The following is a 109,480-nucleotide window of genomic DNA, read 5'->3' as shown; positions in this document are numbered from 1 at the left end:
GCAAGGTATCAGCCGCGACATGAGCAAACGATTTTCCTTTGCCGTTCAGGCCAGCGACGGGCTGGCGCGGACCGGCACCATCTCGACACCCCGGGGCGAGATCCGCACCCCGGCCTTCATGCCCGTGGGCACCGCCGCGACGGTCAAGGCGATGCTGCCGGAATCGGTGCACGCGACCGGCGCCGATATCCTGCTGGGCAATACCTATCACCTGATGCTGCGCCCCGGCGCCGACCGGATCGAGCGTTTGGGCGGCCTGCACGAATTCATGAACTGGGACCGGCCGATCCTGACCGATTCGGGCGGGTTTCAGGTGATGTCACTGGCCGGGCTGCGCAAGCTGACCGAAGAAGGCGTGACCTTTTCCAGCCATGTCGATGGCAGCAAGCACATGCTGTCGCCCGAAACCAGCATGGAAATCCAGCGCAAGCTGGGATCCGACATCGTGATGTGTTTCGACGAATGCCCCGCGCTGCCCGCGGATGAGCAGGCGGTCGCGACGTCGATGCGGATGTCGATGCGGTGGGCGCAGCGGTCGCGCGACGCCTTTGGCGACCGGCCGGGCCATGCGCTGTTCGGGATCATGCAGGGCGGGGTGACGCGCGAATTGCGTCAGGAAAGCGCCGAGGCGCTGCGGGCCATCGGCTTTGACGGCTATGCGATCGGCGGCCTTGCCGTGGGCGAAGGCCAGCAGGCGATGTTCGGCGTGCTGGACTATGCCACCGGCTACCTGCCGCAGGACAAGCCGCGTTATCTGATGGGGGTCGGCAAGCCCGACGATATCGTCGGCGCCGTTGTGCGCGGTGTCGACATGATGGATTGCGTGCTGCCGTCGCGGTCCGGGCGCACCGGGCAGGCATGGACGCGGCGCGGGCAGGTCAACATCAAGAACGCCCGTCACGCCGACGATCCGCGCCCGCTGGATGCGGAATGCGGCTGCCCGGCCTGCACGGGCTATAGCCGCGCCTATCTGCACCACGTCTTTCGGTCGTCGGAAATGATTTCCGGCATGCTGCTGACCTGGCATAATTTGCATTATTTTCAGGAATTGATGGCAGGCTTGCGGGGGGCGATCGCGAATCAGCAGTTGGGGGAATTTGTCGAATCATTCCACGCGCAGCGTGCGGCGGGCGACATCGAACCGCTTTAGATCGCGGAAACCTGCCGACAGATTTGATTGCAGCGACGGGCGGATGCTATAACTGCACGGGTCATGAGGTGAGCAGTCGGGCCGGAATGGACCTGCTGCGGGTGTGAACATGGGTATGAATGGTCATCATCGCATGCGATGTGGCACATAAAACCAACACCGCATGGTGAAAATCGTAACGAAAATATTGCACCTTCTCTGTGGCGCGGGCCTATGTGGAAGAATGCGCCGGATCCAAGGCCCCGCCATTTGAAAGGTTCACTGCGGATGTCCGCAAAAGAAGTCCAGACGATCACCACCACCGACGAACTCGCCGCTTTCTGCGCGCTGGCCAAGGCTCAGCCCTATGTCACGCTGGATACCGAATTCCTGCGGGAGCGGACATATTATTCAAAACTTTGCCTGATTCAGGCTGCCTTGCCCCCGGCGGGCAATCCGCGTTCGGCGGGCGGGCCTGCGGTGCTGATCGACCCGTTGCAGGGCGATCTGTCGCTGGAACCGCTCTATGACCTGTTTCGCCACAAGGACACGGTCAAGGTGTTCCATGCCGCCCGTCAGGATCTGGAAATCTTTTTCCACGACGCCGGGGTTCTGCCCGATCCGCTGTTTGACACCCAGATCGCGGCGATGGTCTGCGGCTTTGGCGAACAGGTCGGCTATGAAACGCTGGTCAAGCGGATCGCCCGCCAGCCTTTGGACAAGTCGTCACGCTTTACCGACTGGTCGCGGCGCCCCTTGTCGGCGGATCAGGCCGATTACGCGCTGGCCGATGTGACGCATCTGCGGGTGATCTATGAATTCCTGTCGGCGCAACTGGAAAAGACCGGCCGCGCCCCCTGGGTCGAGGAAGAGGTGGCCGTGCTGCTTGCGCCGTCGACCTATGTGACCAGGCCGGAAGATGCCTGGGAAAAGGTGCGCACGCGGTCCGGCGCGCCGCGTTTTCTGGCGGTGGTGCGCGAACTGGCGCGCTTCCGCGAGGCTTATGCCCAGTTGCGCGACGTGCCGCGTTCGCGGGTGTTCAAGGATGATGCGCTGATCGAACTGGCCTCGACCCGGCCGCAATCCGAAGGCGATCTGGGCAAGTCGCGGCTGCTGCTGCGCGACGCGCGCAAGGGCGATATCGCGCAGGGCATCCTGGCCGCCGTCAAGGCCGGGATGGAGGCGCGCGACCTGCCCAAACCCGCCGCCGAGGAACCCGGCCGCGCCGGGAACGCCGCGCTGTCGGAACTGCTGCGCGTGCTGCTGAAAGCCAAGGCCGAAGCCGCGAATGTGGCGCCCAAGCTGATCGCCTCATCCGCCGATCTGGATGCCATCGCCTCGGGCGAACGCGATCTGCCCGCGTTGCATGGCTGGCGGGCCGAGGTGTTTGGCGAAGATGCGCTGCGTCTGGCCAATGGCCAGATCGCGCTGTCCGCGGTGCAGGGCAGCGTCAGGATCGTCCCGGTGTCCGAGCGATGCGTGTAACGCTAGGCAGGCCCGTCGCGGGGGATACCCCGGCGATTTCTCTGGCCATGATGGAGCCGGAGGTCGCGGGCTGGCTGCACAGCTTTCCCTTTCCCTACAGCCGGACCAGATGCGATGACCGTTTCAACGGCGCCGAAAGCTGGGATTATGCCGTGCGCGTCGATGGGCGTTTCGCCGGGCTGGTGATCGCCGCCCCGGAACTGGGCTGCTGGATCGACCGGCGGTATCAGGGCAGCGGCATCGCGACCCGCGCCGCGACCTGCGCGCTGTCGCGTCTGTTTCTGACCGGCGCCAATACCGCCCATGGCCGGTTTCTGTCCGACAACGACCGGATGCGCGGCGTGCTGCACAGGCTGGGCTTTGTGCGCGATGCCTCGATCCCCCAGGAACAACTGCGTCCCGGTCTGGGTCTGATGACCCTGTCGATCGAGGATTTCGTTCGCGCCCAACCCTTTGACATCGCATCCGAAAGGGTGCGGATCACCGGGGTTGCCGCCGATGATCTGCCGATGCTCTATGACATCGCTGCGTTGCGGGATGTCGCGCCGCACCTGACCTTTTTCACGCCGGGCATGTCGGTTGCGGAATTCGCGCGCATCCTGCGCGGTTTCTGTGGCGTGCCGCCGTTTTGGTGCAGCCTGCGTGTCGATGGGCAGATCATCGGTGCGATCGGGCTGGAAAGCCGGGAAGGTGCGGCGGTCGGCGGTGCAGCCAATCAACTGATCCTGCACGGATTTATTGCGCCCACGGCCTCGGGGATCGGGCTTGGCCGCGAAGCCTTGCTGGCCTTTGTCACGGAAATCCAGGACCGCTTCGGCGCGCAGATGATCCATGCCGAGGTGTTTGAAAACGACCAGCCCGCGCAAAAGCTGGTCACCGGCGCGGGTTTCGTGCCCGAAGGCGACCCCTTTACCCTGACCTCGGCCTCGCGCAGCGCGCCGGGGCGGCGCTATCTGCTGCGGCTTTAGCGCCGGGGATCGACGCGGGCGCGGTTTCGGGGCGCGGCCCGCCGGTTGCCGCTATTCGCGCGCGGCCTTTTCGGCCAGCCCCGACTGCCCTTCGCGACGGTCGAGTTCGGCCACGACATCGCGCAGCGACACATCCCGCGCGGCCAGCATCACCAGCAGGTGATACAGCACATCCGCCGCCTCGCTGGTCAGCCGGGCGCGGTCGCCCCTGACCGCTTCGATGATCGCCTCCACCGCTTCCTCGCCGAATTTCTCGGCGCATTTTTCGGGGCCTTTGGCCAGCAACTGGGCCGTCCAGCTTTCCGACGGGTCGGCGCCCTTGCGCGCCTCGATGGTGGCGGCGAGCCGTTCGATGCCGTTTGTCATGCCAGCCTCACCGGGTTTTCGCCCAGATCCGCATCCGCATCCGCGCGCAGGGGTGGGGGCGCCAGCCGCACGGGAATACCCGCTGCCGCCATATGGGCCTTGGCCTCGGCGATGGTGAAGGTTCCGAAATGGAAGATCGAGGCCGCCAGCACCGCGCTGGCATGGCCTTCGGTCACGCCCTCGACCAGATGGTCCAGCGTGCCGACCCCGCCCGAGGCGATGACCGGAATATCGACCGCATCGGCGATGGTGCGGGTCAGGGGGATGTTGAACCCGGATTTGGTGCCGTCGCGATCCATGCTGGTCAGCAGGATTTCCCCGGCACCTTTGGCCGCGACCGTGCGGGCGAATTCGACCGCGTCGATGCCCGTCGCCTTGCGCCCGCCGTGGGTAAAGATTTCCCACCGGCCCGGCGCGACCGTCTTGGCGTCGATGGCGCAGACGATGCACTGGCTGCCGAAACGATCGGCGGCTTCGGCGATGACATCGGGATTGGCAACGGCGGCCGAATCGAAACTGACCTTGTCCGCCCCTGCCAGCAGCAGGTCGCGCACATCGGCGTGGCTGCGCACGCCTCCGCCGACGGTCAGCGGAATGAAACATTGTTCCGCCGTGCGCGTCACCAGATCGAACATCGTGCCCCGGTTTTCATGGGTGGCGTGGATGTCCAGGAAACACAGCTCGTCCGCGCCGGCGGCATCGCAGGCGCGCGCCGCCTGAACCGGATCGCCCGCGTCGATCAGGTCGACGAAGTTGACGCCCTTGACCACGCGGCCATCGGCGACATCAAGGCAGGGAATGATGCGGGTTTTCAGCATGGGGGACTCCTGTCGCGGCTTTGGTCTTTAGCGCCATACCGGCCTGTGGGAAAGGCCCCGCATGGCTGCTCTAGCGGCGGCGATGCAGGATCTCGATGATCAGGGCCGTGATCAGCGACAGGGCGATCAGGACGGGCAGCGCCAGCACCCCCAGAATGACCGGTGGTTCCAGCAGCCCCGCCAGCCAGGGCGGAGTGACGCCGCATATCCCGCTGAAACCGATGATGCCGGAATGGCCGCAATCATGTTCCAGCCAGAACAGCAGTGCAAGCTCGATCGCCACAAGGATCGTGCATCCCGTCAGCAGCCGGCGCCCGGCCCTTGCCCGTGCAAGGCGCCCAAGGGCCAGCAGCCAGAAGGGCGCGGTGACAAGTGCCATCTCCAGCCAGTTCATGGCCGGGCTCAGGCGACCTCGCGCAGCGCCTCGCCCAGGTCGATCGCGCCGTCATAGAGCGCGCGGCCGGAAATTGCACCCGCGATCACGCCGGTTGCGCGCAGGGCGCGCAGGTCGTCCAGCGACGACACCCCGCCCGAGGCGATGACCGGGATATTGACCGCGCGGGCCAGCGCCTCGGTCGCGGAGATGTTCGGCCCCTGCATCGCGCCGTCGCGGTCGATGTCGGTATAGATGATCGCGGCGACGCCCGCGTCCTCGAAGCGGCGGGCAAGGTCGGTGGCCGTGACATCGGTTTCCTCGGCCCAGCCACGGGTCGCGACGCGGCCCGCGCGCGCGTCGATGCCGACGGCGATCTTGCCGGGGAATGCCAGCGCGGCCTCGGTCACCAGCGCGGGGTTTTCGACGGCGACGGTGCCCAGAATGACGCGGGCCAGACCCCGGTCGATCCATGCCTCGATGGTCGCCATGTCGCGGATGCCGCCGCCCAACTGGGCGGGGACGGTGATCGCGGCCAGAATCGCCTGCACGGCGTCGGCATTGACGGGATGGCCCGCAAAGGCGCCGTTCAGGTCGACAAGGTGGATCCATTCGGCCCCCGCGTCCTGAAAGGCGCGGGCCTGAGCCGCAGGGTCGTTGCCGAATACGGTGGCCGCGTCCATTTCGCCACGCAGCAACCGCACGCAGTTGCCGTCCTTGAGGTCGATGGCGGGGTACAGGATCATCACCGGGTCTCCTCTTTCTTTCGTGGCACCCTTCGCCACAGCGGGGCGGTTTCAGAAAGCCCCGACAGGCCGGTGCCGGGCTGTTTCCAGCCGACCTCACGTCAGACTTGATCGCGGGCGCAGGGGGCGGGCATCCTGCGACCAGAACAACCCCGAGGGAGGAAAGCGGGATGAAATGCACGGTTCTGGCGGCGGCGTTCAGCCTGTCCGCGATGCTGTCCGGCGGCGCGGTCATGGCGCAGGAGATCAGCGGGATCTTTCAGACGCAGGCCAATGACAACGGCCATGTCGGCATGGTCGAATTCTATGATTGCGGGGGCAAATCCTGCGGGCGGCTGGTGAAATCCTTTGACGGTCAGGGGCAGGAAATCTCGTCGCCCCATACCGGGCGCAATATCGTCGCCGATATGGTCAGCGAGGGCGGCGGCAAGTTTTCGGGCGGCACGATCTGGGATCCGGGCGCGGACAAGACCTATCGTTCCAAGATGGAACTGAGCGGCAACCGGCTGAACGTTTCGGGCTGCGTCGCGGTGTTTTGCAGGACGCAGACCTGGACCAAGGTTCGCTAGCCGCCCGGGATCACGGATTCCAGCGCAGGAAATTCGTGATCAGCCGCAGCCCGACATCCTGCGATTTCTCGGGATGGAACTGGGTGCCGACGATATTGTCGCGCCCGACGATCGCGGTGATTTCGCCGCCATAATCGACCGAGGCGATCAGATCGTCCCGGTCGGCCGTGGCAAAGCGCCAGCTATGGACGAAATAGGCGTGATCGCCGGTCCGGATGCCTTCCAGCACCGGATGGGGGCGGTGGATGGTCAGGTCGTTCCAGCCCATATGTGGCACCTTCAGCCCGACGGGTTCGATGGCGCGGATCTGGCCGGGGATCCAGCCCAGACCCGGCGTTTCGCGATATTCGAAACCGCTGTCCGCCAGCATCTGCATGCCGACGCAGATGCCCAGAAAGGGCAGGCCGCGATCCAGAACCGCTTCGCGCAGCGCATCGACCATGCCGGGCACGGCATCCAGCGCCGCACGGCAGGCGGGAAAGGCGCCGTCGCCGGGCAGGACGATGCGGTCGGCGGCGTGAACGACGGCGGGGTCCGAGGTCACGACCACCTCTGCCCCGACCTCGCGCCCGGCCAGAACCAGCGCCTTTTCCGCCGAATGCAGGTTGCCGCTTTCGTAATCGACCAGCGCGACCCGCATCACAGCGCCTCCTTGGTCGAGGGCAGGATGCCCGCCATGCGCGGGTCGGGCTCCACCGCCTCGCGCAGCGCGCGGGCGACGGCCTTATAGGTGGCTTCGGCGATGTGGTGGCTGTTCAGCCCGTGGATGCGGTCGACATGCAGGGTGATGCCGCCATGCGTGGACAGCGCCTGAAAGAATTCGCGCACCAGTTCGGTGTCGAATGTGCCGATCTTCTGGGTCGGAAAATCGACGTTCCAGACCAGACAGGGCCGCGCCGACAGGTCCAGCGCGGCGCGCACCAGCGTGTCGTCCATCGCCAGATGAAAGCTGCCATAGCGGCGGATGCCGCGCTTGTCGCCAAGCGCCTGAACCAGCGCCTGCCCGATGGCGATGCCGGTATCCTCGACCGTGTGGTGGTCGTCGATATGCAGGTCGCCCCTGGCGCGCACCGTCATGTCGATCAGCGAATGGCGCGACAGCTGGTCCAGCATATGATCGAAGAAGCCGACCCCGGTCTGGTTGTCGTAGCGGCCGGTCCCGTCAAGATCCAGCGTGACCTCGATTGCGGTTTCGGCCGTTTCGCGGGTGATCGTGGCGCGGCGCATGGGCGATCCTTCCAAATGTGACACCGCCTTATATGTCGCGCCATCCGCTGTGAAAAGGCGCACGTTCCCGCCGGTTGGCCGCAGCGTTTCCGCCGCCGATCCGCCTGCCAGCTTGTCATGCGGGGCAGGGAATGACAAAACGAGCAAGAATAGCTGAAAGGAAGCGGCCGATGATGGGGGATCTGACAGGCAGCGAAAAGCGGCTGATCGCTGCGCTGGATCGCATCGACTATTCGATCGAACGTGCGGCCGAACGGCTGCGACAGGCGGATGCCGCCGGGGCAGGGCAGGCGGAACCTGCCGCACCGGATGCTGCGGAGACCGTGGCGGAACCCGATCCCCGGCTGATCGGGGAATTGCAGGATCTGCGCGCCGAAAACGCCCGCCTGACCGAGGCGCTGGCCGCCGCCGATGCCGCCCGTCAGGCGGCGCAGGCGCGGATCGAGGCTTTGGGCGAACGCCTGAACCAGCAGGAGCAGGAATCCGCGCGTCTGGTCGCCACGAACGAAGCCCTGTCGAACGCCAACCGCAACCTGCTGTCGCGCGCCGACAGCGGCGGTGCCAGCGCGGATGAGGCGCGCGCCGCGCTCGAAGCGGAGCTGGAGGCGCTGCGCGGCGCCCGCGCCGCCGAAATCGCGCAGTTCAGCGAGGTTCTGGACACGCTGGAAACCATGCTGGCCGACAGCTGCCGCCCTGCCAATGGCCGCGCCCGCCGCGCCGCGGCTGTCACGAATGAGGAAAGGGGCTGAGATGGCCGAGGTCGATTTCACCATCGGACACAAGAATTACACGCTGGCCTGCCAAGAGGGCGAAGAGCGGCTGCTGAAACGCGCCGCCGCCATGCTGGATGCCGAGGCGCAGCAGATCCTGTCGCAGGCCGGGCGCCTGCCCGAGCCGCGCCTGCTGCTGCTGACCGGGCTGATGCTGGCCGACCGCTTTTCCGCGATCGAGGATCGCGCGGCGGCGGCGGAACGCGAATTGCAGCGGCTGAAATCCAATCCGCAGCGCGTCGAGGTGCCCGTGGTGCCGCCCAGCATCGCCGAAGGCATGGCCGAACTGGCCGCCCGCGCCGAGGCTCTGGCGCAAAAGGCCGAGGAAAGCCTGGATCTGGACTAGGCTGTCCCGCCCTTCGTCCAGCCGCCGGATATTCGATGAAACACGCCGCAGCCGCCGCTGCGGCGTGTTGCGATTCCGGTCGTGATTTCTGCTGCAAGCCGCCGCCATCACGACCCTGCGATTCGCCCCGGAAGGTGCAAATGGCCGCGACCGGGCGCGCGTCGGCCCATCCGGATCGGTGATTCGCCAGACGGTCGCTGAACGGTCGGCCTGCGGCGCTGGAACATTTTCTTTTGCGCCCCGGAATGGCTGGAACGATGTTCCTTTAGCGGTGTGAAAACAAAAACATCATAAACACGACTGCTTTTGGCGTAATTTTATTCTTGCGATATACGACAATCTCTGTCGATATTTAGTGCAAGCGGGGCAGGCAGCCTCATGGCCCTGTTCGGACCCCCGCCAAGGAAAAGGAAAACGACATGAACAGACCTCATCCCAAGCTTGGCCGTTTCACGGATTTCAGCGCGGACATGACCGCCGGATCCCGCGCGATGGGTCAGGATTGCCGTTCCGATGACCTCGGCCGGGCAGGGGCCGGGGCGCGCCCGCTGCGCCGCATTCTGGCCGCTGCCCTGACCGCCTTTGCGCTGGTCGCGACCCCGCAGATCGCGGCCGCGCAGGACAGGCTGCTGAACGTCAGCTATGACCCGACGCGCGAATTGTATCGCGCCATCAACGATGCCTTCGTCGAAAAATGGGTGGCCGACGGCAATGCCCGCCCGGCGATCGAAACCTCTCATGGCGGATCGGGCGCGCAAGCCCGTGCGGTCGTGGACGGGCTGAAGGCGCAGGTGGTGACGCTGGCGCTTGGTGCCGATATCGACCAGATCGCCGAACGCGGCCTGCTGCCCGAAGATTGGCAGACCCGCCTGCCGCATAACTCGTCGCCCTATACCTCGACCATCGTTTTCCTGGTGCGCGAGGGCAACCCCAAGGGCCTCAAGGACTGGGGCGATCTGGTGAATGACGGGGTCGAGGTGATCACGCCGAACCCGAAGACCTCGGGCGGGGCGCGCTGGAACTATCTGGCGGCCTGGGCCTGGGCCGAAAAGAACGGGCAGGACCCCAAGGAATTCCTGGCCAAGCTGTTCGGCAATGTCCCGGTTCTGGATACCGGCGCGCGCGGCTCGACCACGACATTTGCGCAGCGCGGCATCGGTGACGTGCTGCTGGCCTGGGAAAACGAGGCCTATCTGGCGCTGGAAGAACTGGGCGAGGATCAGTTCGAAATCGTCGTGCCCTCGGTCTCGATCCTGACCGAGCCGCCGGTGACCATCGTCGACAAGAACATCGAAAACGACAGCCAGCGCGCGCTGGCGCAGGCCTATCTGGATTACCTTTACAGCCCCGAGGCGCAGGCCCTGATCTTCAAGCACTTCTACCGGGGCTGGGATACCAGCAAGGCCGATCCCGGAGACGTCGCCCGTTTCCCCGAACTGGATCTGGTGACCATCGCCGATTTCGGCGGCTGGAAGAAGGCGCAGGCCGAGCATTTCGGTGACGGCGGCACCTTTGACCAGATCTATACGGCGAAATGATGAACGGGTTCGTCGCAAAATCTCCCATGCCGGGCTTCAGGCTCGGCATGGGCATCACGGTGACGATGCTGTCGATCGTGGTGTTGTTGCCGATTGGCGCGCTGTTGCTGCATGGCGTGAATTTCGGCCTGTCGAACACATGGCAGGTTGTGAACACCGAACGGGTCTGGAATGCGCTGTTCCTGTCGTTCCGGCTGGCGTTTTTCGCCGCGCTGTTCAACCTGATCACCGGGACGCTGCTGGCCTGGGTGCTGGCGCGCTATGAATTTCCGGGCCGCCGCATCGTCGATGCCATCGTCGATCTGCCCTTTGCCCTGCCGACCGCCGTCGCGGGGATTGCGCTGACCGCGCTTTATGCGCCGAACGGGTTGTTCGGGCAATTCGCCAAGAACTGGCTGGCGCCCATCGGCAATTTCCTGTTTTCACCCTTTGGCGTCGAGTTTTCGGGCCGCATCGCCTATACGCAATGGGGCATTCTGATCGCGCTGATCTTTGTCGGCCTGCCCTTTGTCGTCCGCACCGTCCAGCCCGTCATCGGCGAGATCGAGCGCGAGGTCGAGGAAGCCTCGGCCACCCTTGGCGCGACGCGGTTCTATACCATCCGCCGGGTCATCCTGCCGATGCTGATGCCCGCCGCCCTGACCGGCTTTGCCCTGTCGCTGGCGCGCGCGGTCGGCGAATACGGTTCGGTCATCTTCATCGCGGGCAATATCCCCAACAAGACCGAGATCGCCCCCCTGCTGATCGTCATACGGCTGGAGGAATTCAACTATGATGCGGCGGGTGCCATCGGCATCGCCATGCTGCTGATTTCATTTTCCATGCTGCTGGTCATCAACCTGATCCAGATCTGGAGCCGCCGGAGGATTGGCCATGTCTGATGTCCTGATTGCGTCCCGAGGCCAACCCGCCCCCAAACGCTGGCATCCCGTCACCGAGGAACGCCGCCCCACCCGCGTCCTGCTGATCGCGCTCAGCCTGTCGCTGCTGGCCCTGCTGGTCGTGGCCCCGCTTGGCGTGATCTTTGCCGAGGCGCTGGCGCGGGGCACGGTGCAGGCGATCGCCTCACTGTCCCGCCCCGAGGCGCGCTCGGCGATCTGGCTGACCCTGTTGGTCGCGGCGATCACCGTGCCCCTGAACGCGATATTCGGACTGGCCGCCGCCTGGACGATCACCAAGTTCGATTTTCGCGGCAAGGCATTCCTGATAACGCTGATCGACCTGCCGTTTTCGGTGTCGCCCGTCGTGGCCGGTCTGGCGCTGGTCCTGCTGTTCGGCATCAATACCGCCATCGGCGGCTGGCTGGTCGGCATGGGCTATCCGGTGATCTTTGCGCTGCCGGGGATCATCTCGGCATCCATGTTCGTGACATTCCCCTTTGTCGCGCGCGAACTGATCCCGGTGATGATCGAACAGGGCCGCGCCGAGGAAGAGGCCGCGCTGACCCTTGGCGCCTCTGGCTGGCGGGTGCTGCTGACCGTGACCCTGCCCAATGTGAAATGGGCGCTGCTATATGGCGTCTTGCTGTGCAACGCGCGGGCGATGGGGGAATTCGGTGCGGTTGCGGTCGTGTCGGGCAAGATCCGTGGCCAGACCGCGACCATGCCGATCATGATCGAAATGCTGTATAACGAATATATGTCGATTGCGGCCTTTTCCATGGCTGCGGTGCTGGCGCTGCTCGCGCTGGTGACGCTGGTGCTGAAAACCGCGCTGGAATGGCGTCATTCGGACGCGCTGGCCACCGGCCGCAAACATTGATCCGACCGAAGGGATATGAGGATGCTCATCGAAATCGACGAAATCGCCAAGACCTTCGGCGCCACCGCTGCCTTGCGCCCGGTCAGCCTGCAGATCCCCTCGGGGGCGCTGGTCGCGCTGCTCGGGCCGTCGGGCTCGGGCAAGACGACGCTCTTGCGCATTCTGGGGGGCTTGGAATACCCGACCTCGGGGCGGGTCAAGTTCGACGGGCTGGATGCGACCGGGCTGACGGTGCAGGAACGCCGGGCGGGATTCGTGTTCCAGTCCTATGCGCTGTTTCGGCACATGACGGTGTTTGAAAACATCGCCTACGGGTTGCGCGCGCGGCCGCGCCGTGAACGTCCCTCGAACGCGGAAATCACCCGGCGGGTGACCAAGCTGCTGGACCTGATCCAACTGCCCGATATCGGCGGGCGCTTTCCCAGCCAGCTTTCGGGCGGTCAGCGCCAGCGCGTCGCGCTGGCCCGCGCCATCGCGATCGAGCCGCGGATGCTGTTGCTGGACGAACCCTTTGGCGCGCTGGATGCCCGCGTCCGCAAGGAGCTGCGGCAGGGCCTGCGCGAAATCCACGACACCACCGGCCTGACCACGATTTTCGTGACCCATGATCAGGAGGAGGCGATGGAACTGGCCGATCTGGTCGTCGTCATGTCGATGGGCCAGATCGAACAGATCGGCCGGCCGCAGGATATCCGCTCGAAACCCGCGACCCGTTTCGTGCGCGAATTCATCGAGGTCTGATCCGGCGGCCCTGCGTGGTGCTGCGCCGGATGCGGCCTGAACCCGCAGCCCGGACAGCGCCCCCGCCGGATGGGCGGGGGCATCAGGTTGCGGCCGTGGTCTCGAATCCGGGCCGCATGCCGCAGGGGTCAGGCCGACGCGGCCCGTCGCGCCGCCGCGATGCGCTGGCCGATAAAGACCAGCGTGAATATTGCCGTCAGGATCAGCACGATGGTCGCGGCGGTCGAGGCATCCAGCCAGAAGCTGATCAGCACCCCTGCCTGCGTCGCAAACAGCGCAATGCCGACCGCGACGACCAGCATCCGGCTGAGCCTGCGGGTGATCAGAAAGGCGATGGCCCCCGGCGCGATCAGCAGCGACACCGACAGGATGATGCCCACCGCGCTGAGCATCGCGACAATCGTCAGCGACAGCGCGACCAGCAACCCGTAATGCAGCACGCGGACCCGCAGACCGGCGACCCGCGCCTGAACCGGATCGAAGGCGATCAGGGCAAGGTCTTTCCACGTCAGGACCAGCGCCAGCGTCACCACGGCGGCGATCTGGAACGACAGCGTCAGATCATCCGTGCCCACCCCCAGCATATTGCCGAACAGGATGTGATCCAGATGCAGCGAGGACCGGATCTGTGTGTAAAGCACGATCCCCAGACCGAACATGCCCGACATGACGACGCCCAGCACCGTGTCCTGCTTGACCCGGCTGTTCGATTCCAGCCAGCCCGTCGCCAGCGCACAGGTCAGCCCCGCGACAAAGGCGCCCAGCAACAGCGGCGCACCCAGCATATAGGCGATGACGACGCCCGGCAGCACGGCATGGCTGACACCGTCGCCCATCAGCGACCAGCCGCGCAGCACCAGAAAACACGACAGCAGCCCCGCCGGCACGGCGATGACCGCGCCGATCAGCGCGGCATTCTGCATGAAGGGAAAGCTGTAGGGCAGGGTCAGCCATTCCATCACGCGGACTCCTTCAGGGCTGCGGCGGCGCGGCGGCGGGCGGCAAGGATGCCGTGTTTCGGGGCAAGGACAAAGGCCGCAAGAAAGATCAGGGTTTGCATGACGACGATCAGCCCGCCCGTCGCGCCGTCCAGAAAGAACGACAGATAGGCGCCGACGGCCGAGGTGACGGTGCCGATACTCACCGACAGGATGATGATGCGCGGAAAGCGGTCGGTCAGCAGATAGGCGGTCGCGCCCGGCGTCACCACCAGCGCGATCACCAGAAAGGCCCCGACCGTCTGCATGGCGGCGACCGTGCAGGCGGCCAGCAGGGTAAAGAACAGCACGCGCATGGCCGTGACATTGATGCCGATGGTGCGGGCATGGGTTTCGTCAAAGAACACCACCAGCAGGTCGCGCCATTTCGCTGTCAGGATCGCCAGCGAAACCGTGCCGATGATCACCAGTTGCAGCGTGTCGCCGGGGTCGATGGCCAGAATATTGCCCATGGTGATCGTCTGGATGCTGACCGCCATCGGGTTCAGCGAGATCATGAACAGCCCCAGCCCGAAAAACCCGGTAAAGATCAGGCCGATGATCGCGTCCTCTTTCAGGCCGGAGCGGCTGTTCAGGAACTGCATGGTCAGCGCGGCCAGCCCCCCGACAGAAAGGCGCCGAAGCGAAAGGGCAGGCCCAGCATATAGGCCCCGGCAACCCCCGGCACGATGGAATGGCTGAGCGCATCGCCGATCAGCGACCAGCCTTTCAGCATCAGATAGGCCGACAGAAAGGCGCAGACCGCGCCGACCAGTGCGGAAACCCAGATCGCATTGGCCATATAGCTGTATTGGAACGGGATCAGCAGGGTTTCCATCAGGTCGCATCCTCTGGTGTCGAGGCGTCGCGCAGGCGTTTGTGCTGGTCGTCGTAAAAAACCAGCGGGCGTTCGTCATCGCTGAGCACCGTCAGCCCGCGCGGGTCGTCGTCGTCATGCAGATGCCGCGCGCCCAGAACCGAATGGCGCAACACGCCGCCAAAGGTCAGTTTCAGATTGTCGGGGGTAAAGACCTCTGCTGTCGGGCCGGATGCCAGCACCGTGCCCTTGACCAGCACCACACGGTCGCAGAATTCCGGCACAGACCCAAGGTCATGGGTCGAAACCAGCATGACCCGGCCCTCGTCCCGCATCTCGCGCAACAATGTGATGATCGCGGCTTCGGTCTGGACATCGACGCCGGTAAAGGGTTCGTCCAGCAAGATCACCTGACCGCCCTGCGCCAGCGCGCGGGCCAGAAAGACGCGTTTCCTTTGCCCGCCCGACAATTCGCCGATCTGGCGTTTGCGGAAATCGCTCATGCCGACGCGGGCCAGCGCATCATCGACCGCGGCGCGGTCGGCGGCGCGGGGGATGCGGAAGAAACCCATATGGCCGTAGCGGCCCATCATCACGACATCCTCGACCAGCACCGGAAAGCTCCAGTCGACTTCCTCGGATTGGGGGACATAGGCGATCAGATTGCGCCTTTGGGCCTGTGCGACGGTCATGCCCAGAACCGACACCTGACCGCGCGCCGCCGGAACAAAGCCCATCACGGCCTTGAAAAGCGTGGATTTTCCGGCGCCGTTGACGCCGACCAGCGCGGTGATCGAACCTTTCGGCACGTCGAAACCGGCATCGCGCAGGGCGGTGTGGCCGTTGCGATAGGTGACGGTCAGGTCGCGGACATGGATGCCCTGAGACATGTTATTCGGTGCCTTTCAATCCGCTGACGATGGTTTCCGAGGTGACGCGCAGCAGATCCAGATAGGTCGGGACCGGGCCATCGGGTTCGGACAGGCTGTCGACATACAGAACGCCGCCATAAGCCGCCCCGGTTTCCGCAGCGATCTGTTTCGCCGGGCGGTCCGAGACCGTGCTTTCGGAAAAGACCACCGGGATCCGATGTTCGCGGATCTGGTCCACGACCTTGCGGATCTGCTGCGGCGTGCCCTGCGCATCGGCGTTGATCGGCCACAGATACAGTTCCTGCAGGTCGAAATCGCGGGCCAGATAGCTGAAGGCGCCCTCGGACGTGACCAGCCAGCGCCGGTCGGGGGCAGCGCCAGCGCCTGTTCGCGCAGGGGCTGGATGGTGTCGCGGATGCGCTGCTTGTAGCTGTCGGCATTGGCCTGATAGGTCGCGGCATTGTCCGGGTCGTATTCCGACAGGGCGGCCGCGATATTGTCGATATAGATCAAGGCACTGTCCAGCGACATCCAGGCATGGGGGTTGGGCTTGCCCTGATAGGCGCCGCCGCCGATTTCGATCGGTTCGACCCCGTCGCTGACCACGGCGGCCGGGACATTGCCGATGCCGGACAGGAACTGTTCAAACCACGCCTCCAGCCCCATGCCGTTCCACAGGATCAGATCGGCGCCGCTGGTCGCGACAAGGTCGCTTGGCGTCGGCTCATAACCGTGGATTTCGGCGCCGGGCTTGGTGATCGACACGACGGTCGCGGCATCGCCCGCGACATTGCGGGCCATGTCGGCGATCACGGTGAATGTCGTCGCGACCTTGAAGTCGTCGGCCATGGCGGGGGTGGTCAGCAGGGCGGTGGTGCAGGCAAGCACGCAGAGGCGCAGATGTCGGAACATGGGTTTCGGGGGCCTTCAGTTGAGAACCTTTCGCAATATATTTGAGAATCGTTCGCAACTGTCAAGCCGGCTTGCAAAGAAAATCCGCTCGGGGCAGGAAAGGCCATGATCGAAGACCGCGTCCGAGCATTTGAATCGGCCCTGCGTCGCGCAGGCGTCCGCGTGACCCGTCAGCGGGCGGCGCTGTTGCGCGTGCTGGCGACGGCCGACGACCATCCCGATGCGACCGCGCTGCTGGAACGCGCCAAGGCGGCGGGGGCGGGCGTGTCGCTGGCGACCGTCTATCGCACCCTGTCCGAACTGGAATCGCAGGGGCTGATCCTGAAAGTCTCGTTCGAGGGCGAGCCCGCGCGCTATGAGCCCGCCGACCAGCGCCATCACGATCACATGATCGATGTCGATTCCGGCGAGGTGATGGAGTTCTTCGACGAAAGGATCGAGCGCCTGCAGGCTGAGATCGCCGCCGAAATGGGCTATGAGATCATCCGCCACCGGCTGGAGCTTTACGTCAGGAAGGTCCGTTGAGCGGGCTTGTCGTCCATGACAGGATCATTTCGGATCGCGGCTCGCGCTATGCCGTTTCCGGCGGTCCGGCGCGCACCCGCGCCGAGGTCGAGACCCTGCTGGCCGCGCTGAAGCAGAACAAGCGTTTCGCCAAGGCGACCCATAACAGTTGGGCGGCGATCCTGTCGGGCGAGCCGGTCAAGGATGACGACGGCGAAAGCGGCGCCGGGGCGCTGATGTTGCAGATGCTGGAACGCGAAGGGCTGACCGATCATGTCGTGATCGTGACGCGCTGGTATGGCGGCAAGCATCTGGGCGGCGACCGGTTCCGCCATGTCGCCGATGCGCTGCGCCATTATTTTGCCGCGCGGCAGGGCTGAAGCGGTGCCCCGATCCGTGGCGCGCGTTGTGTTTTGGGTATTTGGATGATGAAGAAAGCCCGCGCGCCTGGTCGTTTGGGGGCTGCTATTCGTCCTGGGGCTGGGCATGGGCGCGCAGCAATTCGATCGGGACGATGTCCAGGGCGCGCTGGTGGGTGGCCTGCAGAACCACGCGGGGGGCGGCGAATTCCTGGGCGGCCTGCAGGAAGCGGGCTGCGCAGAGGCACCAGCGGTCGCCGGGTTTCAGGCCGGGAAAGTGGAACTCGGGCCGGGGTGTCGAGAGGTCGTTGCCGAGATATTTCGAAAAGGCCAGAAATTCGGCGGTGACGCGGACGCAGACGGTGTGGCTGCCGCGATCCTCGGGGCCGGTGTTGCAGCAGCCGTCACGGAAAAAGCCGGTCATCGGGTGCGTCGAGCAGGGCTGCAGCGGGGTGCCGAGGACATTGACCGAAGGCTCCATTGCGTTTTCCTTTCTTCGGTATTCTGGCCGGACCGTCGTTCCGGGGGTCAGCGGAAGCGTGCGGCGAGGGCGCGCAGCTTGTCCGTGACGCTTTGCGGTTCGGTTGATCCGGATGGGGGCTGTTGCGGTTTCGGCGCGGTTTCGGATGGTTTTCCGGGGCGTTTCGTGCCGCTGTTGCGGGCCGGGTTCAGCCTTGCGGCGACGGCATTGGTGAAGCGCGCGTCATCGCCCGCCGCCAGTGCCGCCGCGCCGTCCGAGATACCGCGCAGCAGGTCGTCCAGCGCATCGCCTTCGGCCTTGGCGAAATCCGACAGCACATAGGCGGCGACGCGGTCCTTGTGGCCCGGATGGCCGATTCCCAGGCGCAAGCGGCGATAGTTTTCGCCGATATGCTGGTGGATCGAGCGCAGCCCGTTGTGGCCGGCATGGCCGCCCGCCATTTTCAGGCGGATCCTGCCCGGGGCAAGGTCAAGTTCGTCATGCAGGACGATGACATCCTCGGGCGTGAGTTTCAGATAGCGCATCGCTTCGCCGACGGACTGGCCCGAAAGGTTCATGAAGGTGCCGGGTTTCAGCAAGGTGACGCGGGTGTCGCCCAGCCTTCCTTCGGCGATTTCGCCCTGAAAGCGGCTGCGCCAGGGGGCGAATCCGTGATCGGCGGCGATCCGGTCCACCGCCATATGGCCGATATTGTGACGATTTTGCGCATATTTTGCGCCGGGATTGCCCAGTCCGACGATCAGTTTCATCTTTCACCTGCATGATCGCAGGCAAACTAGCGGCTTGGGCCGGAACGCGCAATTTTTATCCGTCTCTTGCCCTTCAGGGGCGGCGTTACTAAGACTCTGTCAAGCTCTGGCGCTTACAAGTCTGGTTCGGGTCGCTTGGCGGCGTGGCCGACCCCCGAGGCCGACCCCGAGCGTGACGCAAACGACAGAAGCCACAGGCAGGGAATATTATGCAAGATCCGGCAGAATTCTACATGAACAACCTTGTCCCCATGGTCGTCGAACAGACGAGCCGGGGGGAACGCGCCTATGACATCTTCTCGCGCCTGCTGAAGGAACGGATCATCTTTCTGTCCGGCCCGGTCCATGACGGCATGGCGACGCTGATCTGTGCGCAGCTGCTGTTTCTTGAGGCGGAAAACCCGACCAAGGACATCAGCATGTATATCAACAGCCCCGGCGGCGTCGTGACCGCGGGTCTGTCGATCTATGACACGATGCAATACATCAAGCCCCGCGTGTCGACGCTGGTCGTGGGGCAGGCGGCCTCGATGGGGTCCTTGCTGCTATGTGCGGGCGAAAAGGGTCAGCGTTTCTCGCTGCCGAACAGCCGGATCATGGTTCACCAGCCCTCGGGCGGGTATCAGGGGCAGGCGACCGATATCCTGATCCATGCGCGCGAAACCGAGCGGCTGAAGCGGCGGCTGAACGAAATCTACGTCCGCCACACCGGCCGCACGCTGGAAGAGGTCGAGGAGGCGCTGGAGCGTGATCGCTTCATGATGCCCGAAGAGGCCAGGGAATGGGGTCTGATCGACGAGATCCTGGAGCCTCGTGGCAAGGTTGCCGCAGAGGGCTGATCACATGCCTTCGGGGCGGTGATTCGTGACGTTTTGGGGATTGTGACGGGTGTTTGCGATCCCTAACATATAGATGACGGCGGCAGGGGGGGGGCGTCCTCGCAGTGCGAACCGGATACGCGGGTCTTCCGCGTCTTCGAACCAGGAGCAAGGAACCGAGACGATGGCCAACCAGACCGGCGGCGACAGCAAGAACACGCTCTATTGCAGCTTCTGCGGCAAAAGCCAGCATGAGGTCAGGAAGCTGATTGCCGGGCCGACCGTGTTCATCTGCGACGAATGCGTCGAATTGTGCATGGATATCATCCGCGAGGAGACGAAATCATCGGGGCTGAAATCCGGCGATGGCGTGCCGACCCCGCGCGAGATCTGTGCGGTTCTGGACGATTACGTCATCGGCCAGGAACATGCGAAACGCGTGCTTTCGGTCGCGGTGCACAACCATTACAAGCGTCTGAATCACAGTTCGAAATCCGATATCGAACTGGCGAAGTCGAACATCCTGCTGATCGGCCCGACCGGCTGCGGCAAGACGCTGCTGGCGCAGACGCTGGCGCGTATTCTGGACGTGCCCTTCACCATGGCCGACGCGACCACCCTGACCGAGGCCGGATATGTCGGCGAGGATGTCGAGAACATCATCCTGAAGCTGCTGCAGGCATCGGAATACAACGTCGAACGCGCGCAACGCGGCATCGTCTATATCGACGAGGTCGACAAGATCACGCGCAAATCCGACAACCCTTCGATCACCCGCGATGTTTCGGGCGAAGGGGTGCAGCAGGCGTTGCTGAAAATCATGGAAGGCACGGTTGCATCGGTTCCGCCGCAGGGGGGGCGCAAGCATCCGCAGCAGGAATTCCTGCAGGTCGATACCACGAATATCCTGTTCATCTGCGGCGGCGCCTTTGCCGGGCTGGAGCGTATCATCGCGCAGCGCAACAAGGGCACGGCGATGGGCTTTGGCGCCTCGGTCAAGGAAAACGACGACCGTGGCGTGGGTGAGCTGTTCAAGGAACTGGAACCCGAAGACCTGCTGAAATTCGGTCTAATCCCGGAATTCGTTGGCCGTCTGCCGGTCATCGCGACGCTGACCGATCTGGACGAAGCGGCGCTGATCATCATCCTGACCCAGCCCAAGAACGCGCTGGTCAAGCAATATCAGCGGCTTTTCGATCTGGAAAACGTCAAGCTGACCTTTACCGACGACGCCCTGACCGCGATTGCCCGCCGCGCCATCAAGCGCAAGACCGGCGCGCGGGGCTTGCGCTCGATCATGGAAGACATCCTGCTTGACACGATGTTCGACCTGCCGGGCCTTGGCAGCGTCAATGAGGTCGTGGTGAACGAAGAGGCGGTTGAAAATGCCTCGGCCAAGCCTTTGCTGATCCATGCGGATGCGAAAAAGGAACCGACCGCTTCGGCGGGGTGAACCTGTCGGCCCCGGCTGATCCGGGGCCGTTTCACGTCGGAGAGTGGCGGCGCTTTCGCCACTGGACCTGGCCCCCAGGATTTGCGATATCCGGGGCGCGAACCTTTTGATGAGGCCGAAGATGTCCCTGCTTGCCCGCGTTCTCACCTGGTGGAACGGCCAGACCCTGAACACCAGCGTCTGGACCCGGCTTTACGGCGAAAAGGTGGGCGAAGACGATCAGGGCAACATCTATTACCAGTCGAACGGCGGCAAGCGTCGTTGGGTGATCTATAACGGCGAATCCGAAGCAAGCCGGGTCGGCCCCGACTGGCACGGCTGGCTGCATTTCACCTATGACGAGCCGCCGACCTGGGCGCCGCTGGAACATCGCCAGTGGGAAAAGCCGCATCGCGAAAACGAAACCGGCACGGTCGAGGCCTATCGCCCCGCCAGCTCGCTTTACCGGGCCGAGCCTTTGCCGCGCCGCGATTACGACGCCTGGCAGCCGGAATAATCCGATGACGTCCTCCGCCGAACGTGCGGAATTGTGGGTTGGTGCCGCCGTCCTGCTGGTCGCGGCGGGATTTCTGTTCTGGTCGGGCGCGGGCAGTCGGATGATCGGCGCGGGTCTGGGCAAACATTACGAATTGCGCGCTGCCTTTCCGGATGTCAGCGGGATCGAGGTCGGGACGGATGTCCGCATCGCGGGCGTCAAGGTCGGTCGCGTCAGTGCCGTCGATCTGGACCCCGCGACCTTTCTGGCCGAGGCGCGGCTGCAGGTGCCCGCCGATGTTGCGCTTGCCACCGATTCCGCAGCGCTGATCCAGTCCGACGGGCTTCTGGGCGGCGCTTATATCGAATTGCAGCCCGGCGGTGCGCCCGACAATCTCGCCCCCGGCGATGAGATCGAGGACGTGCAGGGCGCCGTCAGCCTGATCAGCCTGATGATGAAATTCGTCGATTCCCGTTCGGATGATGAGGCAGGGCCATGAAGAACTGGTTCACCCCGCTGATCCTGTCGCTGCTTTTGGCCACGCCCGTTCTGGCGCAGGACGATGCCGAACTGATGCCCGAAGAGGAATTCGAGGATCCCGCCCTGTTGCCCGTGCCCGCCGAACCTTCGGCCGCCGAACGGCAAGAGGCTGCGGCGGCGCAGGCGCGGGGCGAAGGCACGCAGCGCGCGGCTGGGGCCAGGCTGCGCGGTCTGGACAAGGTGACGGGAAAGACCGTCGATATCGACTTGGCGAATGGTCAAAGCTACAGCTACGGGCGGCTGGATCTGCTGCTTGGCGAATGCCGCTATCCGCAGAACGACCCCAGTTCGGATTCCTATGCCGAACTGACGATCACCGACCGCAACCGCAATCGCATCGTGTTTGCGGGCTGGATGGTGGCGTCCTCACCCGCGATTTCGGCGCTGGACGATGCGCGCTACGATGTCTGGGTGATTTCCTGCGACAATGCCTGAGCGTCGGGCAAGGCCGCGGCGTGAATGTCGGGATTGACCGACAGCGCCTGCGCCAGACGACGACGGTAGATCTGGCGCGGAATCTCGATCCCGCCCATGCTGGCCAGATGCTGGGTCAGGTATTGGGTGTCGAACAACTGGAATCCGCTGCGCCGCAGATGCGAATCCATCCAGAGCAGCGCCATGCGCGACCCGCTGGTCTGGGTCGAAAACATGCTTTCGCCGAAATAGGCGCTGCCCAGAACCACCCCGAAAATGCCGCCGGCAAGCCGGCCGTGTTTGAACACCTCCAGCGCATGGGCGTGACCGCTTTGGTGCAATTCGCGATACAGCACGCGCAGCGGCTGGTTGATCCAGGTCGTGTCACGGTCGGCACAGCGGCGCACCACCGCATCGAAATCGGTGGCATGGCGGGCCGACCAGCCGCCAAGGCGCAGATCGCGGCGCAGCGAGCGCGAGGCATGCACTGGGCCAAGCGGCAGGATGCCGCGTGGATCCGGTTCGAACCAGTGAAGATCGTCGTCTTCGGCCGAGGCGGCCATCGGAAAGATACCGCGCGCATAGCCTGAAAGAAGCATCTGGGCTGTCAGCATCACCGCACCGTCGGGCAAACGGACAACCGGGGACGGGGCGCCGCCCCCGGTCCTTGATCAGGGACGAAGGATCAGTTGGCCGAACCGGCAGCCGCCTTTGCGGCCAGCCATTTTTCCAGCCAGTGGATCGAGTAATTGCCCGCCTGAATATCCGGATCCTCGACCAGTTCAGCGAACAGGGGAACCGTGGTATCGACGCCGTCGATGATCAATTCGCCCAGACAGCGCGACAGCCGCGCCAGCGCCTCATCGCGGTCGCGGCCAAAGACGATCAGCTTGCCGATCAGGCTGTCGTAATAGGGCGGGATGCGGTAGCCGTCGTAAAGCGCGGAATCGATGCGCACGCCAAGGCCGCCCGGCGCGTGGAACTGGGTGATCGTGCCGGGGCTGGGCGTGAAATTCGGCAGCTTTTCCGCGTTCAGCCGCACCTCGATCGCATGGCCGCGCAGGTGCAGGTCTTCTTGCTGGAATTCCATCTCGTAGCCCGCGGCCACAAGGATCTGCTGGCGGACCAGATCGACTTCGTAGATCAGTTCGGTCACGGGATGTTCGACCTGAAGGCGGGTGTTCATCTCGATGAAATAGAACTCGCCGTCCTCATAGAGGAATTCGATGGTCCCGGCGCCGGCATATTGGATGCTGGCGCAGGCATCGGCGCAGGTCTTGCCGATGCGGGCGCGTTCCTCGGCGGTGATGACCGGGCCGGGCGCTTCTTCCCAGACCTTTTGGTGGCGGCGCTGCAGGGAACAGTCGCGTTCGCCCAGATGGACCGCGCGCCCCTTGCCGTCGCCAAAGACCTGAATTTCGATATGGCGCGGTTTTTGCAGGTATTTTTCGATATAGACATCGGGATTGCCGAATGCCGCCTTGGCCTCGGTCCGGGCGGTGCGGAAGGCGATTTCCAGATCCGACGGGCCGGTCGCGACCTTCATCCCGCGACCGCCTCCCCCGGCGGTGGCCTTGATGATGACCGGATAGCCGATATCCTCGGCAACCTTCAGCGCGTCTTCGACCGTATCGACACCGCCGTCCGAACCCGGAACGCAGGGCACGCCAAGCGCCTTCATCGTGTCCTTGGCGGTGATCTTGTCGCCCATGATGCGGATATGTTCGGCGCGCGGCCCGATGAAGGTGATGCCGTGATCTTCCAGCATCTGCGCAAAACCGGCGTTTTCGGACAGGAAACCATAGCCCGGATGGACCGCCTGCGCCCCGGTGATTTCGCAGGCCGAAATGATCGCGGGCATGGACAGATAGCTGTCGGTGGAAGACGGCGGGCCGATGCAGACCGATTCATCGGCCATGCGCACATGCATCGCATCGCTGTCGGCGGTCGAATGGACGGCGACGGTGGCGATGCCCATCTCGCGGCAGGCGCGGACGATGCGCAGGGCGATTTCGCCGCGGTTGGCGATCAGGATCTTGTCGAACATGCCTGCCTCACTCGACCACGACAAGCGGCGTGCCGAATTCCACCGGGGCGCCGTCGTCGACCAGAATGCGCTTGACCGTGCCCGCGCGCGGGGCGGGGATGTGGTTCATGGTCTTCATCGCCTCGACGATCAGCAGGGTGTCGCCCTCGGCGACCTTCTGGCCGATGCTGACAAAGGCCGCAGCGCCGGGTTCGGGGGCCAGATAGACCGTCCCGACCATGGGCGAGGTCACGGCGCCGGGCAGCGAGGCCGGATCGGCCGCCGGGGCGGCGGCGGGCGCGGCAACCGCCGGGGCGGCGGCAGCGGCCGGAGCAGAGGCGGCGGCGGCCACGGGCGCGTGAACCAGCACCTGCTTGGTTTCCTTGGACAGGGTGACGGTCAGCCGGTCGTTTTCGCCATATTCGCGTTTGACCGACAGTTCGGTCAGTTCGCTTTTGTTCAGCAGTTCGGCCAGCGACTGGATAAAAGCGACATCCCCGTCATGGTGACGGCTGCTGCTGTCTTTCTTTTGCTCGTTGCTCATTCGATCCTCTGCCATCTTCGTTCGGGCCGCTTTCTAGCCTGAGCGGCGGTTTGGCGCAGTTATAGCCGCCCAAGCGGTGCAAGGAAAACCACAAATGCCTTATTTCCGCTGTTTCCAGCGGCGATGGATCCAGAACCACTGGCCCATATGGGCGCGCACCAGCCGTTCAAGGTCGTCATTCAGAATCTGCATCATTTCAGCGGGTTCGGAATGGGGGACGGGATCGCCCACCTCGACCCGGAAGCTCAGCCCATCGGGTTGGCGGATGCCGCTGACCGGGATCAACAGGGCGTCATAACGGATGGCCAGTTCCGCCGGGGTCAGCACGGTTTGCGACGGCAGGCCGAAAAAGCGCAGCTCCGCCCCGTGGCGGTCGTATTGGTCGAAGCCAAGCGCCAGCCAGCCGCCGCCCTTCAGAAAGCGCAGCATCGCGGCCAGTCCCGACCGCCCGCGCGGAAAGATCGGTTCGGCGATGGCGCGGATGGCGGGGATGTAATGCTGGTTGAAAGCCTCGTTGTTCATCGGGCGGTAAAGCGCGCCGACCGGCCAGCCCTGCGCGCTCAGGGCGGTGCGCATGGCGTCGTAATTGCCGAAATGGGCGCAGGCGATGATGACCGGGCGGCCTGTGGCGGCGGCCTCGTGCAGGGCGGGCAGGCCGGGACCATAGAGCGGGTCGGACGCGCGGATGCGGTCGGTGAATTCCGCCCCGGAATAGATTTCCGCCAGCGAACGCCCGGCGTTTTCGGGGACGGCGCGTTCCAGCCTGCGCAGTTCGGCGGCGGGCAGGTCGGGGCAGGCAAGCGCCAGATTGCTGCGGATGCGTTTGCGCCAGCCCGCCACGGGGCCCAGCACATGGGCAAAGAACCAGCCCATCGCCGCGATCCGGCGCGGATAGGGCAGGGCTTTCGCGACCCGCATCACGGCCAGAAAGGCCGCATTTCCAAGGCGGTCGCGCAGCGGCGCAGGTTCGGGCTTGTCGCTGTGGTCCTGAGTCATGCCCGAGTTTTGGAGGCCATTGCTTCGCGTGTCCAGACATAGATGCCTGCCGCGACGATCACGATGGCGCCGATCACGGTCGTCCGGTCGGGCAATTCGCCCCAGAACAGCCAGCCCCACAACCCGGCCCAGATCAGCCCGGTATAGCCAAAGGGCGCGATGGCGCCGGCCTCGGCCATGGTGAAGGCGCGAATCAGCAGGAATTGCGCGGCGAAACCGAACAGGCCGATGATCGCGAAGGCCCAAAGATCGCCGGGCGCGATGGGCGTCCAGTGAAAGGGCACCAGCAGCGTGGTCAGGGCCGTGCCGATCAGCACCGTCCACAGGACTGATGTCATGGTCGAATCCACCCGCGCCATCCGCGTCAGGATCGCGCCGCCCGCATAGGTAAAGGCGCCGATCAGGGGCAGCAGGGCGGCGGGCTGGAACACGCCCGCGCCGGGGCGGATGATGATCAGCGCGCCGATCAGCGCGACGGTGATCCCCAGAATGCGGCGCAGCCCGATGCGTTCGCCCAGAAACAGCGCCGCGCCAAGCGTGATCAGCACGGGGTTCGCGTCCATGATCGCGGTCGCCTCGGCCAGACCGACATGGCCAAGCGAGGTAAAGAACAGCCCGATCGAGGCAAGCTGGCACAGCGCCCTTGCGGCCTGCATCATCGGGCGCCGGCTTTTCAGCGTGCTGCGCAACCGGGGCGCGACCAGCACCAGAACGATGATGAAATTGGTGATGTAGCGCGCCCAGACAATCTGTGCCGGGTGATAGCGCGGCGCCAGATATTTCGCCGTCGCATCCATCAGCGTAAAGGACAGGATCGCCAGCAACAGCAGGACGATGCCAAGCTGCTGCGTTCGATGGTCGGGTCCGGCGTGATCGGTGGTCATGGCGACAGGTTGCCTTTGCGCATTGCCGCCGGAACGCATCTGCCTTCAGCGGAACGCCGGGCCAATCGCTGGCCCGGCGTCGTGATTTCGGAAATGACCCGTTGCCCGCTGGATCAGTCCAGCAGGTCCTTGGCCAACGCCACGGCCGCCTCGGCGGTGATGCCGAATTCCTTGTAGAGCGTCGGTGCGGGCGCCGAGGCGCCAAAGCCGGTCATGCCGATGAAACCGGCCTTTTTCTCCTTGCCGCGTTCGCCCATCAGCAGCCAGTCCCAGGGCTGGCGGACGCCGGCCTCGATGGCGATGCGGACCGGACCCTTGGGCAGGACCTGCTTGCGATAGCTTTCCGGCTGGTCGCGGAACAGCTCCATTGACGGAACCGAGACGACGCGGGTCGGGATGCCCTTGGCTTCCAGCGCGTCGCGGGCGGCGGTGGCGATTTCGACCTCGGAACCCGTGGCCATCAGGATCACCTTGGCATCACCCGATGCCTCGCGCAGCACATAGGCGCCGCGTGCGGTCAGGTTTTCCGCGCTGTCGTCGGTGCGCAGCGTCGGCAGGTTCTGACGCGACAGGGCCAGGATCGAGGGCGTCGATTCGGTCGACAGCGCCAGTTCCCACGCCTCGGCGGTTTCAATGATGTCGCAGGGACGGAAGGTCCAGGTGTTCGGCGTCGCCCGCAGCAGGGCCAGATGCTCGACCGGCTGGTGGGTCGGGCCGTCTTCGCCCAGGCCGATGCTGTCATGGGTCATGACATAGACGACCGGCAGGCCCATCAGCGCCGACAGACGCATCGCGCCGCGCGCATAATCGGTAAAGGTCATGAAGGTCCCGCCATAGGGGCGAAAGCCGCCATGCAGCCAGATCCCGTTCATCGCTGCCGCCATGCCATGTTCGCGGATGCCGTAATGGATGTAGCGGCCCTTGCGGTTGTCGGGGCTGAAGATGCCCAGATCCGGGGTGCGGGTGTTGTTGGAACCCGTCAGGTCGGCCGAACCGCCAAGCGTTTCGGGCAGTTCCGCGTTCACCACCTCCAGCACCATTTCGCTGGCCTTGCGGGTCGCGACCTTGGGGGCGGCGGCGCTGGAGCGGGTTTTCAGCGCGGCAATCGCGGGGGCAAGGCGCGGATTGGTGCCGCCGGAAATCCGGCTGGCGAATTCATCGCGCGCGGGGCCGTCCAGCGCATCGACGCGGGCCTGCCATTCGGTGCGGGCCGCTGCGCCGCGCGCACCGATGGCACGCCATTCGGCCAGCAGATCGTCGGGGATGACGAAGGCGTCATGTTCCCAGCCCAGAGCCGCGCGCGCGGCCTTGATCTCCTCGGCGCCAAGGGGCGAGCCGTGGACGCCCGAGCTGTCCTGTTTCTTTGGCGCGCCGAAACCGATGATCGTCTTGCAATCGACCAGCACAGGGCGGTCGTCCTTGCCCGATGCCGCATCGCTCAGCGCGCGGTCGATATCGGCGGCGTCATGGCCGTCGCAGGACAGCACCCGCCAGCCCGAGGCGGCAAAGCGTTCACGCTGGTTCGTCGAATCCGACAGCGACACCCGGCCGTCGATGGTGATGTCGTTGTTGTCCCACAGCACGATCAGGTTTTTCAGCTTTTGATGGCCGGCCAGTGCAATCGCTTCCTGGCTGATGCCTTCCATCAGGCAGCCGTCACCGGCGATGACCCAGGTCTTGTGGGCGCAAAGTCCGGCGCCGAAGCGCGCGCGCATCGCCTCTTCGGCGATAGCGAAACCGACGGCGGTGGCGATGCCCTGACCAAGCGGGCCGGTCGTGGTTTCCACGCCCTCGGCATGGCCATATTCGGGGTGACCCGCCGTAATCGCGCCCCATTGGCGGAAATTGCGGATCTGATCCAGCGTCATCTGTTCGTAGCCGGTCAGATACAGCAGCGAATAGATCAGCGCCGAACCATGGCCCGCCGACAGCACGAATCGGTCGCGGTCGAACCAATGCGGCGCCGAGGCGTCGAATTTCAGGTGATTGCGGAAAAGAACGGTGGCCACGTCGGCCATGCCCATCGGCATGCCGGGGTGGCCGGAATTCGCGGCCTCGACCGCGTCCATCGAAAGGGCGCGAATTGCGGCGGCGAGTTGCCAATGTTGCGGATCGGCCTTGCGGCGCGCGGCGATGTCCATGATCATGTCCCCGGCTGTTGAAGCGGCTGACACTGCATTATGCAGCGCGCTGCAAGGTTGCAACCCATCACGCCATGACGTTCAGGTTTCACAAGGTTTCTCGATCAATGGGTCAAGACTTTCCAATCGTCGGTTTTCGTCAGGACCGGCTTGGCGCCCGGCTGATCTGTCTGCTGGACATCATCCGCCTGTCGCGGCGCTTTGATGTGCCCGCGCGCTGCCTGTGGCTGTCGCAGCCCGATGGTCCCTACCCGGAACTGACCGATCCATCGGCCTTTTTCATGCCGGAACTGGTGCGCGATTATATTCAGGTCATCCGCGATCACCCCGATGTCGTCGGGCGCCGGGCGCTGTCTTCGGTGGCGCAGGTCAACACGACCGAACATTTCGCCAATGCCCTGAACCGGGGCGAGATCTTTCTCAGCGGCACGATGATCGAGGCGACGCGCTTTGCCGATGAAACCCCCGAAGAGGTCAGCGCCGCCCTGCATGACATCGTCGCCAACCTGCCACTGGCGCCACGGCTGCGCGCGGCCCTGGACCGTGCGAAGGATGCCATCGAAAAGCTCGGGCGCAGGGATGCGGCGGCGATCCATGTCCGGCGCGGCGATATTCTGGACGGCGTGCCGTGGTCCTATCGGTCGTGGCAGGCGAAATATGTGCCGGACGAATTCTTTCGCCATTTCGTGGCGCAGCATGACGGCCCGGTGCTGGCCTTTTCCGACACTCCCGCCGCCGTCACCCATCTGGCCCGGGGCGACCCGCGCATCCTGCCCGTCGATCGGCTGCTGGCCGATCAGGGGCTGACGCTGCCCGAACGCGACGCCTTGGAATTGCTGCTGATGTCGCGCTGCACCGTGATCGCTGCCCCGGTTTCCAGCGCGTTTTCGACGGCGGCGGCCATGATCGGGCGGGCGCGCGTCATGCCCCTGCCCGGGGGGCTTGGCGCCGATACGCGGGTGAGGGCCTATCAGGAACTGCTGGACCGGGTGATGTCCGCCCCGGACAGCTTTTACGCGCCCGGCGATCTGGCCCAATCCATGGTTTTCGCCACCCAGCATGCGATCAGCAGCGGTCGCGCCCCGGAACTGCTGGACCGCTTTCGTCCTGCGGCCGGTTTTCTCGACCGCTTTCCCTTTGTGCAATACTGGCTGGGGATGGCGGCCTTTTCGGCGGGCAAGCGCGCGCAGGCCTGCAAGCTGGCGCAAAAGGCCCTCGACAATCCAAAGCTGCGCAATACGGAGCGCCAATCCGCGCTGCAACTGATGGAAATGGCGCGGCTTTCCAGAGCCGGCAGCCGCGATGACGCGGCCCTGCCCAAAGATGACGCGACCTTTCTGACCGTTGCCTTTACCGCCAACGGCGGGCCCCTGATGCCGCTCTTGTCCTATAAGGTCCTGTCCAGAGACGGCCCGGCATCGCGGGCGCTGATGTTCCCAACGGCTTTGGTCGATCTGCTGGCGACGGCCCCCGATCCGGGGGTGTCCACCTCCATGGTGGATCAGCGCGACAAGGATGCCCGCGCGCTGCCGGTCTGGACCTTCCTGTCCGACTGGTCCGAGCTTCTGGACAGCAACAACCTGCGCGACAGCCTGCCGCGCACCCCTCCGGTCTGGCAAAAGACCGCGATCGGGGCCGATCTTCTGGCCGATTACGAACGCCGCCTAGCCGATGGCGAAAAGCCCGGGGCGCTGGATGATCGGAGCTTTCAAATCCTGGGCTTTTGTGCGTCGAAACTGGGACTGCATGGCAAGCTGCGCCGGGCCTTTCAACTGCTGCACTGGCTGGAAGGGCTGCGCCCCGACGATCCGCTGACCCGCAAGCGGCTGGCCGATTGCTGTTATCGCGCCAGCAATGCAAAGGCGGGGGCGCGCTGGCTGGATGCGGCGCTGGAACTGGCGCCCGACAATGCGCTGCTGCATCTGTCGGCGGTGCGCCGCGCGATTGCGGTTGGCGATTTCCGGCGGGCGCGGGCGCATTTCGGGACGGCCAAGTCCTGCTGGTCGGGGCTGGATCTGCTCAAAAACACCCACCGCGACCTGCGCCGTGCCATACGGGCGCGGGACAGTGCCTGATCCCGCGCGCGTCGATGCGATGCGGGTGGCGGCTGTAGCCATGTGCGGCAATTCGCACAGGGACTGTGTTCCGATGTCCTGATCGTCAATATTCTGGGGGCTGTTTCGCGCCTGATCCCGCGATGGTATGCGTGGCGCTGTCGCCTGCAGGGAACCGGGGTCGCGCCCTCAACCCTCGCTGTCCGTTTCGGGGGCTGCGGATTGGGCCAGCGGATGGTGGTTCAGCACCAGATCGCGCATCCGCGCATCCAGAACATGGGTATAGATTTCCGTCGTGCCCAGATCGGCATGGCCCAGCAGGGTCTGGATCGCGCGCAGATCGGCCCCGCCTTCCAGCAGATGGGTCGCAAGGCGTGGCGGATGACATGCGGGGACACGCGGGCAGGGTCGATCCCGGCCGCCGCCGCGATCTGGCCGGTCAGCCCGTGAAAGGCCCGGCGGGTCATATGCCCTTCGGCGCTGGCGGCGGGGAACAGCCATTTCGCACCCTTGCCCGCCACCAGCCGCGCCAGCGCGCTGTCCGCCGGGGCGTTGTCGCGCCATTTCAGCCAGGCGGTCAGCGCCAGCCGGGCAGGAGCGCTCAGCGGGACCATGCGTTCCTTGCCGCCCTTGCCCCGGATCAGCAGCAGTTCGGGGTCGCCGCGACAGGCCGTGACCGGCAGCGAGACCAGTTCGCTGACCCGCATCCCGGTCGCATACAGGATTTCGAACAGGGCCAGATTGCGGCTGCGTTCAACCTCGCCCTGGCCCAGATGCGGAATGGCGTCCAGCATGGCCTGAACCTCGGCACGATCCAGCGTGCGGGGCAGGCGTTGCGCGCGGCCCGGACCGCTGATTCGGACGGCGGGGTCATCCTCGCGCCACGCCTCTTGCTGGGCAAAGCGCACGATCTGGCGGATCGCCGACAGCCGGCGGGCGCGGGTGGCGCGCGACAGGCCCTGAGCGTCGCAGAACAGCAGATAATCCTCGACCCCCTCGCGCGTGATCGAGGTCAGGTCCTGATCCTTGCCCATCCATTCGACGAAATCACGCAGATCGCGGCCATAGGCCAGAAGCGTGTTGCGCGCCGCCCTCGATCTGGCCGCCTGCGCGTCCAGAAAGGCGGAAATGCGGCGCAGATCCGCCGCCATTCCGGCGCGCGCTGCCATCAGCGCAGGCCCGAAACGCGCGGCGCCAGCATCAGTTCGACCGCCGCCTGACGCGCGATCTCGCCCTGACCAAGCGCGCGCAGCGTGCGCAACCCGCCGGCGGCGCGGACCAGATTGCCCTCCAGCCCGGAATCGACATCGGCAATCGCGGCCAAAAGCGCCTCTCCGCGCCGGTTTTCGTCGATCATCCGGGCGGCGGATTCGGGCAGGTTGGCCCTGGCATCGCCGATGAAGGCCGGGGCCAGGAATGGCCGCCGGGCTGGCGGGATCGGCGGGGGGCAGCGGCGGTTTCGGGTCGCCCGAGGCGAAAGACACCAGCCAGCGGTCGAAGTCGTGGCGTCTTCGGGCAGGATCTCGATCGTCTGGACCTGATGGGCGGCCAGCGCCAGGCACATGGCGATCACGCCCGCCTCGCCCGGCAGTTCCAGCATGGCGGTTCCGGCACCGACCATATCGGCCAGCGCATTGCCCAGACCGGCCTCGTTCATCACGCGATAGGCGGGGGGCAGGGCTTCGGCAACGGCGGCACGATCACGCGTGCCAAGCGCCGCGATCAGCGTCTGAACCGCCGCCGCCCGGTCCCAGACCCCGCCCGAGGCGGCGGGTTTCTGGGCGACATAGATGTCGCGCAGTTGCGAGGCCGGTATGGCCGCCGCCCGCGCCAGCCGCTCGGCCGCGTCAAGCTGCGCCTTCCAGCCGCCGCGATTGTCCAGATCGGACAGCGCAAAGGCCAGCGGCAGATTGTTGGCGGGCAGGGGCTGGCCAATCGCTTCGTGCAGGCGAAAGGTCAGCGGGGTGACGGTGGTGGGGGGGGGCAGCATTTCCGAACTGTCGACATAGGCATCGTCCAGGAAATGCGTCATCAGCATCGCGGTTTCCGCGTCAAGCTGGCCAAGGGTTTCCGCGCCGGCATGGACCAGCGCGGCCGCCGCCCAATCGCCGCCAAGCGCCAGGCAAAAGATCCGGGCCGCGAAACTGGGCGCAATGCCGGGGGTCTTGTCCATGATCTCGCAGGCGCGGGCCTCGTCGCCGGACAGCAGGGCGATATCGAACAGCCGGCGGAACCGCTGCGGGTCACCGGGGCCCGCCGCCTGCAGCAGATCCTGCGCGGCGCGGGTCGCGCCCATGTCCAGCAGCTTGTCGACGCGGGCCAGAAACAGCGTGCCCTCGCTCCCTTTTTCGATGATGCGGGGGGCGTCAAGCCGGGCGGCCAGCACGCGGCGCAACAGGCGGCGCAAGGCGGGAAGCTGGGGGTTCTGGCGCTGGATCATCCGCGCCAGCAGGGTCGCATCGCTGTCGCCCCACAGATCGGCGGGCAGGCCCGCGGTGCGGGCGAAACCGTGCCCGTCGCGTCGGAATTGGCCTGACCCAGCCTGCGCACGCCGACGGGTTCGACCGATCCGGTCCGGGCCAGATCCGAAGGTTTGCGCGCCGCGTTGCGCGGTCCCGCATCGCCGGGGCGCCAGCCCGATTGGCTGGGCGGTTCCTGAACGCTGCCCGACAGCCAGTCGCTGGCCGACAGCGGCGGCCGCGCCTCTGCCCCGACGGCCAGCGCGATCAGGGCCAGCGTCGCCAGCACGGACGTCACGACAGGCCGAAAGACGACAGGCCGAAAGACGGCGGGTCGAAGTTCGGGGGCGGGGCGGGGGTCAGTCAAGACTGCCTTCTTCCGCAGGCGCCTGTTGCGCGGGTGCCGGATCGCTGGCCGGCTGCGGTTCGGCGGCTGTCGGCGCTGCCGCAGGCGCGGCACCCTGCGCGGCATTCAGATCCAGCTGGACCGGCACACGCATTTCCGCCGGAGCCGAGCGCATATCGCCCAGATAGGCATATCCGGCCAGTCCGGCCAGCGCCAGAACCACCAGAACAATGATCACCCGAAGAAGCTGCATGCCAGGTCCTTTGCCTCAGAAATCCGTATTGCCGAACGCGGTCTTACGCCGCTCAAGTGGAAATATATATGGCATTCCGCGAAAGATCACGCCATTCAGGCACAGCTTTTCGCGAAATGCCTGAAGGAAAGATGAATGCGTCGCAAGATTGTGCTGATCGGGATGATGGGCGCGGGCAAGACCGCCATCGGCACCGACCTGTCGCGCAAGCTGCTGGTGCCCTTTGTCGACACCGACGCGGAAATCGAACGCGCCGCCGCCATGACCATCACCGAAATCTTTGCCCGTGACGGCGAGGATTTCTTTCGCGCCCGCGAATCAGAGGTGCTGGCCCGCGTCCTGACCGGGGAACCCTGCGTTGTCTCGACCGGGGGCGGGGCATGGTTGCGGGCGGAAAATCGTGACCGCATCGCGGCGCATGGCGTGTCCGTCTGGCTGAACCCCGATCTGGAGACGCTGTGGCACCGGGTCAGGATGCGCCCGACGCGGCCCTTGCTGCAGACCCCCGACCCGCGCGGCACGCTGGAGCGGTTGCTGGCCGAGCGACTGCCCGTCTACCGGCTGGCCGATATCACCGTCGCCGTGCGCCGCGCCGATCTGGTCGAACAGACGACCGAGCGCGTGCTGCGCGCCATCCGCGAAACCCGCCCCGACATTCTGGAGCCGACATGACCGACACCGCCCTTTCGCCGACCGAGACCGTTCATGTCGATCTGGGCGACCGCGCCTATGACGTCCAGATCGGGCGCGGGCTGATCGATCAGGCGGGCGCGCGCATCACGGCGCTGTTCGGCCGGCGGCGCATGGCGATCGTCACCGACGACACCGTGGCCGGGCTGCATCTGGCCCGGCTGCAGGCGGCGCTGGCGCAGGCGGGCATTCAGGCCGAGGCGCTGGTCCTGCCCGCCGGAGAGGCGACGAAATCATGGGACAGGCTGGGCCAGACCGTCGAATGGCTGCTCGCGCAGCGGATCGAGCGCAAGGACCTGGTCATCGCCTTTGGCGGCGGCGTGATCGGCGATCTGGTCGGTTTCGCGGCGGCGATCCTGCGGCGCGGCGTGCGTTTCGTGCAGATCCCGACGACGCTTCTGGCGCAGGTCGACAGTTCGGTGGGCGGCAAGACCGGCATCAACAGCCCGCAGGGCAAGAACCTGATCGGCGCCTTTCACCAGCCCGCGCTGGTCCTGGCCGATATCGACGTGCTGGACACGCTGACCCCGCGCGATTTCCGCGCAGGCTATGGCGAGGTCGCGAAATACGGTCTGCTGGGCGATGACCGGTTCTTTGAATGGCTGGAGGGGAACGCCGCTGGACTGGCATCCGACCCGGCGCGGCGGGCGCAGGCGGTGCGCCATTCGGTCGCGATGAAGGCGGGGATCGTTCAGCGCGACGAAACCGAACAGGGCGAACGCGCGCTGCTCAATCTTGGCCATACATTCGGGCATGTGCTGGAATCGGCCACGGGCTATTCCGACCGGCTGCTGCATGGCGAAGGGGTGGCGATCGGCTGCACCCGGCCTTTGACCTCTTCTGCCCGCATGGGCCTGTGCAGCCGTGGAGACCCTCGCGGGTCGAGGCGCATCTCGCGCCATGGGCCTGCCGACGCGCATCGCCGACATTCCCGGCGACCTGCCCGACGATCAGGCGCTGATCGCCCTGATGGCGCAGGATAAAAAGGTGCTGGACGGCAAGCTGCGTTTCATTCTGGCGCGCGGGATCGGCTGGGCCTTTGTCACCGACGGGGTCGATATGGCGGATGTCGAACAGGTGCTGGCCCAGTCCCGCCGGGCCTGACTCGCGCCGGCCAATGGAAAAGCCGCGCAATCCGCGCGGCTTTTTCATGCCGCGGATCAGGGATCACGCCTCGCGCGGCCCTTGCCGGGTTCGTAATCGCCCTGCGTATCGGCGACCGGATCGGCCACCGGCTCGGGTTCGATGTCCTTGGTGTCGCCCTTTTCGGCATGGGGATCCAGCGCGTTCTTGTCGATGATCAGCTCGCGGTCGCGGTCGCGGCGCAGCGCGGCGCGGCCCAACAGCATCAGCGTCACCGGCGCCGTTGCCATCATGAAGACGGCCGATCACCAGCTCCATGCAGCACGGGGGCGGCTGTTGAGCAGCGAAAACATCAGCATCGAGGCCAGCATGATCGCACAGGTGCCCCAGCTTGTGCCAAGCGTGGGCGCATGCAGCCTTTCGTAAAAGCTGCGGAACCGGCACAGCCCGATATTGCCCAAGAGGGTCAGGGTCGATCCCAGGATCAGAAAAAAGGCGATGATGATGGCGGCCCAGGGGGGCAGGCTTTCCAGATGGTTCATTCGATCACCTCGCCGCGCATCAGGAATTTTGCCAGCGACAGGGTGGCGACAAAGCCGACCACGGCGATGACGGCGGCCGCCTCGAAGAAAAACAGGTTGCCGTTGCCGATGCCGATGACCAGAAACAAGAGCATCGCATCGACATAAAGCGTGTCCAGCGCCAGCACGCGATCCTGCGCGCGCGGCCCCTGCAACATCCGCCAGGATGCCAGCGCAAAGGCTACGATCATGCAAAGCTGCGCGTAGTTCAGGGCGAATTCCAACAGCCTCACGCTCATTCGAAGATCTCCATCAGCAGCTTTTCGTAGCGGTTCTGGATCAGCTTTTGCCAGTCGTCTTCTTCCTTGAGGTCGAGGATGTGCAAAAGCAGGCGGCCGTCTTCGGGGTCGTGTTCGATCCAGGCGGTGCCGGGGGTCGCGGTGATGATGACGGCCAGCGCGGCCGGGCCGTTGCGGTCGCGCAGCTTCAGTTGCAACTGGATGAAGCCGGGCGTGCGTTCCGGGCTGGCCGGGCCGCGCAGGATCACCATCGCGACGGCAAGGTTCGACATCATGATGTCATAGCCCACGATGAAGAACAGCTTGACCACGGCCAGCGGGCTGTACACGACGACGCGCTTGGGGCGCAGGCGGCTGACCACCCAGCTTGCCACCATCGAAATCGCGGCGCCCAAAATCAGGTTGCCAAGCGAAAACCGCGTCAGGATCAGCCACATGAAGATCAGGCCGACGAACAGGATCGGATGGGGGAAATAACGCCTCATCTTGCGACCCTTTCCACATTCTCGACGACCGGCGCGGCCAGCACCGCATCGCGATAGACCGAAGGCGTCAGCAGGGTCGATGCGGTTTCATGCGTATAGCGCAGCACTGGATCGGCCTTGACGGTCAGCAGCATGATCATCGTAAGGATCAGGACGACCGGACCGATTTCCAGCGCCAGCACCTTGGGGGCGGGGCCCTCCAGCGCCCAGAAACGGCGGATGCCGATGCGGACCATGGCGATCAGCACGGCAAAGCCCGAAAAGATCACGATGGCGACATAGGCCCACAGGATCCCCGGCATGACGCCGCTGACCGCGATGTTTTCACGGATCGCGCCCGACAGCATGGCGAATTTGCCGATGAAGCCCGGCATCGGCGGCAGGCCCGCCAGCATGACCGCGATCAGCGCAAAGCAGATCGCGGTGGTGGTCCAGGATGTCGTGCGTTCGCTGGCCGGGGCGATCTCATCCTCGACCGTGCCCATCATCGGCGCCCAACGGTCGCCCGCGACGGTATCGGCGCCCTTGGCCGTCGGCTCGTCGTCGACATGCTGGTCGGCATCATCGCGCGACACGATTTCGGCCAGCAGGAAGTAGGCGCCGATCGCGACGGTCGAGCCGATCAGGTAATACAGCGCCCCCGACAGCACCGGCGCACCGCCCCCGACCAGCGCAAAGCCGATGGCCGTCAGCACCGTCCCCGATGAGATCAGCGAGACATAGCCGCCCTTGGTCGGAATCCCGTCGCGCCCAGAATGCCGAACGTGCCATAGGCCATTGTCGCAAGCCCGCCAAGGATCAGCACCGGCGCGCCGAATCCCGCCGAAGCCCCGGCATCGACCCCGAAGGTCAGCACCATCAGCCGCAGGATCACATACAGCCCGACCTTGGTCATGATCGCGAATGTCGCCGCCGCCGGCGGAGAGGCCGCCGCATAGGTGCCCGGCAGCCAGAAGCACAAGGGCCAGGTCGCCGCCTTGATCAGGAAGGCCAGCCCCAGGAAACAGGCGGCGGCGTGGAACAGCGCGCGCTGCGGCCCCTCCAGCAGGGGCACGACGCGCGAGATATCGGCCATGTTCAGCGTGCCCGCCGTGCCGTAGACCAGCGCCGCGCCCAGCAGGAACAGCAGCGATGCGGCAAGGTTGATCGCGATGTAATGCATGCCGTGGCGGATCCGCTCGACCCCCGAACCGTGCAGCATCAGCCCGTAGGATGCGGCCAGCATCACCTCGAAGAACACGAACAGGTTGAACAGATCGCCCGTCAGGAAGGCGCCGTTGACGCCGGCCAGCAGGAACTGGAACAGGCTGTGGAAATGCTGGCCCTTGCCCTGCCAGCCCGCCGCCGCATAGATCAGCGCCGGAATCGCCAGCAGCGTGGTCAGCATGACCATCATCGCGGACAGCCGGTCCAGCACCAGAACGATGCCCACCGGCACCGGCCAGTTGCCCATCAGATAGGTGCCGACAAAGGTGCCGCCGTCGCCCTTGACCCGCGAGATCATTTCGATCGACACGACCAGCAGCGCCAGCAGCGCGGCCGTGCCAAGGCCCAGTTTCAATTGGCGGTAGCGGTCGTGGTAAAACAGCATCAGGGCACCCGCGACCAGCGGGATCAGCACCGGCGCGACAAGCAGATGGGTCGGGACGTAGATTTCTTCTGGCATCATTTGTCGCGTTCTTTCCCGTCCACATGATCCGTCCCGGTCACCCCGCGCGAGGCGATCATCACGACAAGGAACAGGGCGGTGGTGGCAAAGCTGATGACGATGGCGGTCAGCACCAGCGCCTGTGGCAGGGGGTCGGCATAGGCGTTCGGGTCGACGAAACCGCCCTTGGGCATGATCGGCGCGGCGCCGACATACAACCGGCCCATCGCAAAGATGAACAGGTTGACGCCATAAGCCAGCAGGCACAGCCCGATGATCAGCTGGAAGGTGCGCGGCCGCAGGATCAGCCAGACGCCCGAGCCGACCAGCACGCCGATCGCGATTGACAGGATCAGTTCCATCAGGCGGCTCCTCCGGTGGCGAGGGGGGCTGCCGGGCGCGGAATGTCCTGATGCGGGGCTTCCGGTTGCGGGGCTTCCTCGGTCGCTTCTTCCAGTTGGTCCAGCTCCTCGGTTTCGGCGGATCTGCGTTGACGCGGGCCAAGGCGCATCGACTGGTGGGCGATGGCGATCAACATCAGGACGATGGCGCCGACGACCAGCGAAAAGACGCCAAGGTCAAACAGCATCGCGGTGGAAAACGGCACCTGACCGATCAGCGGCAGATCCAGATAGCGGGCATGGGCCGACAGGAGGGGATAGCCAAAGATCCACGCCCCGGCACCCGTGGCCGAGGCCACCGCCAGACCCACCGCCATCCAGCGCACCGGCAGGACGGTCAGCCGCGCCTCGATCCAGCGGACATCGGCGGCCAGATATTGCAGCAGCAGGCCGATGGCCAGCGTCACGCCCGCGGCAAAGCCGCCGCCGGGCAGGTCGTGGCCGCGAAAGAACAGATAGGCCGCCAGCATGATGATCGGCGCGAACAGCCATTGCATGATGATCTGCGGCACATACAGGTAGTTATACAGCGTCGATCCTGTGGCATGGCGCTGCGGCGAGGGCTTTTCGGCGCTTTCCACCGCCGGGCGGAAACGGCGCAGCAGGGCAAAGACGGTCAGCGCGACGATGGCCAGAACCGTGATTTCGCCAAAGGTGTCAAAGGCGCGGAAATCGACCAGGATGACGTTGACGACATTGGTGCCGCCGCCTTCCGAATAGGAATGACGCAGGAACCAGTCCCCGACCGAGGCACCGGGCGGGGTCAGCATGATCGCCAGCGCAATCGCGGTGACGCCGCTGCCGCAGATCAGCGCGATCAGCAGGTCGCCCCGGCGCCGGAAACGCGCGCGCAGGCTTTGGTCGCGCGGAATGTCGGGGTCGCGCTTGGGCATCCAGCGCAGGCCCAGAAGCAACAGCACCGTGGTCACGATTTCGACCAGCAACTGCGTCACGGCAAGGTCGGGGGCCGACAGCCAGACAAAGGTCGCGCAGGTCACAAGCCCCGCGCCGCCCAGCAGGACAAGCGCGGCGAAACGGTGGTAATTGGCCTGCCATGCCGCGCCGATGGCGCAGATCGCGCCGACGATCCACAGCAGGGCAAAGACCGTTTCGGGCAGCGACAAGGTCGGCATCGGGATGTTCCATTCCAGCCGCGACAGCGCGAACCAGGTCGCGGCCAGCGTCAGCAGCACCATGGAACGCAGCTGCACCTGCAGGCCCGGCGCGGTGGTGACGCGCAGGATCTCGCGCGGGTAGCGCAGCATGACGGTGGACATGACCCAGTCATAGGCCGCGCGCCCGGACAGGTTGCGTAGCAGGGGCGGGCCTTCGGGCATCTTCTCGAACCGGCCATGACCGGCCAGATAGATCATGATGCCCGCGGCGAATGCGACGCCGCTCATGATCAGGGCGGCGTTGACGCCATGCCAGATTTTCAGGCTGTAATAGGGCAGATCCGGGCCAAGGATCGACATCATCGCGGTTTTCAGTTCCGGCCCGACCATCTGTTGCGGCAGGATGCCGACCGCCAGACAGATCACCACCAGAACGGCCACGGGTCCGCGCATCAGCGCGGGCGGCTCGTGCGGGGTATGGGGCAGGCCCTTGGGTTCCGGACCGAAAAAGACCGACACGATGAAGCGCAGCGAATAGGCGACGCTGAACACCCCGGCCAGCGTCGCGAGATAGGGCAGGGCATCGTCCAGCGGCGTGCCGTTGTTCCATTCATAGGCCGCCTGAAAGAACATCTCCTTGGACAGGAAACCGTTCAGCAGCGGCACCCCCGCCATCGCGGCCGAGGCGATGATCGCCAGCGTCGCCGTCACCGGCATATAGCGATACAGCCCCGACAGCTTGCGCATGTCGCGCGTGCCGGTTTCGTGGTCGATGATGCCCGCCGTCATGAACAGCGATGCCTTGAAGACCGCATGATTGACGATATGGAACACGGCGGCGACCATCGCCTCCTCGGAACCGATCCCGGCCAGTGCGGTGATCAGGCCCAGATGGCTGATCGTCGAATAGGCCAGCAACCCCTTCAGATCGTGCTGGAACAGGGCCGCGACCGCGCCGATCAGCATGGTCAGCATGCCGATCAGCGTGACGATCTGGAACCACGCCTGACTGTCGCCAAGCGCCGGTTCAAAGCGGACCAGCAGGAACACCCCGGCCTTTACCATCGTGGCGGAATGCAGATAGGCCGACACCGGCGTCGGCGCGGCCATGGCATTGGGCAACCAGTATTGGAACGGGAATTGCGCCGATTTGGTGAAGGCGCCCAGCAGGAACAGGATCAGGATCGGCATATACAGCGCGCTGCCCCGGATCTTGGCCCCGGCGGCCAGCACCGCATCCAGCTGATAGCTGCCGACGACCTGCCCCAGCAGGATCATCGCGACCAGCAGGCAGACCCCGCCCGCCGCCGTCGTGGCCAGCGCCATGCGCGCCCCGTCGCGGGCGTCCGAGCGGTTCTGCCAATAGCCGATCAGCAGAAAGGATGTCAGGCTGGTCAGTTCCCAGAACACGACAAGCTGGATGATGTTGCCCGACAGGATCACCCCGCTCATCGCGCCGGCAAAGGCCAGCAGGCAGCCATAGAAGCGCGCGAGCGGATCGTCGGGCGACATATAGTAACGCGCATATAGCACGACCAGAAAGCCGATGCCCGCGACCAGCACCATGAACAGCCAGGCAAAGCCGTCCAGCCGGAAGCTGAGGCCAAGGCCGATGGAATCCGCCCATCTGACCTGTGCGATGATCTTGCCGCCGTCCTGCACCTCGGGGTGCAGGGCCGCCAGAATGCCCAGCATGGCCACCATGGCCAGACCTGAGATCCATGCCTCGGAATTTCGGGAGTCACCCGGCAGGGTGGCCGCGATCCCCGCCGCAAGAAACGGCAGTATCACCAGCATGATCAACAGGTTCTGTGCGATCATCCGCGTCCTTCGTCGATTTTCGAGTTGTCCGATGGATAATAGACCGACGATCGCGGCGGGAACAACCGGCACACCCCCCCTTTTTCCGGTCAACAAAAGGAAATGTTATCGAAACAGTCCTTTTGTCGCAGGCCTGACCCATGACGGCAAAACCAGCCAGCCATTGTAGCGCGCCAATCGTGCCGGCGCGGAACAGATTGTGCCGCCCCGCCCGCCCGCGCCACTTCCATCGCGGGCGCGGCTGTGGAACAAGCGGGCCATGGTGACACAAAGCCGCATCATTCTGGTGACCGGAGGCGCGCGTTCCGGCAAATCCGCCCTGGCCGAGGGGATCGTCGCGCGCCTGCGTCCTGCGGGCGAAACCGCGATCTATATCGCCACCGCGCAGGCGCTGGACGGCGAAATGGCCCATCGCATCGACCTTCACCGCGCCCGGCGCGACACCGGTTGGCGCACCATCGAGGAACCGCGCGATCTGCCTGCCGCGCTGGACGCCAGCGACGGGCAGAGGGTGCGGCTGATCGACTGCCTGACGCTTTGGCTGGCCAATATGGGCGAGGGGGCCGATACGGCGGCGCTTTGCGCGGCCCTGCAACGGCAGCGCAGCCTGGTCGTGCTGGTGACGAATGAGCTGGGGCTGGGGATCGTGCCCGCCGACCGCGCGACGCGGCGGTTTCGCGACGAACATGGCTGGATGAATCAGGCCGTCGCCGCCATCGCGGACGAGGTCTGGATGGCGGTCAGCGGTCTGCCGCTGCGGCTGAAGCCGGAAAGGGCGACGGATGAAAACCTATGACAGCGCAGCGGCGCAGGCCGCCCGCGACCGGCAGGCGCAACTGACGAAACCGCCCGGATCGCTTGGCGTGCTGGAAACGCTGGCCGAATTCATGGCGGGCTGGCAGGGTCGCCCGGCCCCCCGCATCGACCGCGCGCAGGCGGTTGTCTTTGCCGGGAACCACGGTGTCTGTGGGCGCGGCATCAACCCCTTTCCGGTCGAGGTGACGGCGCTGATGGTGCGGAACTTCCGGCAGGGCGGGGCCGCGATCAGCCAGATCAGCCGCGTTGCCGGTGCCGGTCTGTCCGTCGTCGCGCTGGATCTGGACCGGCCGACCGGCGATTTCACCGCAGGCCCCGCGATGACCGGGCCAGAGGTTCAGGCCGCGATGCAGGCGGGCGCGGATGCCGTCGATCCGGCGGCCGATGTGCTGATCCTTGGCGAAATGGGCATCGGCAATTCGACCGCGTGGCCGCCGTGCAGGCGGCGGCGGCGGTCTTTGGCGGAACGGGCGCGGATTGGGTCGGCCCGGGCACCGGTGCATCTGGCCAGATGCTGGCGCTGAAGACCCGCGTCGTCGATGAGGGGCTGGCACGTCACGCCGCCGCGCGTTCGACGGCCGAAACGCTGGCCGCTTACGGCGGGCGCGAACAGGCGGCGATCTGCGGCGCGATCCCTGCGCGCGCGCGCATCGGGCATCCCGGTTCTGCTGGACGGCTTTATCTGCTGCGCCGCCGCCGCCGTCCTGACCCGCGACGACCCCGCCGCGCTGGACCATTGCCTTGCCGGTCACGTCAGCGCCGAGCCGGGCCACCGCAAGCTGCTGGAGGCGATGGGAAAACAGCCCATCCTTGCGCTGGACATGCGGCTTGGCGAAGGCAGCGGCGCGGCCGTCGCGCTGATGGTCCTGCGCGCCGCGCTGGAGTGTCACAACGGCATGGCGACCTTTGCCGAGGCGGGGATCGGTGGCTGATCCGCGCCGCCTGCTGGCTGCGCCGGTGCTGGCGCTGTGCTGGCTGACCCGCCTGCCGGTCGGGCGGTTCCTGCCCGATCCGGCGCCGCAACTGCAATCTGCGCTCTGGGCCTTTCCGCTGGCCGGGATGGTCGTCGGCGGGGCGGGGGCGCTGGTTCTGGGGCTGGCGCTGTGGCTGGGGCTGACCCTGCTGATCGCGGCCCTGCTGGCTGTGGCTGCGCAGATCTGGCTGACCGGGGGCTTGCACGAAGACGGGCTGGCCGATCTGGCCGATGGCATGGGCGGCGCGACCCGCGACAGGCGGCTGGAGATCATGCGGGATTCGCGGATCGGCAGCTATGGCGTGCTGGCGCTTGGCCTGACCAGCGCCCTGCGCGTCGCGGCGCTGGCCGCGCTGCCGCCTGTGTCCGCGATGATCGCGCTGGTCGCGCTTGGCGCCCTGTCGCGCGCCGGGATCGTCGCGGCGCTGCGCTGGCTGGAACCGGCGCGGGGTGACGGGCTTGGGCGCGGTGCGGGGCGGCCCCCGGCCGGGGTGGTCGCAGCGGCCATCTGCCTTGGCCTGATGCCGTTTTTCGCGGCGTCGGTTTGCCCCGTCGCATTCCCGCCCCTGGCCGGAATGATCGCCGTCCTTGGCTGTTTTTGCGGGCAGATCCTGATTGGAATCAAGGCAAAGCGGGCGCTTGGCGGGCAGACCGGCGATGTCCTGGGCGCGGTCCAGCAGATCGGAGAGGTGAGCGCGCTGGTCGCACTGGCCGCCATTCTTGTCGAAAAAGCCTAGATAGCCCCTGCAATCAGCCTTATGGACGATGAACACGCGCGCCAAGCGCCAGAAAATCACGCGCTGCGGCAGGGGATGATCGGCTTTGCGGCGGCGCCACGGCTGAAAGGAAGCAAGGGATGAACGGGCTGCTAACCCTGTCCAAGGGGATAGACCGCGTCAACAGCTTTATCGGAAGACATGCAAGCTGGCTGATCCTGCTGGCGGTTGTGCTCAGCGCGGGCAATGCGATCGTCCGCAAGGTCTTCAACACATCGTCGAATGCGATGCTGGAACTGCAATGGTATCTGTATGGCGCGGCCTTCATGGCGGCGGCCGCCTATACCCTGCTGCAAAACGAACATATCCGCATCGACATCCTGTATGGGCGCTGGTCGCGGCGCACGCAGAACTGGATCGACGTCTTTGGCGGCATCTTCATGCTGCTGCCCTTCACCGGGTTGATGATCTGGTTTCTGGTCCCCTGGGTCCAGCGTTCATGGCGCAGCGGAGAGGTGTCGATGAACTCGGGCGGGCTGATCCTCTGGCCGGCCAAGCTGATCCTGCTGGTCGGGTTCGTCCTGTTGTTCCTGCAGGGAATTTCCGAACTGATCAAGAAAATCGCCGTGCTGCGCGGCACGATCGAGGATGACGGGAAATTCCTGTCCCAACACGAGGCGGCAGAGCTGGAGGCGCAGGAAATGGCGCGCGGCATCGCCCGTTCCATTCTGGGCGAGGCGCCCGGCCGGAACGCCACGGACCCGAATGGGGCCGATCCTGATGGGGTGGGTCCTGATGGGGTGGACCCGAATGCGTTGGCGCAAAAGGATGCGGATCAGAAAGGCGGCCGTAAATGATGGTCTTCATCGCGCAGAACCTTGCGCCGATCATGTTCGTCTCGCTGATCCTGTTTTTGCTTTACGGCTATCCGGTCGCCTTCGCGCTGGCCGCCAACGGCATCCTGTTCTTTATCATCGGGGTCGAACTGGCGCCGCTGTCCGGGGGGGCGATCAATCTGGACTGGCCGCTGCTCAGATCGCTGCCGGACCGCATGTTCGGCGGGGTCATGGCCAATGACACGCTGCTGGCCGTCCCCTTCTTTACCTTCATGGGCATCGTGCTGGAAAAATCCGGCATGGCCGAGGATCTGCTGGACACCATCGGGCAATTGTTCGGCCCGGTGCGCGGCGGGCTGGCCTATGCGGTGATCATTGTCGGCGCCATGCTGGCGGCGACGACCGGCGTGGTCGCGGCATCGGTGATCGCGATGGGGATGATTTCGCTGCCGATCATGCTGCGCTACGGCTATGACCGCAGCCTGTCGTCGGGCGTCATCGCGGCATCGGGAACGCTGGCCCAGATCATTCCGCCGTCGCTGGTGCTGATCGTTCTGGCCGACCAGCTTGGCCGTTCGGTCGGCGACATGTACGAGGGCGCGCTGCTGCCCGGTCTGGTGCTGACCGGGCTCTATATCCTTTACATCGTCATCCTGTCGATCTTTCAGCCCCACAAGGTCCTGGCCCTGCCGAAAGAGGCGCGGACGCTTGGCGGTGGCCTGACCTCGCTCATTGCGGCGCTGGCGGCGATGGGGGTGCTGGGCTATCTGTCCCGGCACTGGCTGTATCCGACCTACGGCAAGGATGCCGATATCTTTGCCGGCGTCATAGCTGTGCTGCCGGTCTATGGCGTGGCGATCATCGACCGCAAGGTGGGGCTTGGCCTGATGTCGCGGCTGGCGCAACAGGTGGTGATCGTGCTGATCCTGCCGCTGGCGCTGATCTTTCTGGTTCTGGGCACGATCTTTCTGGGCATCGCCACCCTGACCGAAGGGGGCGCGATGGGGGCCGTCGGCGCGCTTTTGCTGGCGGCTGCCAAGGGGCGGCTGAAGGGCGGGGTGCTGCAGCAGGCCCTGCTGGCCACGACCCGGCTGTCGGCCTTTGTCATGTTCATCCTGATGGGCGCACGGGTGTTTTCGCTGGCCTTCTACGGCGTCAACGGCCACATCTGGGTCGAGCATCTGCTGACCTCGCTGCCGGGCGGCGAATACGGCTTTCTGATCGCCGTGTCGCTGCTGGTGTTTTTTCTGGCCTTCTTCCTCGATTATTTCGAGCTGGCATTCATCATCGTGCCGCTGCTGGTTCCGGCCGCCATCGCGCTGGACATCGACCTGATCTGGTTCGGCGTGCTGCTGGCGATCAACATGCAGACCAGTTTCATGCATCCGCCCTTTGGCTTTTCGCTGTTCTTTTTGCGATCCGTCGCGCCGCAGACCGCCTATCGCGACAAGGTGACGGGGCAGATGATCGCGCCGGTCAAGACCGCACAGATCTGACTGGGGGCGGTCCCGTTTCTGGTCATCCAGCTGGTGATGATCGGGGTCGTGATGCTGTTTCCGGGTCTGGTCATGCATTACAAGGGGGCGCCGATCAACACCTCGAACATCACCGTGCAGGTGCCGGGTTCGGGCACGGGCGGTTTTGGTTCGCTTGGCGGGCTGGGCAGCTTTGACGACCCCTTTGGCCAGGCGGGTGGTGGTGGCGATCCGCTGTCGGGGCCGCCTCCGGGATTGGGTGCCGCGCCTGCGATGGACCCCTTGTCTGGTCCGCCTCCCGGCCTGAGCGCGCCCGCAACGACCCCTGTGACCCCTGCGGCGGATGCCCCGGGCGATCCCTTGTCCGGTCCCCCGCCGGGCCTGACCACACCGGGCCTGACTGCACCGGCGGAACCGGCGGCGGATCCGCTGTCTGACCCCCTGTCCGGGCCGCCCCCCGGCCTGACCGCGCCGGGCGGTGCCAACTGAAAAGGCATGGGAAAGGGCGGCCATCCGGCCGCCCCTTTCATCCTTGCGAACGCCGGTCACCTGACCAACTGGCCGTATTCCAGCACCATGTAGCGGGCGGGACGGTTCTTTTTCTCGTTCCCCTCATCGCTCATCAGCAGCAGGCGGGGTTCGCCGTCGATGGTGATGGAATCGATCGATCTGACATTGTTCAGATTGATGATGTCGGGCAGGGCGATGGGTTCGGGGTCATGGGCGGGGTCGCCGCTCCATGACCACAGCTGCGAATAACGGTTGTCGTCATAGCCCTCGATCTCGTTCACGATCAGAAAGGCGCCCAGCACCGGATCATAGCTCAGCGCGCGGATGCCGCCGCCCTTCAGGTCCAGCGCAATCGGCGCGCCGAATTGCGGAACCGCCCCGTTGTCAAAGACCTGCGCCGGGTTCGTGATGGTCAGGATCAGGAATTTTTCCGACACCATCGGTTCGCGCAGCCCCAGCAACAGATGCTGCGTCTGCGGCCAATAGGCCAGTCCCTCGATGTTCAGTGCGTCGAAATCCGCCTTGGCGCCGGTCAGATCCTCGGTCGCGCGGATCAGCCGGGCGTCAGCCGCAATGGCGTCGCGCAGGCCCGTGTTGCTGTGGATATTGCCGACCGCATTGCCCTGAATCCGGAACCGCAAAAGCTGTTCGCGGTCGGGTTTGCGTTCGCCCTTGCTGTTCTGGGAATGCGAGGTGACCGCATAGATATTGCCCGCATCGTCCAGCGACAGCCCTTCCAGATCGCTGAGCTTGCGGCCGAATCCCCGCGTGATCCGGGTGTCGACGCTGGCATCTTCCTGCAAGGTGCCGTCGGGCTGGATCGTCATCATGCTGAATGCGCGCGACGATTCGTCCTCGACCACCAGAATCCGGCCATCGGGCAGTTGCTGGACGGCCGAGGGTTCGTAAATGTCCTGAAATTCGGCGATGCCCAGATTGCGCAGGCGCGGCACGCCGTCGCTGTTCAGGCCGGGGAAAATGCCCAGAACCGATTTCACGCCCACAAAGGTCAAAACCGAGGCCAGCAGGCCCCACCGAAAGATCGTATAGGAAAGGTTCAGCAGTCTGAATTTGCGATCGGCCATCAGGCCCAGCCAATAGATCTGATCGCTCATCCGCTGATAGATGCCGTCGCGGTCACGCAGCAGATCCTGCATGCGTTGCCAGTAATCGTCGCGCGACAGGCGCACGCGGTCGCTGTAGATCAGCAGGTTCAGGCGGTCCGGATCGACCTGATCGGCGCGGCGCAGATAGGCGGGCAGGTCGCGCAGCACCGCCTTGCGGTGCCACATATCGCGCAGCCAGTCGCGAAACGCGACCATGCCATCGGCCTTTTCCGGCGAGGCCGCCAGCAGCGCAAAGATGATGGATGCCGCCGCCGTCGCCAGAAACACCCCGGCCGGCAGCAGAAAAGCGGCGGTCGAGGCAAAGATGAAGGCCCCCGAAATCATCAGCGCCGAAATGATCAGCCCGTTCAGGGAAATCATGATATTGGCCTTGGTCGCGGCCAGCGCGATGATTTCCAGTTCCGTGCGGACGGCGTTGCGAAACATCGTCTCGACGCCCTTGGCGGTGCCCAGTGGCTTTTTTTCGGGGTCCGGGGCGGTGGTTTTTGGGGTGTCGGCATCAATCGGGTCGGTGGAAACGGCCGGTGCCTCGTCGGTTTCGGGGGCGGGATCGGCCTCCTTCTTCGGCTTTTTCATGTCACATATCCTTCGCAAAATCGTTGCAATATGGAAGGATACGACCGGGCGCCGGGCTTATTCCGCAGCGCGTGCCCGATGGGCGGGAAACCGCGTGGCGGGGCCGAAACGCAACGCGCGCGCCCTGAAACCGGGGCGCGCGCGCGCGTGATCTGATCCGGGGCAGCGCAGGCGCGGCTTACAGATTGCCGCCGCGCTGCTGGATCATCATATAGGTGTCAAAGGTGTATTCCGCCGTCTGGTTATACAGATACCAGTCGTTGCGGGCGACCTTGATCGAATCCCAGATCTTTTTGAAGGCCGGGTTGCTGCCGTCCAGTTCGGCATAGATTTCATTGGCAGCCTTGAAACAACCCTCCATGATTTCCTGGCTGAAGGGGCGCAGTTGCGCGCCCTGTGCGACCAGTTCCTTCAACGCGATCGGGTTCAGGTGGTCGTATTTCTGCAGCATTTCGGCGTCGACGGCGCGGCAGGTCGTGTTCAGCAGCGATTTGTAGCTGTCCGGCAGGCTTTCGTATTTCTCTTTGCCGAAGAAGAAATGAACCGTGGGGCCGCCTTCCCAGAAGCCGGGATAGTAGTAATAGGGCGCGATCTTGGCAAAGCCCAGTTTCTGGTCGTCATAGGGGCCGACATATTCGGTCGCATCCAGCGCGCCGCGTTCCAGCGCGGTATAGACATCGCCCCCGGCCAGTTGCTGCGGCACGACGCCGACCCGTTCCAGCATGCGGCCGGCAAAGCCGCCGACCCGGAACTTCAGCCCCTTCATGTCTTCCAGCGTGTTGATTTCCTTGCGGAACCAGCCGCCCATCTGGACGCCGGTATTGCCGCCCGGAATGCCGTGGATGTTATAATTCGCAAGGAATTCGTTATACAGCTCGTTCCCGCCGCCATAATGCAGCCAGGCGTTATGCGCGCGCACGGACAGCGCAAAGGGCACGGCGGCGCCAAGCGCAAAGGTCGGATCCTTGCCCCAGCTGTAATAGCCGACCGTGTGGCAGCATTCGACAGTGCCATCGGTCACCGCGTCCTGCGCCTGCAGGGCCGGGACGATTTCGCCGCCGGCAAAGATCTGGATCTGGAACTTGCCATCCGTCGCCTCTGCCAGACGGCGCGACAGCGACTCGGCGCCGGCATAGATCGTATCGACCGATTTCGGGAAAGCCGAGGTCATGCGCCAGCGGATCTCGGGCCGTTCCTGGGCGATCACGGGCGCCGCCAGCACGGTTCCGGCCGCCGCCGCCGCGCCGCCGATCCCGGCGCGCGTCAGGAATTTGCGCCGGTCCAGGTTGGTGTTCTTCTCCATCTATTCCTCCGGGTGATAGATTGCGGGCCGTTTCCCGGCCATTCGTCATGTCGGCGCAGTTTGCCCGTCCGCCGCGCCGGTGTCGAGAGCAAGGACAAGGGTTGCCGCACCGAAAGACCCGCCCGAACGGGGGCGCATATGGTGGCCTGAAACTGCCGCTACCCAAAGCCTGCCGTTCCCCCTATAGTGACAGCGGTTACAGCGACTTGGGGGACTGGATATGCGCTGCCCGTTCTGCGGAAATGTCGATACACAGGTCAAGGATCTGCGTCCGGCCGAGGATAACGTCGCCATTCGCAGACGCCGTTTCTGCCCGGCTTGCGGCGGCCGCTTTACCACCTATGAACGCGTGCAGCTGCGCGATCTGGTGGTCGTGAAATCCAGCGGCCGGCGCGAGGATTTCGACCGCTCGAAACTGGAACGCTCGATCCGCATCGCCATGCAGAAACGCCCGGTGGAACCCGAACGCATCGACCAGATGATTTCCGGCATCGTCCGCAGGCTGGAAAGCATGGGCGAATCCGACATCCCGTCCAAGGTGATCGGCGAAATCACGATGGAAACCCTGTCGCGGATCGACACCGTCGGCTACGTCCGTTTCGCCAGCGTTTACAAGAACTTTCAGGTGGCCGACGATTTCGACAAATTCGTCGCCGAACTGCGCCCCCCCGTGGCGGACGAGTGAACATCGCGGCAGATGACCTGCGCCACATGGGCCATGCGCTGGCCCTGTCGCGGCGGGGGTTGGGCAACACCTGGCCCAATCCGGCAGTGGGTTGCGTGGTCGTGCGCGACGGCATCGTGCTGGGGCGCGGCTGGACCCAGCCCGGCGGGCGCCCCCATGCCGAGGTCATGGCCCTGCGTCAGGCGGGCGCTGCCGCGCAGGGGGCTACGGCCTATGTCACGCTGGAACCCTGCGCCCATCACGGCAAGACCGGCCCCTGCGCCGAGGCTTTGGCCCATGCAGGCGTCGCCCGTGTCGTTTCGGCGCTGACCGATCCCGACCCCCGCGTCGCCGGTCGCGGCCATGCGATTCTGCGCGCGGCCGGGATCGCCGTGACCGAAGGCGTGCGTGAGGCCGAAGCGCGCGAATTGCAGCGCGGTTTCCTGACCCGCGTGACCCTTGGCCGTCCGATGCTGGTGCTGAAGCTGGCGACGAGTTTCGACGGGCAGATCGCGCTGGCCTCGGGGGAAAGCCGGTGGATCACCGGCCCGGCGGCGCGGCGCCATGTCCATCTGCTGCGGCTGACCCATGATGCGGTGATGGTCGGCGGCGGCACCGCCCGCGCCGACCGCCCGGCGCTGAATGTGCGCGGGTTCGGCCCGGTGCGTCAGCCGGTGCGCGTCGTTGTGTCGGCGCAGGACCTGCCGGATCTGCCGCCCGAGGATGCGACCCATGGTCCGCTGTGGCAGGTGCAGGGCGATCCCGCGCAGATCATGGCTGAACTTGGCGCGCGTGGGGTGACGCGGGTGTTCTGCGAAGGCGGCGGACAGCTTGCCGCGTCATTGCTGGCGGCGGGGCTGGTCGATGAGCTGATCGGCTATACGGCGGGCGTGGTGATCGGTGGCGACGGGCGTGCGGCGGTTGGTGCGATTGCGCTGCCTTCGCTGGCTGCGGCACCGCGCTTTGATCTGGTCGAAAGCCGCCGGATCGGGCCGGATCTCTTTCACCGCTGGCGCCGCCACAGCCAGGAATAGCTGGCCAGCGCGCCCTGGGTTTTGGCCAGCAACCGGATTGCCGGACCGGAACGCGGCGCGAAGTCCGGGTCCGCCAGGCGGTCCAGCGCGATTTCGGGCGGGCAGGGCAACCCGCTGACCGGATCGAAATAGCGCGGATAGGCGATCAGCGCGGCATGGGCAAAGGCGGCAAGTCCGGGCCGCGCCTGACGCCGCGCGGGCACCGGACCCAGATCGCGGGTCAGCCCCCAACCGGCATAGAATGGCGCGCCCAGGTCGTGACCGGGATGCCGCGCAGGATCGCCTCGAACCCGAGGGTCGAGGTGATGGTCCAGACCTCGTGAACCTGATCCAGCAGGGCGGCAGCCGGGGCGTTGCGCGTCACGATATCGGCGAATTGGGCCAAGTCGCCGGGGGCGATCGCGCCGGGACGCAGCCCCGCCTCGACATCGGGATGGGGTTTGTAGATCACCACGGCATCGGGGTTTTCGGCGCGGACCCGGCGCAGCAGGTCCAGATCTGTCCGCTCGGCCCCCGCGCCAAGACGGATCGAGGCATCGTCCTGCACCTGCCCCGGCACGAGGATGCGATGCCCCGCAGGCAGGTCGGGCAAACCGCCCGGCAGGTTGTATTTGGTGATCCCCGCCGCATGCAGCCGGGCGATCAGCCGCTGCGCCCGCGCCTCGGCACCGGGCGGGGGCGGGGCGGCGACCAGATGTTCCAGCCGGCTTTCGCGCGTGGGATCGTAGTAAATGCCCAGATCATCGGCGACCAGCGACAGCGGCGCGACCAGTTCGGCGCCAAGCCCGCGCGAGCGGATGAAACCATCCTCGACCCGCGCGGCCTGCGGCACCTGATCGGCGCGATTGGCCCAGGCCAGCGTCACCTTGTCCGATGCGGTGGCCGTGAACCGCACCCCCGCGCCATTGCCAAAGGCCCGCGCCAATGCGCCGCGTTTCCACAGCCGCATCCCATAGGCCAGATGGCCCGCGTGATCCTGGCGCCAGGCCTTGGCCTCGGCCTCGATCTGGTGCAGGGCGCCGTCGAAATCCGTCAGCCGGTCATGGCAGGGATCATACCAGGTCGGGGCCAGCAGATGGCTGGCCGCAAACAGCGTTTCGATCGTCGCGGGCTGGCGCCGGGGCAGGGGCGACTGGTCGTCGCTCAGCCCCCAACCCGCGTAAAAGGGCTGGCCAAAGACGCGGGGGCGGTGGCCCGCCAGAATCGCCTCATACCCCAGTTGCGAGGAATGGACATAGACCCGCGCCGCGCCGTGCAGCAGCCGCCAGGGCGAAATCGCCGCGTCGTGGAAATGGTCGCCGGGCCTCAGGTCTTCGGGGCGGAAATGGCCGGGACGCAAGCCCTGCGCGGTTTCGGGATGGCTGCGGATGACGATGCGCGCGCCGGGGTTTTCGTCGCGCGCCGCCTGCAGCATTGCCAGAAATTCCGCGCGCCCCGCCCCAAGCAACGAGGCATCGCCGCGCGTCTGGTCGATGACCAGAACATAGCCACCCGCCGGGGGCGCGATATCGGTCAGGTGGGCGTTGTATTTCGACAGGTCGGCCGCGATCAGTCGCCGGATCGCCTGCGCCGCCTGATCCGCATGGGACGCCGCGCGGCCGTTCGCGATCAGGGTTTCGATCAGCGAAGGTCCGGCGGGATCGAAATGCAGCCCATGGGGGTCGATGATCAGCCCGACAGGACCGCGGCGCGCCACGGGACCAGAGGCGCGGCCGGGCAGGATGCTGCGCAGAAAGGCGTCCTCGACCCGGATCAGGGCGGCGCCGCTGCGGGCCGCCGCGGCCTTGCCGCGCCGGGCATGGCGGCTGTCGCCCCAGATCGCGACGGCATCGCCCGCCCCGGGCCAGCCAAGGCGGGGCGCATGGCCCGCAAGCTGCATGATCCGGTGGATGCGCCCCCGGAAAAAGCCCGCGCTGAACGCAAAGGTCCGCCGGGAGGTTCCCCCGGCGGACGCGTTTTCCGGATGATCGGACAAGGTTATTCGAAGGCCCGGCCGGTCGTTCCGATTTCGGCGGTCGTGGTGGTGATCGAGCGGATGGATTTCTGCCACTGAACAAACGGCGCTTCGGTCACATAGACGGTGTCGCCGTCGCGGATCATGAAATCGCGCGCCAGAAACAGCCCGTCGGGCTGCGTCAGGTCCAGCACATAGGCCATGCGCTGGCTGCCGACGACATTGCGCCCCAGCACGGCGCGGGCGACCGATCCCGGTTCGTCGCGGAAGATGAACACGCCCTTGGGATCGGCCAGGGGCGAGGACAGGCCGCCGACCATGGCAATCGATTCGATGGCGCTGATCTGTTCATCGCCAAGCGGCACCTTGGTCTGGCCGCCAAGCGCGCCAAGCGCGGTGAAGCTGCGCTGATCCTCTTCGACAAGGATGACGTCGCCGGGACGCAGCGCGATATCGTTGCGCGAACTGCCATACAGATCGCGCATCCACACCTTGCCCGAGGCATTGCCGCGTTTCACGGTGACCACGGCGACCTCGGGGTCGATGGCGACGCCACCGGCGCGGGCCAGCATGGCCGACAGCGTGCGGGTGGGGCGTTCGATCGGATAGACGCCCTGGGCGTTGATCCGGCCCATGACCGAAACCGTGGCGCCGTCACCGGCAAGCCGGGTGACCATGACCTGCGGGTCGGGGGTCTGGGTTTCCAACTGGCTGGTGATCAGCTGGCGCAGTTCTTCGGGCGTGTTGCCCGCGGCGCGGACGCGGCCGGCATAGGGCACGAAGATATAGCCGTTGCTGTCCACCTGAAGCTGTTCCAGCGCGGTCGAACTGGACCCCATCGAGGCCAGCAGCCCGTCATCGACGTTTTCCCAGATCGACAGGCCCAGCACGTCGCCCGGCCGGATCGTATCGGCACCGACCTGACCCGCGGACCGGAAATCCGAACTGAAGCCGTAGCTGGGGGCGAAATTCGCCGCGCGGTTCACATGGTCGGTGACATTGACGATATTCGTCGTGCCGCCCTTGGCGACGTCGCCGGACATGATTTCCTTTTTCGTCGGACCGGAGCGCGGCAGCCCGCAGGCCGCGACCACAAGAACCGCCCCGATCAGCGCGAGACGGCACATCCGGGTCGCAAGGCCGCGCCGCTTTTCGCCCGGAAGGGCCCGGGCCGGAAAACTCACATCTGCCAAAGTTCACTCCTGTCCAACTCGTTCATTCCGCGCTTGGGAATATTCGTTTTCGTGAAAATAGACCAGCGGCGCAGGCATTGCCACCGAATTGCGGCCCGCCGCCGCCCGTCTAGCCTTCGGTGTCACCCATTTGCTGCCGATACTGGCCGCGTCCGGTGGCCAGCGCGGCATAGGGATCATCGGCGGCCAGCATCATGTCGACCACCAGCCGCAGCGTATGCGCCCGCGACCGCGCTGCGTAAAACCCGCCCGGCACCTGGCTGCTTTCCAGCAGGAAATCGCGATACAGCTTGTAGGCCGCCTGATCGGGCCGTTCCGGGGTGCGGAAATAGTCGCCAAGATCCTGCCGCGACACCAGCCCCGGCTTGTCATAGACCGAACGGCCAAGCGCGCGCACCGGCAGCCCCCGCCACAGCGCCTGTTGGGCCGAGGTCGAATTCACGGTGAGCGTCGCCCGCGCCTCGGCCAGCAGGCGGGCCAGCTTGCCGCCCCGGACGTAATGGACACGGTCCGCCACGCCCAGGTCACGGGCCTTTTCGGTGATCGCGGGGCGGATGCCGCCGCGCCCATCCTCCAGCGGGTGGGCCTTGAAGACCAGGCGGTGATGGCGCGGGGCGTGGGCCGCGAATTCGGTCAGCACCAGATCGGTGAATTCGCTCATCCGCGCGAAACCGGAATGGGCGCGGAAGCTGGCGTCATGTTCCAGTTGCAGCAGGACCAGCGTATAGGGAAAGCCGCCCCGGCGGACGCTGCGCGCCTCGAACAGCCGGACGAAGGCGTGCCAGGGGGTCAGCAGGAAACGGCGCAGATTCAGGCGGAATTCACGCAGCACGCTGATGTCGCGATGGCTGCGATAGCCGCGGAACCTGCCATTCGCGACCAGCACCATGAAATGATACAATGCGCCATAGAATTTATGCTGGCGCATGTCGCCCCAGGTCGCGGGCGGACGCCGGATTTCGGCCCGGCTGAACTGCATCGCACAGCGCATTTCGTCCAGCGTCATCCGCATCAGCCGGGAATGCCCGTTCGATCCGCCGCGTTCATAGGTGACCCAGTAGGGGCGCAGATAGCCTTCTTCGAACACATGCAGGACAAGGCCAAGGCGCGCGGCGGCCTGCCGGGCGGCGTCATGGACGGGGCGGACATCGCCATACAGCACGATATCGGTCACGCCCTTGTCGGCGATGATGCGGTCCAGATGGCCGGGCCAATCCTCCGGCGCGGTTTCATGGGCGATGAAACGGTCCTTGTCCGACCAGAAAAACGCATCACCCGCATTGAAGCCGACGCGCCAGACCTGCGCCCCCGAGGCGCGCAGCATGGCGCCCAAACGGTCGAAGAACGGGCCATGCGGACCCTGCAGCAGCAAGAACACCCGCTGTTCGGCAGGCAGCACGGCCAGATCGCGGGTGCTGTCGTCCCCGGCACCGGCAGCAGCAAGGTCATCCCGTGTCCCCGAGGGCAGGACCGGGTCACGGACGGGCATTGCCGACTCTGGCATTGCCTGCTTGGGCATGGGCAAAATTTCGTTCATCAAATCTCGATCAGGAATGGCTGTCGCTTTAGCATGATAGTGCCCGATTGTTGCAATATATATAATTGTGGCGCCTTCTGTGACGCGTCGGCCTGTTGTAGCCGAAATGCAAGCCCGGATTGCCCTCGCATCGCTTGAAGATCGCCCTGCGAGGGAATAGTCACAGGGATGACGTCGAAAGGAGCCCGCATGTTCACAGGCATCATTACCGATATCGGCACGGTTTCCGCGGTCGAGATGCGTGGCGACATGCGCGCGCGGATCCGTTGCGGCTATGACATGGCAGGGGTCGATCTGGGCGCTTCCATCGCCTGCGACGGGGTCTGCCTGACCGTGGTCGAAAAGGGCGCCGACTGGTTCGATGTCGATATCTCGGCCGAGACGATCTCGAAGACCAATATCGGCGAAAACGGCTGGCCCGAAGGCAGGCGGCTGAATCTGGAACGCGCGCTGCGCGTCGGCGACGAACTGGGCGGGCATATCGTGTCGGGCCATGTCGATGGGGTGGCGGTGATCGAATCCCTGCAGGACGAAGGCGACAGCACGCGCATCACCTTTCGCGCGCCCGCCGCGCTGGCGCGGTTCATCGCGCCCAAGGGCTCTGTCGCGCTGAATGGCACCTCGCTGACCGTGAACGAGGTCGATGGCGACCGTTTCGGGATCAATATCATCCCCCATACCCGGGCCGTCACGACCTGGGGGCAGGTGGCTGCGGGCGATCCGGTCAATCTGGAAATCGACACGCTGGCGCGCTATGTTGCGCGGCTGGCCGAGGCGGGCTGATGGGCGATCTGCCCGGCATCGGTCACAACAGGGGCCCGGCGCTGGCCGGGTCGGGGTTCCGCGCCCATTGCTGGGGCGTCGCGCGCCGCGAATTGCTGGGCGCCACCTTGCCGGTCGAGGTGGTGCGGATGCAGGTGCGCCGCGCCCGAGCGCTTGGGCTGGACTATAAAACATACGCGGGCGTCCGGGCCGTGACCGGGCGCGATCTGGTTGCGTTCCTGTATTCCTCGAACGGGATCGGGGTGTTTCGCAGCACGCAGGCGCCCGCCGGGCATGTTCTGGCCCGGATCGCGGCCAGCGCCGCGCAGCCCCATCTGGGTACCGCGCCGGGGATCGCCCCCGACATCGCGGGCGCCCGGATCAACGCCCGTTCCGCCCGCCCGCTGGCCCCCTTCGGCGCAAGCTGGGCTGCGATGCGCGACGAGATGAAGGGCTGGCTGCATGCGCAGGGCCTGCCCGGCAACGCGGTGCTGATGATCGGCGAAACCGACCATGAACGTGAATTGATGACAGCCGGAGGGTTGGCGGGCTTTGTCACCGGCCAGACCCATTTCGGACCCCAGCTTGCAGGAGCGGCAGATGCAGTTTGACAACCCCGGCCCCGTGGAACGCGACTGGTCCGATGCGATTTCGCCCATCGAGGAAATCATCGACGATGCGCGCAACGGCCGCATGTTCATCCTGGTCGACCACGAGGACCGCGAAAACGAAGGCGATCTGGTCATCCCGGCCCAGATGGCGACGCCCAATGCGATCAACTTCATGGCGACCTATGGGCGCGGGCTGATCTGTCTGGCGCTGCCCGGCGAGCGCATCGACGCGCTTGGGCTGACGCTGATGACGCCCAAGAACTCCAGCCGCCACGAAACCGCCTTTACCGTGTCGATCGAGGCGCGCGAGGGCGTGACCACCGGCATTTCCGCCCATGACCGCGCCCGCACCGTCGCGGTCGCCATCGACCCCGGCAAGGGCGCGGTCGATATCGCGACGCCGGGCCATGTCTTTCCCCTGCGCGCCCGCGAGGGCGGCGTGCTGGTCCGCGCCGGCCATACCGAGGCCGCCGTCGATGTCGCCCGTCTGGCCGGGCTGAATTCCTCGGGCGTGATCTGCGAGATCATGAACGAGGACGGCACCATGGCCCGTCTGCCCGACCTGATCGCATTCGCGCAAAAGCACAATCTGAAGATCGGCACGATCAGCGACCTGATCGCCTATCGCCGCCGCTATGACAACCTGATTACCGAACGCGCGCAAAAGGCGGTGCATTCCGCCTTTGGTGGCGATTGGATGATGCGCATCTTTGCCGATGTGACGCAGGGCGCCGAACATATCGTGCTGTCCAAGGGTGACCTGACCGCGCCCGGCCCGGTTCTGGTGCGGATGCACGCGCTGGACCCGATGCATGACGTGCTGGGCGTCGGGCTGCAGGGCACGACCGAAATTTCCAATGCCATGCGCCTGATCGCGGAGGAGGGCAGGGGGGTCGTCGTCCTGCTGCGCGACCTGTCGCCCAAGGTCCCCGAACCGGGCGATGCCTCGCCCCACAAGCTGCGGGTCTACGGGCTTGGCGCGCAGATCCTGTCCTCGCTCGGCCTGTCGGAACTGGTTCTTTTGACGAATTCGGCGCCGATCAAGGTTGTCGGGCTTGACGCCTACGGGCTTTCGATCCATTCCACGCGCCCGATCCCTCAGGACTGACCCCCTCTCCCCAAAGCTGACCCCAAGGACCCGCCATGGCCTCGTTCGTCGAACATTACCAGATCCCGCTGCCCGCGCTGACGGGCGACACCCGCCTGCTGATCGTCGTCGCGCCCTATTACCGCGCGATTGCCGATGATCTGATCGCGGGCGCGCGCAGCGTCGCCGCACAGGCAGGTGCCAGCGTCGATCTGGTCGAGGTGCCGGGCGCGCTGGAAATCCCGACGGCGATCGCGCTGGCCTCGCGGACCGGCCAATATGACGGCTATGTCGCGCTTGGCTGCATCATCCGGGGCGAGACGACGCATTACGACACAGTCTGCAACGACAGCTCGCGCGGGTTGACGCTGTTGGGATTGCGGGGGCTGGCCATCGGCAACGGCATCCTGACGGTCGAGAACGCCCTTCAGGCACAGGTCCGTGCGGAACCCGACGGGCAGAACAAGGGCGGCGGGGCCGCCGCCGCCGCGCTGCATCTGATCGCGCTGGACCGCCGTTTCGGCGCCGCGCCCAAGGATGACCGCGCCGTGCCGCCCGCCCATGACATCATCCGCCTGGCGGGCGAGATGGAAGGACCGGGCAAGGCATGACCTCGGCTGACGATAAAACCGGCGAAGGCCGCAAACCCGCCCGCAATGCGGGACGGCGCGAACTCAGCGCGGCGGCGCGGCTATATGCGGTGCAGGCGCTGTTCCAGATGGAGGCTGCGGGCCAATCCTCGAACCGGGTGCGCCGCGAATTCGAGGACTGGCGCATCGGCACCGAATACGAAGGCGAAACCTCGCCCGAGGCGGATAATGCGCTGTTCGCCCGCATCATCGAGGATGCGGTGACCTGGCAATCCAGAATCGACCAGATGACCGACCGCGCGCTGGTCGCGAAATGGCCCATCGACCGCATCGACCCGGTGCTGCGCGCCCTGTTCCGTGCCGCCGGGGCGGAAATGATGACCCCCGCGACCCCGCCGAAGGTCGTCATCACCGAATATGTCCGCGTGGCGCAGGCCTTTTTCGACACGGGCCGAGAGGCGAAATTCGTCAATGCCGTGCTGGACCACATGGCCCGCGAGGCGCGCCCCGAGGCGTTCTGACGCCTGATCGCGCTGCGGCGTCCTGACGCGGTGGGGATGGAATCGTGGCGCGGCAGGGCCTGTCGCGCTATCATCGGTGCCATTACCAGCAAGCGGGTCAGCACATGCCGCGACTTTTGCGATTGTATCTTGCCAGCGTGGCCGTGGGTTTTGCCCTGGCCATCTGCTTTACGCTGCTGCTGATCGCGCTGGATGTCGGCCATCTGCGCCACCTGGTCACGCATACAAGCGGTGGCGCCATCGCGGTGGCCATGCTGGTGGCCTTCCACACGATTTTGTTCAGCGGTGTCCAGTTCGGCTATGCGGTGATGCGACTGGCCCGCAAAGACGCAGGGCCGCGCGGCGGCAAGCGCCGGATGACCCTGAACCCGGCCCCGATTCCCGCGCGCAATCAGGCCGTCGCGGCTCCCGCCGCAGCGGGTGCGACGGACAAACCGGGCGGGCGCCGTCCCTTTCCATAACCTTGTCGCGATGAAACCGTGTCACTTTCGCAACATGAACCTGTTGCGACAGGGTGCTCAGTTCTGCCTAAATATCAGGCAAAATTTCCCGCGCATGGTGATTGTCACAAGTTTGCAGTATTTCGTGATGGCGCCAGACCGCGTTAACCGTCTAGTGCAATGGCACAAATGCTGACCTGAATTCGGTTCCCATCATCACTGATCACTTTTCACGCTATGCGGGTTCATGCCGATCTTTTCCGCTGCCCGTTTTGCCGGATTCCGGGCGCCCGATCATTGTTTGGCGGGTCCCTTTTGCGACGCGGATACGGCTCTTATTGTCCTCCTCATACAGCGCGGCCCGCCAAGCGGCAGACAGCCAGAGGGCACGCTGAAACACGAAAGTAATGAGGTTTGACATGAAGCATATCGCTTATCTGGCAGGCGCAACGGCTCTGGCTGCAAGCTTTGCGGTCCCGGCCTTCGCCCAGTCCGAAAGCTCCGCCGGTGCGAATGCAACGGGGATCACCGAAGTCAGCGAACAGATGCGCGACGTCGAAGACGCGGTGCGCGACGATTTCGCCCGTTCCGACGACGCCTATCGCTTTGGCAACCCAGAGTTGCGTCAGGGCCTGTATGGCTCGGTCGCTCTGAGCTATGTCGGCCGTGACGGCAACAGCGAAAATCAGGACTTCACCCTGTCCGGTCGCCTGTCGCACAATCAGGGCCAGTTCTCGCAGTCGGTCGGCATTTTGCTGGAATACGGCGAAAACAACGCCGGCGACAAGGACACCGAGAAAACCTCGGTCGTCTATGAGGGGATGTATAACATCAACGACCGCTTCTATGCCTTCGGCCTTGGCCGTCTGGCAACCGATGCGCTGGCTGATGACCCCGCAAGCCTGTCCAGCGGCGAAAGCTTTTCGGATCTGGACGGCCGCCTGAAACGTGACGCCTTCTTCGGTGTCGGTCCGGGCTATCGCATCCTGAACACCGACACGACCGCATGGCGTGTTCAGGCCGCTGTCGGTATCCGCTACACCAAGGCGGTCGAAGCGACCCAAAGCCCGACCGATCCGCTGGCCGGCACGGTGACCTATGATCTGAACACCGATACCGGCTACCTGCTGTCGTCGCGCTTTTACCACAAGTTCAACGACATGTTCTTCCTGACCAACGACACGGACTATCTGACCTCGGATGCCAATGACGTTGCGACGAACGAACTGGGCCTGAACTTCAAGATGTCCGAAGCCTTCGCGACCCGCGTGTCCTACAAGACCGAATACCAGTCCGAGCGCGCGATCCGCACGGACAACACCCTGGGCGTTTCGCTGGTTTACGGCTTCTAAGGCCGGAACAACTCTCTTCCTCTCTCTGGGGCGGCCTTTGGGTCGCCCCTTTTTTATCGGAAAGGGGGAAGGGTGGCGGGAACCGCAGCGACCGTTACAGCACAGGTTTCCCCGAAAGCCTGGATTTCCAGGTGGGCGCCAGATAACGAGACCAGGGTCCCGCCAGAGCCGGCCCCCTCGGTGAACTTATAGGCCAGTGGAAAAAATGGCCGCACACGCGAAGAGCAGAAGCCCGCCACCCCGCGAGATAGGGCCACAGGCCCGGCGCTGCAAGGCTTTTGCGGAATGTTTTCGTTTCGTTCATGTTGCGGGCATGCAAGACATCCTGCCCGCCAAACCCGGAATGCGGATCGCGCGTGGCGTCGCGCGGTTGCTGGGGACGATGGGCCATGCGCCTCTGGCGGAATTCGTGCCCTCGGGCGGGCTGAGGGTCGATGTCGTCTCGATCTCGCCCAAGGGGGAAATCTGGATCGTCGAATGCAAAAGCTGCCGGGCGGATTTCACCGGTGATCGCAAGTGGCAGAATTATCTGGAATGGTGCGACCGCTTTTTCTGGGCGGTGGATGCGGATTTCCCGGATGATCTGCTGCCCGCCGAACACGGGCTGATCCGCGCCGATGCCTTTGGGGCGGAACTGCTGCGCATGGCGCCCGAAACCCGGCTGGCGCCCGCGCGCCGGTCGCGTGTCTTGCGCGATGTGGCGCGGGTCGCGGCGACCCGGCTGCAGGCGCTGAGCGATCCGATGGGGGTCAGCGGCGCGGCTTTTTAGCGCCGCCCTTGCCGCCCCTGCCACCCTTTCCGCCGCCCGCCAGACCGCGCGCGGTTTCGGCGGCGGCCATCAGCTCCTCGGCGATTTCCTCGGCCTCTTTCGGGGCGAAATCCAGCGGCAGATCGACGCCGTCGGCCTCAACATAGATCCGCACCATGCCCTGATCGGTCGGGCCGATCTGCAGATTGGCGGCGATCTCGCTTTCGCTGTTGATACCCATGATATGTTCCCTGATTGCTGCCCACCTGATTAGCGCGGCAAAGGGGGCGCGGCAAGGGACTGGCCGGACGATGGCGCGGCGCGTCCGGGGGCGATTCCGATTGGGGGAAAGTGGCTACCGCCTCCCCGGCTTGAACGGGGGACCTCTAGATCCACAATCTAGCGCTCTAACCAACTGAGCTAAGGCGGCACAGGCGGGACAATTAGCGCCGGCTGCGGGGGGATGCAAGTGGCAATATACCCGGTTTCGGGCCTGACGACCACAGCAAGCCGCAATCGCTGAACGCAGCGGCTTCTGCGGCCGGTCGCAACGGCCCCGGACCGGTCGGGAAACGGCGCTTGTGCGGCGGCGGGCAGGGGGCAGGTCAGGGTGATCTCCATTCTGCCCTGCCGATGCGACAGGGGCGCGACACCGGGGGCGCAATACGGGGTCGGGCGTTTGTCCGGGTCGGGCGTTTCTGACCATGCCCCTGCCGGCATGCCATCTCTGCGCGCCAATGCGAACAGGGCGCGCGACGATGAACAGCCATCCCGATCTTTACCTGCTGCGGCACGGCCAGACCGAATGGAACCGTCAGGGGCGGTTGCAGGGGCTTCTGGATCTGCCGCTGACCCCCCTGGGCATCCGTCAGGCGCAGCGTCAGGCGGATATCGTCGCGGATATCCTGTCGCGCAACCGGGACCTGGCGCTTTATTGCAGCCCGCTTGGCCGGGCGCGGCTGTCGGCCGCTATCGCCTTTGGCGGGCGTGAGCCGGTGCTGGATTCACGGCTGGTCGAAATCGACGTGGGCGCGGCTGCGGGGCAGGCATGGCCGGGCGCGGCCACCGCGCAATCGCGCTGCGTCTGGTATGACAGCCTGCCGGGGGGCGAGAGGGTCGCGGCGCTTCGTGCCCGCGTCCGCGCCTTTCTGGACGATCTGACGGGGCCTGCGATGATCATGACGCATGGCGTGACGCTGTGCATGTTGCGCATGGTCGCGACCGGCCTGCCCGATGCGGCGCTGGACGATCTGGAAATGAAACAGGGGGCGGTCCATGTCGTCACGAACCGCCGGTTCAGCCTGATCGATTAGAACCGCGCGCGCCGGATCGGGGATCAGATGAAACCCAGTTCCAGCCGGGCTTCGTCGGACATCATGTCCATGCCCCATTGCGGGACAAAGGTCATTTCGACATCGACCTGCTTGACGCCCGGCAGCGGCTCGACCGCATCGGCGACCCAGCCCGGCATCTCGCCCGCGACGGGGCAGCCGGGCGCGGTCAGGGTCATGATGATGCGGACGGCATTGTCATCGGCTATCTCGATCGTGTAGATCAGGCCCAGATCAAAGATATTGACAGGAATTTCAGGATCATAGACGGTCCTGCAGGCCTCGACGATGCTTTCATACAGCGGATGGTCGACGCTTGAGGGCGCGATCAGCGGTGCGCCCTCCATCAGCGGTTCTGCGGTCATGGCCTGATGCCCCGGTTGTTGATTTCCTAGGTGAACATATAGGCAAAGCGCGCGCCCCGGTCCAGAGCGTGCGCCAGCAAAGCGATGGGCCGGTTCCGGTCGCCGTCAGAAAACTGGCCGCCGTCAGAAACCAGTGCTGAAGCGGCGCACGACGCCAAGCCGGACGGACGGCTGGTCCTTGTCCTGCACGATGGGCGAATCCGCCGCATCGCCCAGCAGGCGCGTGTAGCGGAACTCGCCCAGAACGGCCATCGTGTCGGTCACGGCATAGCGCGCCTCGACCTCGATCGCGGCGGAATAGATCCCGCCACCCGGTGCATAGGCGTCATAACCGCTGGTGATCGATTCATCCGCAGTGACGCCGAAATAGGTTTCGGTGAAATCGTCGCTGCTGAATTGCGCCTCGGCGCGGGGGGTGATCGTCAGGCGGTCGGTGGCCGCATATTGGTATCTCGCACCGAATTCGCCGACCAGCCCCTTGTACCCGCCAAAGCCCTTGCGCAGCGCGATATAGCCGCGCGCCGGCCCCTGATCATAGGCGACCTGAAAGCCGATCTCGCCCGCGCGGCTGATGTCATCCATGCCGCGCAGCGCGTCATGGTCGTCCGCACCGCGGCTGCCGATCAGGTTGAACGACGGAACGATGGACAGACCGTCCGTGGTTTCGCGGCCATCCGCCTTCTGGCGCGTCAGCGAACCATTGCGCAGGATGATCCAGACCGAGGCGTCCTGATCGTCCGGACCCATGTATTCCGGGGCCGTATTTCACCCCAAGCCCCAGATCGCCCGACAGGACATAGCCGTTGTTGCCAAAGGTCTGGGCGCCAGCCGGGGCGGCGAGCAGCATCAGGACGAGAAGGGCGCGCATGGTCACTACTCCGTACGCAAGGGGCGGAATCATCTGTTGAAATCGGCCGGCGTAATCTGGCCATTGGCAGCTTGTCGGGCGCGAGTCAAGCACCGTCAGCCGCGTTCGGCGGTTTCCAGCCGTTCCAGCGCCTCCATCCACAGGGTTTCGGCGCGGAGCATCGCAGCCGATGCCTCGGCATGTTTGCGGCCCCATTTCTCGGCGCCCCATGTGTCGTCATAGGTCGTGGGATCGGCCATGATCGCATCCAGTTTCGACAGCATTTCCGCCAGCTTTTCGACGCGATCCTCGGCCCGGCGGGCGTCGGCGCGCAATTCCAGTGATCTTGGTCGCGGGATGCGCGTTTCGCGGGTTTCGTTCTCGGGTTTGGGGGCGGTTTCAACGGGCTTTTCATCGCCCGACAGCAGCATCTTGCGATAGCCGTCCAGATCGCCGTCATAGGGGCGCACCGCGCCGCCCGCCACCAGCCACAGCCGGTCGGCCACAAGGCTGAGCAGATGCATGTCGTGGCTGACCAGAATGACCGCGCCGGTATAGTCGTTCAGCGCCTCGGTCAGGGCCTCGCGGCTTTCGATGTCAAGGTGGTTGGTCGGCTCGTCCAGAATCAGCAGATGGGGGCGTCGATGGTGGCCAAGAGCAGAGACAGCCGCGCCTTTTGCCCACCCGACAGCGCGCGGACGCGGGTTTCGGCCTGATCGGCCATCAGCCCGAACTCGGCCAGCCGCGCGCGCAGCCGGGGCTGGCCTTCGTCCGGGCGCAGGCGGCGGACGTGGTCCAGCGGGGTTTCGTCCAGTTCCAGCTCATCGACCTGATGCTGGGCGAAATAGCCGATCCGCAGCTTCGACGACCGCGCGATGCGTCCGTCCATCGGATCGAGCCGTTCGGCCAGCAGCTTCGACAGGGTCGATTTGCCCTGACCGTTGCGGCCAAGCAGCGCGATCCGGTCGTCCTGATCGATGCGCAGGTTCAGCCGCTGCAACACCGCGCGCCCGTCATAGCCGACCGCAACCCCGTCCATCGAGACGATGGGCGGCGACAACTGGTCAGGCTGGGGAAAGCTGAACTGATGGAACTTCGCCTCTTCGGGCGCGGTGATCGGCTCCATCTTTGCCAGCATCTTGATGCGAGCCTGTGCCTGCACGGCCTTGGACGCCTTGGCGCGGAAACGGTCGACGAAGCTTTGCAGATGGGCGCGACGGGCCTCTTGCTTCTTGGCCTCGGCGGCCTGCAGGGCGCGCTTTTCGGCGCGGGTGCGGGCAAAGGTGTCGTAGCCGCCGGTGTAAAGCGTCAGGCTGCGGTTTTCCAGATGCAGGATATGGCCGACGGCGCGGTTCAGAAGGTCGCGGTCGTGGCTGATGACGATGACGGTATGGGGGTAGCGCGCCAGATAGCTTTCCAGCCACAGCGCCCCTTCCAGATCCAGATAGTTGGTCGGTTCGTCCAGAAGCAGCAGGTCGGGCTGGGCAAACAGCACGCCGGCCAGCGCGACACGCATCCGCCAGCCGCCGGAATAATCGCGGGTCGGGCGGGCCTGATCCTCGGCCGAAAAGCCAAGACCGCGCAGGATGGTGGCGGCGTCGGCCTCGGCCGACCAGGCGTCGATATCGGCCAGCCGGGTCTGGATTTCGGCAATGCGGCCCGCGTCGGTCGCGGTTTCGGATTCAGCCAGCAGCGCGGCGCGTTCGGTATCGGCGGCCAGCACCGTGTCCAGAACGCTGGTGTCGGTGCCTGCCGCTTCCTGCGCGACGCCGCCGATACGGGCAGCAGCACGGGCAGGGATATCTCTCCGCCGTCAAGGGCAAGCTCGCCCCGGATCAGGCGGAACAGCGTGGTCTTGCCCGCGCCATTCGGGCCGACAAGGCCGACCTTATGGCCGTTCGGAATGACCGCCGAGGCGTGTTCAAGCAGCGGGCGGCCCGCGATGGAATAGGATATGTCGTCGATGCGCAGCATCCCCGCGCATTGCCGCATCGCGGCGCCGACGTCAATCGCTGGCGCGCATCCGGGGCAGGGCGCGCGGCCCGAACTGGCTTTTCCGGGGGCGGGTCGCAGGCAGGCGGGATGCCGCGATTCCTCGTCGCTCTGACGCCTGCGACCCGCACCGTCATGGGTTCGCGGGGCGGCCGGTTCGGCAGAGGCATCCGGGGGCGGGTGACGGCCCGGTGCTGGCGCGCAAGCCGGGGTGCCGCTGGCCTTTGACGAAAGGGCGGGGCTGTGGCTGATCAAATAGGGCCTGACCCGGTTTGCCTGATCTTTCCAAAACGCCATCCCCGTGATAACCGGGCGCGGATTTTCGAACCATGGGGTTCGAAGAAATGGAAAGGATCCACCATGGCCACCGAGCGCACGCTTTCGATCATCAAGCCCGACGCGACCCGCCGCAACCTGACCGGCAAGATCAACCAGAAATTCGAAGATGCAGGTCTGCGCATCATCGCCCAGAAACGCCTGCACCTGTCGCAAGCGCAGGCCGGGAAATTCTACGAAGTCCACAAGGATCGCCCCTTCTATGGCGAGCTGGTGGAATTCATGTCCTCGGAGCCGGTCGTCGTTCAGGTTCTGGAAGGTGAAAACGCCATCCTGAAAAACCGCGAAGTCATGGGCGCGACCAACCCGGAAAACGCCGATGCGGGCACGATCCGCAAGGAATTCGCCCTGTCGGTCGGTGAAAACTCGGTCCACGGTTCGGATGCACCGGAAACCGCGAAAGAAGAAATCGCCTTTTTCTTCTCGGGTCTGGAACTGGTCGGCTGAGCCGGAAGGTTTCCTGTCCCCGGACAGTCAAAGGGCCGCCACGGGGCGGCCCTTTTTCATTCGCGGCATTTTGCCTGTGGCGTCACTGGCGGATGGCGGTCAGGTCAAAGCCGATGTCGACCGCGAAACCCACCGTGCTTTCATCGGCATAGGTCTGGCCCACGCCGAAATCGCGGCGGTCAATGGTCAGCTTGCCGCTTGCCGCCGCCTGATCGCCGTCGATGACCAGATCAAAGGGCAGTTCGGCCGGGACGGATTGGCCGGCAATGGTCAGATCCCCCCTTGCGACCAGTTGATCCCCTTCGGACGGGGCGATCACGGCCTGAAAGCGCGCCTCGGGGAAGGCGGCGGCGTTCAGGAACTCCGGCCCCTTGGCATTGTCCGACACCGCGCCAAGCGTCAGCGAGGCGATGTCGATGGTCACATCCACGCTGCCCTCGCGGCTGTCGGGGTCGTAGTCGATCTGCGCCTGCCGGGTCGCAAAGCCCCCCTCGACGGTCGAGCCGCCCTGATTGACCGCAATCCGCAGCGTGCCGGTTTCGACGACCCATGCGCTGCTTGCGGCCTGGGTGTCGGTCGTCGCGGCCTGATCCTCCTGCACCGTGGCCGGCGCGGTTTCGGCAGGTTGCGCCTGACCGGACGTTTCGGGTTCAGCCTCTGCACCCGGCAGATATTGCGACCCGATTGCCACCGCGACCCAGATCAGCAGCCCGGTGATCGCGGCCAGAATGGCTGATGCGCGATGATGTTGCTGGGGCGGTTCCGGGACGCGGCCGGGGTTTCCGGCCATGCGCGCCAGGGTGGCGTCGCGGTCGATGATCATATGTTTCAGCGCGCCGCCGACATGCAGGACGATCAGCGCGGCCAGCACCCACCAGCCGCTGGCATGGAATGCGGCGAATGCGTTGCTGAGATCCATCGATTCCGGCACGCCCGGCAGTCTTTGCCCAAAGGGCCAGATGATGCGCGAAAAGGCACCGGGCGCCGCGGCATGCAGCAACCAGCCTGACAGCGGCATCACGACCATGCCCGCATACAGCCCCCAATGCACGACCTCGGCCGCCCAGGTTTCCAGGCGGCGTTCGGGATGCAGCGGGCGCGGCTTGATCTGGCCAATCGCCCAGAGGATCCGGGCCAGCGCCAGAAACAGCGTGACCATCCCCACCGTCTTGTGGATTGAAAAGGCCGCGAAAACCAGTTGCAATTCATCCTGCGTCTCATGGGGCAGGGCATTCGCATAAAGGCCCAGCCCGATCGCCGTCAGGATCAGTGCCGCGATGGACCAATGGAATATTCGGGAAACCCAGCCATAGCTGCGGGTATCGTTGACTGCCTTCATTGGTTGCTCCGTTGCCGTGTCGCTGCCAGTCCCTTGCGGTATACGGCCCATTTATGGGCTCTGCCCGGGGACTGCATCACCGCGCCCACCATGCCACGGATTTTTGAGCATGCGTGTCACCTTCGTGATGCAGGTCCCTGGGGGCAGCTATCCGTCATCCGTGCCATGCAGGATATCGGCATCTTTGAGTGGGCCCTGCCTGTTCAGGCCGATGCGGAAGGCGGGCAGCCATTGGCTGATGCGCTTTTGCGGAAAAGTGATGGATTTCAATCCCCTTGCGCTGCGCAGCCCGCCCCGTCCGACCGGAAACAGGCTGGGCGCGAACTGCATCCGGTTCTGGCTGAAGCTGAGATAGGCATAGGACAGCGTGCTGTCGGTCCAGTCGACCGACGGCGGCACCTCGACACGGATTTCGTCCTGATCGAAATCCGAAACCTCGGAAATCCAGTCGACCGTCGCGGGCGTGTCGAGTTTCGAGGCGACCGGCCCCACCAGTTTCATCTCGGGGCGGCCGAGTTTGGCCCAGACCCATTGTTCGACCCCCATATTGAGGGTGCGGCAGGAAAAGGCGAAATGATGGGCGGTATTGCCCGAATATTTCGTCCGCACGCAAAAGAAGCCGACGATGCCGTAATCGCCATAGCGGTCGCGGACATGGACCAGCCCGGCATGCATCCCCGAAACCGACAGCAACTGTTGCAGGGCGGTCTTTTCATCGTCGGTATTGGCGCGGATCTTGGTGAAATTCAGCTGGTTCGTGCGGTTCAGCAGTTCCAGCACCCGGTCCATCTGGTCGTCGATATCTGTGATGATGCGGATCTGGATGCCGGACTGGCGCAGGAAATCCTCGTTCGAGAGGCCGCTTTCGCGTTGTTCGGTCAGCTTGCCTTCCATGACCTTGTATTGTTTCAGCCGCGAATGGTCGCGGTCGTCCTTGCCCGCAAGCTGGGGCAGGTCCAACAGAGGCGACAGATCCAGCCTGCCATCGACACAGGCGATGCCGTCGTTGAAAAACGCGACCTCTTCGAGGTTGAGGTGATTGTCGTCCAGAAACAGGGTATTGGCCGCGCGCAGGCCCATCCGGTCCAGCATGGCGCTGATCGCCTGACCCTTGGGCGACCAGTCGATATGGGGAAAGACGAACAGGTCCCAGATCCCCAGTTCCTGCAGCTTTTCGCGGGCGGTGTCGAAGTCGTTTTTCGAACAGATCGAACAGACGATCCCGCGATCGGTCAATTCGCGCAGGATGCGGATGTTTTCCGCGATCGGGGTGATGCCTTCCTCGCTGAGCGTGCCTTTCCAGAACGTCTCATCCAGATCCCAGATCACCAGCTTGATCTGTTCGCGGATCTGTTCGAAGCCGACTGTGTTCATGTGCATTCCCTTTTGTTCGATGCCGCGCAAGATACCCCCCCCGTGTGTCAAGCCACGCCAAAGGCTGCACGCAAAACCATGCGCGGTCATGTGGTGTTCGCTGCGTGGACGGGCCACGCCTTGCGGTTCTGGATTTCAATCGGGCGTTCTGCCGTCGCCGTCAGCAGGGTGTCAGACCGTCGGACCCGTCACCCCCGATTGCCACCGATTTGCAAGACCGGATCATACGTCCCCCTTTCGTTCCAGCCAGCATAGGGACAAAGATGTGAATAAAACGGAAACATCCAGACGAAATTCGCGCGCATTTTCATGATCGCGCGACAGGCGGAAAGGCCACATGTCAGCACGCAGACAGCCCCGCCTTTCCGAACGTCAAGGGACGACCGAAAAGACGGGGCTGCGCCGTGCCTGCCAGGAGACGTCAGGCGGCGGCGAGCCTCGTTAACCAGGACCTCGTCAACAACCTTCGCTTCCGAACGGGCATCGGTCGCAAGGACCAGATCATCACTGCCATCGGGTCGGAAGCTGTCTGTGACATCCAGCGTCCGCACGGTGAAATTGACCGTATGGACCGCCTTCATCACGCCATGCAGGGAAATCCGCCCCTGCGTGGGATCTACGGGATTGCGCCCGTATGTCCAGGACTCGTCCCCCGCCGAACCAAAGCGACCGATCCAGTCGCACAGGGTTCCGGCATCGGCCGTCCAGATTTTCTGGCCACGGATCGGCGATTGGAAATTCGCTACCGTATTGCCTTTCAGGATGATGTCGGCGCGGTAGGGCATCGACAGTTCTTTCTTGTTGGCCATCAGGACGACCTGCCAGACCCGTCCCTTCGGCACATTCCTGACCGGGACCGAGACGTTGAAATTGCGCGTCTCGGACGAGGAAACGGATGAGGTATCCGTCCAGGAATGCGAATATTCGGCGGAAAAGCTGATGCCGAATTCCTTTTCAAAGACCCCGCCTTTCAGCGCGCCCTTGATCGACACGGTGGTGCCGGTCTTGACCGCCTTGCTGACCGCATGGGTCGTTGTCACCGTGTCCTGAAAGCTGCAGGACAGGCCCACGACCTGTTCGGGGGTCAGGCCGTTGCGGTTGTCGACGATGCCCGTCGCCGCAGCCGATTGATAGACTCTGAAGGTCTGGGCCGGGGTGTCAAAGACCAGTTCCGTCGCCAGTTCATCGACCAGCTTGCCGAACAGCCCGCCGTTGTTGCCGGGACCGTTGGTGAACCACTGTCCTCCGGCAGGGTCCTTTTCGGTTTCCAGATGGTTTTGCCAGGCGTCGATCAGGATGGCGCTGATCTGCACCGTATCCAGATATTGCAAAGACATGGGCTTGCTCCGGTTGGAAGGGTCAGCAGTTGACGTCGATCAGGCCAAGCGTGTTCGACAGGGTCGTGCCGGTGATCGTATAGGCCGCCGTGCAGGTGTTGCCCTTTTCGTAGGTGAATGCGCGCGCCGCTTCGTTGTCGCGCCCCCAGACCACATCGACATGCAGATAGACCAGCGAGCCATCGGGAATGCCGAAATCGTCGAGCGTTGCGGTCTTGGTCTGGCCCAGCAGGATGTCGCCGGTGCGCTTGGTGTCTTTCTTCTGGCCTTCGTCATCGACATAGGCGAATTTCATCCGCGCCACGAAGCCGCCGCCATTATGCAGGCTCATCTTGCCAATTTTTTGCAATGCCATGATGTTCCTCCTGAAGTTTTCCGGGTTGAAAACCCCTTGGGTGGTTGTTCCCTTGGGTAAACTCAACTTGCGGGAATTTCCGGGGCCGCTCAGTGGCATTTCGCACAGCAAGGCGGAATAATCGCACGGCAGGCATTTTTTCGTGATGGGAACGGGATGCAGATATCAGGCGATGCGCGTGCGATCTTTCTGGCTGCGGCCCGTGAACGCAGCCATGCGGCCGGCGCCGCCCTGATCCGCGAGGCGGATGATAGCCACGATGTTTTCCTGATGCTGGACGGCACGGCCGATGTGCTGGCCCATTCGCCCGAGGGCAAGATGGTCATCTATGCCCGCGTCGTGCCGGGTGATCTGGTGGGCATGCTGGCGGCGATCGACGGGGGGGCGCGTTCGGCCAGCGTGGTCGCCCGCGATCAGGGGCGCACGGCCTGGGTCTCGCGGCGCGACTTCCTGTCGCTGATGGAGATGCCCGCCTTTGCCCGGCCCTTGCATCTGCATTTCGTCAGCCGGATCCGCAGCCTGTCGGAACGGGTCTATGAATTCGGCACGCAACTGGTGCGCGAAAGGCTGGTGCGCGAATTGCTGCGCCAGATCCCTGCGGGGCATGACGGCCCGCATCGGCTGGACCCGGCCCCGGCCCATCTGGAACTGGCCGCCCGCATCGCCACCCACCGCGAGGCGGTTTCGCGGGAAATGAGCAGGCTGGCGCGGATGGGGCTGGTCGCGCGCAAGGGCAGGGCGCTGCATGTGCCCTCGCGCGCGGAACTGGCCGCAACGCTGGAGGATGGCGGGGAAATCAGGCCAGAGCCGTGATCCGCACCGGTGCGTCGATGCCTTTCAGGGTGACATCACGCATATCGTCCGGCTGCCGCCCCGCCGCGTCACAAATCGCCTGCGTGACCAGAATCTGGCCCGGTTCGGCCAGCGCCGACAGCCGGGCCGCGATGTTCATGGCCTGACCAAAGGCGCCGACCTCTTGCAGCTTGCCGCTGGCGGCGGAGAATGTGCAGACAAAGGCCTGGCCCGTGTGCAGCCCCATGCCCGCCTGAACCGGATCCTTGCCCTGCGGCTGGCGCGACAGGGCCGCGGCCACGGTGCGGGCGGCGGCCACGGCCTTCTGCGCGTGATCGGGACCGGAAAAGCCGGGGGGCCAGATGCCGATCACGGAATCGCCCTGAAATTCCAGCACGAAACCGTCATGCTGCCACAGCGCCGCCACCACCAGATCGCGCATCCGCGCAACCGTCGCGGCATAGCCCGCGCCACCCAGCTCATGCCAAGCGCCACGGATCCGCGCAGGTCGCAAAACAGGATGCTGACCGGGACCTCGGCCCCGCCGGGGAACTGTTCGATGAACTTGTCGCAGGCATTGCAGAAACGCGGATTGCGAAAGGACGGGCGCAGCCCGATGCGCCGCGCGATCCAGCCGCCAAAGCCGCCAAAGGGGGCGAAACACATCTTGCAGCGCGGCATGCCCGGCAGCATCCGATAGCGGCGCTGCTTGCCCGTCAGGACCGGGTGGCCGTCGTGAAAGATCTGGCGCCACAGGTCTTCGTGGCCGAATTCGGGTTGGGATGCGCTGTCAGACATCGGCGGGCTCCGGGGCGGAATGGGGCACCAGATATTCATCCGGCGTGACAGAGGCATGCATCGCCGATTCCGGCGGGCAGACATCCAGCCCCTCGCTGTTGCACACGGCGGTCGCGCAGAAGAAACTGGGCCCGGCGGTCACGGTCAGGGCGGGGTCGCGGGGCAGGCCGCGATAATCCAGCGTGACCTGCTGACCTTCGGGTAGAGGGATGCCGCAGGGGATGCGGGGCGCGCCATCCGGGCCGCGCAGGGGGACCGAAGGCACGGTGACGATGATCCCCGCTTCCAGCATGTCGGGCGCGATCCAGTCGGGCGTGCGGGGCAGGCTGAGGACATGGTCATAGCCCGGCCCGAACAGCATCCGCCCATCCCTGACGCCCGCGACCGGGGCGTATTGCAGGTTGGTCATATGCGCCTCGGCCCCGCGTCCGAACATCAGGTAATGGGCGGTATCGGGCAGGGCCTCGCCGTGGGAAAAGGGCCGGAAATAGACGCTGCGTTCGACCGTCACCGGGATCTTGGCAAAGACCGGGCGCACCCGTTTCAGATCCCGAGGAAAGAAATGCGGGTCCTGTTCATCCTCGGGACCAAAGGGCGGTACGCCCTGAAAGATATTGCCGGTGAACGCGGGCCTCAGTCCCGCAGCCAGCGAAGGGACGTTGAATTCGTCGCTGTCGTCATTGGCCAGCACGAACAGGTCGCGCGGATATTGCGCCCGGACCCGCCGCAGCGCCGTCGCGATTTCGGCGGGCAAGGAAAAGCGGATGACCAGCTGATACTTGTGCATCTCGTTGAAATACTGGGTCATATGGGTCGCAAACAGCGTCTCGGACCCGGTGATGGTAAAGGCGTGCTGATGGGCCATATTGCTGATCGGCGGGCCATCGGGATCGTGTTCGGGGCAATGCGTCATGGTCGTTCCCTCCAAGGATCTTGTCCGGTCGCGGCGCAGATCCCTTCTGCCGCGGTCAAGGCCGTTTCGCGCAGGATCGCGATCAGCCGGGGGATGAAATCGCCGTCCGTGGTCGCCGTCATGAACGGGTTTTGCTGGGTCGAGATCAGGAATTTCACCCCCATCCCCGGCTGCGGCCTGACGCCCGCACGACGGGCGAAATGATCAACGAAAGGCTGCGCGCAGACCGCCGGGTCGAATTCGGATGCGGTGACGAACATCGGTTTCGGCGGCGGGCCGGACTGCGGCGCGTCTTCGAGGCTGAGGGCGCGGAAAACCGCGTCATTCAGCCGGTTCATCAGGTCCAGATCGGTGTTCAGCCCGTCCTGAGTGCGGAAATTGAAGGCATAGGGCACGATGCTGGTATCCGAGCCAGAGGCGCGGAACAGCGTCATCAGCGACGGGTCGGCCAACAGCCGCTCGACCAGCGCGTCATTGTCCAGACAGGCGATTTCGTCGCGCAGGCGGCGGTTTTCCTCGGCCACGGCGGCATCGCCCAGATGCAGGCGTTCGGCAGGCAGGCGCTGGAATGGCGTCACCGTGATCGCGCCACCATCGGCAAAGCCCGCCCGCAGCGCGGCGTAAAAGCGGCGCGAGGCAAAGATGCATTTCGCCAGCAGGCGGCCATAGCCCGACTGGTCCGGCGGGATGACCTGATGCGACAGCCAGACCGAGGCGGCGGCGGCGCCGGGCTTCGACCCCTCGATTCCATAGATCCCGACGGTCGGCACGACGCCGTCGTGAAAGACCACGGGCGCGGCAAAGCTGACCAGATCGCGCATCATCCCGATGCGATAGCACAGTGCCCCCGCCGGATAGGGGATGAAACCCGCCTTGTGCGGATCGACGGTCAGGGTTTCGCAATGGCGCGCGGCGTTCAGGCGCGCTTCGACCCGTGGGTTCAGATACATGCCGGGGGGCGCGTCGTCGTCGTTCAGGTCCAGCATCTCATGCGCGCCGGGCGACCCCGACAAGGGCGGGCGCAGCATCGACATGAAATAGCCGCCCCATGCCGCATCCGCATGCAGGGCAAAGGACAGCCCCCGGCGCCTGAATTCGGCCCGCAGGTCGACGATGCGGTCCAGAGGGTCGATCGCGCCCTCTTCGGTCGTGCCCAGAACGGCGACGGCCAGCATGACCGGGCGGCGCTGGTCCAGACATTCGGTCAGGATCTCGCGCAGGGCATCGACACGCATCCGGCCGTTCAGATCGACGGGCACGCTGCGCAGGGCGGCGCGGCCAAGCCCCAGCAAAGCGGCGCCCTTGGGCCGGGAATAATGCGCGGTCGCCGGGGCCAGAACCAGCGGCACGGGCAGGTCGGGGGCATGGCGGCGGTGCATTTCGGCAAGGCCCAGATCCTGCACGCCGCGCCCGGCCAGCGCCGCCGCGACCTTTTCCGGGGTGGTCCGGGCCGCGCGCGCGACCAGCGCGTTCAGCATCAGCACGCTGCGGATGGGCAGGTTCATCAGCCCCCGTGCATCCAGATCCAGCAGCCGCGCGCGCCCGCGACCGGTATGGACCTGAACCCCCTGCGCGGCGGCCAGCGCCGGGTCGTCGCGCAGCGCCTCGACCATGGCAAAGGGCAGGTATTTCAGATTGCGCGCGGCCCAGATCGCCTCGGCATTGGCGACGCTGCCGTCGCAGGTGATATGGCCCCAGGGCGGGCAGGTCCGACTGTCGAAACCCGCCATCCGGCACAGCTCGCGCCCGACCTGGATTTCCAGCAATGTCGTGACCGGAGAAGCCTCTGCCGCGACATTGTTCTGGTTGAACAGCAGCGCCGCGACATAGCCCGCCACCCCCGGCAGGGTGATGTCCCAATACATATGCGACTGGTTGCGATAGCTGGACAGGGGCGTCGATCCGGCAAGCTGCGCGATCATATCCGACAGCCGGTCGCGCATCCGTTCCGCCGTCGCGCGATAGGCATCGCTTTCGAACACGCTGTCCGGGCCAAGCCGGGGATCTTCGGGGGCGTAGTCGCGCCGTGCCGCGACATGGCCCGAAATCGCGATATCGACCAGCTCGCGCAGCAGGGATTCGTTTTCGGCCTTGGGGCCCAGAAACCACGCGGGGAGGGCGCCGGCGGATTGCGGGGCGGCTGCGGTCAGCAGGGGCTGCCGCGCCAGACGGTTCATCGAATCGATCAGCGCGGAATTGACCTTGCGTGGCATGTGTCTGAGGCCCGTATGTCAGGAATAGACAAACGATACATTCGCTGACTGCAATTACAAACGATAATTCTCTTTTGGGTTGAGCATGCGTGATGTGCCATGCCTTTTGCGATGGCAGGGGTGTCGCGATATGGGGTGATCTGGATGAGCGATACGGCCCGTTGTATCCGGGCCTTTCTATCCGGGGCATGCCGCACAAGGGGCGGTTAAATCCGATAAGGAAACCTGTGTAATGACACTTGGTTTGATCTACTGATGACACATGGTTTGCGCCTGTTTTTCGTGGGAACAAATGGGAATAGCCGATTACAGATGATTGCCGGTGCCATGGGCTGATTGGCTGGTGGATGCGGAAGCCGGGTTGGACTCGAACCAACATCAATCCGCCGCTTGCGCGGCGCATCCCCTTGCCCATCGGGGTTACACGGCTTCCGACCTGAAGGATGCAGCCTGATGACGCGCAAAGTCAACAACGGGAAGCGTCGTTGAACTCGACTTCAATCATGATTCACGTCCTCTTTCTGGCGCGGCGTTCCGCGTCGGTCCGCAGCCTTTCGCGGTTCTCGGCCTCGCGGCGCAGGTAGGTGCGGACCGCCACACCCGACACCCGCAGTTTGCGGGCGATTTGGGCGATGGGCAGGTCCTGCGGGTGGCAATTGGCGGCGCGCCATGGCTTTGCCGGGGAATGCGGCGGGGCAATGTGGCGAGGTTTGCCAGCGCCTCGACGGATCTGCGCCCGAACATCTGCGACCGGCTCGTTTGTGTCGCGAGGGTTCTCGCCGATGGAAAGCTCGGCACCACCGAAGGCGAGGATGAGGCGAATCGCGCCCCCACGCCCGAGGACCTGGACGAAAGGCGCGACCTGCGCGGTTGGGCGCGGTGCAGGCGGGCGGTTGTGTTGGCTCACGTTTCGCCCCGCTGCATTCGCTGCCACCAGCGATGAATTGCGCTGAGGGCGGTCGGGCGGGAAATGCGCGGCCACCTCGATCTCGATCCCGGCGAATGCCATACGCGCAAGCCGTGCCTCGACGAAGGCGCGCAATTCCGGGTCGAGCGCGATCTTTCCGGGTCGGCCGGGACGATGCGCCGCCACATGCTGCAACAGGGTTTCATCAGGCGTTGAACCGGCGTTTCGCGTCATGTCCGTTCTTTTGTGGTGGGTCTGCGCGCCGGTCGCGGCTCCCCGGACGGCCGGCGCGCAGGGTTTCGACGGCGCATCAGGCACACCGCCGAAGGCACGGCCCGATCCGGTCAGTCCCGAAGCGCGCGGGGTTTCAGGCCGAGTTGCGCGCAGATCGCGATTTCCTCGGCCGCGCCGCCCGCGTGGTTGCCGCGCGCAAGGTCCGGCGGGGCGGCCGATGTGGTCGCAGGCCTGAACAGATGCGCGAATGGCGGGATCGCCTTTTCGATGAACAGATCGAAACTGTCGGGTTCGGACATGCAGAGCGCCTCGGCCCAGCCCCGCATGGCGGGCGAGAGCCAGCCCCGCGCGAAAGCATCATCGACCCGCGCCCTGACATTCTGTTCACGCAAGACGGCCTGCGCCTCGTTGCGTTCGGTCAGGACCGCTTGCAGGGGCTCGGCCGGGACGAAGCGGGCCGGGTCCGGTTTGCCCGCCGCATGGCGCGCGGGACGGTCACGCTGGCCGAACTCGCGCGCAATGTGGTCGAGTTCGGCCAGCTGCGCGACCCGCGCCTGTCGCCCTGCGTCACCCTGGCCCCGCCCGCCGCGCAGCAGGTCGAGAATATCGGCCTCGCTGGCATCGGGCGACAGCCCCAGCGCCTCGGCCACGACTCTGGGCGGCAATCGTCGGCTTGTCGCCCTCACCTTCCTCGGCCAGTGCCGTCAGATGCAGCGCAGGCGAATGCACCAGCCCCGCGCCCTTGATCTTGGTGACCTTGGACCCGCCGCCATCCTTGATTTCAGTGTTCAGCAGGTGCAGCCCCGCGCTTTCCAGCTGGGGCGGAACGATCAGGACGCTGGGGCTGACGCCCAGCAAGCGCCCGCCATCGCTCTTGAAGCCCATCATTGCCGCTCGCGCGGCAGCATAGTTATCTTCGTTGAGCGGAGCTTTCGCGCCAGCGCCAGGTTGCCACAGACCGAACCCGGCATTCACACGCGCCCGAACGCCATATAGATATTCGTCGTTCAAGAACACATGGGGCGAATTCGAGTCGTCAAGCGACTGGAACTCATAATCCTCGCGCTTCTGAAAGATAATCGGGCGAACGGCGCGGCTGGTATCCAGCAGGAACCATGCCGGATCAGTGCCAGCCTGAAAATTGCTGGTCGCCTGCCGCTTTCCGTCGATTTCGACAGGATGATTGGCCGAAAAGAAGTTGGAGCCATCGAAACACGGGGTATCGAATCCGGCTTTCAGCAGTCCGAAAATCAATTCGTCGGGATGCCGTTTGGCCGAAACGCCCATTTCGGAAACAAACGGTTTGAACACGCTCAACCGATCGTCTGAAACATCATCGCGCTTGACGGAAACGGTGCTTTCGAATTTGCGGTTGGTGATGGTGAAACTGTGCGCCTTGAGGCCGTTCACCTGCCGCTGCCCGATCCATTCGCGCAATTGCGGGAACATGCCGAGCCAGCCATAGGTTTCATCCCGGCTGGCACTGGGAATCGTCATGGCGATTTTCTCCCCATGCGACGGTGCCTCAAGATAGGCTTCGGAATAGACGGTCTTGAATCCTTTGAAGGCAAGGGCGAGGGTTTCGGAACTGACGATCACGGCTGATTTCCTGATGTTTCGCGATATGGAAACTTCTAGGCTCAGGACCCATTGATTTCCGACTGGCGGCGTGATTCACGGTTCGAAAGCGAGCGGTGACCATGTCTGATCTTTTTTGGTTGACGGACGCGCAGGATGGCGCGTCTTGAGCCTTTCTTCCCCAAGTCCCACGGCAAGCCTCCGCGTCGATGATCGACGCGTGTTAAGCGGGATTATCTTCATCGATCGCAATGGCTTACGGCAGGCGATGCCCCGGCAGCCTATGGCCCGCACAAGACACTATACAACCGTTGGAAGCGGTGGGCGACAAGGGCATCTTTGCCCAAATGATGGCGGGTCTGGCGGCCGGGCACGGCGAAGAAGACCGTGATGATCGACGCCACTTACCTGAAGGCCCACCGCACCGCGACCAGCATGGGCGTGAAAAAGGGGGGCGTGGGCGCCTGATTGGTCGCACCAAGGGCGGCATGAACACCAAGTTGCACGCCATCTGCGACAGCCAGGGCGCCCCTCAACCTGTTCGTCACTGCCGGACAGGTCAGCGATTACATCGGCGCGCGGGCATTGCTGAGCAGCCTGCCGGATGTCGATTGTGCTGCTCGGGGATCGCGGCTATGACGCCGACTGGTTCAGAGAAGCGTTGAAAGGCAACAGGGATACGCGCCTGCATCCCAGAGCCGGAAGCAGCGGAAGAAAACCGTCAAGTACGACAAGCGCCGGTACAAACGGCGCAACCGGATCGAGATCATGTTCGGCAGGCCTGCAAGGATTGGAGGCGTGCGGCGACCCGGTACGACCGTTGCCCCAAGGTATTCTTGTCAGCAATCGCACTTGCTGCCCTCGTCATCTACTGGCTTTGAAACTCAATGAGTCCAGACCCTAGGAAAAGCCGGGATGCGGCCATAACCTCAACGGCCTGCGCATACCCTTGAGGGGAAAGGTGCCGCACCATCTGACTGGAATCGAACCAGCACTTGTCCGCCCTTTCGGGAAGCCCCCCCTTTTCAACCGGGGTCCAGAGCACGGCGGAACAAATATCTGCGGTCGCGGAGCTTTGGTCAAGGTTCAGCTGCGGCTTGATCACGGCCCGCCCGATGGATATCATGATCACGGGTGCCGGTGGCCTGACCGGAAAAGGTAATTCGCCTGCACTTTGATGCAGGGAATCGATGTTGGTTCGACTCCAGCCCGGTGCCCGCCTGCCTCTCGGCCAGCCAATCCGTTTAAAAGACCTGCTGGCGAACCATAAGAAGGTTGAGACGGGGCGTTGCTGCCATTAGGCTCCGGCTGCGGATGGCGACCATGGAAATTTCAGAATCCATGATGCCGCGCCGATCAGGCGTGCTAAAGCAGCTACGAGGGTTCTCTGCCCTCCTGCCATTCCTGCACTTCGTCCTTCGCTGTGTGGGCCCATTTTTCCGGGCAGAATGGCCCATGCGGCCAGAGGCAGGATCACGGATGCCCCATTGAAGCCTTCTCCTCAAAAATTAAACAGGGTTCGCGCCTTTCAGGTGTCAGGGTGGCAGAGAGACGAACAGGCCGCTCTACGGCGAAAAATCGGGGGTATGGCGAGCGGCGGCACCTTGCGGCACCGCCCCTGTTCTGACGTGCAGGCCGGATCAGGCGGCGCGGTTCTTCCAGGCCTTGAGCGCCGTGATCGCCTTCGGCGCGGTGGCGGCCGGCAGGAAGCGCAGCGACGACACCTTGAAGAACTTGCGCAGCCAGCCGTTCAAGGCGCCTTCGTCCAGGTCGCGGGCGTGATGGACCTCCAACCAGAGCGAACGGATGAATTCGACCTGGGCGGGCGAGGCGAAGCCGGGGCGATTGCCATAGGATGCGCCGGCCGCGACGGTGGGCTTGAAACCACAGTGATCGAAGAAGCCCATCACCGCGTCGAACCCGTTTTGCGTCAGGTCGTTCGACGCGGTGACCCCGGCAATCTTGACCAGAACAAGCCGATAGGTCTCATCGTCCAGGCCGAGCTTGCCCTTGGCAACGTGCAGGATCGCCGTTTGCCGTTGCTGATCATGCTGGTTCCCCCATCTGCTTATGCAGTTCGGTGTTGAGCTTGAGCAGTTCCTCACCATCTTTCTTAAACGCTTCCTTCATGGCTCGCGCCAGTAATTGCGGTCAGTGCAATCATGGTGTTGTCGTCGATATGACCCATCGAAGTCGTGACCTCTGATATATTCCATAAGCGTCTGCAGCAATGATGCAAAAGATAGGGAATATTACCCGTTGCGGATATCAACGCGGCCGCCTGTTCAGCGCTGATCATAAGCGTGACAGATTCCGCCCTTTCGGCTTGCTCGGCCTTCATTTGTGCGGTCGTTTTGCCGGGAATATAAAATGCCCGGCCTTCAGAAGCCATTTTCAGCTTCCATTCATGATCAGTGAGATGTTCGTCCGTCATTCCGTGTTTCCTTCCCCAGTAAACGGGCCCATTTCCATCAGGGCGGCAGGCAGAAGTTCCTCGCTAAAGCAACCGGCATCGGAGCCGGTGCGTGTGATCAGAACGCAGTATTCACGGTGCGCAGACCACCTTTCACCAGGGCAGCACGATGCAGCATAGTGAAGGAATCCTTGCGCTGGACGCCAAACGCCTGCGCAAGGTCGCGCACATCGCTTTCCGTAACCTCTTCGACGATCACCGCCCGCAGCATGCGGCTTTGCAGTTGCGGCATCTCGTCGAGCATGCGGGCAAGGCGCAGATCACCGGCAAGCAGGAGGTCCGTCCGGCTTTCCTCACACAGAATGCGAAGCCAATCTGCCCCTTCCTTCGTCAGGTGCTGGGCCTCATCAACCATCAGCCAGATGCCCGCATGTTGCAGGAAACGGCCGATTTCGCGGCGAAGCGTGGCGATGGTGCTGCCCTTCGGCCTGATGCCGAGGCCGAGCTTGTCCACGACGATTTCTGCCACACCGAAGGCACCACCTTCGCCGGGCGCTATCGAAATCAGCCGTGCATCCGGGTCCGATTTCGCCAGCATTTCCAGCGTCGTAGATTTCCCGCAGCCGGGCACACCGCAAACCATCGTCATGGCCGGGCGAGGCTGCGCCCGGATCATGTCTACCGAAAGCAGGATGTTATTCGCCGTGCTGGTGCGCACGAAGTCAGGCGCATCAGGCAGCGAAGGCTTGGCAAGTTTCACATGTTCTGCCATCTTTCTCTCCGTTCTGGACGGGTTTCACCCGCCGGTTTGGGCGTGAGGGGCAGCGACCAAACTTCCCCCTCACGCCGCTTCATCCCGCCGCCTTTGCAGCAGCGAGGTTTCTTTCAAGATTGGCCCGAAGCTTTGCCTGCAACGGATGCAGGTCTTTCGGCCCATCAAGCGGCTTATCCGAAAATGGGTTGCGAGTATCGAGAGCGACCACGGTGGGCTTGGTGGGTAGCGGCGCGGATGCTTCCGCCTCCATAACTGCCTGCCGCAGCTCGGCAACTCTGCGGTTGGTATCGGCAACTTTGTGCTTCGCAACCAGGTTCTTGACCCGGCGTTCTTCGGCTACAGCCCTGCGCAGGCCCGCCGCATCCCCGTGTCGCGTGGCTTCATAGATCGGCAGGCGCTCCAGCAGCAGCCCGCGCTGCGCCTCATCTTCCCAATGGCGCACCGTGGCCGGCGCGTTGAAAGCGCTGGGGTCGATACCAACCAAGACCTTCTTGCCGACATGCTTCAGCGTGGCGTCTTGTGTCGAGATATCCCCGAACAAGCCGATTTTCGGGAACCTGACGCGCCCATCACCCATAACGGTGCGGCGATACCACTTCATACGGACAGATCGGCTTTGCAGCGGGGGACGGCCCGCGAAATCCGGCCTTCCGACAGCCGCACGAACGCATAGTTCCGGCATTCGCCCGGCATCAGACCTTGTGCGCGGCTATCGGTCCGGGCGTTAAAATCACGGATAGCCTTTGCCATGAACCGCTCGAACAGTTCGATATCGACAGGCACCGGATCCGGATTCGGCGTATCGCTCGGCCCGGAACGCTGCGCCTGATGGAACACTGGATCGTTGTCGAACCGCCGCAAAACCGAGAAGATACTTTCCGACAGCTTCGAGCGCGCCTTGTTCGGCCCCGCGTTCTTGAGTTCGATCCCGAGGAGTTTCAGGACACCCGGCACTTCCCAATCAGGTGAGCGCGTTTCCTTGCGCTGGATCAAAGGCTTGAGACCACCCATCATCCTCTTGCCGTTGATGGCCGAGCCGTTATCGGTATAAACTAGATCGGGAATGTCGTTCTCGTCGCACATCCGGATGGTGGCTTCGGCGACAGCTTCCTCATTCTCGGAATCCGAGATGGCATAGCCGACGATGCGCGAAGATGCGCGGTCTGTATAGACGATCACCCACGGGCAACCGATCTTCCCATCCCGGAAACGGACCTTGACCTTGAACTCCCGCCCGTCCAGTTCGACCTGTTGCATGGCGCACATGTCCTCAACGGTGCGCGGCTGATACTGGATCAGGGATTTCGCTGCCTTGTCCTCGCCCATGCGCAGAGCACGCTTGCGAACCTCGTCCTGGCGTTCCCAATGTCGCATCACAGTGCGATAGCAGGGCCACGCCTACCCGCGCGCGACCTTTTGTTCCTCGATCCGCCGCCATGCCTCTTTCAGAGGCCAACCGGTGCCGTTCTTACCGGCAAGATAAAGCAGCGTTTCAAACTCGGCCCAGGCCTCGGGCGAAATCTCTGCGGTGACGGTGCGGCCCCGATACTCCGGTGCCAGAGCCGGTGCCCAGTTCACGGTATCCACACCCGCGATCAGCGCACTCCAACGGCGTTTGGTCGCATGTGACGGGGCGAGAACGGCAGAGCCATCTTTCACCGCCGCCTTCAGCAGGGCAGAAATGTGCCCCCATTTCAGGCCCGCCGCCTCATGCTTCGCGATGAACATCATGGTTTCCGCGCGGGCATAGGCCGTGTTCTGAACCGTCACGGGCTTCGCAGCCAGTGCCAGATGTGCGGCATCGTCCCGGACGCCCATCGGCAGGCCCATCTTCTCCGCGCGGTGGGCGAGAAATGCAAGGCGCTCGGGTTCGGGAAGGTCGGAACGTGCGATTGCGTCTCGCAGCCCAGCGTTACCCTTGATCCGATGGGTGGAAACGTGGTGGCGGCAGAGCCAACTTACCGCGCTGGCACGATGCGACGGGATATCGCCAGTTCCCAGCAGCAAACGCACAGGGATCAACATGCCTGAGACACACCTGCGGCTTCATGCAACAAGGCAATCAAGCGGTCGGCCTTTGGGCCACGCCACTTGCCGGAAATCGCCTTGTATACATTGGATGTGTCTATGCCGTTGCTTCGGCACCATGCGTTGAGGGAAGTCCCCAGAGACACGAAACCTGCCCGGATCGCGCTTAGACGATGACAGTACCCGGATCTATCAGCTACGATCATCATAGGATTTTATACGTTGATATTCGTATAGATTGCCATGATATTGGTAATTGACAAGGTGAAAAGATGAGTGCCGACACAATTGCGGCCAGGCTGCGGCAGGTTAAGGACCAAAACGGCTGGACCGCTGCGGAGATGGCGACGATGATTGGCATCTCCCGCCGCACCTTAGAAAGCTACATGCGTCGCGAGAACGCACCACTGCCGGGGGTTGAGGCGCTAAAGCAGATAGCCCTTGGTCTTAGGGTTTCTCTGGATTGGTTGGTGCTCGGTGACGTCGATGCGGCGTTGGGCGGCGTTTTGCTTGTGCGTCTTGCCGCTGAACGTGCGGCACTCTCCACACTAAAGAACCTCATTGAGATGCAGCAGCACGACGAGCTGATACCTCAGCCAGAATACTTGGCGCAGGAAATCGGGGCTCATGCCGCCGGGCTTGCTGAGACTATCGTCAGCAGCGGCCTGACCATGGCGCAGATTGCGGCATTCATCCAAAGATCAGACGAAGACATGCAGAAATCGATGCGAAAGAAAATTGATGAGATGAAGGTTCAGATTGCAGATCTGGAGAGAGCCCATCCCGAGTTGAAGAGGTGAACGGTGGTCGGTTTTCTCCGATCACCACAATTTTCCATCTATTGATTTCATTGAATGATTTTTGACGGCATACATACTGCAGGTGACGTTTTCGCCCCAACTTGGCTGAAATGTATCAAACCATGCGTCACGGCAACCTCGTAACCCATTGAAAAATATAGACCGCAAAAACGATGATCGCTCAAACCAAGTGTCACCGCTCAAAACCGCAGGTCGCCGCCCCTGCATCACAGACGGGCAGATGTCCGTGATGCCGAAAGAACCATTCAGAAGCCCGCAGGTCTTGCGACAAAAGATCGCGACCGTGTTTGACGAAACGCCGGATGCCGGAATTGGTGCATCCTGCACCCCTGGCCGCATAGTCAATCTCTGCGCCGGCCGGCCCGGCATGGCGCCCGGCCGGATTACGACGCGCGGTTGGTTTCGGCTGGCGACTGATCGCGCGGCGGATGGCCGATGGTTTCGCGCAGGGCGTCCAGTTCGATGAAGTTATCCGCCTGACGACGCAACTCGTCGGCGATCATCGGTGGCTGGCTGCGCGTCGTCGAGACGATGGACACCCGCACGCCCTGACGTTGCAGCGCCTCGACCAGCGGGCGGAAATCGCCGTCCCCGGAAAACAGCACGGCATGATCCATGCGCGGCGCCAGTTCCATCGCGGTCACAGTCAGTTCGATATCCATGTTGCCCTTGATCTTGCGCCGCCCCAGACCGTCGGTATATTCGCGGGCGGGCTTGGTGATCATCGAATAGCCGTTGTAATGCAGCCAGTCGACCAGGGGGCGAATGGGTGAATAATCGTCATTTTCCAGCAGCGCCGTATAATAATAGGCGCGGATCAGTTTGCCCCGCCGCTCGAACTCCTGACGAAGCAGTTTATAGTCGATATCGAACCCGAGCGACTTGGCTGCAGCGTAAAGATTGGAACCGTCGATGAACAAAGCCAAGCGGTCGTCTTTGCAGAACACAACTTCCTCCAGAAAAACTTGGAATGGAAAAACAAACTCAGAGTCTAGGGCTGGTTGCATTGGGTGCAAACCTGCCAACTTGGGCAGGTATTCCTTCGGACAGCTTGCGCGCGGCCTTTGCGGCTTCTGGCCGTTGAAAACATTGAGATAATTTCGGTCAGCCGGTTCTGGAAAACACCGGCTTTCCCGATCGGCAGCGGGCCGGATTACGTCAATGCGGCGGCTTGCGTGAAAACCGCGCTGACGCCCGAGGCGCTTTTGGAACGCCTGCACCGGATCGAGGCCGAACTGGGCCGCATCCGCGACGGCGGGCGCTGGCAGGCGTGGCCGATTGATCTGGACCTGCTGGCCTATGGCGATCTGGTCCGGCCCGATGCGGCGGGACAGACGCTGTGGCGCGAACTGGCCCCCGAACGGCAGTCGGTCGAGGCGCCGGACCGTCTGATCCTGCCCCATCCGCGGATGCAGGACCGGGCCTTCGTGCTGGTCCCTCTGGCCGAAATCGCGCCCGGCTGGCGTCATCCGCTGACCGGCGAGACCGTCACCCGGATGAGATGCGCCTTGCCACCCCGCGCCTTCGAGGGGATGGGACTGGCAGAGCCTTGACATTCATGTCCTGGATGCGCATTTATGCTGCTTCTCTTTTCATGCCGAATCGCAATCAAAGGTGACTGATGGCCCGCGTTACTGTCGAAGACGTCGTTGACAAGGTTCCGAACCGCTTTGATGTCGTTCTGCTTGCCTCGCATCGCGCCCGTGAAATCGCTGCCGGCAGCACGCTGACGGTTGATCGCGACAATGACAAGAACCCGGTCGTCGCGCTGCGCGAAATCGCCGACGAAACCCAATCCGTCGATGACCTGCGTGAGCGGATGATCGAATCGACCCAGACCCAGATCGAAGTCGACGAACCCGAAGAGGACGCGATGGCGCTGCTTCTGGGTGCCGAAATCGACCGTCCGAAACCGGCTGACGAAGAAACCGAGGAACGGATGCTGCGCATGATGCTGGAAGCGCAGGGCAGGGATTGAGTTTCAGGGTCTTCGGCTGGACATGATTGACGTCGAAGACCTCCTTGCATTGATTCCGCAATTACAATCCGCGCACGAATGCGGATCTGATCCGCGACCGCCTATGAATCGCAGGCGTCGCATGCATGAAGGCCAGTTCCGCCATTCGGGCGAGCCTTATTTTACCCATCCCGTCGCCGTCGCCGCCATTCTGACCGAAATGCAGCTGGACGATGCGACGCTGATCACCGCGCTGCTGCACGACACCATCGAAGACACCCGTTCCACCTGGGACGAAGTGTCGCGCATGTTCGGGCGCGAGGTCGCGGATCTGGTCGATGGCGTGACCAAGCTGACCAATCTGCAACTGTCCGGGGTTCATTCCAAACAGGCCGAAAACTTTCGCAAGCTGTTCATGGCCATGTCGCGCGACCTGCGCGTGATTCTGGTCAAGCTGGCCGACCGTCTGCACAATATGCGCACGATCAAGTCGATGAAGCCGGAAAAGCAGCTGCAGAAGGCCCGCGAAACCATGGATATCTATGCCCCTCTGGCCGGGCGCATGGGTATGCAGTGGATGCGCGAGGAACTGGAGGATCTGGCCTTCAAGGTCATCAACCCCGAGGCGCGCAATTCGATCATCCGCCGTTTCGTGACGCTGCAGCGCGAAACCGGCGATGTCATTCCGAAAATCACCGCCGATATCCGCACCGTTCTGGAAGCCGAATCGATCGAGGCCAATGTCTATGGCCGCGCGAAAAAGCCGTTCTCGATCTGGCGCAAGATGCAGGAAAAGCAGCTGTCCTTTTCGCGGCTGTCCGACATTTACGGCTTTCGCATCATCACCCGCAACGAGGCCGACTGTTACCGCGCGCTTGGCTGTATCCACCAGCGCTGGCGGGCCGTGCCGGGGCGGTTCTGGGATTACATCAGCCAGCCGAAATCGAACGGCTACCGTTCGATCCACACCACCGTTTCGGGCCGCGACGGCACGCGGGTCGAGGTGCAGATCCGCACCCGCCAGATGCACGAGGTCGCCGAATCGGGCGTGGCCGCGCATTGGGCCTATCGCGACGGCGCCTGCACCCAGAACCCTTTTGCCGTCGATCCGGGCGAATGGATCGCCAGCCTGACCGAGCGTTTCGGCGAAGAAGACCATGACGAGTTTCTGGAACACGTCAAACTGGAAATGTATTCCGATCAGGTCTTTTGCTTTACGCCCAAGGGCGATGTGATCCAGCTGCCCAAGGGCGCGACACCGATTGATTTCGCCTATGCGATCCACACGCGGCTTGGCCATTCCTGCGTCGGCGCCAAGATCGACGGCATCCGCGTGCCTTTGTGGACGCGGCTGAAAAACGGGCAGTCGATCGATATCATCTCTGCCTCGGGGCAGCGGCCGCAGGCGACATGGCTGGATATCGTCGTGACCGGTCGGGCCAAGGCCGCGATCCGCAAATCCCTGCGCGACGAGGACCGCGACCGTTTCATCCGCCTGGGTTCGGAACTGGTGCGCGTCGCCTTTGAACATGTCGGGCGGCGCGTCACCGACAAGGCGCTGCGCACCGCCGCGCGCACCATGGCGCTGCCCGATACCTCCGAACTGCTGGCCCGCATCGGCAGCGCGGAAATCGCGGCGCAGGACGTGTTGCGCACGCTTTACTCCGAACTCGCCTCGGCCCAAAGCGAGGTGGACGCGAAACGCGCCGTCGCCGGGCTGGAGGCCGATCAGGAATTTACCCGCGCGCCCTGCTGCAACCCCTTGCCGGGTGAGCGCATCGTCGGCATCACCTATCGCGGCAAGGGCGTCGTGATCCATGCCATCGACTGCCCGGTTCTGGCCGAATTCGAAGACAGCCCGCAGCGTTGGGTCGATCTGCACTGGCGCGAGGGGCGCCATCCCGCCGCCTACTCCACAAATCTGTCACTGACCATCCGGCATGATGCCGGTGTTCTGGGGCGAATATGCACCTTGATCGGCCAGCAGGGAGCCAATATCTCTGATCTGGAATTCGTTGACCGGAAACCCGATTTCTACCGGTTGCGGATCCAGGTTGAACTGCGCGACCGCGAGCACCTGCATATGCTTTTGACCGCGCTGGAGGCGGAAAGCGATGTGGCGCAGGTCGCCCGTATCCGGGATGCCTCTGCGCGTCCCTAGAAAAGGGACGACACCGTGTTCAAGCGCCGCAACCCGCGGACCTATGGCCAGCTTGCCACCGAAATGTTCTATCCGCGCGGCGGCTGGAAACGGGCAACGCAATATGTCCTGCACCGCATGCGCCGGCTGCCCGACCCGCCTAGCCGGATCGGACGCGGCTTTGCCTGCGGGATCTTCATTTCCTTTACGCCGTTTTTCGGGCTTCACTTTCTGGGCGCGGCGCTGTGCGCATGGATCATCCGGGGCAATATTCTGGCCGCGCTTCTGGGGACCTTCGTCGGCAATGCGCTGACCACGCCCTTCATGGCGATGGCTTCGCTGACCACGGGGCGGTGGCTTCTGGGGACCGAGGGCACGATTTCGATCAAGACCCTGCCCGGCGAATTCGCCCGCGCCGGGGGCGAGCTTTGGAACAATTTCCTGGCGGTCTTTACCGAACGCGACATGCATTGGGCGCATCTGCACGGGTTTTACGAACAGATCTTTTTGCCCTATGCGGTCGGCAGCATCATTCCGGGCGTGATCGCCGGGGCGATCGGGCATTACCTGACCGTGCCCCTGATCAAGGCCTATCACCGCCGCCGCGAAAAGAAGATGGCCGACCGTATCGCCGCGCTGCGCGAACTCAAGACCAAGGCGTCAGAGACACCGACAACGCCCGCCGCCGACACGCAGGGCAGCTAGAAACCCAGCCTGTCGCGCAGCGCGAACCATGTCATCCCCGCGACCAGCAGCGGCTGGCGCAACAGCGCGCCGCCGGGGAAGGGGGGCGGGGTCAGCCGGGCCATGACGTCGAATTCGCCCGCCTGTCCCGTCACTGCCCGCGCCATGATCCGCTCGGCCAGCGTCGCCAGTGCGACGCCATGTCCCGAATAGCCGCTGATCGACAGGCAATTCGGCGCGGGCCGCATGACGCAGGGCATCCGCGTCCGGGTGATCGCCAGCGATCCGCCCCAGGCATGGGTCAGCGCGACATCGGCAAGGCCGGGATAGATCTGCAGCAGCGGCTTGCGGACCTTGGCCGCGATATCTGTGGGGAAACGATAGCTCAGCGTCTCGCCCCCGCCAAAGATCAGCCGCTGGTCGGGCGACAGACGCCAGTAATTCACCACGAATTTCGTGTCATGGACGGCAATGTCGCGGGTCAGTACCTGCGTCACGCGGTCGCCCAGGGGTTCAGTCGCGACGATGTAATTGTTGATCGGCATGACGCGGGCCGCGACCTTGCCGTCCAGCCGGTCCAGATAGGCATTGGCGGCCAGAATGACATGGTTGCAGCGCAGCACGCCGCTGTCGGTGGTCAGGACCGACAGCCCGCCCGCCGTCTGCGCATGGTGGATGCGCAGGACGGCGCTGTTTTCATGGATGGTGGCGCCCGCGTCACGGGCCAGCCGCGCCATGCCGATCGCAAGGTTCAGCGGATGCAGATGGCCCGCGCCCATGTCCAGCTCTCCGCCGACATAGCGGTCCGAGGGCAGGATGGCGCGGAAATCCTGCTGCCCAAGGGCCGTGATCCGGTCATAGCCGTAGTTGCGCGCCAGCCGGTCGATATTGCGCCGGGCATGGTCGAATTCGCGCGCCGTGGCAAAGGCATGGGCGACACCGTCGTGAAGGGGCACGCCGCTGCGCGCGGCAATGTCGCGGACCAGAACCTTGGCGTCCTCGGCCAGATCCCAAAGCTGGCGGGCGGTGTCCGGCCCGGCCATGCGTTCCAGATCATCGACCTCCAGCCGCTGGCCCGAACCGACCTGCCCGCCATTGCGCCCGGATGCGCCAAAGCCCACGCGATGCGCCTCCAGCAGGGTGACGCTCAGCCCCGCCTGCGCCAGATGCAGCGCGGCGGAAAGCCCGGTATAGCCGCCGCCGACAATCGCGACATCGGCGCGCGCCTCGCCTTGCAAGGCGGAAAAGGGTGCCAGCGGATCGCGTGTTCCCGCGTAAAGGCTGGGGGGGTATTCGCCTTTGCGATCATTGACATACAGCAGGTTCATCCAGATCCGTCCGGCCTTTGTGTGCTGGCTTTTCGCGGGGGCTGGCCCGTCGCGATTCCCGCTGCTGATAGCACCGCGGGCGCCCCGGTGTCACGGGGCACGGGGCGCGGGGCGCGGGGCGCGGCGGAAACCGTCACGGCGCTGCCTGCGTTGGAAAAGTCACCCTGCGGGTCTATAGGATATGCCACCGGACCCCAAAAGGAGCCCCTGATGACCACCCTGTTCTATTCGCCCGGCGCCTGTTCGCTGGCGCCCCATATCGTTCTGGAATGGATCGGCCAGCCCTATGTCGCCCATCGCGTCAAATACGGATCCGAGGAACTGCTGGCGGTCAATCCGACCGGCGCCGTGCCCGTGCTGCGCGAGGATGATGGCTGGATCCTGACCCAGGCCTCGGCGATTCTGGACTATCTGGCGCAAAAGCACCCCGAGGCGGGCCTGGGCGGCAATGGCGACCCGCGCCACGCGGCGGAATTGCACAAATGGACCGCCTTTCTGACCAGCGACCTGCATGCCGCCTATTGGCCGTTCTTCATGACCGACCGTTTCACCACCGATACGGACAAGGCGGCGCGTGATGCCGTGGTCGAGGCGGCGCGGCTGATGATCGCGAAAAAGCTGACCATCCTTGACGAGCACATGCAGGGCCGCGACTGGATGGTGGGCGACGGCAAGGGCCGGCGCAGCATCGCGGATGCCTATATCTTCCCGATGATCCGTTGGGCCAGAGCGGTTTTTCCCGACGATCTGGCGCGCTGGCCGAACCTGAACGCCCTGCGCGACCGCATCGGCGCGGATGAGGCGGTCCGGCGCGTGCTGGCGGATGAGGCGAGCAAGGGCTGACCTGCCTTCCGGGGGTGTCAGGCCCCCAGATATCCCTTCCGGGGGCGTCAGGCCCCCCAGATATCCGCCGTGATCGCGGCATACCAGCCCGCGCCATGGCGCGCCTCGGCCGCGCGGAAATCGGGACCGGCGTCGATCGGGCTGACCCCGCCCGAATCCGGCGCCTCGACCACGCGGTCGTCTTCGGCGCGATAGACCCCCGCGACGGAAATCCCGTAATCCGGGCCGATCAGGCTGTAGCAGGTATTGGCAAACACCGCCCCGGGCGCATCCCGCCCGGCCAGATCGGCGGCAATCGCGGCGGCGGCGACCTTGCCCTGCGCGCTGGCGCAAAAGCCCGATTTCGGCATCGGGCTGGCGATGGTCGCGTCGCCGACGACATGGACATGATCCACCAGCCGCGCGGCAAAGCTGGCGGCATGGACCGGCACCCATCCCGTCCGGTCGACCACGCCCGCGCGTTCGGCGATCAGCCCGGCCTTTTGTGGCGGGATGACGTTCAGCACATCGGCCTTGTGGATCTGACCAAAGGTGGTTTCGACCTGCAGCGCCTGCGCATCGACGCGCAGCACCTGCCCGTCATCGGCCAGCCCGATCCATTCGATCATGTCGCCGTAAAGCGCCTGCCAGCCCTGCTGGAACAGGGCCTGTTTCGAAAACGCATCCTTGGCATCCAGCAGCAGGATTTTCGCGCGGGGTTTGTGGGTCTTGAAATAATGCGCGACCATGCTGGCGCGTTCATAGGGGCCGGGCGGGCAGCGAAAGGGGTTTTCGGGGATGACCATGACAAAACTGCCGCCATCCGGCATCGCCTGCATCTGGCGGCGCAAAAGCCGGGTTTGCGGCCCGGCCTTCCATGCGTGGGGGGCGATTTCGGCGGCCTGTTGGTCATAGCCTTGCAGCGCGTTCCAGCGCATGTCGATACCGGGCGACAGGACCAGCCGGTCCCAGTCCAGCAGCGCGCCACCGGCCAGCGTCACCCTGCGTGCGGCGCTGTCGATATCTTTGGCGTGGTCGTGGATCACCTGAATTCCCGCCCGGCGCAGCCCGTCGAAGCCGTGGCCGATGCTGTCCCAATCGCGCAGGCCCCCCAGATACAGGTTGGAAAAGGGACAGGTCTGGAACCGCAGCGCAGGCTCGATCAGGGTCACGCGCAGATCAGGGTTGGCGCGGCGCAGGGCGCGGGCGGCGCTTGCCCCGCCAAAGCCGCCGCCGATCACCACGACATGGGCCGATGCGGCATTGGCGCGGGTCAATGCGGGCAGGGCCAGCGTCGCGGCGGCAGAGGTCAGGACATGACGGCGGGTCAGGGTGGTGGCGGCTCATTCCGGTGCCTCCGCTTGCGCGGAGCCCGCGAAATAGGCGGCAAGCTGGTCGATTTCCGCCGGAGAATAGCCCCGCATCAGGCGCGGCATGACGGTGGCCTGCGCATCGCTGGCACCGTCACGAAAGCCCAGCATCCTTTCGCGCAATTCCGCCGCGCTACGCCCCGCGATGGAGGGGATCTCACCTGGCGACACCCCGTCCGGCCTGTGGCAACTGGCGCAGGGCCCGGCCAGAACGGCGATGTCGGGATCGTCTGGCGGCGCGGCGCCTGCCTGCCCTGTGATTGCCTGTCCCGCGATCACGGATGTTCCGGTCGATGTCAGGATCAGCGCGGCGATACCGGCCGCGTTCCGCCCGTTTTTCCCGATCATCTGGCTGCGCCCCGGCTTGCGGCTGGTGATGGCGCCAGAATGGCAGCGCCTGCCCCATGCCGCAAGCGGCGCGCGGGGCGGGCGGCACGAAAGGCGCTTATTGGGACAGATATTCCCCGGTCGAGATGACATTGGCGTAGGCGAATGCCAGCGCGGCCATCATCGCGGTGTGAACATCCCCTGCCGCGACCGTCTTGCCGTCAAAGGCAAGATCGCAGGTGGCGCAGGCGTCATGGATGACGGTGGTGGCAAAGCCGCTGTCGGCGCTGGCGCGGGTGGTGGCGTCGATGCACATATGGCTCATGGCGCCGATGACGACGACATCGCTGACGCCCCGGTCGCGCAGCATCTGGTCCAGTCCGGTGCCGTGGAAGGAACTGGGGTGGTGCTTGGTCACGACGGTTTCGCCGTCTTGCGGCGCGACGGTGGTGCTGATCTGCGCACCGTCCGACCCGGCGATGAAAAACGGCGCGTCGGGCGACTGGAATTCGTGGCGGACGTGGATGACCTGATCGCCATTGGCGCGGGCGTGGTCGATGACGCTGGCGGCATTCGCGGCGGCCGTGTCATTACCGACCAAGGGTTCTTGCCGCCGGGGAAATAATCGTTCTGGATATCGACGACGATGATCGCGCGCTTGCTCATGACAGGGTTCCTGTCTGTTCGTCAGGTCGGATCACTGGCGCAGGGCGGTCCTGTCTGCCCATCGGCGAAAGCGACATAAACAGGGGCGAAAGTGACAGAGGGCAGATCGGCAGGCGATACGGTCGAATTCGGCATCCTGATCTATCCCGGCGCGCAGCAATCGGCGGTGCTGGGGCTGACGGACCTGTTCGTGATCGCGGAACGGCTGATGGGCGCGCGCCGCCCGCGCGTCCGCGTCAGCCATTGGCGGGCCGATGCCGGCGTGCCCGTCCGCGTGGACGGCGCTGATACCGGCGTCCCCACCGTCCCGATCCTGCTCCCCAGCATGGAGGAGCCGATTTCCCCCGATGCGGCGGCGCCTTTGGCGGCCTGGCCTGCGCGAATGTCACGGCCGGGGGACGGTTCTGGCCTCGGTCTGCGCGGGGGCGTTCCTGCTGGGCGAAACCGGGCTGCTCAAGGGCCAGCGCGGTGACCACGCATTGGTCCTATCTGGACCGCTTCCGCCAGCGTTTCCCCGATGCGCGGATGCAGGGGGACCGGCTGCTGATCGACGATGGCGACATCATCACGGCGGGCGGGCTGATGTCCAGGACCGATCTGGGGCTGAAGCTGCTGGACCGTTTTCTGGCCCTGCCGTCATGCTGGAAACCGCGCTGTTTCCTGCTGATCGACCCGCCGGGCCGGGCGCAAAGCTGGTATAGCGGCTTTTCTCCGCGCCTGACCCATGGCGATGCGGCGGTCCTGAAGGTGCAGCACTGGCTGCAGGCCAGCACCCTGCAGGACATCACGGTCGCCGGGCTGGCCGATGTCGCGGGGCTGGAGCCGCGCACCTTTCTGCGGCGGTTTCGCAAGGCGACAGGGCTGACCTCGACCGATTATTGCCAGCGGCTGCGGGTGGCGCGGGCGCAGGATCTGCTGCAGTCGAGGAATATGGCGGTGGACGCGATTGCGTGGCAGGTGGGTTATGGCGATCCCGGCGCCTTCCGCAAGGTCTTTGCCCGGATCACGCAGGCTGACGCCGGGGAATACCGCCAGCGTTTCCGGGCGGGCGCGCATAGAGCTAGGAGCGCCTCGCGCCGCCCCTCCAGCATGGATTTCAGGATCAGCGCGACCAGCGCGATCAGCGTCAGGGTCGATGCCGCGGCAAAGGCGCCGACGATGTTCAGGTCGTTGAACAGCAGTTCCACCTGCAGGAGGCAGGTGTTAGTCTGCCCCGGATATTGCCGGACACGACAGACACCCCGCCGAATTCCCTGACCGCGCGGGCCGAGCACAAAACCGCACCATAAAGCAGCGCCCATTTGATATTGAGCAGCGTGACGCGGGTAAAGATCTGCCAGCCATTCGCGCCTAGCGTCACGGCGGCCTCTTCCTGATCGGTGCCCTGCGACTGCATCAGGGGCAGTACCTCGCGCGCGACAAAGGGGCGGTGACGAACAGCGTGACCAGCACGATGCCGGGCAGGGCGAACATGACCTGAATGTCATGCGAGATCAGCCACGGCCCCAACAGCCCCTGCCGCCCGTAAAGCAGCAGATAGCAGATGCCCGCGATGATCGGGGACACGGAAAAGGGGATCTCGACCAGCGTGACCAGAATGCCGCGCCCCGGAAAGCGGAACTTGGCGACCGTCCATGCGACCGCGATGCCAAAGGCGATGTTCAGGGGCACGACGATCAGCGCGACCAGCACCGTCAGCCAGATCGCATGCAGCGTCTGCGGGTTCAGGATATTGGCGGAATAGGTGGCCCAGCCCTCGGACAGCGCGCGGTAGAAGATATAGGTCAGGGGCGCCACGACCAGCAGCAGCGTCAGCAGATACGCCAGCCCGATCAGCAGGCGCGGCATCAGGCGGCTTTGGCCGGGGGCGTGATGGATCGCAACGGAATGGCTCATAGATTTCCTCGCCTGCGCGCGGCCCACATCTGGATCAGGTTCGAGATGAACAGCAGGGCCAGCGCAAAGATCAGCAGCACCAGCGCAATCGCCGAGGCGCCGGTATAGTCGTATTCCTCCAGCCGGATGAAGGCCAGCAGGGATGCGATTTCGGTTTCATTCGGCTTGTTGCCCGCGATGAAGACGACGGCGCCGAATTCGCCAAGGCTGCGGGCAAAGGCGATGGTCGATCCGGCCAGAAAGGCGGGCAGGATCGCCGGAAAGACGACGCGGGTGAAAATCTGCCAGGGCCGCGCCCCAAGCGTCAGCGCGGCCTGTTCCAGCGCGGGGTCCAGATCCTCCAGCACGGGCTGGACGGTGCGCACGACAAAGGGGATCGAGGTGAAGGTCATCGCCAGAATGACGCCCCAGATCGTATAGACGACCTCAAGCCCAAGCGCGTCCAGCACCGGGCCGAACCAGCCATTGGCCGAAAACAGCGCCGTCAGCGACAGGCCCGCGACGGCGGTCGGCAGGGCAAAGGGAATATCCATCAGCGCATCCAGAATCCGCTTGCCGGGGAATTCATAGCGCACCAGCACCTAGGCCATCAGCAGGCCATAGACGGCGTTGAAAACGGTGGCGACCGCCGCCGCCGTCACCGTCACGCGCAGGGCCGACAGGGTGCGGGGCGAGGTGATGATCTGGAAAAACCGCTGCGGCCCGATTTCGGCGCCCTTCAGCACCAGCGCGACGATCGGGATCAGGATGACCAGCGTCAGGAAAAGCAGCGTCGTGCCGAGGCTGAGGGTGAACCCCGGCAGGACGCGTTTTGCGCAGATGGGCGCGGCGGCTGTCATTGGTTGACAAAGACCGTGTCGAGGATGGCGCCTTCGGCCAGATGCTCTTCGCGCACCTTGTCCCAGCCACCAAAGACCTCATCGACCGTGACCAGTTTGACCTCAGGCAGTTCGGCGGCATATTTGGCCGCGATTTCCTCGTTCGTCAGACGGTAATGGTGCTGGGCGATGATGTCCTGCGCCTCGGGGGTGTAAAGCCAGTTCAGATAGGCGGTGGACACCTCGGTCGAGCCGTTCTTTTCGGCGTTTTGTGCAACCACGGCGACGGGGAAGGCGGCGAACAGGCTGAGCGAGGGGGTCACGCGCTCAAAGCCCTGATCGGCATATTGCGCGGCGATCCCGCCGGTTTCGGCCTCGAAGGTGACCAGAACGTCGCCGATATTGCGCTCGGCAAAGGTCTGGGTCGCAGCACGCCCGCCGGTGTCAAAGACCGGGACATTGCCCAGCAGTTTCTTGACGAATTCCTGCGCAGCCGCGTCATCGCCATTGTTTTTTTCCAGCGCATAGGCATAGGCCGCCAGATAGGTATAGCGCGCATTGCCGCTGGTCTTGGGGTTCGGGAATACCGGCTGGACGTCGTCGCGGGCCAGATCGTCCCAATCCGTGATGCCCTTGGGGTTGCCCTTGCGCACAAGGAAGGCGGGCAGCGAATAGAAGGGCGAGGCGCCGTTCGGGAAAGCCTGACGCCATTCGGGATCGACCAGACCGCCTTCGACCAGAACGTCGATGTCGGTTTCCTGGTTGAAGGTCACGACATCGGCCGGCAGCCCTTCCAGAATGGCGCGGGCCTGACGCGAGGAACCGCCGTGGCTTTGGTCGATGGTCACGTCGCGGCCGGATTGCGTCTTCCAGCTTTCGGCGAATTTCGGGTTCAGCGCGTCGAACAACTCGCGCGCGACATCATAGCTGACGTTCAGGATTTTGTCCTGCGCCAGCGCAGGCGCGGCACCGACGATCAGCGCAAGGGCTGCGGCGCGAAACAGGGGGAAATTCATCTGGCGTTCTCCTTGGGGGTCGGCAGGGGTTGGGGCAGGGCGCTGGCGCCTGCGGGGGCTGCGGCGTCGCGCGGGCCGGGAAAGATCGCGCCGCCTTCGGGGCGCAGGTGGACGCGGGTGCCTTTGGTCAGCGCGCGGGCCTCTGGCAGGCGGCGGGGCAGGGTGCTGTCGATGCGCCTGCCCTGATCGTCGGTCAGGGTCAGCAGCAGCGCGGTTCCGGTGCTGTTGATGTCGGTGATCGTCCAGCAGCCCGAGGGGTCGGGAATCGGGGTGATGTCCTCGGGGCGCAGGAACAGGGTCGCGGGACCGTCGGGCAGGGCGCGGCGCTCGATCCGCGCGGCATCCAGCCCCGGCGCATCGACACGGCCCGCGCGCAGGGTCACGGGTAGTTCGGTCGTCGCGCCCATGAACCGCGCGACAAAGGGTGACGCCGGGTGGTCGTGGATCTGGTCGGCATCGCCGATCTGTTCGATCCGGCCGTCGCCCATGACGACGACGCGGTCGGCCAGTTCAAACGCCTCTTCCTGATCATGGGTCACAAAGATCGAGGTCGACCCGGTCGCGACATGGACCTCGCGCAGCCATGCCCGCAGATCGCGGCGGATCGCGGCATCCAGCGCGCCGAAGGGTTCGTCCAGCAGCAGAACCGTCGGTTCGATCGCCAGGGCGCGGCCCAGGCGACGCGCTGGCGCTGGCCGCCCGACAGTTGCGCCGGATAGCGGTCGCCCAGATGCGCGATCTGCAGCAGCGTCAGCAATTCGTTCACCTTGTCGGCGATGACCTTGCGCCCCGGCCGTTCGGCGCGCGGGCGCACGGTCAGGCCAAAGGCGATATTGTCGCGCACCGACATATGCGGAAACAGCGCGTAATGCTGAAAGACGAAACCGATGCGGCGGTCCTGCGCGGCCAGATCCAGCCAGTTCGCGCCATCGACGACCAGCCCGCCCGCATCCGGCCATTCCAGCCCGGCGATGATTTTCAGCAGCGTCGTCTTGCCCGATCCCGATGGGCCAAGCAGCGCGACCAGCTCGCCCTTTTCGATGGTCAGGTCGATGCCGCGCAGAACCTCGGTCTTGCCGAAGCGCTTGCGCATATCGGTGATGGTGATGGTCATTGCGATTACAGCCCCCGGCCGGATTGGCCCTTGCCAGAGTGGTAATCTGCCGAACCCGGTCGTTCAAGGAACGCACGGCATGGCATTGACCGGATCGCCGGAATGATTTCCCTGAAATCATGGCATTCCGATCAATTATCGGGCTAATTTTCTGCGCAATGGGAAAACTGCTTCTGCCTTTGCGGATCTGGCTGTCACGGCGTTCTTTTTTCGGCGTTTGCTGCGGCTTTGCGGTGCGGGCGGCGAAATCGACCGGAATTGACCGAAAGACCAGTTGAATCGGGTTTGCGATTGTCGGTGGGCAATGCAACATTCCCTTGTCAGCACGGAGAAAAATTCGATGCAACGCGCGACGACCGACCGCGATGGGAGCCTTTTGATTTACGCCTCGGTGGCGGTGTTTCGCGGGCCGGACGGGGGGCTTCTGCTGGAGGATCAGGCCTGCAACGGGCTGCGGCTGTGGGCCGAGCATTTCGACCGGCTGATCGTCATCATACCGCTGGCGCAGGGGCAGCCGCCGCAAAGCTGGGTGCCGGTCGAACAGGGCGTGGGGCCGTCGATCTCGCGCATCGAAATCGTGACGCTGCCACAGGAATGGGGGCTGCGCGGCTTCCTGCGCGCCATGCCCGACGCCCGGCGCAAGCTGCGCGAGGCGATTTCGCGCGCCGACCGGATGAGCTTTGCGCTTGGCGGGCTGGTCGGTGACTGGGGGGCGGTCGGGGCGTGGCAGGCCCATCGCATGGGGCGGCCCTTCTGCATATGGACCGACCGCGTGGAATCCGAGGTGGTGCGCTATGCCGCCCGCACCGCGCCCCGGTTCAAGACACGGCTCAAGGCGGGGCTGACCTGGGTGCCGATGGCCTGGCTCGAACGATTTCTGATCCGCCGCGCCACGGTCGGCCTGTTCCACGGGCAAGAGACGTTCGAACACTACGCGCCCGGCTGCCGCAATCCGCAACTGGTCCATGATATCCATATCCGCCGCGATGAACATCTGCCCGCCTCGGAGATTGATGCCAAGGTGGCAGGCGTCGCGGCTGGCCCCTTGCGCATCGTCTATGTCGGGCGTGCCGATGCGATGAAGGGCGCGCGGGATTGGGTGGAATCGCTGATCGATGCGATCCGGCAGGGCGTCGATCTGCGCGCCGAATGGCTGGGTGCCGGACCGGAACTGGACTGGATGGAGAACCGCATCCGCGAGGCGGGTGTGGCGGATCGGATCACCCTGCGCGGCATGGTCCGCGACCGCGAGGCCGTCTTGCAGGCGATCCGTCAGGCGCAGGTTTTCCTGTTCTGCCACCGCACGCCCGAATCGCCGCGTTGCCTGATCGAGGCGCTGGTGTCCGCGACCCCGATCGTGGGTTTTGACGGGGCATTCGCGCGGGACCTGATTTCGGGTCACGGCGGCGGGATGATGGTCCCGCAGGGCGACCGCGCGGCGCTGACCGCAGCACTGGTTTCGCTGGATCGCGACCGGCCCCGGCTGGCGCGGATGATCCAGAGCGCGCATCAGGACGGGGCCGCGTTCGATGACGAATCCGTCTTTCGCCACCGCAGCGATGTCATCAAGCGCGAATTGCCGGTTTCCGGCTGATCCCCCAGGGATCCGGCGCGGGGCAAGGGGCGGTCGCCGGGGGGCCGTGGGCGCCAGCCACAGGGCGGGATCAGGGCGGGATCGGCAAGCGGTGCATTGCCGCTGACGTGCCGCCGTTGTCCTGATCGGGCAAAAGAAACGGCCGCAGGGAAAAGCGCCCGATCGCACGGCTTGCCCTGCTGTTTTGGTTGACTTTGGTGCGACAATCCCTGATACAGCGCCAACCGGCCGGGCCTGCGCCCGTTGCCGGTGCGTTATTTTCAATCACACCCGATCCGAACGGGTGCGCTGTCCGACGGCGAAGTTCGCTTCGAAACGCCCGGGAAACCGGGGGCCACAGGGCGCGGCAGAACAAGGAAGACGAAATGTTCGCAGTTCTCAAGACGGGCGGCAAGCAATACCGGGTTCAGGCCGGTGATGTGCTGCGCGTCGAAAAACTGGCTGCCGAAGCCGGTGACAAGGTCCAGTTCAACGACGTGCTGATGATCGGCTCGACCATCGGTGCGCCGCTGGTCGCCGGTGCCGCCGTTCAGGCCGAAGTCATCGACAATATCAAGGCCGACAAGGTCATCACCTATGTCAAGCGCCGCCGCAAGCACAGCTCGCAGCGCACGCGCGGCCACCGTCAGCAACTGACCCTGATCCGCATCACCGATCTGCTGGAAAAAGGCGCCGAGAAATCGGACGTCAAAGCCGCCGTCGGTGCCCGCACCAAGGCTGATCCCGTTGCCGCAGAAGCTGCCGCGAAACCGGCGCGCACCCGCAAGCCCAAGGCCGAAGCTGCGGCCGAAGACGCCAACTGAGACATAAGGAGACAGAGCCATGGCACATAAGAAAGCAGGCGGTTCGTCCCGCAACGGTCGCGATTCGGCCGGTCGCCGTCTTGGCGTGAAACTGTTCGGTGGTCAGTCGGCGGTTGCCGGCAACATCATCGTGCGCCAGCGCGGCACCACCTGGTGGGCCGGCAAGAACGTCGGCATGGGCCGCGATCACACGCTGTTCGCGCTGACCGACGGCAATATCCAGTTCCACAAGGGCCTCAAGGGCCGCACCTATATTTCGGTGCTTCCTGTCGAGGCGGCCGAGTAAGCCGATTGTAACACGCCAGTGTTAGAGGGGATCGGCGAAAGCCGGTCCCCTTTAAGTTTCCGGGGCTTGAAACTTCGGGGGTGTGCTTTCCATATTGGAATATGGGAGTGAGGGTTTGTGATGAATGATTTGACAATGCAGGTTCTGGATCCCCAGCCCGAGATCCGGACCGAGCGGTTTTTACTTCGCGGGCTGCGCCCTTCCGATACGGGGCTGATCGCCCATTACACGGCGGATCGCCGCGTCGCCGAGGGCACGCGCTCGATCCCCCATCCGCTGCCGCCCGGGGCGAGTGACGCCTATGTCGCGCGCGCCATGGCCGACAACCGGACCGAGGATGTCTGGGCCATTGACGGTTCCGCCCACAAGCTGGCCGAATTGCTTGGCGTCGTCTCGCTGACCCGGTTGGAAGACGACCGGTCGGAGCTTGGCTTCTGGATCGGCGCGGGCTTCTGGAACACCGGTTTCGCGACCGAGGCGGTTGCCGCACTGGTCGCCGCCAATCCGCATCATGCCCGCACCCTGTTTGCCGAGGCGTTTCAGGACAGCCCCGGTTCCGCGCGTGTCCTGACGAATTGCGGTTTCGCCTATCTGGGGGATGCGGAAAGCTGGTCGGTCGCGCGCAATGCGCGGGTCCCGACCTGGACCTATCTGCGCAAGATGGACTGATCGCCACCTGCCACAATCGCGAAGGCCGCCGGATTTCGGCGGCCTTTGTCGTTTCGTCGGGTTGCGCTCAGGATCGGGCTGCGCTCAGGGCCGCAGCGTCACGGCATTCCCGGCACTGGTGATGACGATCTCGCGGATCGTCGCCAAGGCCTCGTGCGACAGGGTCATGGCGACCTCGATCTCGTCATTGGCCGTGGCCGGGGCGCTGGCCGGATAGGTGTTCGCCAGAGGGGGCAGGGCGACCATGCGCAGCCGCAGCGTGCCGTTTTCATCGCCGCGGATGCGGCCACTGGGCATCGGCACCTCGGGCACCAATGCGGCGGCCCACCAGCCTTTGGTGCCGGGCTGGCCGGTAACGACCAGCATCCGGCCTTCGTAAAGCGGTTCCCATCTCGCGCCCGAGATATGGGCGATCAGACTGCGGTGATCGTTCGATTGGGTCGGATAGCCACCTTCGGGCGTCAGGCTGCGCTGCTCGGGCTGCCCGCCGCCGCCGAACCAGCGCAGCGGATTGAGGCTGCTGCTGGCGCTGCCGCTGTCCCGGCCGCCGCAAGCCGTCAGCGCCAGCGCGACGCCCGCCAGAATGGCCATGTTTCTCATCCGCATGTCAGACCGTGCCCTCGTTTATCCTTGCCGCATTGATAGGGCAGAAGGGCGGTGCGGGAAAGCCTCTTTGACCTTGGCGGGTGGCGGCATTATCTGAAGCTGGACAAGACAGCAGGATACCGCCATGGCCACCCCCGCCTTTGAAGACATCGCCGAGACCTTTGATTTCCTGGATGACTGGGAAGACCGCTATCGCCATGTGATCGAACTGGGCAAGGCGATGCCGCCGATGGACCCGGCCCTGCATGTGCCCGCCATCAAGGTCGAGGGCTGCGCCAGTCAGGTCTGGATCATGCCGATGATTCAGAACGGTAAATTCGACTTTCAGGGTGACAGTGATGCCTTGATCGTGCGCGGGTTGATCGCCATCCTGCACGCGCTTTATTCCGGCGTGCCGCTGGCCGAGGTCGGCGCGATCGACGCCCCGGCCGAACTGAACCGCCTGGGGCTGGAGGGGCATCTGTCGGCGCAACGCTCGAACGGTTTGCGGGCGATGGTCGAACGCATCGGGCTGCTGGCCGCGAACGGATAGGGCTTTGGGGGCGCGGCCTCAGCCGCCGCGCCGATGCGTGATCCAGCCGCCGCCCAGAACGCGCGTGCTGCCGGGCTGGTAAAAGACGCAGGCCTGACCGGGGCTGACGCCTTCCTCGGGGTCGAGCAATTCGATTTCCGCGCGGTTCGCACCCGTCGCCCGCAGAATCGCCGGGCGTGGCGGGCGGGTCGAACGGATGCGCGCCTCGATCTGGATTTCGCCCTCGAACGGGGCATCCCCCAGCCAGTTCACCTCGGTCACCGGAACGATGCGGGTTTTCAGCGCATCCTTGGGTCCGACGATGACGCGGCGGTTGTCGGGGTCCAGCCGGATGACATACAGCGGATCGCCCAGGCCGCCGATGCCCAGGCCACGGCGCTGGCCGATGGTGTAATGGATGACGCCGCGATGTCGGCCCAGAACATTGCCCTGCTCATCGGTGATCTCGCCCGGTTCGGCGGCACCGGGGCGCAGCTTTTCGATGACGCTGGCGTAATTTCCGTCGGGCACAAAGCAGATATCCTGACTGTCGGGCTTGTCCGCGACCGCCAGCCCATATTCGGCCGCCATCGCACGGGCTTCGGCCTTGCTGGCCAGCCCGCCAAGCGGAAAGCGCAGGAATTCAAGCTGTTCGCGCGTGGTCGAAAACAGGAAATAGCTTTGATCGCGGGCCGGATCGGCGGCCATGTGCAGTTCGGCGCCATGCGGCCCGGCGCTGCGGCGGATATAATGGCCCGTCGCCATGCAATCGGCGTCCAGATCGCGGGCTGTTTCCAGAAGGTCGCGGAACTTGACCCGCTCGTTGCAGCGGATGCAGGGCACCGGGGTCGCGCCGGCCAGATAGGCATCGGCGAATTCCTCGATCACCGATTCGCGGAATTTGTTTTCGTAATCCAGCACATAATGCGGAAAACCGATTCGTTCAGCAACGCGGCGGGCGTCGTGAATGTCCTGCCCTGCACAGCAGGCGCCCTTTTTCGCCAGCGCCGCGCCGTGGTCGTAAAGCTGCAACGTCACGCCGATGACATCGTAACCCTGGGCCGCCAGATGCGCTGCCACGGCCGAACTGTCGACCCCGCCGGACATGGCCACGACCACCCGCGTTTCTGCGGGGGATTTTGGAAAACCAAGCGAATTCAATGGGACAGCGCCGGTATCTGGGCTGGCTGCCAGGGACGGCATGGACATGGGGCTTACCTTGGATTGCGGCGATGGCCGCTTGCGAAGACAGCAAAATAGGGAAAATTCCAACTATTCTCAAGGTCCGGGGCGATCAAATTCGGGCAGAGTTCACCCGGATTTAACAAGTTTGGCTCAGAAAAGGTCGCAAAGACGAACAGGGATGATCGATGTTTCTACGCAAACGCAACGGCCCCCGCACGGTGACATTGCCGGATGGGCGGATCCTGACACTCGCCGATTTGCCCGATGTCTCGGCCCGATGGGTGGCCAGCCGCAAGGCCGCCGTCGCCGAAGCGGTCGAATACGGGCTGTTGGAACGCGACGAGGCGATTGAAAAATATGGACTTTCCGGCGAAGAGCTGGACAGTTGGGTGGCGGCGATCCGTCGGCACGGGCGCGATGCGCTGAAGGTGACACAGATTCAGAATTTCAGACAACTTTGAGTTGAAATTCATTATGTCTATTCGCGGTAACGAGATATTAACCAATAGGAGCCTAATGTTTAACAGATCCGACAGTTTGAGGACAGCGTCATGCGAATTCTTTTGGTTGAGGACGACCCGACGACGGCGCGCAGCATCGAAATGATGCTGACCAATGCGAATTACAATGTCTATCGCACCGATATGGGCGAGGAAGGCATCGATCTCGCAAAGCTATATGATTACGATTTGATTCTTCTCGATCTTGATCTGCCTGACATGCACGGGATGGAGGTGTTGCGGCAGCTGCGGATGTCGCGGGTCGATACCCCGATCCTGATCCTGACCGGCTCGGATGACACGGAAAGCAAGCTGCGCGGCTTCGGTTTCGGCGCCGATGATTACATGACCAAACCCTTCCACCGCGAAGAACTGGTTGCGCGCATTCAGGCGATCATCCGGCGGTCCAAGGGGCACAGCCATTCGGTGATCCGCACCGGCGATATCGTCGTCGACCTTGATGCCCGCTCGGTCGAGGCGCATGGCCCGCCGGTCAATCTGACGGGCAAGGAATATCAGATCCTTGAACTGCTCAGCCTGCGCAAAGGCACGACGCTGACCAAGGAAATGTTCCTGAACCACCTTTACGGCGGGATGGATGAACCCGAACTGAAAATCATCGACGTTTTCATCTGCAAGCTCAGGAAGAAACTTTCCGAGGCATTGGCGGGCGAAAACTATATCGAGACGGTCTGGGGGCGTGGCTATGTGTTGCGCGAACCGGCCGCGCTGGCGCTGGATCAGGAAAAGCTCGCGCTTGGCGCGTGACGACGCCCTGACCGCAAGATGCCGGGGGCCGCGCTGGACAAGACAGCGTGGCCCCGGCTATTCCCGGAACCGGATACCCCGTGCCGGACGTTTCAGGCTGGAATGGGGCACAGGCTGAACGGGGAAGGTGCGGGCATGTCGGAACAGGAAAAGATGGCCGTGCCTCTGGTCAACGACGTGGCTGCATTGGACGAAGTTTCCGCTGCCGAAGCGGTTGGGCAACTCACCACCGTTTTGTCGGCTGCCGATGCCGCCTATCACAACGACGATGCGCCCTTCCTGAGCGATGCGGATTATGACCGCGCCAAACGCTGTCTGGCCGAGATCGAGGCGGCATTTCCCACCCTTGCCACCGGCGACAGCCCGACCCTGCGTGTCGGCGCAGCGCCTGATGGCCGCTTTTCCAAGATCGAGCACAGCCAGCGCATGCTCTCTTTGGAAAATGCCTTTACCGAGGAAGAGGTCGCCGATTTCGTCCAGCGTATCCGCGCCTTCCTGAACCTGAAACCGCAGGATCCGCTGCCCTTTACCGCCGAGCCAAAGATCGACGGGCTGTCGCTTTCGTTGCGTTACGAACATGGCGTTCTGGTGCAGGCGGCCACGCGCGGCGATGGCTCGATCGGCGAAAACGTCACCGCGAATGCGCGCACCATCGCCGATATTCCCCAGAAACTGCAGGGATCGGCCGTCCCCGACATTCTTGAAGTCAGGGGCGAGGTCTATATGGCGCAAGAGGATTTCGAGCGTCTGAACGCCAGCGATGCGGGGCGGACCTTTGCCAATCCGCGAAATGCCGCGGCAGGCTCTTTGCGGCAACTTGATCCGACGATCACCGCGGCGCGTCCCCTGCGCTTTTTCGCCTATGCCTGGGGCGAGGTGTCAGCGCCCTTTGCGACGACCCAGATGGCGGCCGTCGCGCGTCTGGCAGGGTTCGGTTTCGCGATCAACCCGTTGATGACGCTGTGCGAATCGGTGGATGAAATGATCGGCCTGTGGCGGCGTGTCGAACAGATGCGCGCCAATCTGGGCTATGATATCGACGGCGTCGTCTACAAGGTCGATGATCTGGCCTATCAGGCTCGTCTTGGCCTGCGCGCGACCACGCCGCGTTGGGCGTTGGCGCATAAATTCCCCGCCGAACGTGCCTGGACCCGGCTGGAGGCGATCGATATCCAGGTCGGGCGCACCGGCGCGCTCAGCCCGGTGGCGCGCTTGCATCCGGTCACGGTTGGCGGTGTCGTCGTCTCGAACGCGACGCTGCATAACGAGGATTACATCGCCGGCCTTGATTCCCATGGCCGCGAGATCCGCGATGGCAAGGATATCCGCGTCGGTGACTGGGTCGAAATCTATCGCGCGGGCGATGTGATCCCGAAGGTCGCCGATGTCGATCTGTCGCGGCGCGCCCCCGAAGCGGTGCCCTATATGTTCCCGACGACCTGTCCGGAATGCGGCTCTGCCGCCGCGCGGGAGGAGGATGATTCGATCCGCCGCTGCACGGGCGGTCTTGTCTGCCCGGCTCAGGCCATTGAAAAGCTGCGGCATTTCGTGTCCCGCGCGGCTTTCGATATCGAAGGTCTGGGCGCCAGGGTGGTTGATGAACTGTATCAGGACGGCTGGATCGCCGAGCCTGCCGATATCTTCACCCTCAAGGACCGCTACGGCCCCGGCCAGTTGACGCAATTGCGCAATCGCGAAGGCTGGGGCGACAAAAGCGCCTCTGCCCTTTTCGGTGCGATTGATGACAAGCGGCGAATTCCGCTGGCAAAACTGCTATTCGCGCTTGGCATCCGTCATCTGGGTGAGGTCGCGGGCCGTGATCTGGCGCGCAATTTCCGCGATTGGCCGGTGCTGGTCGCGCTGATCGACCGGGCGCGGCCTGCCGCCATCGCCTACCGCGCCGCCGAAGATGCCGAGCGGGCCGAGAGGACCCTTGCCGTGCAAGAGGCCCGCAAACCCCGGCCCAAGGCGGCGCGTGACGCGGCCCTTGCCATGCTGGATACCCCGGCAGAGGCGACGGCCGCGTGGCAGGAACTGGTGTCGATCAACGGCATCGGCCCTGTGCTGGCCCTGTCGGTCTCGGATGCTTTCGCCAATGACCTTGAACGCGCCGCCATCGAACGGCTGATCGCGCATCTGGACATTCTTCCGCCCGAAGACACGGCGAGCGACAGCGCGATTTCCGGCAAGACCATCGTCTTTACCGGCACCCTGGAACGTATGACCCGCGCCGAGGCCAAGGCCCGGGCCGAGGCTTTGGGCGCGCATGTCGCGGGTTCGGTTTCGGCCAAGACCGATCTGCTGGTCGCCGGTCCGGGGGCGGGCTCCAAGGCGACTAGGGCCGCCGCATTGGGCATTCAGGTCATTGATGAGGACGAATGGCTGAAGATCGCGGCGCAATAGGGGCGCCGCGCGGGCGCCCTCCG

The 109,480-nt window shown here is 64.6% G+C and carries 110 protein-coding genes, 3 tRNA genes and 15 pseudogenes (1 of these 128 only partly in view); 57 read left to right on the top strand and 71 right to left on the bottom strand.

Annotation, left to right across the window (positions count from 1 at the left end; genetic code table 11):
- The first annotated feature begins 19 nt into the window (after positions 1-19).
- From tgt to PE067_RS04850, 3 genes are all read left to right on the top strand, one after another.
- Positions 20-1,150: a tRNA guanosine(34) transglycosylase Tgt gene (gene tgt, locus PE067_RS04860; RefSeq protein WP_276188079.1), complete on the top strand. Its 1,131-nt coding sequence runs from the start codon at positions 20-22 to the stop codon at positions 1,148-1,150.
- A 267-nt stretch (positions 1,151-1,417) separates the two neighbouring features.
- Positions 1,418-2,614: a ribonuclease D gene (rnd, locus tag PE067_RS04855; protein ID WP_276188078.1), complete on the top strand. Its 1,197-nt coding sequence runs from the start codon at positions 1,418-1,420 to the stop codon at positions 2,612-2,614.
- On the top strand, positions 2,605-3,582 hold the full coding sequence (locus PE067_RS04850) for a GNAT family N-acetyltransferase (protein ID WP_276188077.1): 978 nt from the start codon (positions 2,605-2,607) through the stop codon (positions 3,580-3,582). The genes rnd and PE067_RS04850 overlap by 10 nt, the downstream gene beginning before the upstream one ends.
- A 51-nt stretch (positions 3,583-3,633) precedes the next feature.
- Here PE067_RS04850 and PE067_RS04845 read toward each other — a convergent pair whose 3' ends face one another.
- The 4 genes and pseudogenes from PE067_RS04845 to hisA form a co-directional block, all read right to left on the bottom strand.
- Positions 3,634-3,948 (bottom strand): phosphoribosyl-ATP diphosphatase, encoded by a 315-nt coding sequence (locus tag PE067_RS04845; protein WP_276188076.1) that lies wholly within the window; start codon positions 3,946-3,948, stop codon positions 3,634-3,636.
- Between the two features lie 59 nt (positions 3,949-4,007).
- Positions 4,008-4,766, bottom strand: a pseudogene (gene hisF / locus PE067_RS04840) (imidazole glycerol phosphate synthase subunit HisF); the annotation flags it as partial.
- 70 nt (positions 4,767-4,836) lie between these two features.
- Positions 4,837-5,160 carry a hypothetical protein gene (locus PE067_RS04835; RefSeq protein ID WP_276188075.1) on the bottom strand — a complete coding sequence of 108 codons (324 nt, stop codon included), beginning with the start codon at positions 5,158-5,160 and terminating at the stop codon, positions 4,837-4,839.
- An 8-nt stretch (positions 5,161-5,168) separates the two neighbouring features.
- Positions 5,169-5,885 carry a 1-(5-phosphoribosyl)-5-[(5-phosphoribosylamino)methylideneamino]imidazole-4-carboxamide isomerase gene (hisA, locus tag PE067_RS04830; protein WP_276188074.1) on the bottom strand — a complete coding sequence of 239 codons (717 nt, stop codon included), beginning with the start codon at positions 5,883-5,885 and terminating at the stop codon, positions 5,169-5,171.
- Between the two features lie 170 nt (positions 5,886-6,055).
- Here hisA and PE067_RS04825 point away from each other — a divergent pair, with 170 nt between their 5' ends.
- Positions 6,056-6,454: a DUF2147 domain-containing protein gene (locus PE067_RS04825; RefSeq protein WP_276188073.1), complete on the top strand. Its 399-nt coding sequence runs from the start codon at positions 6,056-6,058 to the stop codon at positions 6,452-6,454.
- A gap of 10 nt (positions 6,455-6,464) precedes the next feature.
- Here PE067_RS04825 and hisH read toward each other — a convergent pair whose 3' ends face one another.
- Together hisH and hisB are read right to left on the bottom strand one after the other, a co-directional pair.
- Positions 6,465-7,094 (bottom strand): imidazole glycerol phosphate synthase subunit HisH, encoded by a 630-nt coding sequence (hisH, locus tag PE067_RS04820; protein ID WP_276188072.1) that lies wholly within the window; start codon positions 7,092-7,094, stop codon positions 6,465-6,467.
- Entirely contained in the window at positions 7,094-7,681 is a 588-nt protein-coding gene (gene hisB, locus PE067_RS04815) for an imidazoleglycerol-phosphate dehydratase HisB (protein ID WP_276188071.1), read from the bottom strand. Before hisB ends, hisH begins: the two co-directional genes overlap by 1 nt.
- A 170-nt stretch (positions 7,682-7,851) precedes the next feature.
- Here hisB and PE067_RS04810 point away from each other — a divergent pair, with 170 nt between their 5' ends.
- The 6 genes from PE067_RS04810 to PE067_RS04785 all read left to right on the top strand — a co-directional run bounded on the left by PE067_RS04810 (position 7,852) and on the right by PE067_RS04785 (position 12,837).
- Positions 7,852-8,430, top strand: coding sequence for a hypothetical protein (locus PE067_RS04810; protein ID WP_276188070.1), 579 nt, complete (start codon positions 7,852-7,854; stop codon positions 8,428-8,430).
- A gap of 1 nt (position 8,431) precedes the next feature.
- On the top strand, positions 8,432-8,797 hold the full coding sequence (locus tag PE067_RS04805) for a cell division protein ZapA (RefSeq protein ID WP_276188069.1): 366 nt from the start codon (positions 8,432-8,434) through the stop codon (positions 8,795-8,797).
- A 419-nt stretch (positions 8,798-9,216) separates the two neighbouring features.
- Positions 9,217-10,335: a sulfate ABC transporter substrate-binding protein gene (locus tag PE067_RS04800; protein WP_276188068.1), complete on the top strand. Its 1,119-nt coding sequence runs from the start codon at positions 9,217-9,219 to the stop codon at positions 10,333-10,335.
- A 26-nt stretch (positions 10,336-10,361) separates the two neighbouring features.
- Positions 10,362-11,216, top strand: coding sequence for a sulfate ABC transporter permease subunit CysT (gene cysT / locus PE067_RS04795; protein WP_276188067.1), 855 nt, complete (start codon positions 10,362-10,364; stop codon positions 11,214-11,216).
- Entirely contained in the window at positions 11,209-12,096 is an 888-nt protein-coding gene (gene cysW / locus PE067_RS04790) for a sulfate ABC transporter permease subunit CysW (protein WP_276188066.1), read from the top strand. Before cysT (PE067_RS04795) ends, cysW (PE067_RS04790) begins: the two co-directional genes overlap by 8 nt.
- Positions 12,097-12,117: 21 nt before the next feature.
- Complete coding sequence (locus PE067_RS04785; protein WP_276188065.1) at positions 12,118-12,837, top strand: ATP-binding cassette domain-containing protein; 720 nt, start codon at positions 12,118-12,120, stop codon at positions 12,835-12,837.
- A gap of 128 nt (positions 12,838-12,965) precedes the next feature.
- On the opposite strand, the gene PE067_RS04780 is transcribed toward PE067_RS04785, so the two are convergent.
- The 4 genes and pseudogenes from PE067_RS04780 to PE067_RS04765 form a co-directional block, all read right to left on the bottom strand.
- Positions 12,966-13,796, bottom strand: a complete 831-nt coding sequence (locus tag PE067_RS04780) for a metal ABC transporter permease (RefSeq protein WP_276188064.1) — start codon at positions 13,794-13,796, stop codon at positions 12,966-12,968.
- Positions 13,796-14,616: pseudogene (locus PE067_RS04775) on the bottom strand (metal ABC transporter permease). The gene PE067_RS04780 and the pseudogene PE067_RS04775 overlap by 1 nt, the downstream one beginning before the upstream one ends.
- A gap of 35 nt (positions 14,617-14,651) precedes the next feature.
- On the bottom strand, positions 14,652-15,521 hold the full coding sequence (locus PE067_RS04770; RefSeq protein ID WP_276188063.1) for a manganese/iron ABC transporter ATP-binding protein: 870 nt from the start codon (positions 15,519-15,521) through the stop codon (positions 14,652-14,654).
- Position 15,522: 1 nt separating this feature from the next.
- Positions 15,523-16,415: pseudogene (locus PE067_RS04765) on the bottom strand (metal ABC transporter substrate-binding protein).
- 105 nt (positions 16,416-16,520) lie between these two features.
- Here PE067_RS04765 and PE067_RS04760 point away from each other — a divergent pair.
- Together PE067_RS04760 and PE067_RS04755 are read left to right on the top strand one after the other, a co-directional pair.
- On the top strand, positions 16,521-16,940 hold the full coding sequence (locus tag PE067_RS04760) for a Fur family transcriptional regulator (protein ID WP_276188062.1): 420 nt from the start codon (positions 16,521-16,523) through the stop codon (positions 16,938-16,940).
- On the top strand, positions 16,937-17,299 hold the full coding sequence (locus PE067_RS04755; protein ID WP_276188061.1) for a YigZ family protein: 363 nt from the start codon (positions 16,937-16,939) through the stop codon (positions 17,297-17,299). Before PE067_RS04760 ends, PE067_RS04755 begins: the two co-directional genes overlap by 4 nt.
- 85 nt (positions 17,300-17,384) lie before the next feature.
- Here the strand turns inward: PE067_RS04755 and PE067_RS04750 are convergent, their stop codons facing one another.
- Entirely contained in the window at positions 17,385-17,759 is a 375-nt protein-coding gene (locus tag PE067_RS04750) for a DUF2237 domain-containing protein (RefSeq protein WP_276188060.1), read from the bottom strand.
- A 47-nt stretch (positions 17,760-17,806) separates the two neighbouring features.
- Positions 17,807-18,508, bottom strand: a complete 702-nt coding sequence (gene pth / locus PE067_RS04745; protein WP_276188059.1) for an aminoacyl-tRNA hydrolase — start codon at positions 18,506-18,508, stop codon at positions 17,807-17,809.
- 209 nt (positions 18,509-18,717) lie between these two features.
- Here pth and PE067_RS04740 point away from each other — a divergent pair, with 209 nt between their 5' ends.
- The 5 genes from PE067_RS04740 to PE067_RS04720 all read left to right on the top strand — a co-directional run bounded on the left by PE067_RS04740 (position 18,718) and on the right by PE067_RS04720 (position 22,229).
- Entirely contained in the window at positions 18,718-19,347 is a 630-nt protein-coding gene (locus PE067_RS04740; protein ID WP_276188058.1) for an ATP-dependent Clp protease proteolytic subunit, read from the top strand.
- A gap of 163 nt (positions 19,348-19,510) precedes the next feature.
- Positions 19,511-20,779 carry an ATP-dependent Clp protease ATP-binding subunit ClpX gene (clpX, locus tag PE067_RS04735; protein ID WP_276188057.1) on the top strand — a complete coding sequence of 423 codons (1,269 nt, stop codon included), beginning with the start codon at positions 19,511-19,513 and terminating at the stop codon, positions 20,777-20,779.
- A 121-nt stretch (positions 20,780-20,900) separates the two neighbouring features.
- Positions 20,901-21,275 carry an NADH:ubiquinone oxidoreductase subunit NDUFA12 gene (locus tag PE067_RS04730; RefSeq protein WP_276188056.1) on the top strand — a complete coding sequence of 125 codons (375 nt, stop codon included), beginning with the start codon at positions 20,901-20,903 and terminating at the stop codon, positions 21,273-21,275.
- 4 nt (positions 21,276-21,279) lie between these two features.
- Positions 21,280-21,753, top strand: coding sequence for an outer membrane lipid asymmetry maintenance protein MlaD (gene mlaD / locus PE067_RS04725; RefSeq protein ID WP_276188055.1), 474 nt, complete (start codon positions 21,280-21,282; stop codon positions 21,751-21,753).
- Positions 21,750-22,229 (top strand): DUF2155 domain-containing protein, encoded by a 480-nt coding sequence (locus tag PE067_RS04720; RefSeq protein WP_276188054.1) that lies wholly within the window; start codon positions 21,750-21,752, stop codon positions 22,227-22,229. The genes mlaD and PE067_RS04720 overlap by 4 nt, the downstream gene beginning before the upstream one ends.
- On the opposite strand, the gene aat is transcribed toward PE067_RS04720, so the two are convergent.
- The 6 genes from aat to tkt all read right to left on the bottom strand — a co-directional run bounded on the left by aat (position 22,193) and on the right by tkt (position 28,799).
- Positions 22,193-22,822 (bottom strand): leucyl/phenylalanyl-tRNA--protein transferase, encoded by a 630-nt coding sequence (gene aat / locus PE067_RS04715; protein WP_276188053.1) that lies wholly within the window; start codon positions 22,820-22,822, stop codon positions 22,193-22,195. The two genes, PE067_RS04720 and aat, sit on opposite strands and share 37 nt — an antisense overlap.
- A gap of 71 nt (positions 22,823-22,893) precedes the next feature.
- Entirely contained in the window at positions 22,894-24,255 is a 1,362-nt protein-coding gene (accC, locus tag PE067_RS04710; RefSeq protein WP_276188052.1) for an acetyl-CoA carboxylase biotin carboxylase subunit, read from the bottom strand.
- Between the two features lie 7 nt (positions 24,256-24,262).
- On the bottom strand, positions 24,263-24,778 hold the full coding sequence (gene accB, locus PE067_RS04705) for an acetyl-CoA carboxylase biotin carboxyl carrier protein (RefSeq protein ID WP_276188051.1): 516 nt from the start codon (positions 24,776-24,778) through the stop codon (positions 24,263-24,265).
- Between the two features lie 99 nt (positions 24,779-24,877).
- Positions 24,878-25,774 carry a lysophospholipid acyltransferase family protein gene (locus PE067_RS04700; RefSeq protein WP_276188050.1) on the bottom strand — a complete coding sequence of 299 codons (897 nt, stop codon included), beginning with the start codon at positions 25,772-25,774 and terminating at the stop codon, positions 24,878-24,880.
- Positions 25,771-26,658: a DMT family transporter gene (locus PE067_RS04695; protein ID WP_276188049.1), complete on the bottom strand. Its 888-nt coding sequence runs from the start codon at positions 26,656-26,658 to the stop codon at positions 25,771-25,773. The genes PE067_RS04700 and PE067_RS04695 overlap by 4 nt, the downstream gene beginning before the upstream one ends.
- Positions 26,659-26,771: 113 nt before the next feature.
- Complete coding sequence (gene tkt / locus PE067_RS04690; RefSeq protein WP_276188048.1) at positions 26,772-28,799, bottom strand: transketolase; 2,028 nt, start codon at positions 28,797-28,799, stop codon at positions 26,772-26,774.
- 107 nt (positions 28,800-28,906) lie between these two features.
- Between tkt and PE067_RS04685 the strand changes: the two genes are divergently transcribed.
- Positions 28,907-30,874: a hypothetical protein gene (locus PE067_RS04685; RefSeq protein WP_276188047.1), complete on the top strand. Its 1,968-nt coding sequence runs from the start codon at positions 28,907-28,909 to the stop codon at positions 30,872-30,874.
- A gap of 168 nt (positions 30,875-31,042) precedes the next feature.
- Here the strand turns inward: PE067_RS04685 and PE067_RS04680 are convergent.
- From PE067_RS04680 to PE067_RS04665, 4 genes and pseudogenes are all read right to left on the bottom strand, one after another.
- Positions 31,043-32,004 (bottom strand): annotated as a pseudogene (locus tag PE067_RS04680) (tyrosine recombinase).
- 17 nt (positions 32,005-32,021) lie between these two features.
- Positions 32,022-33,293 (bottom strand): hypothetical protein, encoded by a 1,272-nt coding sequence (locus tag PE067_RS04675; protein WP_276188046.1) that lies wholly within the window; start codon positions 33,291-33,293, stop codon positions 32,022-32,024.
- Positions 33,290-33,679 carry a hypothetical protein gene (locus PE067_RS04670; RefSeq protein WP_276188045.1) on the bottom strand — a complete coding sequence of 130 codons (390 nt, stop codon included), beginning with the start codon at positions 33,677-33,679 and terminating at the stop codon, positions 33,290-33,292. The genes PE067_RS04675 and PE067_RS04670 overlap by 4 nt, the downstream gene beginning before the upstream one ends.
- A complete protein-coding gene (locus PE067_RS04665; protein WP_276188044.1) occupies positions 33,672-33,911 on the bottom strand; it encodes a hypothetical protein in 240 nt (79 codons plus the stop codon). The genes PE067_RS04670 and PE067_RS04665 overlap by 8 nt, the downstream gene beginning before the upstream one ends.
- Before the next feature lie 135 nt (positions 33,912-34,046).
- Between PE067_RS04665 and PE067_RS04660 the strand changes: the two genes are divergently transcribed.
- On the top strand, positions 34,047-34,583 hold the full coding sequence (locus PE067_RS04660) for a shikimate kinase (RefSeq protein ID WP_276188043.1): 537 nt from the start codon (positions 34,047-34,049) through the stop codon (positions 34,581-34,583).
- A pseudogene (gene aroB, locus PE067_RS04655) lies at positions 34,580-35,705 on the top strand (3-dehydroquinate synthase). Before PE067_RS04660 ends, aroB begins: the two are co-directional and overlap by 4 nt.
- Positions 35,706-35,761: 56 nt before the next feature.
- Here aroB and PE067_RS04650 read toward each other — a convergent pair.
- From PE067_RS04650 to PE067_RS04615, 8 genes are read right to left on the bottom strand one after another with little or no spacing between them, the layout of a single operon-like run.
- A complete protein-coding gene (locus tag PE067_RS04650; RefSeq protein WP_276188042.1) occupies positions 35,762-35,977 on the bottom strand; it encodes a hypothetical protein in 216 nt (71 codons plus the stop codon).
- Positions 35,978-35,989: 12 nt separating this feature from the next.
- Positions 35,990-36,226 (bottom strand): cation:proton antiporter, encoded by a 237-nt coding sequence (locus PE067_RS04645; protein ID WP_276188041.1) that lies wholly within the window; start codon positions 36,224-36,226, stop codon positions 35,990-35,992.
- Positions 36,223-36,504, bottom strand: coding sequence for a K+/H+ antiporter subunit F (locus PE067_RS04640; protein ID WP_276188040.1), 282 nt, complete (start codon positions 36,502-36,504; stop codon positions 36,223-36,225). The genes PE067_RS04645 and PE067_RS04640 overlap by 4 nt, the downstream gene beginning before the upstream one ends.
- The gene (locus tag PE067_RS04635; RefSeq protein WP_276188039.1) at positions 36,501-36,989 is read right to left on the bottom strand and encodes a Na+/H+ antiporter subunit E; all 489 of its coding nucleotides are present in this window, start codon (positions 36,987-36,989) and stop codon (positions 36,501-36,503) included. Before PE067_RS04635 ends, PE067_RS04640 begins: the two co-directional genes overlap by 4 nt.
- On the bottom strand, positions 36,986-37,684 hold the full coding sequence (locus PE067_RS04630; RefSeq protein WP_276188038.1) for a hypothetical protein: 699 nt from the start codon (positions 37,682-37,684) through the stop codon (positions 36,986-36,988). Before PE067_RS04630 ends, PE067_RS04635 begins: the two co-directional genes overlap by 4 nt.
- Positions 37,685-37,698: 14 nt before the next feature.
- A complete protein-coding gene (locus PE067_RS04625) occupies positions 37,699-38,658 on the bottom strand; it encodes a proton-conducting transporter membrane subunit (protein ID WP_276188037.1) in 960 nt (319 codons plus the stop codon).
- Entirely contained in the window at positions 38,655-38,999 is a 345-nt protein-coding gene (locus tag PE067_RS04620) for a Na+/H+ antiporter subunit C (protein ID WP_276188036.1), read from the bottom strand. Before PE067_RS04620 ends, PE067_RS04625 begins: the two co-directional genes overlap by 4 nt.
- Positions 38,999-41,974, bottom strand: coding sequence for a monovalent cation/H+ antiporter subunit A (locus PE067_RS04615; protein ID WP_276188035.1), 2,976 nt, complete (start codon positions 41,972-41,974; stop codon positions 38,999-39,001). Before PE067_RS04615 ends, PE067_RS04620 begins: the two co-directional genes overlap by 1 nt.
- Before the next feature lie 259 nt (positions 41,975-42,233).
- On the opposite strand from PE067_RS04615, the gene cobU reads away from it, so the two are divergent.
- The 5 genes and pseudogenes from cobU to PE067_RS04590 all read left to right on the top strand — a co-directional run bounded on the left by cobU (position 42,234) and on the right by PE067_RS04590 (position 47,279).
- Entirely contained in the window at positions 42,234-42,770 is a 537-nt protein-coding gene (cobU, locus tag PE067_RS04610) for a bifunctional adenosylcobinamide kinase/adenosylcobinamide-phosphate guanylyltransferase (RefSeq protein WP_276188034.1), read from the top strand.
- Positions 42,757-43,722 (top strand): annotated as a pseudogene (gene cobT, locus PE067_RS04605) (nicotinate-nucleotide--dimethylbenzimidazole phosphoribosyltransferase). The gene cobU and the pseudogene cobT overlap by 14 nt, the downstream one beginning before the upstream one ends.
- A complete protein-coding gene (cobS, locus tag PE067_RS04600; RefSeq protein ID WP_276188033.1) occupies positions 43,715-44,500 on the top strand; it encodes an adenosylcobinamide-GDP ribazoletransferase in 786 nt (261 codons plus the stop codon). Before cobT ends, cobS begins: the two are co-directional and overlap by 8 nt.
- 119 nt (positions 44,501-44,619) lie before the next feature.
- A pseudogene (locus tag PE067_RS04595) lies at positions 44,620-45,186 on the top strand (TRAP transporter small permease subunit); the annotation flags it as partial.
- A 146-nt stretch (positions 45,187-45,332) separates the two neighbouring features.
- Positions 45,333-47,279 (top strand): annotated as a pseudogene (locus tag PE067_RS04590) (TRAP transporter large permease subunit).
- Between the two features lie 56 nt (positions 47,280-47,335).
- Here the strand turns inward: PE067_RS04590 and PE067_RS04585 are convergent.
- Together PE067_RS04585 and PE067_RS04580 are read right to left on the bottom strand one after the other, a co-directional pair.
- Entirely contained in the window at positions 47,336-49,003 is a 1,668-nt protein-coding gene (locus PE067_RS04585) for a Pycsar system effector family protein (RefSeq protein ID WP_276188032.1), read from the bottom strand.
- A gap of 178 nt (positions 49,004-49,181) precedes the next feature.
- Entirely contained in the window at positions 49,182-50,288 is a 1,107-nt protein-coding gene (locus PE067_RS04580; protein WP_276188299.1) for a TRAP transporter substrate-binding protein, read from the bottom strand.
- Between the two features lie 238 nt (positions 50,289-50,526).
- On the opposite strand from PE067_RS04580, the gene nrdR reads away from it, so the two are divergent.
- Positions 50,527-50,991 carry a transcriptional regulator NrdR gene (nrdR, locus tag PE067_RS04575; RefSeq protein ID WP_276188031.1) on the top strand — a complete coding sequence of 155 codons (465 nt, stop codon included), beginning with the start codon at positions 50,527-50,529 and terminating at the stop codon, positions 50,989-50,991.
- Between the two features lie 26 nt (positions 50,992-51,017).
- Entirely contained in the window at positions 51,018-52,004 is a 987-nt protein-coding gene (ribD, locus tag PE067_RS04570; RefSeq protein ID WP_276188298.1) for a bifunctional diaminohydroxyphosphoribosylaminopyrimidine deaminase/5-amino-6-(5-phosphoribosylamino)uracil reductase RibD, read from the top strand.
- Here ribD and PE067_RS21795 read toward each other — a convergent pair.
- From PE067_RS21795 to PE067_RS04555, 4 genes are all read right to left on the bottom strand, one after another.
- Positions 51,974-52,207 carry a hypothetical protein gene (locus tag PE067_RS21795; RefSeq protein ID WP_346429656.1) on the bottom strand — a complete coding sequence of 78 codons (234 nt, stop codon included), beginning with the start codon at positions 52,205-52,207 and terminating at the stop codon, positions 51,974-51,976. The two genes, ribD and PE067_RS21795, sit on opposite strands and share 31 nt — an antisense overlap.
- 17 nt (positions 52,208-52,224) lie before the next feature.
- Positions 52,225-53,883 carry a capsular polysaccharide biosynthesis protein gene (locus tag PE067_RS04565; RefSeq protein ID WP_346429655.1) on the bottom strand — a complete coding sequence of 553 codons (1,659 nt, stop codon included), beginning with the start codon at positions 53,881-53,883 and terminating at the stop codon, positions 52,225-52,227.
- A 98-nt stretch (positions 53,884-53,981) separates the two neighbouring features.
- Complete coding sequence (locus PE067_RS04560) at positions 53,982-55,085, bottom strand: polysaccharide biosynthesis/export family protein (RefSeq protein ID WP_276188297.1); 1,104 nt, start codon at positions 55,083-55,085, stop codon at positions 53,982-53,984.
- Between the two features lie 175 nt (positions 55,086-55,260).
- The gene (locus PE067_RS04555; protein ID WP_276188030.1) at positions 55,261-56,640 is read right to left on the bottom strand and encodes a capsule biosynthesis protein CapA; all 1,380 of its coding nucleotides are present in this window, start codon (positions 56,638-56,640) and stop codon (positions 55,261-55,263) included.
- 237 nt (positions 56,641-56,877) lie between these two features.
- On the opposite strand from PE067_RS04555, the gene PE067_RS04550 reads away from it, so the two are divergent.
- From PE067_RS04550 to PE067_RS04515, 8 genes are all read left to right on the top strand, one after another.
- On the top strand, positions 56,878-57,471 hold the full coding sequence (locus tag PE067_RS04550) for a riboflavin synthase (protein WP_276188029.1): 594 nt from the start codon (positions 56,878-56,880) through the stop codon (positions 57,469-57,471).
- Positions 57,471-58,061: a hypothetical protein gene (locus PE067_RS04545; RefSeq protein WP_276188028.1), complete on the top strand. Its 591-nt coding sequence runs from the start codon at positions 57,471-57,473 to the stop codon at positions 58,059-58,061. The genes PE067_RS04550 and PE067_RS04545 overlap by 1 nt, the downstream gene beginning before the upstream one ends.
- Positions 58,051-59,169, top strand: coding sequence for a 3,4-dihydroxy-2-butanone-4-phosphate synthase (ribB, locus tag PE067_RS04540; protein WP_276188027.1), 1,119 nt, complete (start codon positions 58,051-58,053; stop codon positions 59,167-59,169). The genes PE067_RS04545 and ribB overlap by 11 nt, the downstream gene beginning before the upstream one ends.
- Before the next feature lie 35 nt (positions 59,170-59,204).
- Positions 59,205-59,759, top strand: a complete 555-nt coding sequence (locus PE067_RS04535; RefSeq protein WP_276188026.1) for a 6,7-dimethyl-8-ribityllumazine synthase — start codon at positions 59,205-59,207, stop codon at positions 59,757-59,759.
- On the top strand, positions 59,756-60,259 hold the full coding sequence (gene nusB, locus PE067_RS04530; protein ID WP_276188025.1) for a transcription antitermination factor NusB: 504 nt from the start codon (positions 59,756-59,758) through the stop codon (positions 60,257-60,259). Before PE067_RS04535 ends, nusB begins: the two co-directional genes overlap by 4 nt.
- A gap of 104 nt (positions 60,260-60,363) precedes the next feature.
- On the top strand, positions 60,364-60,720 hold the full coding sequence (locus PE067_RS04525) for a hypothetical protein (RefSeq protein ID WP_276188024.1): 357 nt from the start codon (positions 60,364-60,366) through the stop codon (positions 60,718-60,720).
- A gap of 398 nt (positions 60,721-61,118) precedes the next feature.
- The gene (locus PE067_RS04520) at positions 61,119-62,051 is read left to right on the top strand and encodes a DUF481 domain-containing protein (RefSeq protein WP_276188023.1); all 933 of its coding nucleotides are present in this window, start codon (positions 61,119-61,121) and stop codon (positions 62,049-62,051) included.
- A 313-nt stretch (positions 62,052-62,364) separates the two neighbouring features.
- The gene (locus PE067_RS04515; RefSeq protein ID WP_276188022.1) at positions 62,365-62,820 is read left to right on the top strand and encodes an MmcB family DNA repair protein; all 456 of its coding nucleotides are present in this window, start codon (positions 62,365-62,367) and stop codon (positions 62,818-62,820) included.
- Here the strand turns inward: PE067_RS04515 and PE067_RS04510 are convergent.
- Positions 62,801-63,040 carry a DUF6324 family protein gene (locus PE067_RS04510; protein ID WP_276188021.1) on the bottom strand — a complete coding sequence of 80 codons (240 nt, stop codon included), beginning with the start codon at positions 63,038-63,040 and terminating at the stop codon, positions 62,801-62,803. The two genes, PE067_RS04515 and PE067_RS04510, sit on opposite strands and share 20 nt — an antisense overlap.
- Positions 63,041-63,155: 115 nt before the next feature.
- Positions 63,156-63,229: transfer RNA gene (locus PE067_RS04505), tRNA-His, on the bottom strand.
- Positions 63,230-63,557: 328 nt separating this feature from the next.
- On the opposite strand from PE067_RS04505, the gene PE067_RS04500 reads away from it, so the two are divergent.
- Positions 63,558-64,112, top strand: a complete 555-nt coding sequence (locus PE067_RS04500) for a histidine phosphatase family protein (RefSeq protein WP_276188020.1) — start codon at positions 63,558-63,560, stop codon at positions 64,110-64,112.
- Positions 64,113-64,135: 23 nt separating this feature from the next.
- Here PE067_RS04500 and PE067_RS04495 read toward each other — a convergent pair whose 3' ends face one another.
- The 3 genes and pseudogenes from PE067_RS04495 to PE067_RS04485 form a co-directional block, all read right to left on the bottom strand.
- The gene (locus tag PE067_RS04495; RefSeq protein WP_276188019.1) at positions 64,136-64,495 is read right to left on the bottom strand and encodes an SUF system Fe-S cluster assembly protein; all 360 of its coding nucleotides are present in this window, start codon (positions 64,493-64,495) and stop codon (positions 64,136-64,138) included.
- Between the two features lie 123 nt (positions 64,496-64,618).
- Positions 64,619-65,242: a MipA/OmpV family protein gene (locus PE067_RS04490; protein WP_276188018.1), complete on the bottom strand. Its 624-nt coding sequence runs from the start codon at positions 65,240-65,242 to the stop codon at positions 64,619-64,621.
- Between the two features lie 216 nt (positions 65,243-65,458).
- Positions 65,459-67,316: pseudogene (locus PE067_RS04485) on the bottom strand (ABC-F family ATP-binding cassette domain-containing protein).
- A 378-nt stretch (positions 67,317-67,694) separates the two neighbouring features.
- Here PE067_RS04485 and ndk point away from each other — a divergent pair.
- Positions 67,695-68,117 carry a nucleoside-diphosphate kinase gene (gene ndk / locus PE067_RS04480; protein WP_276188017.1) on the top strand — a complete coding sequence of 141 codons (423 nt, stop codon included), beginning with the start codon at positions 67,695-67,697 and terminating at the stop codon, positions 68,115-68,117.
- Between the two features lie 82 nt (positions 68,118-68,199).
- Here ndk and PE067_RS04475 read toward each other — a convergent pair whose 3' ends face one another.
- The 4 genes from PE067_RS04475 to PE067_RS04460 form a co-directional block, all read right to left on the bottom strand.
- Complete coding sequence (locus tag PE067_RS04475) at positions 68,200-69,456, bottom strand: cytochrome b/b6 domain-containing protein (RefSeq protein WP_276188016.1); 1,257 nt, start codon at positions 69,454-69,456, stop codon at positions 68,200-68,202.
- Between the two features lie 147 nt (positions 69,457-69,603).
- Positions 69,604-70,830, bottom strand: coding sequence for an HAD-IIIC family phosphatase (locus tag PE067_RS04470; RefSeq protein WP_276188015.1), 1,227 nt, complete (start codon positions 70,828-70,830; stop codon positions 69,604-69,606).
- 188 nt (positions 70,831-71,018) lie between these two features.
- The gene (locus PE067_RS04465; RefSeq protein ID WP_276188014.1) at positions 71,019-72,167 is read right to left on the bottom strand and encodes an ETX/MTX2 family pore-forming toxin; all 1,149 of its coding nucleotides are present in this window, start codon (positions 72,165-72,167) and stop codon (positions 71,019-71,021) included.
- Positions 72,168-72,189: 22 nt separating this feature from the next.
- Positions 72,190-72,522 (bottom strand): hypothetical protein, encoded by a 333-nt coding sequence (locus PE067_RS04460; RefSeq protein WP_276188013.1) that lies wholly within the window; start codon positions 72,520-72,522, stop codon positions 72,190-72,192.
- A gap of 156 nt (positions 72,523-72,678) precedes the next feature.
- Between PE067_RS04460 and PE067_RS04455 the strand changes: the two genes are divergently transcribed.
- Complete coding sequence (locus tag PE067_RS04455) at positions 72,679-73,335, top strand: Crp/Fnr family transcriptional regulator (RefSeq protein ID WP_276188012.1); 657 nt, start codon at positions 72,679-72,681, stop codon at positions 73,333-73,335.
- Here the strand turns inward: PE067_RS04455 and PE067_RS04450 are convergent.
- The 8 genes from PE067_RS04450 to PE067_RS04415 all read right to left on the bottom strand — a co-directional run bounded on the left by PE067_RS04450 (position 73,319) and on the right by PE067_RS04415 (position 79,978).
- Positions 73,319-73,756: an adenylate/guanylate cyclase domain-containing protein gene (locus PE067_RS04450; RefSeq protein ID WP_276188011.1), complete on the bottom strand. Its 438-nt coding sequence runs from the start codon at positions 73,754-73,756 to the stop codon at positions 73,319-73,321. The genes PE067_RS04455 and PE067_RS04450 overlap by 17 nt on opposite strands.
- A complete protein-coding gene (locus tag PE067_RS04445; protein WP_276188010.1) occupies positions 73,684-74,112 on the bottom strand; it encodes a hypothetical protein in 429 nt (142 codons plus the stop codon). Before PE067_RS04445 ends, PE067_RS04450 begins: the two co-directional genes overlap by 73 nt.
- Complete coding sequence (locus PE067_RS04440) at positions 74,105-75,025, bottom strand: hypothetical protein (protein ID WP_276188009.1); 921 nt, start codon at positions 75,023-75,025, stop codon at positions 74,105-74,107. Before PE067_RS04440 ends, PE067_RS04445 begins: the two co-directional genes overlap by 8 nt.
- A complete protein-coding gene (locus PE067_RS04435; protein WP_276188008.1) occupies positions 75,022-77,238 on the bottom strand; it encodes a pyridoxal-dependent decarboxylase in 2,217 nt (738 codons plus the stop codon). The genes PE067_RS04440 and PE067_RS04435 overlap by 4 nt, the downstream gene beginning before the upstream one ends.
- 351 nt (positions 77,239-77,589) lie before the next feature.
- Positions 77,590-77,670, bottom strand: a tRNA-Ala gene (locus PE067_RS04430).
- Between the two features lie 76 nt (positions 77,671-77,746).
- A complete protein-coding gene (locus tag PE067_RS04425; protein ID WP_276188007.1) occupies positions 77,747-78,340 on the bottom strand; it encodes a hypothetical protein in 594 nt (197 codons plus the stop codon).
- 149 nt (positions 78,341-78,489) lie between these two features.
- On the bottom strand, positions 78,490-79,029 hold the full coding sequence (locus PE067_RS04420) for a phage protease (protein WP_276188006.1): 540 nt from the start codon (positions 79,027-79,029) through the stop codon (positions 78,490-78,492).
- The gene (locus PE067_RS04415; RefSeq protein WP_276188005.1) at positions 78,947-79,978 is read right to left on the bottom strand and encodes a Mu-like prophage major head subunit gpT family protein; all 1,032 of its coding nucleotides are present in this window, start codon (positions 79,976-79,978) and stop codon (positions 78,947-78,949) included. The genes PE067_RS04420 and PE067_RS04415 overlap by 83 nt, the downstream gene beginning before the upstream one ends.
- Positions 79,979-80,079: 101 nt before the next feature.
- Between PE067_RS04415 and PE067_RS04410 the strand changes: the two are divergent.
- A pseudogene (locus tag PE067_RS04410) lies at positions 80,080-80,838 on the top strand (IS5 family transposase).
- 253 nt (positions 80,839-81,091) lie between these two features.
- A tRNA-Ile gene (locus PE067_RS04405) sits at positions 81,092-81,174 on the top strand.
- Positions 81,175-81,597: 423 nt separating this feature from the next.
- Here PE067_RS04405 and PE067_RS04400 read toward each other — a convergent pair.
- The 6 genes from PE067_RS04400 to PE067_RS04375 form a co-directional block, all read right to left on the bottom strand.
- Positions 81,598-82,065, bottom strand: coding sequence for a regulatory protein GemA (locus tag PE067_RS04400; RefSeq protein WP_276188004.1), 468 nt, complete (start codon positions 82,063-82,065; stop codon positions 81,598-81,600).
- Between the two features lie 5 nt (positions 82,066-82,070).
- Entirely contained in the window at positions 82,071-82,391 is a 321-nt protein-coding gene (locus PE067_RS04395) for a hypothetical protein (RefSeq protein WP_276188003.1), read from the bottom strand.
- Between the two features lie 97 nt (positions 82,392-82,488).
- Positions 82,489-83,142: an ATP-binding protein gene (locus PE067_RS04390; protein WP_276188002.1), complete on the bottom strand. Its 654-nt coding sequence runs from the start codon at positions 83,140-83,142 to the stop codon at positions 82,489-82,491.
- A 79-nt stretch (positions 83,143-83,221) separates the two neighbouring features.
- Positions 83,222-83,746, bottom strand: coding sequence for a hypothetical protein (locus PE067_RS04385; protein WP_276188001.1), 525 nt, complete (start codon positions 83,744-83,746; stop codon positions 83,222-83,224).
- Positions 83,743-84,471, bottom strand: coding sequence for a transposase domain-containing protein (locus PE067_RS04380; RefSeq protein WP_276188000.1), 729 nt, complete (start codon positions 84,469-84,471; stop codon positions 83,743-83,745). The genes PE067_RS04385 and PE067_RS04380 overlap by 4 nt, the downstream gene beginning before the upstream one ends.
- 72 nt (positions 84,472-84,543) lie before the next feature.
- Positions 84,544-84,963: a hypothetical protein gene (locus PE067_RS04375; protein WP_276187999.1), complete on the bottom strand. Its 420-nt coding sequence runs from the start codon at positions 84,961-84,963 to the stop codon at positions 84,544-84,546.
- A gap of 482 nt (positions 84,964-85,445) precedes the next feature.
- Here PE067_RS04375 and PE067_RS04370 point away from each other — a divergent pair, with 482 nt between their 5' ends.
- A complete protein-coding gene (locus tag PE067_RS04370) occupies positions 85,446-85,973 on the top strand; it encodes a helix-turn-helix transcriptional regulator (RefSeq protein ID WP_276187998.1) in 528 nt (175 codons plus the stop codon).
- 404 nt (positions 85,974-86,377) lie between these two features.
- Here the strand turns inward: PE067_RS04370 and PE067_RS04365 are convergent, their stop codons facing one another.
- The gene (locus PE067_RS04365; protein WP_276187997.1) at positions 86,378-86,941 is read right to left on the bottom strand and encodes an NYN domain-containing protein; all 564 of its coding nucleotides are present in this window, start codon (positions 86,939-86,941) and stop codon (positions 86,378-86,380) included.
- A gap of 63 nt (positions 86,942-87,004) precedes the next feature.
- On the opposite strand from PE067_RS04365, the gene folK reads away from it, so the two are divergent.
- From folK to PE067_RS04345, 4 genes and pseudogenes are all read left to right on the top strand, one after another.
- Positions 87,005-87,547, top strand: coding sequence for a 2-amino-4-hydroxy-6-hydroxymethyldihydropteridine diphosphokinase (gene folK / locus PE067_RS04360; RefSeq protein ID WP_276187996.1), 543 nt, complete (start codon positions 87,005-87,007; stop codon positions 87,545-87,547).
- A 68-nt stretch (positions 87,548-87,615) separates the two neighbouring features.
- Positions 87,616-87,972 carry a DNA-directed RNA polymerase subunit omega gene (rpoZ, locus tag PE067_RS04355; RefSeq protein WP_276187995.1) on the top strand — a complete coding sequence of 119 codons (357 nt, stop codon included), beginning with the start codon at positions 87,616-87,618 and terminating at the stop codon, positions 87,970-87,972.
- A gap of 22 nt (positions 87,973-87,994) precedes the next feature.
- A pseudogene (locus tag PE067_RS04350) lies at positions 87,995-90,112 on the top strand (bifunctional (p)ppGpp synthetase/guanosine-3',5'-bis(diphosphate) 3'-pyrophosphohydrolase).
- Between the two features lie 15 nt (positions 90,113-90,127).
- Positions 90,128-90,796 carry a DUF2062 domain-containing protein gene (locus PE067_RS04345; protein WP_276187993.1) on the top strand — a complete coding sequence of 223 codons (669 nt, stop codon included), beginning with the start codon at positions 90,128-90,130 and terminating at the stop codon, positions 90,794-90,796.
- On the opposite strand, the gene PE067_RS04340 is transcribed toward PE067_RS04345, so the two are convergent.
- Positions 90,793-92,103: an FAD-binding oxidoreductase gene (locus tag PE067_RS04340; protein ID WP_276187992.1), complete on the bottom strand. Its 1,311-nt coding sequence runs from the start codon at positions 92,101-92,103 to the stop codon at positions 90,793-90,795. The two genes, PE067_RS04345 and PE067_RS04340, sit on opposite strands and share 4 nt — an antisense overlap.
- A gap of 210 nt (positions 92,104-92,313) precedes the next feature.
- Between PE067_RS04340 and PE067_RS04335 the strand changes: the two genes are divergently transcribed.
- Positions 92,314-92,946, top strand: coding sequence for a glutathione S-transferase N-terminal domain-containing protein (locus PE067_RS04335; protein WP_276187991.1), 633 nt, complete (start codon positions 92,314-92,316; stop codon positions 92,944-92,946).
- A 47-nt stretch (positions 92,947-92,993) separates the two neighbouring features.
- On the opposite strand, the gene PE067_RS04330 is transcribed toward PE067_RS04335, so the two are convergent.
- The 3 genes from PE067_RS04330 to PE067_RS04320 form a co-directional block, all read right to left on the bottom strand.
- A complete protein-coding gene (locus PE067_RS04330; RefSeq protein WP_276187990.1) occupies positions 92,994-94,202 on the bottom strand; it encodes an NAD(P)/FAD-dependent oxidoreductase in 1,209 nt (402 codons plus the stop codon).
- Positions 94,203-94,268: 66 nt separating this feature from the next.
- Positions 94,269-94,643, bottom strand: coding sequence for a c-type cytochrome (locus tag PE067_RS04325; RefSeq protein WP_276187989.1), 375 nt, complete (start codon positions 94,641-94,643; stop codon positions 94,269-94,271).
- Between the two features lie 97 nt (positions 94,644-94,740).
- Positions 94,741-95,223 carry a cysteine hydrolase family protein gene (locus PE067_RS04320; RefSeq protein ID WP_276187988.1) on the bottom strand — a complete coding sequence of 161 codons (483 nt, stop codon included), beginning with the start codon at positions 95,221-95,223 and terminating at the stop codon, positions 94,741-94,743.
- Between the two features lie 156 nt (positions 95,224-95,379).
- Here PE067_RS04320 and PE067_RS04315 point away from each other — a divergent pair, with 156 nt between their 5' ends.
- Together PE067_RS04315 and PE067_RS04310 are read left to right on the top strand one after the other, a co-directional pair.
- A complete protein-coding gene (locus PE067_RS04315; RefSeq protein ID WP_276187987.1) occupies positions 95,380-95,760 on the top strand; it encodes a hypothetical protein in 381 nt (126 codons plus the stop codon).
- Between the two features lie 53 nt (positions 95,761-95,813).
- A pseudogene (locus tag PE067_RS04310) lies at positions 95,814-96,266 on the top strand (helix-turn-helix domain-containing protein); the annotation flags it as partial.
- A gap of 95 nt (positions 96,267-96,361) precedes the next feature.
- Here the strand turns inward: PE067_RS04310 and cysW (PE067_RS04305) are convergent.
- The 5 genes and pseudogenes from cysW (PE067_RS04305) to PE067_RS04290 all read right to left on the bottom strand — a co-directional run.
- A pseudogene (gene cysW, locus PE067_RS04305) lies at positions 96,362-97,184 on the bottom strand (sulfate ABC transporter permease subunit CysW); the annotation flags it as partial.
- Positions 97,181-98,023, bottom strand: a pseudogene (cysT, locus tag PE067_RS04300) (sulfate ABC transporter permease subunit CysT). The pseudogenes cysW (PE067_RS04305) and cysT (PE067_RS04300), both read right to left, overlap by 4 nt.
- Positions 98,020-99,018 (bottom strand): sulfate ABC transporter substrate-binding protein, encoded by a 999-nt coding sequence (locus PE067_RS04295; protein ID WP_276187986.1) that lies wholly within the window; start codon positions 99,016-99,018, stop codon positions 98,020-98,022. Before PE067_RS04295 ends, cysT (PE067_RS04300) begins: the two are co-directional and overlap by 4 nt.
- A complete protein-coding gene (locus PE067_RS21790) occupies positions 99,015-99,557 on the bottom strand; it encodes a hypothetical protein (RefSeq protein WP_346429654.1) in 543 nt (180 codons plus the stop codon). The genes PE067_RS04295 and PE067_RS21790 overlap by 4 nt, the downstream gene beginning before the upstream one ends.
- Positions 99,554-100,132: an ATP-binding cassette domain-containing protein gene (locus tag PE067_RS04290; RefSeq protein WP_346429653.1), complete on the bottom strand. Its 579-nt coding sequence runs from the start codon at positions 100,130-100,132 to the stop codon at positions 99,554-99,556. Before PE067_RS04290 ends, PE067_RS21790 begins: the two co-directional genes overlap by 4 nt.
- A gap of 340 nt (positions 100,133-100,472) precedes the next feature.
- Between PE067_RS04290 and PE067_RS04285 the strand changes: the two genes are divergently transcribed.
- The 4 genes and pseudogenes from PE067_RS04285 (at position 100,473) to PE067_RS04270 (ending at position 103,484) form a co-directional block, all read left to right on the top strand.
- Positions 100,473-101,726 (top strand): glycosyltransferase, encoded by a 1,254-nt coding sequence (locus PE067_RS04285; RefSeq protein ID WP_276187985.1) that lies wholly within the window; start codon positions 100,473-100,475, stop codon positions 101,724-101,726.
- A 365-nt stretch (positions 101,727-102,091) separates the two neighbouring features.
- A pseudogene (rplU, locus tag PE067_RS04280) lies at positions 102,092-102,439 on the top strand (50S ribosomal protein L21); the annotation flags it as partial.
- Positions 102,440-102,548: 109 nt separating this feature from the next.
- Positions 102,549-102,815 carry a 50S ribosomal protein L27 gene (rpmA, locus tag PE067_RS04275; RefSeq protein ID WP_276187984.1) on the top strand — a complete coding sequence of 89 codons (267 nt, stop codon included), beginning with the start codon at positions 102,549-102,551 and terminating at the stop codon, positions 102,813-102,815.
- 120 nt (positions 102,816-102,935) lie between these two features.
- Positions 102,936-103,484 (top strand): GNAT family N-acetyltransferase, encoded by a 549-nt coding sequence (locus PE067_RS04270; RefSeq protein ID WP_276187983.1) that lies wholly within the window; start codon positions 102,936-102,938, stop codon positions 103,482-103,484.
- 84 nt (positions 103,485-103,568) lie between these two features.
- Here PE067_RS04270 and PE067_RS04265 read toward each other — a convergent pair whose 3' ends face one another.
- On the bottom strand, positions 103,569-104,075 hold the full coding sequence (locus PE067_RS04265) for a hypothetical protein (RefSeq protein ID WP_276187981.1): 507 nt from the start codon (positions 104,073-104,075) through the stop codon (positions 103,569-103,571).
- 139 nt (positions 104,076-104,214) lie between these two features.
- Between PE067_RS04265 and PE067_RS04260 the strand changes: the two genes are divergently transcribed.
- Positions 104,215-104,622 (top strand): SufE family protein, encoded by a 408-nt coding sequence (locus tag PE067_RS04260; protein ID WP_276187980.1) that lies wholly within the window; start codon positions 104,215-104,217, stop codon positions 104,620-104,622.
- A gap of 18 nt (positions 104,623-104,640) precedes the next feature.
- Here PE067_RS04260 and mnmA read toward each other — a convergent pair whose 3' ends face one another.
- A complete protein-coding gene (gene mnmA / locus PE067_RS04255; protein ID WP_276188296.1) occupies positions 104,641-105,804 on the bottom strand; it encodes a tRNA 2-thiouridine(34) synthase MnmA in 1,164 nt (387 codons plus the stop codon).
- Between the two features lie 167 nt (positions 105,805-105,971).
- On the opposite strand from mnmA, the gene PE067_RS04250 reads away from it, so the two are divergent.
- From PE067_RS04250 to recG, 4 genes are all read left to right on the top strand, one after another.
- Entirely contained in the window at positions 105,972-106,247 is a 276-nt protein-coding gene (locus PE067_RS04250) for a DUF1153 domain-containing protein (RefSeq protein ID WP_276187979.1), read from the top strand.
- Between the two features lie 90 nt (positions 106,248-106,337).
- Positions 106,338-107,054: a response regulator transcription factor gene (locus tag PE067_RS04245; protein WP_276187978.1), complete on the top strand. Its 717-nt coding sequence runs from the start codon at positions 106,338-106,340 to the stop codon at positions 107,052-107,054.
- A 153-nt stretch (positions 107,055-107,207) separates the two neighbouring features.
- Positions 107,208-109,457, top strand: a complete 2,250-nt coding sequence (ligA, locus tag PE067_RS04240) for an NAD-dependent DNA ligase LigA (protein ID WP_276188295.1) — start codon at positions 107,208-107,210, stop codon at positions 109,455-109,457.
- Positions 109,433-109,480, top strand: the beginning of a protein-coding gene (recG, locus tag PE067_RS04235) for an ATP-dependent DNA helicase RecG (protein WP_276187977.1). It continues 2,073 nt past the right edge of the window; the window shows 48 of its 2,121 coding nt (coding positions 1-48); its start codon is at positions 109,433-109,435; its stop codon lies beyond the right edge, outside the window. Before ligA ends, recG begins: the two co-directional genes overlap by 25 nt.

The organism is Paracoccus sp. DMF-8, assembly GCF_029309835.1.
In the GTDB taxonomy this organism is placed as follows: Bacteria; Pseudomonadota; Alphaproteobacteria; order Rhodobacterales; family Rhodobacteraceae; genus Paracoccus.
The sequence above is the reverse complement of the archived record's forward strand: the minus strand, read 5'-3'. Positions and strand labels throughout refer to the sequence as shown.

Excerpts from the sequence above, each read along its gene's own strand:
- PE067_RS04645 (WP_276188041.1), bottom strand. The coding sequence starts at position 36,226 with ATGAACCATCTGGAAAGCCTGCCCCCCTGGGCCGCCATCATCATCGCC.
- PE067_RS04560 (WP_276188297.1), bottom strand. The coding sequence starts at position 55,085 with ATGTGCCGTCTCGCGCTGATCGGGGCGGTTCTTGTGGTCGCGGCCTGC.
- PE067_RS04435 (WP_276188008.1), bottom strand. The coding sequence starts at position 77,238 with ATGCCACGCAAGGTCAATTCCGCGCTGATCGATTCGATGAACCGTCTG.
- ribD (WP_276188298.1), top strand. The coding sequence starts at position 51,018 with ATGGGCCATGCGCTGGCCCTGTCGCGGCGGGGGTTGGGCAACACCTGG.
- PE067_RS04535 (WP_276188026.1), top strand. The coding sequence starts at position 59,205 with ATGGCCTCGTTCGTCGAACATTACCAGATCCCGCTGCCCGCGCTGACG.
- PE067_RS04750 (WP_276188060.1), bottom strand. The coding sequence starts at position 17,759 with ATGGAGCCTTCGGTCAATGTCCTCGGCACCCCGCTGCAGCCCTGCTCG.
- nusB (WP_276188025.1), top strand. The coding sequence starts at position 59,756 with ATGACCTCGGCTGACGATAAAACCGGCGAAGGCCGCAAACCCGCCCGC.
- PE067_RS04470 (WP_276188015.1), bottom strand. The coding sequence starts at position 70,830 with ATGAACACAGTCGGCTTCGAACAGATCCGCGAACAGATCAAGCTGGTG.
- PE067_RS04780 (WP_276188064.1), bottom strand. The coding sequence starts at position 13,796 with ATGGAATGGCTGACCCTGCCCTACAGCTTTCCCTTCATGCAGAATGCC.
- PE067_RS04285 (WP_276187985.1), top strand. The coding sequence starts at position 100,473 with ATGCAACGCGCGACGACCGACCGCGATGGGAGCCTTTTGATTTACGCC.
- PE067_RS04810 (WP_276188070.1), top strand. The coding sequence starts at position 7,852 with ATGATGGGGGATCTGACAGGCAGCGAAAAGCGGCTGATCGCTGCGCTG.
- PE067_RS04740 (WP_276188058.1), top strand. The coding sequence starts at position 18,718 with ATGCAAGATCCGGCAGAATTCTACATGAACAACCTTGTCCCCATGGTC.
- hisB (WP_276188071.1), bottom strand. The coding sequence starts at position 7,681 with ATGCGCCGCGCCACGATCACCCGCGAAACGGCCGAAACCGCAATCGAG.
- accC (WP_276188052.1), bottom strand. The coding sequence starts at position 24,255 with ATGTTCGACAAGATCCTGATCGCCAACCGCGGCGAAATCGCCCTGCGC.
- PE067_RS04475 (WP_276188016.1), bottom strand. The coding sequence starts at position 69,456 with ATGAAGGCAGTCAACGATACCCGCAGCTATGGCTGGGTTTCCCGAATA.
- PE067_RS04385 (WP_276188001.1), bottom strand. The coding sequence starts at position 83,746 with ATGAAGTGGTATCGCCGCACCGTTATGGGTGATGGGCGCGTCAGGTTC.
- PE067_RS04615 (WP_276188035.1), bottom strand. The coding sequence starts at position 41,974 with ATGATCGCACAGAACCTGTTGATCATGCTGGTGATACTGCCGTTTCTT.
- PE067_RS04335 (WP_276187991.1), top strand. The coding sequence starts at position 92,314 with ATGACCACCCTGTTCTATTCGCCCGGCGCCTGTTCGCTGGCGCCCCAT.
- PE067_RS04675 (WP_276188046.1), bottom strand. The coding sequence starts at position 33,293 with ATGATCCAGCGCCAGAACCCCCAGCTTCCCGCCTTGCGCCGCCTGTTG.
- PE067_RS04245 (WP_276187978.1), top strand. The coding sequence starts at position 106,338 with ATGCGAATTCTTTTGGTTGAGGACGACCCGACGACGGCGCGCAGCATC.
- PE067_RS04370 (WP_276187998.1), top strand. The coding sequence starts at position 85,446 with ATGAGTGCCGACACAATTGCGGCCAGGCTGCGGCAGGTTAAGGACCAA.
- PE067_RS04500 (WP_276188020.1), top strand. The coding sequence starts at position 63,558 with ATGAACAGCCATCCCGATCTTTACCTGCTGCGGCACGGCCAGACCGAA.
- PE067_RS04250 (WP_276187979.1), top strand. The coding sequence starts at position 105,972 with ATGTTTCTACGCAAACGCAACGGCCCCCGCACGGTGACATTGCCGGAT.
- clpX (WP_276188057.1), top strand. The coding sequence starts at position 19,511 with ATGGCCAACCAGACCGGCGGCGACAGCAAGAACACGCTCTATTGCAGC.
- PE067_RS04510 (WP_276188021.1), bottom strand. The coding sequence starts at position 63,040 with ATGGGTATCAACAGCGAAAGCGAGATCGCCGCCAATCTGCAGATCGGC.
- PE067_RS04730 (WP_276188056.1), top strand. The coding sequence starts at position 20,901 with ATGTCCCTGCTTGCCCGCGTTCTCACCTGGTGGAACGGCCAGACCCTG.
- PE067_RS04465 (WP_276188014.1), bottom strand. The coding sequence starts at position 72,167 with ATGTCTTTGCAATATCTGGATACGGTGCAGATCAGCGCCATCCTGATC.
- cysW (WP_276188066.1), top strand. The coding sequence starts at position 11,209 with ATGTCTGATGTCCTGATTGCGTCCCGAGGCCAACCCGCCCCCAAACGC.
- PE067_RS04290 (WP_346429653.1), bottom strand. The coding sequence starts at position 100,132 with ATGACCATCACCATCACCGATATGCGCAAGCGCTTCGGCAAGACCGAG.
- pth (WP_276188059.1), bottom strand. The coding sequence starts at position 18,508 with ATGAAACTGATCGTCGGACTGGGCAATCCCGGCGCAAAATATGCGCAA.
- hisA (WP_276188074.1), bottom strand. The coding sequence starts at position 5,885 with ATGATCCTGTACCCCGCCATCGACCTCAAGGACGGCAACTGCGTGCGG.
- PE067_RS04800 (WP_276188068.1), top strand. The coding sequence starts at position 9,217 with ATGAACAGACCTCATCCCAAGCTTGGCCGTTTCACGGATTTCAGCGCG.
- rnd (WP_276188078.1), top strand. The coding sequence starts at position 1,418 with ATGTCCGCAAAAGAAGTCCAGACGATCACCACCACCGACGAACTCGCC.
- PE067_RS04450 (WP_276188011.1), bottom strand. The coding sequence starts at position 73,756 with ATGCGCGATCTGGTGGTGGCGGCGCTGTGGCAGCATGACGGTTTCGTG.
- PE067_RS04375 (WP_276187999.1), bottom strand. The coding sequence starts at position 84,963 with ATGGGCGTCCGGGACGATGCCGCACATCTGGCACTGGCTGCGAAGCCC.
- PE067_RS04845 (WP_276188076.1), bottom strand. The coding sequence starts at position 3,948 with ATGACAAACGGCATCGAACGGCTCGCCGCCACCATCGAGGCGCGCAAG.
- PE067_RS04640 (WP_276188040.1), bottom strand. The coding sequence starts at position 36,504 with ATGAGCGTGAGGCTGTTGGAATTCGCCCTGAACTACGCGCAGCTTTGC.
- hisH (WP_276188072.1), bottom strand. The coding sequence starts at position 7,094 with ATGCGGGTCGCGCTGGTCGATTACGAAAGCGGCAACCTGCATTCGGCG.
- PE067_RS04785 (WP_276188065.1), top strand. The coding sequence starts at position 12,118 with ATGCTCATCGAAATCGACGAAATCGCCAAGACCTTCGGCGCCACCGCT.
- PE067_RS04770 (WP_276188063.1), bottom strand. The coding sequence starts at position 15,521 with ATGTCTCAGGGCATCCATGTCCGCGACCTGACCGTCACCTATCGCAAC.
- PE067_RS04805 (WP_276188069.1), top strand. The coding sequence starts at position 8,432 with ATGGCCGAGGTCGATTTCACCATCGGACACAAGAATTACACGCTGGCC.
- PE067_RS04295 (WP_276187986.1), bottom strand. The coding sequence starts at position 99,018 with ATGAATTTCCCCCTGTTTCGCGCCGCAGCCCTTGCGCTGATCGTCGGT.
- PE067_RS04400 (WP_276188004.1), bottom strand. The coding sequence starts at position 82,065 with ATGGTGAGGAACTGCTCAAGCTCAACACCGAACTGCATAAGCAGATGG.
- PE067_RS04555 (WP_276188030.1), bottom strand. The coding sequence starts at position 56,640 with ATGCCCGTCCGTGACCCGGTCCTGCCCTCGGGGACACGGGATGACCTT.
- PE067_RS04520 (WP_276188023.1), top strand. The coding sequence starts at position 61,119 with ATGAAGCATATCGCTTATCTGGCAGGCGCAACGGCTCTGGCTGCAAGC.
- accB (WP_276188051.1), bottom strand. The coding sequence starts at position 24,778 with ATGAGCAACGAGCAAAAGAAAGACAGCAGCAGCCGTCACCATGACGGG.
- PE067_RS04625 (WP_276188037.1), bottom strand. The coding sequence starts at position 38,658 with ATGATGCCAGAAGAAATCTACGTCCCGACCCATCTGCTTGTCGCGCCG.
- aat (WP_276188053.1), bottom strand. The coding sequence starts at position 22,822 with ATGCTGACAGCCCAGATGCTTCTTTCAGGCTATGCGCGCGGTATCTTT.
- PE067_RS04620 (WP_276188036.1), bottom strand. The coding sequence starts at position 38,999 with ATGGAACTGATCCTGTCAATCGCGATCGGCGTGCTGGTCGGCTCGGGC.
- mnmA (WP_276188296.1), bottom strand. The coding sequence starts at position 105,804 with ATGCCGTCCCTGGCAGCCAGCCCAGATACCGGCGCTGTCCCATTGAAT.
- rpmA (WP_276187984.1), top strand. The coding sequence starts at position 102,549 with ATGGCACATAAGAAAGCAGGCGGTTCGTCCCGCAACGGTCGCGATTCG.
- mlaD (WP_276188055.1), top strand. The coding sequence starts at position 21,280 with ATGACGTCCTCCGCCGAACGTGCGGAATTGTGGGTTGGTGCCGCCGTC.
- PE067_RS04700 (WP_276188050.1), bottom strand. The coding sequence starts at position 25,774 with ATGACTCAGGACCACAGCGACAAGCCCGAACCTGCGCCGCTGCGCGAC.
- PE067_RS04260 (WP_276187980.1), top strand. The coding sequence starts at position 104,215 with ATGGCCACCCCCGCCTTTGAAGACATCGCCGAGACCTTTGATTTCCTG.
- PE067_RS04490 (WP_276188018.1), bottom strand. The coding sequence starts at position 65,242 with ATGGGTCCGGACGATCAGGACGCCTCGGTCTGGATCATCCTGCGCAAT.
- PE067_RS04585 (WP_276188032.1), bottom strand. The coding sequence starts at position 49,003 with ATGAAAAAGCCGAAGAAGGAGGCCGATCCCGCCCCCGAAACCGACGAG.
- PE067_RS04390 (WP_276188002.1), bottom strand. The coding sequence starts at position 83,142 with ATGGCAGAACATGTGAAACTTGCCAAGCCTTCGCTGCCTGATGCGCCT.
- ndk (WP_276188017.1), top strand. The coding sequence starts at position 67,695 with ATGGCCACCGAGCGCACGCTTTCGATCATCAAGCCCGACGCGACCCGC.
- cobU (WP_276188034.1), top strand. The coding sequence starts at position 42,234 with ATGGTGACACAAAGCCGCATCATTCTGGTGACCGGAGGCGCGCGTTCC.
- PE067_RS04635 (WP_276188039.1), bottom strand. The coding sequence starts at position 36,989 with ATGAGGCGTTATTTCCCCCATCCGATCCTGTTCGTCGGCCTGATCTTC.
- PE067_RS04695 (WP_276188049.1), bottom strand. The coding sequence starts at position 26,658 with ATGACCACCGATCACGCCGGACCCGACCATCGAACGCAGCAGCTTGGC.
- PE067_RS04565 (WP_346429655.1), bottom strand. The coding sequence starts at position 53,883 with ATGCAGCTTGCGGGCCATGCGCCCCGCCTTGGCTGGCCCGGGGCGGGC.
- tgt (WP_276188079.1), top strand. The coding sequence starts at position 20 with ATGAGCAAACGATTTTCCTTTGCCGTTCAGGCCAGCGACGGGCTGGCG.
- PE067_RS04380 (WP_276188000.1), bottom strand. The coding sequence starts at position 84,471 with ATGGGCGAGGACAAGGCAGCGAAATCCCTGATCCAGTATCAGCCGCGC.
- PE067_RS04515 (WP_276188022.1), top strand. The coding sequence starts at position 62,365 with ATGCAAGACATCCTGCCCGCCAAACCCGGAATGCGGATCGCGCGTGGC.
- PE067_RS04325 (WP_276187989.1), bottom strand. The coding sequence starts at position 94,643 with ATGATCGGGAAAAACGGGCGGAACGCGGCCGGTATCGCCGCGCTGATC.
- PE067_RS04685 (WP_276188047.1), top strand. The coding sequence starts at position 28,907 with ATGGGTCAAGACTTTCCAATCGTCGGTTTTCGTCAGGACCGGCTTGGC.
- PE067_RS04835 (WP_276188075.1), bottom strand. The coding sequence starts at position 5,160 with ATGAACTGGCTGGAGATGGCACTTGTCACCGCGCCCTTCTGGCTGCTG.
- PE067_RS04265 (WP_276187981.1), bottom strand. The coding sequence starts at position 104,075 with ATGGCCATTCTGGCGGGCGTCGCGCTGGCGCTGACGGCTTGCGGCGGC.
- PE067_RS04460 (WP_276188013.1), bottom strand. The coding sequence starts at position 72,522 with ATGGCATTGCAAAAAATTGGCAAGATGAGCCTGCATAATGGCGGCGGC.
- PE067_RS04825 (WP_276188073.1), top strand. The coding sequence starts at position 6,056 with ATGAAATGCACGGTTCTGGCGGCGGCGTTCAGCCTGTCCGCGATGCTG.
- PE067_RS04525 (WP_276188024.1), top strand. The coding sequence starts at position 60,364 with ATGCCGCGACTTTTGCGATTGTATCTTGCCAGCGTGGCCGTGGGTTTT.
- nrdR (WP_276188031.1), top strand. The coding sequence starts at position 50,527 with ATGCGCTGCCCGTTCTGCGGAAATGTCGATACACAGGTCAAGGATCTG.
- PE067_RS04665 (WP_276188044.1), bottom strand. The coding sequence starts at position 33,911 with ATGCAGCTTCTTCGGGTGATCATTGTTCTGGTGGTTCTGGCGCTGGCC.
- PE067_RS04270 (WP_276187983.1), top strand. The coding sequence starts at position 102,936 with ATGAATGATTTGACAATGCAGGTTCTGGATCCCCAGCCCGAGATCCGG.
- PE067_RS04650 (WP_276188042.1), bottom strand. The coding sequence starts at position 35,977 with ATGATGGCAACGGCGCCGGTGACGCTGATGCTGTTGGGCCGCGCCGCG.
- ligA (WP_276188295.1), top strand. The coding sequence starts at position 107,208 with ATGGCCGTGCCTCTGGTCAACGACGTGGCTGCATTGGACGAAGTTTCC.
- PE067_RS04720 (WP_276188054.1), top strand. The coding sequence starts at position 21,750 with ATGAAGAACTGGTTCACCCCGCTGATCCTGTCGCTGCTTTTGGCCACG.
- PE067_RS04545 (WP_276188028.1), top strand. The coding sequence starts at position 57,471 with ATGGGCGATCTGCCCGGCATCGGTCACAACAGGGGCCCGGCGCTGGCC.
- PE067_RS04850 (WP_276188077.1), top strand. The coding sequence starts at position 2,605 with ATGCGTGTAACGCTAGGCAGGCCCGTCGCGGGGGATACCCCGGCGATT.
- tkt (WP_276188048.1), bottom strand. The coding sequence starts at position 28,799 with ATGGACATCGCCGCGCGCCGCAAGGCCGATCCGCAACATTGGCAACTC.
- PE067_RS04445 (WP_276188010.1), bottom strand. The coding sequence starts at position 74,112 with ATGTCTGACAGCGCATCCCAACCCGAATTCGGCCACGAAGACCTGTGG.
- PE067_RS04495 (WP_276188019.1), bottom strand. The coding sequence starts at position 64,495 with ATGACCGCAGAACCGCTGATGGAGGGCGCACCGCTGATCGCGCCCTCA.
- rpoZ (WP_276187995.1), top strand. The coding sequence starts at position 87,616 with ATGGCCCGCGTTACTGTCGAAGACGTCGTTGACAAGGTTCCGAACCGC.
- cysT (WP_276188067.1), top strand. The coding sequence starts at position 10,362 with ATGCCGGGCTTCAGGCTCGGCATGGGCATCACGGTGACGATGCTGTCG.
- PE067_RS04455 (WP_276188012.1), top strand. The coding sequence starts at position 72,679 with ATGCAGATATCAGGCGATGCGCGTGCGATCTTTCTGGCTGCGGCCCGT.
- PE067_RS04395 (WP_276188003.1), bottom strand. The coding sequence starts at position 82,391 with ATGACGGACGAACATCTCACTGATCATGAATGGAAGCTGAAAATGGCT.
- PE067_RS04660 (WP_276188043.1), top strand. The coding sequence starts at position 34,047 with ATGCGTCGCAAGATTGTGCTGATCGGGATGATGGGCGCGGGCAAGACC.
- PE067_RS04760 (WP_276188062.1), top strand. The coding sequence starts at position 16,521 with ATGATCGAAGACCGCGTCCGAGCATTTGAATCGGCCCTGCGTCGCGCA.
- PE067_RS04340 (WP_276187992.1), bottom strand. The coding sequence starts at position 92,103 with ATGAACCTGCTGTATGTCAATGATCGCAAAGGCGAATACCCCCCCAGC.
- PE067_RS04550 (WP_276188029.1), top strand. The coding sequence starts at position 56,878 with ATGTTCACAGGCATCATTACCGATATCGGCACGGTTTCCGCGGTCGAG.
- ribB (WP_276188027.1), top strand. The coding sequence starts at position 58,051 with ATGCAGTTTGACAACCCCGGCCCCGTGGAACGCGACTGGTCCGATGCG.
- PE067_RS04440 (WP_276188009.1), bottom strand. The coding sequence starts at position 75,025 with ATGACGCATTGCCCCGAACACGATCCCGATGGCCCGCCGATCAGCAAT.